The sequence below is a fragment of the Sutcliffiella sp. NC1 genome (assembly GCF_027594365.1).
Lineage (GTDB): Bacteria > Bacillota > Bacilli > Bacillales > Bacillaceae_I > Sutcliffiella > Sutcliffiella cohnii.
In genome coordinates this window covers 3,258,899-3,374,241 of record NZ_CP115153.1, presented here as the reverse complement: position 1 = coordinate 3,374,241, position 115,343 = coordinate 3,258,899, and the positions used below count along the sequence as shown (strand labels likewise).

The window sequence follows — 115,343 nt, the reverse complement described above, 5'->3', positions numbered from 1 at the left end:
CTGCTGCATGATTTAGTGACTCCTTTCGTAACTGATCGGCAAATTGGATTACCGATGATAAGTTTTCCATTTTAATTTTCATTTCTCCTTCAGACTTAGAGTTAAGAAGAATGTCTTCCATCTGATCTTCAAAATCTTTAATATCAAGCTTAGATAAAATTTCATCAAGCTCTCCAATAACCCGTTCGAATAGATGGATTTTTTCATATAATAGCTTTAAAATGTGTTCTTCCACGGTGTTTTTCGTTGCAAAGTTATAAATATGAACATCTTTTTCTTGCCCCAATCTGTGAATCCTACCAATTCGTTGCTCTAATCTCATCGGATTCCAAGGCAAGTCATAGTTAATAATATGGTTGCAAAATTGAAGGTTAATACCCTCACCACCAGCTTCGGTCGCAATTAATACTTGTACTCTGTTTTTAAAGAGCTCTTTCATCCAATCTTTTTTTCCTCGTTTAAATCCCCCGCGGAACGGTACAGACGTAATCCCATTTTGTTGAAGAAACCATTGTAAATAAAGCTGTGTTGCACGGTATTCCGTAAAAATAATAACTTTATCATCAATTTTTTGGATTAATTCTAATACTTTCTGAGCTTTAGAGTTTTCAGCTACTGCATCAATTTTTTCTTTTATATTATGAAGTACTGCTGGAACTTCATAATTTGGATCTTCTTTTGTCTTGCGCTCAACCATGTTTTTTAATGTGAAAAATACGGCTTCTCGACTACTACACGCTTCTCGCTGCAATGTCAAAATGGAAAATTGACTCGTAATAGGAAGTTCTTCATTATGCTTTAAATCACAAATTGTTTGATAAAGCTGTTGTTCTTGTTCGTTGAATTCTATTATGCAAGACTCCACATGTCGTTTTGGCCAATCAATACCTGTATCACCACGACGGTTTCGTATCATAACTTTATTCACTAGCTCTTTTAAATACTCATCATTTTCGAGTTTTCTCTCTTTCGCTTGGAATATTTCCTCAAAGTATTGTTCGCTTCCTAAATGTCCAGGCTTTAATAAAGAAACTAGGTTAAATATTTCTTCGACTTTATTTTGAATAGGTGTAGCTGTTAATAATAAACAAAACTTCTTTTTTAGCGCTTGCACAAACTCATAGTTTTTTGTTTTATTATTTTTTAGTTTATGAGCCTCATCAATAATGACCATATCGTATTGTTGTTCGAATATAATATCACGATGAGGGTTTCTTTTTGCGGTATCAATAGAAGAAACAACTACGTCACATTGTTCCCAAACATAGCTTTTTTTCTGGGCAATTGCAGGTATATAAAATTTTTGATTTAATTCAATCGCCCATTGCGAAACGAGTGATGCAGGTACTAATATTAGTACTTTTTTTACAAGGCCACGAATCATATATTCTTTTAGTACTAGACCAGCTTCAATCGTTTTGCCGAGCCCTACTTCATCAGCTAAAATTGCTTTTCCGTTCATTTCACCCACTACTTTTTTAGCTACTTCTAATTGATGGGGCAATGGAGTTAAGTTTGGTAAATAATTAGGAGCTTGTAACCCTTCAAACTGTTCAATCGCCATATGCTCCTCTGCTTCTAGTGCAAGCTGAAATAAATCAAAGTTCGACCAAGGACCATCATCCTCCATTCTTTTCATTAAATCTTCTTGCCAACTCGAGTCGAAGCTTATTTCTAAATTCATTGAAGAGCATCCTTTCTATATAAAAAATATTTTTTTACTGTAAATTTAATAATATGCTTATATGTAATCGTTTGCTTCGGAGAAAAGACGAACTTTATACTAGTAAAAAAATAAAAACGTTAAGGGATTTATTGTTGCCTTTTTATTAGTGTAAGTGGTAGGATAATAGTGAGTATTCGATAGAATGTTACAAATATTTATTTACTAATTTGATACATTCTATTATGACCCATTTTATCGTTAAATATGTAGCGAATGATGGCAAGGGGAGAGACTGTCAGTTTTAACAGCACCGAAGGAGCAAGCAAATTATTTGTGAATCTCTCAGGTAAAAAGACTCTTGCTGGACGCAACTCTGGAGAGCGTTCCATTATTAGGGAACCACCAAAGGGGAAAGCCTTTATTCGATACGAATAGGGTAAACTTTCAGGTGCAAGGACAGAGAACTCACTTTTACAAGGGGGGTTTCTGTCCTTTTTTGTTTTTATTAAAGAAACAAAAATCTCTATCAAATTGTTTAAAAAATGTAAATCTTTTAAAAATGTGAAGGGGGCCAAATCTGTGTCACAATTAAGTAGAACTCCAATATTTGACCTGTACAAAGAGTACGGAGGTAAGACAATCGATTTTGGCGGATGGGAATTGCCTGTCCAGTTTTCAAGTATTAAAGAAGAACACGAAGCGGTCCGTACGAAAGCTGGATTGTTCGATGTATCCCACATGGGCGAAATTGAAGTAAAAGGTACAGGAAGTCTTCGCTTTTTACAAAAAATGATGACAAATGACGTTTCCACAATGAAAGACGGTGGAGCGCAATATACAGCAATGTGCTATCCAAATGGTGGTACAGTAGATGATTTATTAATATATAAAAAGGCGGACAACGACTATTTACTAGTTGTTAATGCTGCGAATACAGATAAAGATTATGAATGGTTAATAGAACATATAACGGAAGATGTTGAAATAGTAAACATCTCTAGTAACGTTGCACAATTAGCACTTCAAGGTCCACTAGCAGAACAAACATTACAAAAGCTAACAGAGACTGATTTATCACAAATTAAGTTTTTTAAATTTATAGATGGTGTTAAAGTTGCTGGAGAAACTACATTAGTTTCTAGAACTGGCTATACAGGAGAAGACGGTTTTGAAATTTACTGTTCAAACGAGGCAGCTCCGAAACTATGGTCAGCTATTTTAGAAGCTGGTAAAGAATTGGGTGTACTTCCTATTGGTCTTGGTGCAAGAGATACACTTCGTTTTGAAGCAAATCTTGCTCTTTACGGTCAAGAATTATCAAAAGACATCACTCCAATTGAAGCAGGAGTTGGTTTTGCTGTTAAACCGAATAAAGAGGAAGATTTTCTCGGAAAAGCAGTTTTAAAAGAACAAAAAGAAAATGGTGCACCTCGTAAACTAGTTGGTATCGAAATGATCGATAAAGGAATTCCACGTCATGGCTATGAAGTATTTGTGGGTGATGAGAAAATTGGTGAAATCACTACCGGTACTCAATCACCAACATTAGGGAAAAATATTGGTTTAGCATTATTAAAAGCTGAATTCACAGAGCTTGGTCGTGAAGTAGAAGTACAAGTGAGAAAGAAACGTTTAAAAGCAGTGATTATAAAAACTCCATTTTATAAACGTCCGAAAAATTAAGGGGGAAGCTAACATGAAACATCGTTATTTACCGATGACAGAGACTGACCAAAAAGAAATGTTAGAAACAATTGGTGTTACATCAATTGATGAATTGTTTGCTGATATTCCAGAAAAAGTTCGATTTCAAGGAGAACTTAACATAAAAAAAGCAAAACCTGAAACGGAATTAATGAAGGAATTGCAGCAACTTGCAGATCAAAACAAAAACTTAAAGCAATATACATCATTTTTAGGTGCTGGTGTATACGACCATTACATGCCAGTTATTGTGGATCATGTTATTTCTCGTTCCGAGTTCTACACTGCTTATACGCCATACCAGCCTGAGATTTCTCAAGGTGAATTACAAGCCATTTTTGAATTCCAAACGATGATTTGTGAATTAACAGGAATGGAAGTAGCGAACTCTTCTATGTACGATGGAGCAACATCGTTGGCGGAAGCAGCAATGCTATCATGCGGTCAAACTCGAAAGAAAAAAGTATTAATTTCTAGCGCAGTTCATCCAGAATCGAAAGATGTTGTAAAATCGTACGCAAGTGGTCAATACGTAGAAGTAGTAGAGGTCCCTTCTGTTGACGGTGTAACAGACCTTGAATCTTTAAAAGAGTTAATGGATAGTGACGTGGCAGCAGTACTTGTTCAATATCCTAACTTCTTTGGACAAATCGAAAAACTGAAAGATATTGAAGAAATAGTACATGCAGAAAAAGCTATGTTCGTTGTTTCGTCTAACCCACTTTCTTTAGGTGCGTTAACACCTCCAGGTAAACTAGGGGCAGATATCGTTGTTGGAGATGCGCAACCATTCGGTATTCCAACACAATTCGGTGGACCACATTGTGGTTACTTTGCTGTAACATCTAAATTAATGAGAAAAGTACCTGGCCGTTTAGTAGGTCAAACAGTAGATGAAAAAGGTCAACGAGGCTTCGTATTAACATTACAAGCGCGTGAACAACATATTCGTCGAGATAAAGCGACTTCTAATATTTGTTCAAATCAAGCATTAAATGCACTAGCTGCATCTGTTGCGATGACAGCCCTTGGGAAACAAGGTGTAAAAGATATGGCTACCCAAAATATACAAAAAGCTCATTATGCGAAACAACAGCTTGAGCAGCGCGGTGTTCAAATAGCATTTTCGGGACCATTCTTCAACGAGTTTGTAGTGAGCTTAAATAAACCAATTGAAGAAATAAATGAACATTTACTCTCTAAAGGAATTATTGGAGGATATGATTTAGGTCAAACGGATCCAAACTTGAAAAATCACATGTTAATTGCCGTAACTGAACTACGTACAAAAAATGAGATTGATACACTTGTGAAAGAATTGGGGGATGGCAATGAATAAGCAAGGAAACCAACCGTTAATTTTTGAACTATCGAAAGAAGGCCGAATTGGCTACAGCTTGCCGGAAATGGACGTTCCAACTATTAATGTGGAAGACGTTATTCCTGCCGATTATATACGCCAAGAAGAACCAAATTTACCAGAAGTATCTGAGCTAGATATTATGCGCCATTACACAGCACTATCTAACCGAAACCACGGTGTAGATTCTGGCTTCTATCCACTTGGATCTTGTACAATGAAGTATAATCCGAAAATCAATGAAAACGTAGCTCGTTTTGCTGGATTTGCTCATATTCACCCGTTACAACATGAAAGCACAGTTCAAGGTGCGCTAGGGTTAATGTATGACCTTCAACAACATTTAAAAGAAATTACTGGGATGGATGAAGTGACACTTCAACCAGCTGCTGGTGCACACGGTGAGTGGACTGGATTAATGATGATTCGTGCGTATCACGAGAATAATGGTGATACAAATCGTACGAAAGTTATCGTTCCGGATTCTGCACACGGTACGAACCCAGCTTCAGCGACTGTTGCAGGGTTTGAAACTATCACAGTAAAATCCGACGAAAATGGATTAGTAGATTTAGAAGATTTAAGACGTGTTGTTGGTCCAGATACGGCAGCATTAATGTTAACGAACCCGAACACACTAGGACTATTTGAAGAGAATATTTTAGAAATGGCAGAAATTATCCACGGTGTTGGCGGTAAATTATATTACGACGGTGCTAACTTAAACGCTGTTTTAAGTAAAGCTCGTCCTGGAGATATGGGATTTGACGTTGTTCACTTAAACTTGCATAAAACATTCACTGGCCCTCATGGTGGTGGTGGTCCAGGTTCTGGTCCAGTTGGAGTGAAAGCTGACTTAATTCCGTATCTTCCTAAACCATTAGTTGTCCAACGCGAAAATGGTGAGTATGGCTTTGATTATGATCGTCCACAATCCATCGGTCGTGTAAAACCTTATTACGGAAACTTCGGCATTAACGTTCGTGCATACACATACATCCGTACAATGGGTCCAGATGGCTTAAAAGCTGTAACAGAATATGCTGTACTAAATGCGAACTACATGATGCGTCGTTTAGCGGAACATTATGATCTACCATTTGATCGTCATTGTAAGCATGAGTTCGTTCTATCAGGGAAGCGCCAAAAGAAACTAGGAGTACGTACGCTTGATATCGCGAAACGTTTACTAGACTTTGGCTATCATCCACCAACAATCTACTTCCCGCTTAACGTGGAAGAGTGTATTATGATTGAGCCGACTGAAACAGAGTCTAAAGAAACGCTAGATGAATTCATTGAAGCGATGATTCAAATTGCAAAGGAAGCAGAAGAAAACCCAGAAATCGTTCAAGAAGCACCACATACTACTGTAATTGGTCGCTTAGACGAGACGATGGCTGCGCGTAAACCAATATTACGTTATCAACCAGAATAATAAAGAAGACCGAGTGATCGGTCTTCTTCTTTTATATGTGAAGGTAGGCATCTTTTCAGGGACATTAGAGATGGCTTATAAACATTTGTGTTGAGGCTAAAACATTGAGTGTTATTCTTCATAAAACGTACTAAAATCAATTATAATAAAGTAAGCGTAATCATTTATTAAAGGAGATGAGTCAAAATGTACTATGAACAAACCAAACAGATTCGACAAGATTTATTACATAATATTGAGAAATTAAATGAGCAAGACCTTATTAAAAAACTCGACGGGTGGACGATAGGAGAAATATTAGAGCACTTATATCTTACTGAAAGGAAATTTGTTGGCATTATAAAGGAAGCTGTAGCAATACAAATGAATCAGAAAGAAAAAGCTAACCCCGATTTTGACTTGTCTTTTCTTATGGACCGTACGCGTAAGATTAGTGCTCCTAATGACATTTGTCCAACAGGTAATACGTATGGCAAAAATGAATTAATCCAATTATTAAGTGAATCAAGGGAAGAACTAGATGAGTTTGTAAGATCAACTCCATCCAATGATTGGAACCAGTATACTAGTCCCCACCGATGGATGGGGGAATTAACAGTTGGAAAGTGGATTGAACTAATCGGTTTTCATGAAAAACGCCATATACATCAAATAGAAGAAATATTACAATCATCGAAATAACAAAAGACTGCTCAAGGTTTTGAGCAGTCTTATAATATTTGTAATTACAATTTTACTTTGTTACGTCTAGCTCCGGCGGCTAGGTCCGGCTCAAACTTCGCTTTTCCTCCGTACGATAAGTCAACATCAGCTCTCTATCGTTCGCTGTGTTTCCTTTATCTCCTGCGGAAAAGCTCCAGTTTGATTGGACCTGAACGAGCCGCCTCCGCTTTTGTTCGTCTAGCTCCGGCGCATTGACCCTATCAAACTTCCCGTTCCGTCCGTGCGATAAGTCAACATCGACTCAACTAACGTTTCCCAAAGTGTTTCCTTTATCTCCTACCGGAACAGTCCAGTTTGTACGGGTCAGGGCGATGCGCCTCCGCCTTTGTAATTATTTCGTTTTAATCTTTCCTGTCCATTTTTTAAATCCGCCTTGTAATTGGTAAAGCTCTTTATAGCCTTTACGATGCAGCATTTGTGCTGCACGGCCACTACGCATAGAGTTTTGACAATAGAAATAAACTGGTTTGTCAGGACGGATCTCATTCATACGCATTTTTAACTGAGATAACGGAATATTTCTAGCACCTAAAATATGGCCACCATCAAATTCCTTCGGTTCTCTTATATCAATTAACTGTGCTTTACGGTACCCTGCACGGAATTCTTCCTCAGATAGTGTTTTTAATATTTTTCTTTGATAGAAATAAACAATAACAGAATAGATAATAATCGCAACTACTATTCCAAGTAAAACATATAATGATGTCAACGTATTCAACCCCTCTTTTCTATGTGTACTAAATAATTATATAAAAGGTTGTCGAAAAAGTCATCTTCTAACTAAAAATTTTGCGAGTTAGTATATCTTTTGCTAGACTTACATTATATACATAGTAAGAGAGGAAAACATAAATGGCGAAAGAAACTTGGAGATATATTGATTCTGGCAACCAATCCCCATTTTTTAATATGGCTCTTGATGAGGCCTTATTAGATTGGCATAGTGAAGGGAAAATCCCTCCTACCATTCGATTTTACGGATGGAACCCACCTACGCTTTCGATTGGCTACTTTCAAAAGGTAGATAAAGAAATTAACATGGATGCAGTCAAACAAAATACGTTAGGGTTTGTAAGAAGACCAACGGGTGGACGAGGTGTTTTACATGACAAAGAATTAACATATAGCGTTATTGTGTCCGAAGAACATCCAGAAATGCCTAAAACTGTTACAGAAGCTTATCGAGTCATTTCAGAAGGCATATTAGAAGGGTTTAAACAGCTTGATTTGGACGCTTATTTTGCCATTCCGAGAACTGAGGAAGAAAAAGATGGATTGAAAAATCCCCGGTCAGCAGTATGCTTTGATGCGCCTTCATGGTACGAGTTAGTTGTTGAAGGTAGAAAAGTAGCAGGAAGTGCCCAAACGAGGCAAAAAGGTGTTATTTTACAACATGGCTCGATTTTACTAGATATAGATGAAGATTTGTTGTTTAGTCTTTTTGTATATCCCAACGATCGTGTAAAAGAACGAATGAAACGGAATTTTAAAAATAAAGCAGTTGCAATTAATGCTTTAAGAAAAACTCCTGTTTCGATGGAAGAAGCTAAAATAGCTTTTAAAGAAGGATTTGAAAAAGGGTTAAACATTCATCTAGAACGTTATGAACTTTCTGAAAGTGAAATACAATATGTAGAAAAGCTAGCAAATGAAAAATACGCTACAAAAGAATGGAATTTTAAAAGGTAACGAGTTAATTCTCGGTACCTTTTTATTTTTACCGTCGTTAACATGATTACAATTAAAAGTAAACATGTTTTGACGAAAAAAATATTTATTTTTATTTTGGATATCGATTTCGAGAAAGCTTGATACATCAAGTTATTAATAGTAGTGGATATTTTTCAACCTACAAAATATCGCAAAATTCGTCATGAAAAGGATTAAATCTTAATTTCTCTCATTTTATCTCTGTTTTTTTATTATTTAGCGATTTGACAAATAGAGAAATAGTAGGTCTTGAATCAATATGTTGTGTTCTTGTTGATAAAATATATACTATATATAGTTGTTTTATGTTGAAAGTTCATCAATAGATGTGTTATTTTATGATTATACTTTTAAATAGTCATATAGAAGATTAGTAGAATAAGGAGTTGTGATGATGGTTATATCACTTAATGAACAATCAAAGCTGAATAGAGAGAAATTAAATAAAGATATTCAGCAATTCCCTCAAGTACATGAAATTACTGACGACATGAAGCTTACTCATAAAGGTGTTTCTCGTTTAGTAATGTTAGATAGATACGCTTTTAAAGATACAGAAAAGCGTACACTGTCGGAAGGCGACTTTGTTGTGCTAACGATAAAAGAAGATCCAAAATTCCCAGCAAGAGGATTAGGATTTATACAAAGTATAGATTGGACTACCAATAAAGCAAAAGTTTTAGTAGAAGAAGAATATCGTGGTGTACTATCAAAAGAAGTAGAAATAGAAACAGGAATCGTAGAACGGTCTCTTGATGTTATTGAAAAACCTCTTGAGATCTTCTACGAACAAATTGCAAAAAGAAATGCAACAGGTTTAGCATCAGTAGAAAAAACGGAAGAAAAACGTAAAGAATGGACTGAGAAGTTTTACCAGGAGCTAGTATCAATGAACTTTGTACCAGCTGGGCGCGTATTATATGGGGCTGGCTCAGGCACGGAAGTTACATTCTTTAACTGTTACGTAATGCCTTTCGTTCAAGATTCACGTGAAGGTATTTCCGAGCACCGTAAACAAGTTATGGAAATCATGAGCCGTGGTGGCGGTGTAGGTACAAACGGATCGACACTTCGTCCAAGAAATACACTAGCTCGCGGTGTAAACGGTAAATCATCTGGTTCTGTTTCATGGTTAGATGACATTGCTAAACTTACACATCTTGTTGAGCAAGGTGGATCCAGACGCGGAGCTCAAATGATCATGTTAGCCGACTGGCATCCTGATATTATTGAGTTCATTATTTCAAAAATGCAAAATCCTAGAATACTACGTTATTTAATTGAAAACACAAACGATGAAGGTATAAAAAAGGCAGCGGAAGATAAGCTGAAATTTACACCGTTAACTCTACAAGAAGAGTCAATGTATCAAGGTATTGTAAATTACAAACATATTCCTGGATACGGTGGTTTCAGTGAAGGGATTATTAGAGATGCAGAACTTAAGTTAAGAGAAGGCGGAACATACTCTGTTCACAATTCGGAGTTCTTAACAGGAGCAAACATTTCCATCTGCTTAACAAAAGAGTTCATGGAAGCAGTTGATACCGATAGTGAGTACGACCTTCGTTTCCCAAGTGTTGAAAACTATTCCAAAGAAGAAATGGAACACTACAACAACGAATGGCATCAAGTAGGTGACGTTCGTGAGTGGGAAAAGCAAGGTCACGGCGTACGTGTGTATCGCACAATTAAAGCTCGTGAACTGTGGAATTTAGTTAATATTTGTGCAACATACTCCGCAGAACCAGGAATTTTCTTCATGGATAATGCGAATGACATGACAAATGCAAAAGCATACGGTCAACAAGTTGTAGCAACTAATCCATGTGGAGAACAGCCGCTAGCTCCTTACTCTGTATGTAACTTAGCAGCGGTAAACCTTGCTGAAATGGCAAATAAAGAAACAAAAACAGTCGACTTCGAAAAACTAAAGCGTACAGTAGAAGTCGGAGTAAGAATGCAAGATAACGTTATTAATGCAACACCTTACTTCTTAGAAGAAAACAAAAAGCAAGCGTTAGGAGAAAGACGTGTTGGTTTAGGTGTTATGGGGTTACATGATCTTCTCATTTACTGTGAATCTGTTTACGGTTCAGATGAAGGTAACAAATTAGTTGATGAAGTATTTGAAACGATCGCAACAACTGCATACCGCGCTTCGATTGAGCTTGCGAAAGAAAAAGGTAGCTTCCCATTCTTAGTTGGCGAAACAGAGGAAGAGACAGCTAAATTACGTGAGGCGTTTACACAAACTGGTTTCATGAGTAAAATGCCTGAAGATGTTAAAGAAAACATTAAAGCTTATGGAATCCGTAACTCTCACTTGTTAACTGTTGCTCCTACAGGTTCTACTGGAACGATGGTTGGAGTATCGACAGGATTAGAGCCATACTTCTCCTTCTCTTATTTCCGTAGTGGTCGTTTAGGGAAGTTCATGGAAGTAAAAGCTGATATCGTTCAAGAATATTTAGATCGTCATCCTGAAGCTAATCCAGAGGAATTACCGGAGTGGTTTATTTCCGCAATGGAATTATCCCCAGAGGCGCACGCGGATGTTCAATGTATTATCCAAAATTGGATTGATAGCTCTATTAGTAAAACAGTTAATGCTCCTAAAGGATATTCAGTAGATCAAGTAAAGAAAGTATACGAGCGTCTATATAAAGGTGGTGCAAAAGGTGGTACGGTTTACGTGGATGGTAGCCGTGACACACAAGTTCTAACTTTAAAAGCAGAGGAAAACTTTGCTGGAGATGTAACAGAACAATTAGAGATGGTGGAAGAAGAGAAAAAGCCAGTAGTACTAGTTGAAACAATTCATGACCTGCGCTCGACTAATGTTACTTTCGGTTCTGAAGTTGGTAACACTTGCCCAGTTTGTCGTGTAGGGGAAGTAAAAGAAATTGGCGGCTGTAACACGTGTACGGATTGCGGCGCGCAATTAAAATGTGGTTTATAAACGTTTGAGAAATTAAGTAGCTCGTCCTAACGAAAAAAGATGTTAGGACGAGCTACTTTTTTAAAAGTAATATTCCAAATTGTGGTATTATTAAAACTGCAATTAAATTACATATAAGATGAAGTAACGGAGGGAATATGAGTTTAATACTGTTATATGTATACAAAATGATAGAGTATATGGTAATTGCTGTCCCTTTTTATATAATAGGTAGATTTGTTTATATGAAAAGGAAAAAACAACAAGCAAGTGTAGGGCGAGAGTTGCTATTAGGCTTTTTTTCTCTTTACATCATTGCAGTAGCATCCCAAACGATTATTCCAAAATGGGATGCGGGGATTATTAGTTCGACGGGAGAATTTTATTTTAATGTACAATGGTCAAATGAAATAGCTAGCGTCAATATCATCCCGTTTCGGACACTTTTCCTATATCTTCAAGCAAATCCTAACATAGACAATTGGAGTAGTTTATCAATGGTTAATATATTTGGGAATATGTTTGTTTTTACACCGATTGGAATTTTCGTTCCTCTTCTTTATCGAAGAGTGCGTTCGCTTAAAAAGATATCAGTAGTTGCTCTAGCGGTTACATGTTTCATCGAAATAACACAATTATTTATCGGACGAAGTACAGATATTGATGATGTTATTTTGAACACAATTGGAGTTATGATTGGTTATGGGATGTTTGTCTTTATTAAAAGGAAGATTAATAGGAGATTAAAGGGGAATAAGAAAGTTTGGGGATAGGGAAATATACAGTAAATAAAAGACTAGAATACTAGATGTTCATTCTAGTCTTATTGCACCACAATCATCTGAATTCTATCGGTCATTTATGCTCTTTTCGTGCAAAAATTCCTTCACTTGTTCTATCGTTAAGCCAATTTCTTTCGCGATTAAAAGAAGCTCAATCCAGTCTGGGTCTAGCATATCATAACTTTTTTCCTTTACCGTTTCCATTCAAATCATCCCCAATATTAAAGGCTAGTAAAACAACCTAAGCACAGTCTTTCTCTAGTAGAAACGAAATATGTTATTTAACTTGCAACCCGTATAATAAAAGATCAACAATTTCTCTTGCTAATTCCTCAGGCTTTTTTTTATCTTGAAACAAATAAGTGGCAGTAAGACGTTCCATAATACCAACTAAACTCTCTGCAACCGTACGCATTTCCACATTCGTCCGAAAGTATCCATCTCTCTGTTCAGACTCTAAGTTTTCCGTGATTAGCTGGACAATATCATTTTTTATCTCTTCTGCATCATCAGACAGATAAAGTCCAATTTTAGTTAAGCTTCGATTGTCATAAAAAAATTGAAAAATTGCAGTTAAGCCGATGGCAATTCTTCCTGGAAGGGAATCTAATTCTAGCCCTGTTTCTAGTCGGCTTTTTTTCGTAAGGAGAGCAAATTTGTTTCGAAACAAGCCAACTAATTCCTGAAATATTGCTTCTTTACTAGGAAAATAAAGATAAAAGGTAGGTTGCGTAACTCCAGCTTTTTTCACAATTGTGCTTATTTTCGTTGAGAAATATCCATGTTCTGCAAATTCATCAGCTGCTATCGATAGTAATTGAGCCTTACTATGCTCGCCACTGGAACCTTGCTTACGGCCCCTTTTTCCCATTATGTAAACCCTCATTCCATTATATTACTCAAGAGTATTATCTTATAAGAAGTTTAATCTCGTCAAGTTGTTTTTTACAAAATATTTCAAATAGTTCATAATAATGTTAAAGTTCGATTAGAAGTAAGAGGTACAAGAACAAATAACTTTAAATGATAATTAATGAACTTTTTTTAAAGAGAGGTTTTAAAAGTGAAAATTATTAAAGATAAGAAAAGAAGTTTCGATTTGGAACAGTTCCTAGCTAAGCCTTTGTTCGCGCATTTGTCGACAGTCGAAGAGGACTTTCCAAGAGATTCCCCAGTTTGGTTTCTTTGGAATAATAACATACTTTGGATTATAGGGACTTCTTCCGATAGTTTTCCAAAGAGAATAAGGGTAAATAGAAACTGTGCTATCGGTATCGTAGATTTCGACGTGAAAACCGGTCTCGTATTGCATGCGGGTTTTAGAGGTGTTGCCACTGTTGAGCCATTTAATCATACAATTGCAAATCGATTGTTGGCGAAATATTTAGGAGAGAATATGGAACAATGGGATCCACGATTTAAACATTTGGATGACAGTAATGTTTTAATACGTTTCAAACCTGAGACGGTAGTGGTTAGAGATCAATCATATAGTATTAACTAATCGTATAGTTGATTTATAATTAATATTCGATATAAGACTAGAAGAAATTCTATAATTCCTTCCCGCGTTTTGCCATGTATAAGAATTAGTGTTCTCCCACCTCCACGGTATATATAACATCTGTTTAGGTGGGAGATAACGGTTTATTCTAATGGTTTTTATTAACAACCCTCTACTGAAAAGTTAACTAATTGTTCCAGGTGAGACAATTGTTACTTTTACATTCGTTTTAATTTCAGCATCCTTTAGAACCTTGTTCCAGTTTTCTTTTGTCCAGTTGCTACTATTTCGTACTTTTACTTTTTCTCCTAACCCAATTGGATCAATTTCTAACTCTTGAAAGTGCTTAATTACTTTTCTTAGCTGTTCATTCAGCTGCTCGCTCACTTTTTGTTCTAATTCCACTTGGTTTTGTAACGTATCCAACTTTTTATGCCCCTCGTAGTCAATTACACTTCCGTTAACAAATAAATTAGTTGAAATAGTTAAGTTTTGTAAATCTCCATTTGTTTCAATTAATATTCGGGTTTTGACAAATCGTAATGTCGTAACCCCTTCATTTAATGAAATGCTCATATCAGGAATGTTTCTTCTTTTTTTTAATGCTTCTACTAATTTTGCTTCTTCGGGACTTATAGTGGAAATAAATTTATCCCCTTTAAATAATGCTACTCTCGTAATTTTTAGCGAGTTTTCATTGATTACTTCTAAGTAAGGGGTGGTAGGATCTGAGATATTGTCTGTAAGCCGATAAATAAAATCATGTATTGTAGTAAAAGGATTAAACGCGACTGCTATTCTCGGTGTTAATAGTTCATTAAGGTACACATTAATTTCAGGCTTGTCTTCATATGGTAGCGAGAGAGCTTCTTCAGCAGAACCACTAATAACAGCGACGAACACATTAGCCCCGACGTTAGGATCTCTATAAAGATGTTCAATCGTCTCCCAAATTCCAACTTTAGCGGCATACTCCTCACTAAACAATAATACCCTTAATTGAGCTAGTGATAGTATTTTTTCAGATATTGTTGACATTTCTAACACTGCCTGATGTGGAACTTCCACTGTTGATGTCCCTTGCTGTACTTTTTCTTTTTCTTCCTCTCTCGTAGGAGAAAGTGTCATAGTTACTTTTACTTGTCTTTCATCAACATAATCAAAACCCATTATCCCAACCATCCCTAAATCTTCTATAACCGGATACTCTACATTTGGATTTTGACAACTAACTACAATAGGTAATAACAAAAAGGCGATAAGAAGTTTCGGTTTCAAGAAGTGAACCCTCCTTTACGAGAAGATTTATCCATTATATTTTTTAATAAATAAGTGATCATTAATAGATAAGGGATAGCTAACATAAAGTACCCATAAAAAATATTCCATTCATCGAAAAGAAGTAGTTGTATTTGGAAGGGAATAGGGCCGTTAAATAGTATCCATGATAGAAAAGCGACTGCGTAAAGATGCCAAGTACGATTTTTATTTTTGGAGAAAATAGCATCAAATCCCTTTTTAGAGATCCATAAATACGCTGCAGAAGTAGATAAAATTAAAAATGCCCAAAGTGAGGTGCCGAAAACCTCTACTCTTTCTATAAACGGTAGTTTTACAGCTTGAAATAGATTAAGTAGAGGAAATAGCAAATTAGTAAGCTGCCATTCAGAAAAGTAAACTACGCTAGCTAGCGATATAATAACGTATATAATAACTACAATCCAAATACCAATGCTAGCATGTAGAAATGCCCTTTTTTGATCCATGATATAGGGAAAGAAAAATGCTAATATGCCAAAACCGAAAAACGCTTCAAATCCATAATGGATAGACTTGCCCCATTCCAATAAACTTACTTCCCATGTAGGAATAACATTAACCCAGTGCCCAGCTTGAAATGCCCACTTTGTAAAAATCATCATCCAGGCTGTAAAGAAAAAAGAAAACATACAAAACCGAGCAATAGATTTTATTCCCCCTAGGACAATGGTGACTAATGGAATGTAAAGAGCAATAGACATAAATGATACTGTATAATTCGGTAATGCAACCGTTTGGACTAGTCTTAAGTATGAATGAATTACATTACCTACTTGTAAAATTCCATAAAATATAATTAATAAATGAACAATTGTCCCTAAAATTTTCCCCCATAGTTTCTCAATAACAATAAAAAAAGGGTCATTTGGGAATTTTCTTCCTATATAGACAATTGGGAAAATAGAAATATTGGCAATAACACCTAACAAAAAGGGGACAATCCATTGGTTGTTTCCGACATTACTAATGTCCTTTGGAAGGGTTAAAAGCCCAATTCCGATCATAATATTTTGTACGAGGAATATAACATGGTACTTATTGAGTTTTTTAAATCTTCCCTTGTCCATGGACATTACTCCTCATCTAGTGGTTTAACAAGATCTTTTTTTGCTCGTGAAATTCCAGGTCTCTTTGTCATATACTTAACCGGCGCTCGGAGAACACTATTTAATAAATCAGACCATTTTCTTGGAATGACTGGCGAAATAAATGGAGAGCCAAGTGACGTTAGGTTGGAAAGGTGATTTATTAACCAAGCGAGTGTTACCATTTGCCCAAACATTCCAAGCACACCTGCAGCAATTATAAATAAATAGCGAATAAGGCGTATTGCGTTACTCATTAAAAAGTTTGGAGATATAAAGGATAGAAGAGCAGTAGTTGCAACTAGTACAATTAATATATTACTTGCAAGTCCAGCCTCTACAGCAGCCGTTCCGATAACAATACCGCCTACAATACCAATTGTTTGTCCAATCTTTGTAGGCATTCTAGAACCAGCCTCCCGAAGTATCTCAATAACTAGTTCAATGATAAGTACCTCTAATACAGGTGGAAAAGGTACTCTCGCCCTTGAATCAGCTAGTATAGATAAGAGTTGCGGAGGCAACATTGCTGGATGAAACGTCAGCACCGAAACATATGTTGACGTGAGTAAAATGGAAACGAAAAATCCAAAAAGGCGTAAAGTCCTTAAAAGTGTTGCAGTCGTCCATCTATTATAAAAGTCTTCCGGTGACATAAACATTTCCATGAACGTAGTTGGTAAAATAGCAACCTCAGGGCTTCCGTTTAATAGTACTAAAATTTTTCCGTTCAAAAGCTCATTTACAGCCCAGTCTGTTCTAACTGTAATTCCAAATTGAGGGAAAGGAGAGAATGGATTATCTTCTAATAGCTGTTTTAGAACTGGCATCCCTATAAACCCATCGTATTCGACATTTTCGAGCCGAACGATAACTCGATCAACATTTTCTTTGTTTGCTAGGTTACCCAAATATACAATGCTCACAGAATTTTTTGTTTCTGTTCCTAAAAAGAAAGATTTGCTTTTTAACTCTGTTGATCGAATCCTTCTCCTAATCAAAGACATATTTGTTTCAATAGATTCTACAAATGCATCTTGTGGCCCTAAGATTGTTGTTTCATTTTCAGGTGCAGTAATGGATCGTTCTGGGGCATTAAACGCTGGAAGTTTATATATAATATTTTCATCCAGACTATTAAATAAAAAGGCAAACCCACTTGCTAGTTCATGAAGTAAAAGACTTTGATCTTGATTATTTATCTTTTCTAGTTTATTTAATTTTTTGAACACGCTAGTGGTAGTCTCACTATCTGAAATAGGATCAATCATTTTCTCTTGGATACTAGAGGCATCGACAATTGAAGAAATATACATTACAGTAAAACAATGGTCTTCGATGCTAATTTCTTTTACAACTAAATCATCTATATTTTCTACCTTCTTAAGAATGGTCTTAAGCGTAACGTTGATAACTTCTGTATTAAATTCTTCTTTCTTTTTTGGCTCTTTAAATTTTCGTTTATATTTTTTCCAATCCAAAGTTTATACCCCTTAATTAACCTATTTACGTTTATATTGACCACCAAAATTCTTTATATTCATATGCTGCTTATTAATACCGCTAATAAAAAGAGGAAGACAATTTATAATACTTGTCTTCCTCAATATATGTTTGTAAGTAATAAGACTATAGAACTTAAACTTGAGATGTTATTATTTTTTATTTGCTTGTCGTCCACTTTTTTTCTGACTTTGTGATTTAGTATTTCCAATTGTGAATTCATTTCCTAACTCTACGTCGTTACTCTTATCATGCTTCTCAATTTGCTCTCGAGTTTGTTCTTTATTTTGTCTTCCTTGATTTGACATTTCACTTACACCTCCGTTTCTTTTTTAATATGTACAATTTGATAGGAAAAAAGCAATTTTAATAAAAAGGAAAGCCAGCAAAATACGAAAAAAATAATTTTATGATAGTATTAAAGTGAATGATTATTAGGAGTGGATAATATGTACAGAACAGTAAACGACTTTTTAGTAGATTGGTCTAACTCATCACACGGTACTTTACGAGTACTTGAGGCGCTAACAGACGAAAAGTTGGATCAATCAATTGTAGAAGGGCACAGTTCACTTGGTTGGTTAGGTTGGCATATTGTAACGAGTACTGCCTTTTTTGCTAATTTAGCGGGGCTAGATGTAAAATCACCTGGCTCAGAAAAATCTGTCCCTACTTCCGCTAATGAAATTGCAAATGCATTTCGCAAAATAATAGATGAGTTAAAATTAGAAGTAGACAGAAAACTAACAGATGAAAAGCTATTAGAAGAAGTTGAAAGTTTTGGTCGTACAACACCAAGAGGAGCTCTTCTTAAAGTTCTTATGGACCACAGTATTCACCACCGTGGACAAATGACTGTATTATTGCGTCAAGCTGGTTTACAAGTTCCAGGTGTTATGGGGCCTACTAAAGAAGATGGATTAGTTAATTAAATTTTTTTCAGATTTAAAACATGATGACAAGTAAGCTCGGGGTTAAACCTCTGGGCTTTTTTTCTTCTAACAATGGGGACGAGGTCAATAACGTATCTTTATAATAAAAAAGAATGTAAATAAAATGAACTTTTTACTCAACACAAAACTCATATAGGGGAGAGAGGTGAGAGCATGAATATCGTTCGGTTAGTGAACAAAGCGAAAAGGGGTAATAAGGAGGCGCTTCTACAATTGATTATGGAGGATAAGGATACATATTACCGACTTGCTTTTAGCTACATGGGGAATTCACATGATGCAATGGATGCAATGGAAGACATGATTGTAAAGATATATGAAAAAATTGATCAATTGAAAAAAGAAGAAGCGTTTTACAGTTGGAGTAAAACAATTCTAGTAAATAGTTGCAAAACGATGCTTCGAAAGAACAAAAAATTAATTTTAATTGATGACTGGAATGAACAGTCAGATGAAATATCTCATGCTTTGACCAGTAACCCTTATTTAAAAAGTGTTCATCAAATGGACATACAGGAAATGCTGCTACAATTAAATAAGCATCAAAAAGAAGCTATTCAACTTAAATATTTTCACGATATGGATTATCAATCAATTGCAACGTTAACAAATGTCTCATTAGGTACAGTGAAATCTAGAATTTTTCAAGGGTTGAAAAAGTTAAGGGAACTACACGGAGGTGAGTGGAATGAGTAACATTGAAGATAAATTAGCGGAAGAAAAAAAACGAATAGACTCTTACACTGCACCTGATGAATTAGAAACTAGATTGAGAGAAGCTTTAAACAAGGCACCAAACAAACAAAAGCAAAATGCTCCTTTATGGAAATTAGTAGCAGTGGCAATGTTTTTTATTGTTATTATAGGTTATCAATATAATGGCTTAGCTTATTATGGAAAAAAACTATTTGGTTTCGATGAAATGATGACAGGCACATTAATGGAATTAAATGAAGAAGGACTTGGACAAATCGTGGACGAAACGGTAACTTTGGTTGATGGAACGAAGCTTACAATAGAAGGTGTTATGGCCGACTCTAATCAACTTATTCTTTATTATTCATTAAATAATCCAAAAGGAATAAAAGATCATATAAGAGATTATTTTCGTTTTTTACCTATTTCAGGCTTTCTGACCAATTCGTTTCCGACATCGGGTACGTTTATTGTTGATGATAATCAAACAGAAATAAAGGGAACACAATCATTTGAACCGGTCAGCCCTTTTGCGAAAAAATTGACGGTCAACTTTCAACAAGGTATGAACAACAACCAAACAGTAGAAGAATTCGTGACTATTCCATATAATCCGAACAAAGCGTTACAAACGGAAATTAAACAATCTATTAATAAAGCGATAAAAGTCGATAAGGGGACGATTACGTTTCAAACGATTAGGGCAACACCTACTATGACAGTTGTGGAAGGGAAATTAAATGTTGAAAATTTTGACCGTGTTCCTGATGCTTTATGGGGTATTCAATTATACGCGAACGGAAAAGAGGTTACGTCATTAGGTGGGGGATATCAATCATCTTTACTAGGAAGAAAATTCTCTCTAAATTACGATGCACTACCAAAAGGTCTCCACTCATTGGAGCTAAAAATTAATGAGTTTGCCGGTTACGAAAATGTTGATAAAAAATTAGCGCTAGCGACTAATAACAACCCTACAATGTTAAACGAAAAAGAATTATGGATACAAGATATCAATACAACATCAGAAATGGTAGAAATAACAATTAGAACAGATAATGATGTAATGTTAGATGGTGTTTCGATTGAAACAGAGGAAGAAGTAACCCCTTTAAAAACTATTGTGAGACAATCATATGTAAAATTAGAAGACGGTCAGCAAATGAAAGAAAGGACGTTATTATTTGAAGCGAATACTGAACCGGAATTTATATATATTAACGGGATGCATTTCATGAAGGAGTATGGCGATATGATAGAAATACCCGTTGATTAAGGAATAGAAAAAGAGAAGCAATCTACACGTTTGCTTCTCTTCTTGTTATAAAACTCTCTTTACACCTATTAATACACTTCTCCAATAGGTGTTAATAGTAGAAATTTGTACTTTTTTCCCTTGGCGGTAAGTGTGTAACATTTTATTGTTTCCTATATAAATTGCTACGTGTCCGATTCGATGAATACCTTTTTTCTTCCGTCTAGTAGTCGTTGAAATAAATAAAAGATCTCTATTAGTTATTTTATAATTATTTGCCGATTGTATTTAACCACTCCTTCAGCTTTGCTTTTTGGTAATATACCTTCCCATTTAATAGAATGTGAGGAATGTGTGGGTACTCACTAATTAATTGTTTCGCATCCTCCTTCGTCACTCCTAAAAAGTAGTGTACGTTATTTTCTTTAATAAGCTCATGATCATCGTCTTCTTCAATAGTTTCTATTAATGATTTCGAATTTGGGGACTGGAAATTTTTTAGTCCTTCTCCAATAAAATAACCTGCAGTTGCAATGCCAATAGCAATAAATAAAAATTCCATATACATACCTCCATTGTCTTAATAATCTATACGATCAAATTTTAAAAAGGTTTCAAAAAACAGCAGTGTTGAAAACTGCCACATATCAGCTTGTCAGCAAAGAAAAGTTCATGTATCATTTTAATTAAAAGCTTGTTTCGGACCACAGATTAGATGGAGGGGATATCATGCCAACACCGAGCATGGAGGATTACATAGAACAGATATATTTACTAATAGAAGCGAAAGGATATGCGAGAGTTTCAGATATAGCAGAAGCCCTAGCGGTTCACCCCTCATCAGTTACGAAAATGGTACAAAAATTAGATAAAGATGATTACTTAGTGTATGAAAAATATAGAGGCCTTATATTAACATCGAAGGGCAAAAAGATTGGTAAACGGTTAGTTGCACGTCATGAACTTTTGGAACAGTTTTTACGAATTATTGGGGTTGAAGAAGAAAACATATATAATGATGTGGAAGGAATTGAGCATCATTTAAGTTGGAATGCTATTGATCGAATAGGGGATCTAGTACAATATTTTGAAGATAATAAAATTCGGGTCGAAGAGTTAGAACAAATTCAAAAACAGAATGAAAATAATTAGTAGTGGAATGTCCCAAGTGTTAGTAGAACTGACTTTTGGGACTTTTTTTGTCAGGTTTCCAAGAAAAATAAGAAGACAAGCTATAAAATTGTCATAAAAAGAAATCTCTTTCACTACATTTAAACATACTGATGAAACTGGGGGTGACCTCCTTGGACATCGATGGTGTTTTTTCAGGTGGTGGAATAAAAGGATTTGCCATGATAGGTGCATTACAAGTGTTAGAAGCGAGAGGTTTTCGTTTTGTACGCGTTGCCGGGACGAGCGCAGGATCCATTATAGCCGCCTTTATAGCTGCGGGATATCGCTCAGATGAAATGTATCAGATGTTAGAAGAAACAGATATGTTAAATTTTTTAGATGAAAGAAAAACACTTATTCCTTCCTCGGTTGGAAAATGGCTACTTCTTTATTGGCGTTTAGGTTTATATAAAGGAGATAGTTTAGAAAAGTGGTTGTATAAAAAATTAGAAGCAAGAGGGGTTCGAACGTTTGGAGACTTGCCGCATCAAAAGTTAAGAGTAATTACTTCTGATGTCACTAGCGGAAGACTTGTCATTTTGCCTGACGATCTCCCAAAGTATAATATTGATCCACGAACATTTCCAGTCGCTAAAGCATTAAGGATGAGTTGTAGTATTCCTTATTTTTTTGAACCTGTTAAAATTAAAAATAAAGGTGTACCGTTTTTATTTGTAGATGGTGGAGTACTTAGTAATTTTCCCTTATGGCTATTTGATAAAGATAATGTACAAAAGGTAAGACCTGCATTAGGTATACGATTAAGTTCAAATCTGGAGGGTGTTCCAGTAAAGACGATAAACAATGCAATTACGATGTTTGGAGCTTTGTTTGAAACGATGAAAGATGCTCACGATGCTCGATATATTTCTAGACGTCACGAAAAAAATATAATCTTTATACCAACACAGCATGTAATGACAACTGAATTTGAAATGACGGAGGATAGAAAAAAATCGTTAGTAGAACTAGGTCGTATACGAACGGAAATGTTTTTAAGAAAGTGGTGTTATTAAGGTAGATGAGAGAGGGCGACAGGATTGTCACTACTTTTTGCAAAAAAATAGCAAACAAAAAAATCGAGCTTAAAAAAATGCTCGATTTTTCTTTTTGCCTTTTTTTCCTTCAATGACAGTAAGGTGAGTGGCTGTTTTTCTTTTTGGTTTCGTTGCTTTTTGCGGTTTCGACTTTACTGCTGCACGATCTTTCATATTAAATGTAGAAGGTGCAGGCTTCGCTTGGTATTTCTTTTTTGATTGCTTCACCGCTTTTTTATATTTAGAACCATTTGCTCCGCCGCCTATCCTACCAGCGATAAAATGACGGAACACTAAATAAAAGACAGTTGCAGCTCCAACTATTATTAATAATTGTGTTAGCAGTCCTCTTGTATTCGTGAATAGTTCTGAAATAAGATAAATGATTGCTAATGATAATATAGTCCATAAGATTATTGTTTTTGTTCTACTCTTCATTTTGTCTACCTCCCAGCTACACGTAAAAACTAGCACATTTATGCATAATTCCTAGTAACATTACTAGGATGAGGCTCGCTCGAAAAATTTATACTATTAACTTAAAAAACTTTTTGTAAAGTTTTGATTAGTAGGAGAATGTTGTTAGTTTTATAAGAAAAACTATCTCACTAAAAGTGTAACCTTTCATACATCTTAACTATATCATCTATAATGTTCAATTCCTAATAATTATAAACATTATCCCTATTATGTATATTCGATTTGAAACATAAAATCTCCTTTTTCTGACCAGTCATTATTATGATATTCATGGTAGCGTTTCGGATAAAATTAGTTATTGTTATTTTTGTAAAGTACTTGAATGAAAGCGGTTCTGAATTGGAAAGATATATAGAAAGCATGAAAAAGAGGTGATACTAAATTGGCTGGTGAAGAAAAATTAGAACAAAATCAAAGAGAGGAACCGATGAGTTTAATGACAAGAGTCGTCATTACTGGTTTGGTCGGTGGCCTTCTTTGGAGTGCGTTAGGTTACCTTGCCTATGTATTTAACTTTATTGAGATTAGCCCTAATGTTGTTTTACAACCGTGGGCTGTCGGTGAGTGGAAAAATGGCGTTTTTGGCAATTTTGTTAGTATATTTATATTAGGAGTGATAGGGATTGGCGCGGCAATAGGTTATTTTGCCTTTTTAAAAAAATTCCAGCAGTTTTGGATGGGTCTTATTTATGGTGCTGTTCTTTGGGGCCTTGTGTTTTTTATTTTAAATCCGATGTTTCCAGGAATTAAAACAGTTCCAAATTTAACATTAGACACGATTGTCACTAGCTTTTGTTTATTTATTCTGTTTGGGTTATTCGTGGGTTATACAGTTTCTTATGAATATAACGAATTACAACCGAAACATGACCAAAATCATGGTCAACAAACATCGAACGAGTAGTCGGTAAGTGGTATTATATGATAGAATGTTCTGTAATCGAACATTCTTTTCTTTTTTGAAGAGATAGAAAAGGAGTATAATGATTATGCGGCTACTTGTAATAAACGGTCCTAATTTAAACCGTCTCGGCAAACGAGACCCTGCTGTTTATGGACGTGACACTTTAAATGACTTAGAACAACGATTAGCTGAATATGCAAAAGAGCATCATTTATTGATTGATACTTTTCAATCTAATCATGAAGGAGCAATTATAGATAAATTACATGAAGCAGATGCTCAATATGAAGGTATTGTTATAAACCCAGGGGCATTTACTCATTATAGTTACGCAATTCGTGATGCGATTGATAGTATTGTTATTCCTGTTGTCGAAGTACATATTTCTAACATTCACGCTCGAGAGTCGTTTCGCCACCTCTCCGTTACAGCACCTGTAACCAAGGGGCAAATTGTGGGATTCGGTTTAGACGGATATGAATTAGCTGTAAAAGGATTGTTAAATGTAATAAGGGGGAAAAAATAATGGAAAAATTAAACAAATTACGTAATGCATTTACTGAAGCAAACGTGGATGCATTATTAGTGACTAGTGGGAAAAATAGAAGCTATTTAACTGGATTTACTGGTACTGCAGGTGTAGCAATTATTACAGCTGAAAAAGCAGTATTTATTACAGACTTTAGATATACAGAGCAAGCAAGTAAACAATGTGTAGGATTTGAAATAGTTCAACATAAAGGTGGCCTTGTGGAAGAAATAGCAAATCAGGTAAAAGTACTTGGTATTTCGAAACTTGGTTTTGAGACAGATCACGTAACATTTTCCACATATTTAGCTTTTAGAAAAGAGATTGGGGCAGAACTTGTACCGATTAGTGGCGTTATCGAAAAGTTACGCTTGATTAAGACAGAACAAGAGATTAATATATTAAAGGAAGCTACTCAAATTGCGGACGCAGCATTCGAGCACATTCTTACATACATAAAACCTGGCATAACGGAGCTTGATGTTTCAAATGAATTAGAATTTTTCATGAGAAAACAAGGTGCCGTTTCTTCCTCATTCGATATTATCGTTGCTTCCGGACATCGTTCTGCGTTGCCACATGGTGTAGCGTCTAGTAAAGTAATTGAATCTGGAGAATTTGTTACCCTTGATTTTGGAGCATTTTATAAAGGATACAATTCAGATATTACAAGAACAGTTGCTGTAGGTACACCTAGCGATGAATTAGTAAACATTTATAATGTTGTATTAGAAGCACAATTACGTGGAATGAGAGGAATTAAAGCTGGTATCACTGGCCGTGAAGCAGATGCTTTAACTCGAGATTATATAACGGAAAAAGGTTTTGGAGAGTATTTTGGACATTCCACTGGACATGGTCTTGGAATGGAAGTTCATGAAGGACCATCACTTTCACTAAAATCTGATACTATATTAGAGCCTGGTATGGTAGTAACAGTAGAACCTGGGATATATATTGCTGGTTTAGGTGGAGTAAGAATAGAAGATGATACTGTTGTAACAGCGGATGGAAATGAGAGTCTATCCCACTCTACAAAGGAACTTATTATTTTATAAGTGCTTTTTGGATAGAGTAGATTTTATTTACAGTGGTAACAATACCATTAAGTAACTTTTGTTTAAATGTAGGAGGAAATTAAAATGATTTCAGTAAACGATTTTCGTACAGGTTTAACAATTGAAGTAGATAACGGTATTTGGCGTGTAATGGATTTCCAACACGTTAAACCTGGAAAAGGTGCTGCGTTTGTTCGTTCAAAATTACGTAACTTACGTACAGGTGCTATTCAAGAGAAAACATTCCGTGCTGGAGAAAAAGTAGGAAAAGCACAAATAGATAACCGTAAAATGCAGTATTTATATGCAAATGGTGATCTCCATGTATTCATGGACAACGAGTCATATGAGCAAATCGAATTACCATCAAAGCAAATTGAATACGAGCTTAAGTTCTTAAAAGAAAACATGGAAGTTGCAATTATGATGTATCAAAGCGAAACACTTGGTATTGAGCTTCCAAATACAGTAGAACTAAAAGTAACAGAAACTGAACCAGGAATTAAAGGTGACACTGCTTCTGGTGGTTCGAAGCCTGCAACAGTGGAAACTGGATTAGTAGTAAACGTACCTTTCTTCGTTAACGAAGGTGATGTGTTAATTGTTAACACAACAGATGGATCTTATGTTTCTAGAGCTTAATTAGTAATGGAAAAAGGCATCCAACCAAGGATGCCTTTTTTCATTTTTTAGGGTTGTACCACTCAATAACGTCTACATGCTCTAATATCATCTTTGCATCAGAACCGTCCGGGTTACTCACCCATATACTAGTTTTTTGATCGCTTGTTCTCATCCAACTTATTTTATTGGCACGATGCAATAAAATAGGGGCACTATCTGCCTTTCTATCCTCATTTGGGATTATTTGTACTTGTTCATCTGTTTTCGTATTAACAACAAATAACGTAGATTGAAAAAACTCAGAAGGCTTATTCGTTTCTTTTCCTCTTGCAACGACTATTTTTTCATCATCTAACCATGTAAAATCAATATCAGCATAGCCTTTCGGTGTGTACGTTTTCGTTTGAGTAGGCATTACAGTTTGAACAACTAATTTTTTATTATTAATTCCAACTGTTGTTCTACCACTACCTTGTATAGAAGCAACTATAGGCTTTGTTGGAGCCCACTGAATCCATGACGGATTATCTAAAATTTCACCTAGAGGAATAAATACTTTATTTTCAACAGCAAAAATACCAACAATGTTTTGATCCATGCTCCAAGAAGCGGTTGGGGTAACAGTCATACTTATCCAACGCTCATCAGGAGACCACTTTAAATGTCTAAGTGCAATGGATAGTACAGAAATATCTTCTAATTTCACTGGAGATGGCACGGTAAAAATGGACGAAACAGATACTTCAATTTCTTCTTCTTTTTTTCCTTTTTTCCAAGTGGCATTGTAAATACGTGGATGACTCCAACCATCTGGAAATATTGCTGCAGCAGCAGTTACGACCATACTTTTTCCATTAGAAGCCCAAGTGAAAGATGAAACGCCGTCTGTTAAAGGATAAATGACTGGACCATCACTAGTGCACTGTACAAGTGATAAGCTTGACCCAGAAATAAAGGCTAACTCGTTTTTGGTTGGAGACCAATAAATATCTTTTCCAGGAATGGATAATTTAAATTGTTTATTAGTCGGTAAATGATGAAGCCAAATGTCATTTAATCCTTCTTGTTGTTCAGATTCTATCGTAGAATTAGCTTCAAATGCTAACCATGTTCCGTCATGAGACCAAATTGGCCTAGATACGTAAAGGTCGTCTGTTAATTGAGTTGTTTCTGACTCGTGATATAACCAAAGATGTCCTTCCCGAATAAACGCAGCTTTTAACCCGGTTTCTTTCCCATTCTCTTGAGCAGTGACGTTTATCGGTGAAAACAATATAAGAGTGGCAATACTAAGTAAAATTAATTTCTTCAAGATGCAACACCTACTATTTTAATTTTGCAAGATCCTCAACATAAATTGTTATCTACTAGTTTTACCAATTCACGTTTTATCATCCATAAAAGTATCGATTGAATTCCTTTATACAAAACAAAATTAATGAATATAGTCCTAATATCCTGTTTGAAAATTTTTATTGAATTCTTTGTAAAACATGATATAGTAAGGATGAGCAGTATGCCTAATTTTTTTTATCTATTTGTGCAAACGTTTACGCAATTTCTTTTTATCTTATTTGCATCACAAAATGTGCATGCACTTATAAGTTCTATAAGAAAAACAGAAGATAGACAACTTAAAACTAAAAGCGAAATTCAGTTTTTCTATATTAAGGGAGTGTTTATTTTGAAAAAAACGTGGTGGAAAGAAGCAGTTGCATACCAAATTTATCCGAGAAGTTTTGTTGATTCTAATGGAGATGGAATTGGAGACTTAAAAGGTATCTTAACAAAGTTAGACTATTTAAAAGAATTAGGAATAGATGTTATATGGATTTGTCCGATGTACAAATCACCAAATGCCGATAATGGTTATGACATAAGTGATTATCAAGATATTATGGATGACTTTGGAACAATGGAAGAATTTGACCTACTTTTAGAAGAAACACATAAAAGAGGTATGAAGTTAATTATTGATTTAGTTATAAATCACACAAGTGATGAACATGAATGGTTTATTGAATCTCGTTCTTCTAAAGAAAATCCGAAGCGTGACTGGTATATTTGGCAAGATGGAAAGCCTGATGGCTCAGAGCCAAATAACTGGGAAAGTATTTTCAGTGGATCAGTTTGGGAGTATGATGAGAAAACAGAACAATATTATATGCACCTATTTGATAAAAAACAGCCAGATTTAAACTGGGAAAATAAAGATGTGCGCTTTGCATTGTACGATATGATTAACTGGTGGTTAGATAAAGGGATTGACGGCTTCCGTGTTGACGCTATCTCGCATATTAAAAAAGAGCCAGGTTTCCCGGATTTGCCTAATCCTAAAAAATTGGATTACGTACCTTCCTTTGATTACATGATGAACGTTGATGGTATTCAACCGTTTTTAGAAGAGCTAAAAACGCAAACGTTTGCACGTTATGATATCATGACTGTTGGCGAAGCGAATGGTGTAAAAATAGAGCAAGCGGATGAATGGGTAGGAGAAGAGAACGGTAAGTTTAATATGATTTTTCAATTTGAGCATCTAGGACTTTGGGAAAAAGGAACCGAAGGCGGAGTTGACGTTATTCAACTAAAAGAAACATTAACGAAATGGCAAAAAGGACTTGAAGGAAATGGTTGGAACGCTTTGTTTTTAGAAAACCATGACCAAGCACGCTCTGTTTCAACATGGGGGAATGATAAAGAATATTTAGTGGAAAGTGCTAAATCGTTAGCCTCTCTTTATTTCTTAATGCAGGGAACGCCATTCATCTATCAAGGTCAAGAGTTAGGCATGACAAATGTAAAGTTTGATTCAATTGATCATTATGATGATGTTGCGATGAAAAACTTATATACAATTGAAAGTAAAAAAGGTCGAGAATATGCGCAAAAAGTAATGGAATCGATTTGGATGAAAGGAAGAGACAATTCCAGAACACCTATGCAATGGAATAGTGAGCCAAATGCTGGCTTTACTACTGGAACGCCATGGTTAGGGGTAAATGAAAACTACACGAAGATTAACGTTGAAGCTCAGTGGAATGACCCAACATCTGTATTAAGCTATTATCGCGATATGATAAAGCTTCGTAAGTCAGAAGAAGTATTCGTTTACGGTATATACGACCTCATTTTAGAAGACGATGATAAAGTTTACGCATACACAAGAACATTAAATGATACGACTGCAGTCGTTATAAGTAACTTATCTGGAGAAGAAGCAACTTATAAATTTGATAACATTGTACTTTCTTCAAGTAATTTAAAACTTTCTAATTATGAGGTTCCTTTTCATAAAGGTATTACGAACTTTGAACTTAAGCCTTATGAAACAAGGGTTTATGTAGTGAAAAAATAAATAACAGAAAAACACCGGCCAAAATAATGGTCGGTGTTTTTTATGGTGTAACTAGGAATAGAGAGTTTTCCATGATTTATTGAAAGCTTTTTTCCAGAGGACGATTAGAGTGATTAGCGAAATAACGATAAAAATATATTGTCCAAAATTGATAAGTGTACTAATTAGGTGTATCCCTGCAAAAAGTCCAACAATGAGCATTGTAAGAAAAATGATTGTTCCACTTCCTTCGTTCGATGAATCAAAGGATTCGGAAAATGGGAGTCCTTTATTTAATATATAAAAACAAATAATACTGAAATTACAAGCGTTAACCAAAACTAATAGTAAGTCCGGTAAAATTCGAACACCAAAAATAAACATAAAGATGACACTTAACGTTAAATAAATCGGTAAATAAAGTTTTACGAGAAAGGCTTTTATCGTTCCACTGAAAATTGGTTTTAACTCCTCTAACGGTGCTACTTTAAATACCCACGCACCTTTAAATTTTCCGGAGTAATTTAACATTAATACTACTGTAGGGATAATGATGAGACTAAAGTAAATATTAAGATACGCTTTGCTAGTGAGAGGCTCAAACCCAGAGTCTGTTTTGAAAACATTAAAAAGAAAAATAAAAGGAATTACAAACGAAAAGCCAAGTGACGGATATACTTTAAGCTTAAAATCTCGTTCGTTTTTCATCATCAAACTAGCAAAACGGAAAAATACTTTTTCTTCTTTTGAAGTACAAATGATATTCATAAACCATTCCTTGTATTTTGGTTGCTTTTTGTATTTAACTTTTCCGTGATAGGTGAGCTTTTGTAAATTTCTTTCAAAAGTAGGGAGCAATTTAACATATAACCAAATGGATATAATAGGGATTGCTACACTTAATAACGCTAACAGTATATAAAAGTTATTTACACTATTACCTAAAGTAATTTCCATTAATGCACCGTACCACATTGGGATAATGAATAGCTGCCACCACTCAGGTTCTAACACAATGATGTAGTCCATTAGTTCGAATGAACGAGCTAAAAGTTGGTAACCAATCATTATCGCAAGTGAAAGACCTATTTGAACATAATTAATAATATCTTTCAGCTTCTCGCCATCAAAAAATTTCAATATCCATATATAAATGAGTGCTGTTAGAACGACAACAAATATATCAATAAATATAATAGAAAAAATGGCAAGTAGAAAAAATAATAGGCCGTGTCTAAATAACCCGACAATTAACGGTATACCTACAATAGCTACTGTTAATAAGCATAAGTAAGTTGTAACATGAATGGCTTTAGCTGCACTAATAGTCTTTTTATTTATAGGTTTTGGATATAATATATTTCTGTCACGAACATCTAGTAAAACAGAAGAAAAATCAGATATTAGCGATGTACTAATAATGAATATTAATATTCCGTAAACGAAACTCATTTGAAACATGTAATTGTTATCCATAAGAATAAACGGAATCATGAAAAGACCAAATAATACATATATCCATAGCGACTTAACGTATTGATTACTATCTGTTTCAACTTTTTTCCGGTTGTTTTGCTGAAAAATAGTAGGTACTCTGCGACCATCCATCGTAAACTTAACTTGAAGTAGTTTTCTCATCATTTTGTAATCTATATCACTACGATTAAATACCCATTGAAAACGGTCTAACAACTTTAATGTAAAAAACTCTTTCACTTTTACACCTCTTTTACGACGGACACAAATTTGGAACCAATCTCTTTATGTTCGTTAAATCCAGTTAGTTCATTAAAAATTTCTTCTAAAGTTCCTTCTTTATTTTGAAGTTTTAACTCTTCAAATGTGCCATCTGCTGAAATTTTCCCGTCGTGTAATAGAATAATGCGACTACTTATTTTCTCAACTACATCCATAATATGTGAAGAATAAAAGATTGTTTTTCCATCTTTCGCTAACTGAGTCATTATTTCTTTAAAAATCATGACACTATTAGCATCCAATCCGTTAATCGGTTCGTCAAAAAATAATAAATCGGGATTATGTAATAAACTAGAAATGATTAAAAGTTTTTGCCTCATACCTTTAGAATAAGAGGCAATGCGAGAATGATAGACTTCTCCAACTCCAAATAACTCCATAAGTTCTCTTGCTTTATAATCGGCCACTTCAAAGTCTAATCCATACAATTCACCTATAAATGTAAGGTATTCATGTCCCGTAAGGTTATCGTAAACTTCCGCAATTTCTGGTACATACCCAATTTTCTTTTTAAATTGAACATTTCCATCTGAAATATCTTTACCAAAAATCTCTATTGTTCCTTCATATTCATCTTCAATTCCTAGCATAATTTTAACAGTAGTACTTTTACCAGCACCATTTGGACCAATGTATCCAATGATTTGCCCACGTGAAACTTCGAAAGAAACACCTTTTAGCACATCTTTCATCCCGTAGTTTTTTTTCAAGTTTTTTATCGATAATATTGTTTCTTCTACCATACTCTTCACTCCAAATTTTACTAGTTTTCCTATTGTAAGCTTATCATGTAAAAGGAATTATTTGTGAATTATTTATTCGAATGTTTCTTATTTTTCTAGTAAGAAACTTCTTATTTATTGTGGTTGTGCATACGTTGTACAAGTAGTGCTTTTGCAATCATTTACTAATTCGGAGGTTAAGATGAAAAAGTTATTCGCAAATGTAGATCAAGTTGTTTTATCAATGGCAGGGTTGAGGCTTTTTTCAGGATTATTAGAAATAACTGCCGCAATCGTTATCTTTATGTTAAATGATGTGAAAAAAGCAATCATTGTTAACTCGATGTTAGCTGTAGTCGGACCTGTAATTTTTATTTCTACGATGATGATCGGGTTAATCAGTTTGGCAGATGAAATCTCGTTTTCAAAACTAATATTCATTTTAATAGGTGTAGGTTTTATTTTATACGGAATATATAAATAGCAATCTATTTTTTAAAGATGAATAGCATATAAGGTGGTCAAGCCTGCATACATTTAAGTAATAAAGGTATAAAAGGAGCACTTTAAATGTTACATGATATTGTTTCAGTCCTGCCTACTTCTATCAGTTCTATTATTAAAAACCTTTCTCCAATGACTAAAGAAAGAGTGGAAGAAATACGAATAAGAGTAAGGCGTCCGTTAGAGATCATTACAGACGGAGTCCCGATTTTCCCCCCTTACACTGTCACAGAAGAAGATGGGCAACAACTTCTAAATAAGATTAGTCAGTATTCCATTTATGCATTAGAAGAAGAGTTGAAACGTGGTTACATTACGGTTGCAGGCGGTCACCGAATTGGACTTGCTGGGAAGGTTATTACTGAAAAAGGAAAAGTTAAGGCAATCCGTGATATTTCATCTTTTAATATTAGGATTGCTAAACAAAAAATAGGTATTGCAACGAAACTCATCCCTTATTTATATGGAGAAAAATGGGAAAGCACAATGGTAATCGGTGCACCACAAACAGGAAAAACGACTCTATTAAGAGACATAGCAAGAATAATGAGCATGGGTGACAAAGAACGTTCTATTCCATCCTGTAAGGTTGGTATTGTAGATGAACGATCAGAAATTGCAGGAAGTGTGAAAGGAATTCCTCAACATGAGCTTGGTGTAAGGGTAGATGTTTTAGATAGCTGCCCGAAAGCAGAAGGCATGATGATGCTAATACGATCCATGAGTCCTGATGTAATTGTTGTAGATGAAATTGGAAGAGATGAAGATAGTATAGCAACGATGGAAGCTGTAAACGCAGGAGTTGGGCTATTAATGTCCGTACATGGTAGCTCTCTTGAAGAGTTGCAAACAAGGCCAACAATAAAAAAAATTCTTGATTTAAAGGCGATTAAACGATTTGTACTGTTAACAAGATCAAACGGTCCTGGGTCGATTGAACGAATATTGGATGAGCAGGGAAAAGTAATTTACGGGAAGTAGGTGTATAAAAATGAAAATATTAGGAGCTGTTCTCATTTTAGTCGCCACTTCTTGGGCAGGGCTCGAGGCTGCTCGACATTTTACAGAACGTACTAGACAGCTAAGACAGCTAAAGGTTGCTTTACAGTCACTAGAAGCAGAAATAATGTATGGACATATGCCGTTAGCGGATGCAGCAAAAAATATAGCTGGACAGCTTGATAAACCACTAAATTGGTTTTTTGAAGAATTTGCAACTAAATTACGAAAGGCGGAAGAGAGTGTAAAGGAAGCTTGGAATAGTAGTTTAGATGAAATTTGGAAGAATACCGCTCTAAAAAAGGCAGAACTAGAAATACTAAAGCAATTTGGTGAAACGCTAGGACAGCATGATCGAAGTACACAGCAAAAACATATTATCCTTGCACTTACACATTTAGAACGAGAAGAATTAGATGCCCGAGATCGACAAGCGAAATACGAAAAAATGGTTAAAAGCCTCGGACTACTGACGGGCCTACTGCTCGTTATCTTATTGATGTAAAAAATAGGGGGAAGCATGATGGGCATAGAAATTGATGTCATATTTAAAATAGCAGGAATAGGAATTGTTGTAGCTTTTTTGCATACTGTTTTAAAACAGTTAGGTAAAGAAGAGTACGCCAACTGGGTAACGCTACTAGGATTTATTTATATATTATTTATGGTTGCAAGTATCGTAGAGGATTTATTTAAAAAAATAAAGTCGGTCTTCTTGTTTCAATAAAGGGGTGGTGACCTATCGAAATTATTCAAATAGTTGGTCTCGGTTTAGTTGCTACTTTTTTAGCATTAATTGTAAAGGAACAAAAACCGACGTTTGCATTTATGCTCGTAGTTTTTGTCGGGTGTGTTATTTTTTTATTTTTAGTGGATCAAATTTTAGAAGTTATTAGAATGCTAGAAAGAATCGCAATAAACGCCAACATTAATATGATCTACGTGGAAACAATTTTAAAAATAATTGGAATTGCCTACATCGCAGAATTTGGTGCCCAAATAACGAAAGATGCTGGACAAGGTGCCATTGCTTCCAAAATTGAATTAGGTGGAAAAATTCTTATTTTAGCGATGGCAATTCCTATCTTAACTGTGATTATTGAGACAATTATTAATTTAATTCCATCATAAAACTATAATAAAGTGAGGGGAGAAGATGAACCGATTTGTTGTAATTGTTGCCCTCTTCGTCGTCGCATTGATTTTTCTACCTACTGTAGTACAAGCCTCTCCAACTACTCCTTCTGAAATTGTAACAGAGCAGCTCGATCGAGTAGGAGTAGATGAAATTAAACAATATTGGGATGAAATTATGACGGAGTATGGTGGGTTTCTGCCAGAAAGTCAAAAAGGAGATTTTATTGATTATGTAACAGGGGACAAGTCGTTCTCCTTATCCGAATGGTTTAAAGGATTTTTAAAATACTTATTTCATGAACTGTTAACAAACGGTAAATTACTTGGAAGTTTAATATTACTAACAATCTTTAGTATGTTCTTGCAGACGTTGCAAAATGCTTTTGATCAAAAAGCCGTTAGCAAAATAGCCTACTCCGTCGTATTTATGGTGTTAATCATCATCGCACTGAATAGTTTTCATATTGCAATCACTTACACAACAGATGCCATTCAAAATATGATGGCTTTCATCTTAGCTTTAGTGCCTTTACTGCTAGCTCTCATAGCTTCATCAGGTGGCCTTGTATCGGCATCAATCTTTCATCCAATTATCATCTTTTTAATGAATACTAGTGGATTATTAATTCAATACGTTGTTTTACCTCTACTTTTTTTATCGGCAATTTTAAGCATTGTAAGCACATTGAGTGAACAGTATAAAGTCACGCAATTAGCACAATTGTTACGGAATATTAGTGTTGGTATTCTCGGAATCTATTTAACTGTTTTCTTAGGAGTTATTTCGGTCCAAGGAGCAACGGCTGCGGTAGCAGATGGAATTACGATTCGAACGGCAAAATTTGTCACTGGTAATTTCATTCCGGTAATCGGAAGAATGTTTACAGATGCGACAGATACTGTAATAAGCGCCTCTCTCCTTTTAAAGAATACAGTCGGTATACTTGGTGTAGTAGTTTTATTACTAATTGCCGCGTTTCCTGCTTTAAAAGTTTTATCACTAGCGATTATATATAAACTAGCAGCTGCACTTTTGCAACCAATTGGTGGAGGTCCAGTTATTGCGTGTTTAGATATTATTAGTAAAAGTGTTATTTATATTTTTGCAGCTTTAGCGATTGTTTCTTTTATGTTTTTCTTAAGTATTACGATTATTATTGCTGCTGGAAATATTACCGTAATGGTGCGTTAGGGGTGAGAAAATGAGTTATTTAACAGAATGGATTACGAGTATCATCTTATTTATTTTGTTAGCAACTGTTATTGATATGCTACTCCCTAACTCTAGCATGCAAAAGTATACGAAGCTTGTCATTGGATTACTATTAATCGTCATTATTTTAACACCAATATTTAAATTACTTTCTACAGATATGGACGAGCTATTTGCTAGTTTTTCCGATCATCCATCTATCATTTCAGAAAAAAATTTAAAAAATTCAACAGAATTGAAGAAAAGAGAAATACAAGCCTCATCTCGTGCATATAAATTAGAACAAATGGCTGTCCAACTAAAAGATTTAGTAGAAGAGGAGTTGATGGAGCAGTATGGGTTAATCGTAGAAGACATAGATTTAGATATTAAGGAAGATCCAGTCAACCATACAGAAGACGAAATAGAACATATCGCAATTTATCTAGTAGAAAAAGATTCCGTAACAGCCATTCGAGAAGTTGAGCCTGTTTCAATTGACACCTCCAAACCGATAGAACGACCAAAGCCAGCAAAAGAAACAGAAAACGTTCAAAGCTTTTTGTCCGAGCAGTGGCAAATACAAAGTACTCAAATTACGGTTGTAATGGAAGGGGGGAAAAGGTGAGCGTGGGAGATAAAGAGAAAAGTAAAGACTTTATTCCATGGTTAAAAGGGCTCCTATCGAGCGGAGATAAAAAATCCACCAAATTTCAATATATGCTAGTCGTTCTTACAATTGGAGTCGGGCTCATGCTTTTCAGTAATTTGTTTTTTGGAGAGAGTAATTTAACTGCAAATCCATCAGTTCCAACATTAGGAAGTGTAGAAAATGAAAACGATAACGAGCAACCAGCCTTTAGTCAAAAAAACACCGAAAACACACCTATGACGATTTCCGATTATGAAAGACATTATGAAAACCAGTTAAAAGAAGCAATTGAAGCTATGCAAGGTGTCGAAGAAGCAACAGTTGTTGTAAATGTCGATGCTTCTGAGCTGAAAGTGCTGCAAACAAATAAGTCTACTCATAATCAAAAAACGGAAGAAACAGATCGTGATGGTGGAAAGCGAAATGTGGAGGATGTTTCAAAAGATGAACAAGTCGTCATAACTAGAAGTGGGAATGACGAACAACCAATTATTATTGAAACGAAAAAACCACCCATTCGTGGCGTGTTAATCGTGGCTCAAGGGGCTGAAAGTATAACAATAAAACAGATGATAGTGGAAGCGGTAACGAGAGTACTTGATGTACCTCAACATAAAGTTGCTGTAGTTCCGAAAAAAACTAAGGGGGAATAAAAGATGTTATTGAAAAAACAAACAGTTTGGTTATTAACGATGTTAAGTTTAGTATTTGTCTTATCCGTTTATTATTTCGTAGGTGGTCCGAATGATCAATTAGCATTTGATGAAAATAAGCAAGAACAGCAAGATATGGATGCAACAAGTGGTGACAACGATGCTACTAAAGAAGATGATACAGATGTTGATGCAGATACTACAGGTGACAACGAAGTTATTTCACACATTTCCAGCGCAGAAGATTTAGCTGGCTTACGCTTTAAACTAAACGATATTAGAAGTAAACAAAAAGACGATTTAAGTGCAGTAACAGCAAATACTAGTCTTTCTATCGATGAAATTAATAAAGCGAAAGAAGAATTAAATGCGCTACACGACATAGAAAGTAAAGAATTAATGTTAGAACAACAAATTAAAAGTCGTGGTATTGACGATGCTCTAGTAAGAGTCATTAATGGTGAAGTTACAGTAATGCTTAAAGCTGAAGAAAGTTCACCTAAATTAGCGAATGAAATTTATCACTTAATTCGCGAGCAATTCCCAAATGTACGTAACGAAAACGTCGCAATCCAGTTCCAAGCAACTGCAACTGCAAACAACGACTAAAACCAAAAGCGCTAGGTACCCCTAGCGCTTTTTTGTGTATAAAATACTCAATTAAAAAAGGAATATCCATTTTACGTCGAATCTTATATATATATATCCGTAAATTACCTTGCTTCTAATGTTGTTTGAAATTCTCAAATCTATTTCAACGAATAGTAAAATTTCTCTATCGCATAAAAATCTAAGGTAGAATTCAACTTACTACGTTGTCAAAAATGAAGTGCTATTTTCCTTAAACGCACCTACTTTTAAGGGGAGACACCTATGCTAGTGGCAATTTTGCACTATGGGAATGAAAATGGGTAGATTTCATATAAGTTGCCAAAATTTTTCACCTCACAAAATACAGAACCGAGAGTGGAATGGAGCGAAAGACACTTGACTCCAGCGGGAGGTAGAGGGAAGGTCGAGACCCCACAGGCGAAGCCGAGGAGGCTTGACTCCACGAAAAGCGTAGGCGGCTCGCTCAGGTCCAATCAAACTGGACTTTTTCCGCAGGAGATAAAGGAAACACAGCGAACGATAGTGAGCTGATGTTGACTTATCGTACGGAGGAAAAGGGAAGTTTGAGCCGGACCTAGCCGCCGAAGCTAGCCATCTCCCCGCGGAAAGCAAGTGTCTGTAGCGAAATGAAACGGACTAACTTAAACCAATAACAACATTCATTGTTGTCTAAAAAAGAAATGTATTATCCAAAATACGTTTATTTTCAAGGTAGATAAAAAAGAACTAGTTAGTACTTGGTTATAATATCTATTACTATTTTTAAGTTGAATTTCATAGCTTCCTGTCGTATGATATAAAAGAAATTTTATTTTTTGTTTGTAATAGAAACATTTTAAACTAGGAGTGAAATAAAAATGTTAAAAATTCAAGAAATCCGTGAAATAATTAAACTAATCGACCAATCGAATATAGACGAGTTTTCGTACGAGCAAGAAGGTGCAAAACTTAAACTAAAGAAAAAAGGTGAAGTACATACAGTTGTTGCTTCTGCTCCAACACCGGCGCCAGTTCAACCAGCAGCAGTAGAAGCCCCAATCGCTGCAGCAGCTACGCCACAAGCAACACCAACAGCACAACCAGTAAAAGAAGAAACTAAACCTGTAGAAGATACGAACTTACACAAAATTACGTCTCCGATGGTAGGAACGTTCTATTCATCCCCATCACCAGATGCAAGTGCCTATGTTCAAATTGGAGATAAAGTAAGCGAAAATTCAGTAGTTTGTATTGTAGAGGCAATGAAACTTTTCAATGAAATTGAAGCAGAAGTAAAAGGTGAAATTGTAGAAATTTTAGTAGAAAATGGCCAATTAGTAGAATACGGTCAACCTTTATTCTTAGTAAAGCAAGCGTAAGGAGAGACTTTTATGATAAAAAAACTATTAATTGCAAATAGAGGAGAAATAGCTGTCCGCATCATTCGCGCTTGCCGTGAATTAGGGATTGAAACCGTTTCCATATTTTCGGAAGCCGATCGAGAAGCATTGCACGTACAGTTAGCGGACGAAGCTTATTGTGTAGGCCCAACATCTTCTAAGGACAGTTATTTAAATTTTACCAACATTATTAGCGTTGCTAAACTTACAGAATCTGATGCCATACATCCAGGTTATGGATTTTTAGCAGAGAATGCAGACTTTGCAGAGTTATGCCGTGAATGTAACATTACGTTCGTAGGACCGAGTCCAGAAGCAATTACAAAAATGGGTACAAAGGATATCGCGAGAGAAACAATGCGGGAAGCGAACGTTCCGATTGTTCCGGGTTCACAAGGAGTTATTGAATCTGTTGAGAATGGTGTGAAAATTGCCGAAGAAATTGGATATCCTGTTATTATTAAAGCTACCGCTGGTGGAGGCGGGAAAGGTATCCGTGTTGCGAGAGATAGAGAAGAATTAAAAAAAGGTATATCTATCACACAGCAAGAAGCAGCAACAGCATTTGGTAATCCAGGAGTTTATATTGAAAAATACATTGAAGATTTCCGTCACGTAGAAATCCAAGTGTTGGCAGATAATTTTGGTAATACCATTCATTTAGGAGAGAGGGATTGCTCTATCCAAAGACGTCTTCAAAAGTTAGTAGAGGAAACTCCATCTCCAGTAATCGATCCAGAAATGCGTGCTGAAATGGGCGAAGCAGCAGTAAAAGCAGCAAAAGCAGTAGACTATTCAGGTGCAGGTACGATAGAATTTATATATGACTACCAAAACCGTAAGTTTTACTTTATGGAAATGAATACAAGAATTCAAGTAGAGCATCCTGTAACTGAAATGGTAACTGGAGTCGATCTAATAAAAGAACAAATTCGTGTAGCTTCAGGAGAAAAGCTATCACTAACACAAGAAGATGTAACTTTTAACGGTTGGGCTATTGAATGTCGCATAAATGCAGAAAATCCAGAGAAGAATTTTATGCCGTCACCTGGTAAAATAGATATGTACTTACCTCCAGGCGGTTTCGGTGTTAGGGTTGATTCTGCTGTTTATCCTGGTTATGTAATTCCGCCATATTATGATTCGATGGTAGCGAAGCTCATTACATACGGTGCTACGAGGGAAGAAGCAATAGCAAAAATGAAACGTGCTTTAAGTGAATTTGTTATTGAAGGAGTTCACACAACGGTTCCGTTCCACTTAAAACTTATGGATCACGAAGTATTTAAAGACGGAAACTTTAATACGAAGTTTTTAGAGAAATACAAAGTGATGGAGTCTTAAAAGGAGGTAAAATAATGGCTGAAAAAAACTTGTTAGACATGAGTGGTCATGAATCACTTGGGAAAGTTGAAATTGCCCCAGAAGTAATTGAAGTGATAGCTGGTATTGCAGCATCTGAAGTAGATGGTGTAACGCAAATGCGTGGTAATTTTGCAGCTGGTGTTGTTGAAAAACTAGGCAAAAAAAACCACGGTAAAGGTGTAAAGGTAGACCTTTCAGAAGAAGGTATTAAAGTAGATGTATATTGTGTAATGAAGTTTGGGGTTTCCATTCCAACAGTTGCACAAAAAGTCCAAGACAATATTCGTCAAGCTTTATTTAATATGACAGCTCTAGAAATCTCGGAAGTAAACATTCATGTAGTTGGTGTTCAATTCGAAACAGCAAAACAAGAAGTAGAAGTAGATCAAGAAATGTAACACTTTCAAAGCCTTGTAAACTTGAGCGGTTTACAAGGCTTTTTATTTTTGCTATTGTTAAAAGTTGTTGACTTTGTTGAAGTGCATTATCTATTTATGAAGGAATCATCGTTGTATAAACGCAACAATAGTCGGAAAAGATGAAAAAAAGAATAGAATCGTTGAGTATATCTTTTTAAAGAGAAAATTGTTAGCTACTATAAAAATACCGTCATCTATTGTATCGGTAGTTTATGGGTGATTAGTCTTTATAGATACTCCGCTAAAAACGAATGAAAATAATAAAAAATAATAAAACGTTTGGGTTTTGGGTGAAAAAATGAAGAAAATAGTATACTTTTTTTAAAAAAGTGTGCTATTATCATTTTATACTCTTTAACTTCAATATAAGGAGAAAAGCAAAATGAAAAGAAGTTTAGCCAGAGAAAAAGCGTTACAAGCCATTTTTCAATTTGGAAAGAGTGAAATAACTCCGGATGAAGCCATTCAATATGTACTAGAGGATAATGAACAATCAGATCCTTTTTTACATAGTTTAGTAACAGGTACTTACAACAACTTACAAGAAATCGATGAAATTATAGTGAACCACTTAGAAAATTGGTCTTTTGACCGTTTAGGAAACGTAGACAGGACAATACTTCGCATTGCAGTTTATGAAATGAAGTATTTAGATGACGTTCCGGTAAAAGTGAGTATGGACGAAGCAATAGAGCTAGCAAAAAAATTCGGCGATGAAAAATCGAGTAAATTTGTAAATGCAGTCCTTTCAAAAGTTCAGCAGACAGTATCTTAATATATTTTTATACGATACAAACCTAGTAGCTCGATCATTCTTTAGAGGGTAAGGGGGAAACTGCATGTCAGCAGTCATCATTTCAGGAAAAGAACTAGCGACAGAAAAACGATCCTATATTAAAGAAAGAGTAGAACAACTAATTTCATCTAAATCTGTACAGCCTACACTAGCTGTAATATTAGTAGGAGACGATCCAGCTTCTCACTCGTATGTAAAAGCAAAAAAGAAAGCATGTGAAGAAGCGGGAATTAAATGTATCGTAGAACAATATCCTACCTCGTTAACAGAAAGTGAATTAGTTAATAGAATAGACGACTTTAACAAAGATTGTGCTATTGACGGTATATTAGTTCAGTTGCCTTTACCTAAACATATAAATGAGCTTGCTATAATTGAAAAAATCTCTCCAGAAAAGGATGTAGATGGTTTTCATCCAATCAACATTGGGCGTATGATGATTAATCAAGAAACGTTCCTTCCGTGTACACCTTACGGAATTTTAGAGATGATTAAATCATTAAAGGTAAGTATTACTGGCAAACATGTCGTTGTTATTGGACGAAGTAATATCGTTGGAAAACCAGTGGGTCAATTATTTTTAAAAGAAGACGCGACCATTACTTATTGTCATTCGAAAACAAAAAATATGGAAGAAATCACGAAACGTGCAGATATTTTAATTGTTGCTGTTGGCAAACCGAATATTATCACAGCTAATTTTGTTAAAGACGGGGCGATTGTAATTGATGTCGGTGTAAATCGACTAGAGAACGGTAAGCTTTGTGGAGATGTAAATTTTCAGGAAGTGAAAGAAGTTGCAAGTTATATTACACCAGTTCCGGGTGGTGTAGGTCCAATGACAATCACGATGTTACTTCAAAATACGCTTCAATCTGCTAGTAAAAAAGCAAATAAACTTAGTAAAAGTAGTACATAAAACCTGCTACTTTTCGGTTTCAACATAATATGATATGTTAAGAGGGGAAGAAAACGACAAAATTCTTCGTCTCTTTTTTTGTTTGAAAATTATAAGGAAAACGCTTCAAAAAGGAGCATTATGAATGAGTGAACAAAAGTATTTAACTGTTACGGCACTAACGAAATATATTAAACGAAAGTTCGATGTAGATCCTCATTTACAAGATGTTTTAGTTAAAGGGGAAATATCCAACTATAAGCAACATAGTCGTGGCCATATGTATTTTACACTAAAGGATGAAAATGCGAGACTGCAGGCTGTCATGTTTGCAGGAAATAATCGAAACCTTCCTTTTAAACCTGAGGAAGGGATGAAAGTATTAGTACGTGGAGAAATAACGGTCTACGAAGGCAGTGGGCAATACCAAATTTACATTAAAGAAATGCAGCCTGATGGAATTGGTAGCTTATATTTAGCTTACGAGCAATTAAAGAAAAAGCTATCTGAAGAGGGATTATTTGATGCGAAATATAAAAAAGCTATTCCACCTTTTCCTGAAAAAATTGGTGTGATTACATCGCCAACTGGCGCGGCTGTACGTGATATTATTACAACAATTAAGCGCCGTTATCCTATTTCTCAAATTATTGTTGTCCCTGCACTTGTTCAAGGTGGAAATGCAGCACCGTCCATTGTTCAAGCTATAAAGCAGGCAAACGAGCTTAATATGGATGTGCTAATTGTCGGACGTGGAGGCGGTTCGATTGAAGAGTTATGGGCTTTTAATGAAGAAATAGTAGCTCGAGAAATTTTTGGATCGAAAACACCTATTATTTCTGCAGTTGGGCATGAAACAGATTTTACAATTGCAGATTGGGTAGCTGATTTAAGGGCTCCAACACCGACAGCGGCAGCCGAATTAGCTGTACCTCACATAAAAGACTTAATGGATAAGTTATTAGATAGAAAAACAAGATTACATAGAGCATCTTATCACATTCTTTCTCAGCGGAAAGAACAGCTATCCTCTATCCAAAAATCATATGCATTTAGAAATCCTAAACAGTTATATGTACAAAAAGAGCAACAATTAGACCGGATGATGGAACTTTTAGACTACAACATAAAACGTACGATAGAACGGAAACGAAACGAATGGGAGCGGAGACACGAGTTGATTCGTCGCCATCATCCGAAAAAACAAGTATCGGATGGAGAAAATCTCGTAGCTAGTCAAACGAAATTACTTCAAAAAGCTATGCTACAGGTTTTGCAAAAGAAGAAATGGGAATTTGATAAAAGGCTATCTCAAATTGATGCATTAAGTCCGTTGAAAATTATGAATAGAGGATACAGTATTGCTTATAACGAAAATAACGATGTTATTAAACGAGTAGAGCAAACGAAAATTGGAGATCAAATGTCCATTCATGTTCAAAATGGCTTTATAAACTGTGAAGTAAAAAGTGTTAAGGAGGAACAAAAGGATGAGTGAGAAAAAGAATGAACTTTCATTTGAGGATGCAATAAAGCAGTTAGAACGTATAGTAGAAAAATTAGAACATGGGGATGTTCCGTTAGAAGAGGCTATAACTTATTATAAAGAAGGTATGAATCTTTCTAAGCATTGCCATGACCGATTAAAGCATGTAGAAGCACAAATGGAACAAATCCTCCGCGAAAATGGGGAGCTGGAGCCCTTCTCTGTACAGGAGGAGGAATAAATGGAATTAGTAAATTTAGAGCAATTTTTCAAAGAAAATAAACAATTAGTAGAAGAATATTTAACAGCCAATATATCTGAACTTCATGCACCTACTGTTATTGTGGATGCAATGAAATACTCATTAGATGCGGGCGGGAAAAGAATTAGACCACTATTGTTGTTGGCTACTTTGCAATCATTCGGCAAAGATGAAGCAATTGGTTTACCGGTGGCAGCTGCTGTTGAAATGATTCATACATATTCTCTAATTCATGATGACTTACCTTGTATGGATGACGATGATTACAGACGTGGTAAACTAACGAACCATAAAGTGTTCGGAGAAGCGATGGCGGTCCTAGCGGGTGATGCCCTACTTACGTTCAGCTTTCAAGTGATTACTAGGCTTATAAAGGAATATAAAATAGACCCGTTAACAGGAATGAAATTAGTAGAAGAGTTAGCGATGGCAGCAGGCCCTGAAGGAATGGTCGGTGGTCAAGTAGCTGATATGGAAGGTGAAGGAAAAAGTTTAAGTTTAAATGATTTAATCTATATTCATGAGCATAAAACAGGTAAGCTATTAGAATTTAGTTTAGTAGCTGGTGCGACACTTGCTAACGCTTCAGAAGAAGAAATCAAAAAACTAAGAGAAGTTGCTTATCACATAGGACTTGCTTTCCAAATTAAAGACGATATTCTAGATATAGAAGGAGAACAAGAAAAAATAGGTAAAAGAGTAGGTTCTGATACAGCTAATGATAAAGTGACATATCCATCTCTGTTAACGTTGGAAGGTGCCAAGGATAAATTACAAGAGCATATTAGTGCGGCAAAAGCCCTTCTTTCCTCTCTCGAACTGAAAAATGACCTCCTTCATCAAGTTTGTGACTTAATTGGTAACCGAGACCATTAAAGTCTTTCAAGATTGAGTGTTTTTAAACGATATGTTATAATTTATGGTACTTACAGGAGTGGTGCAGTATTCTAGTCAATCTACCTTTTTGGAAGGCGGGCCTAAAAATCCGCTAAAGGGCACATCGATGAAGTTTCTTGTGTCGGCTTGAGGCGCCCAGCTTTGGGTTGATGCAGGGAGTAAAGGAAGTAGGGCGATCCACAAAGGCATGTGGGCGTGGACCCTGCTTCCGCGGAGGCCCATTTTTTGCTTTTCGTCTTATAAAGGGAGAGGAGCGGAATGGTGATAAACCTGCTTATTCTTTTTACATGGGGAAAAAGAATGCAGCGTAGCCTGCCTTGAGTGGAGTTAGAGGGGATTGTAGGTACAGAGGGAATTAAAAGCAAGGCCAGTTTTTATTTCCTAATTAAGCTATATGAAATCTGCTCTGCAAAAGAGGCTAAGAAAAGGTTAAGGGTTGTGGAGGAAAACTCCTAGACTGTTCCTTTATGACATATATAGAGGATTATAGTGCGGACTAAGTGGTAATCCAGTCTAACAGCTGGCGACACTGTTAAGGTGAGTTTAAAGGGGAACCGCTCGGATGGCGACACCGAGTACTTGCTTGGGAAAACCTACTGGACCTAAGCCGCAGTCTTTACTCTATATATGACCACTCCACTTACATATTATTAGGAACGTGGAAAACTATATAGATATAATTAAGGAAATGAATACATGATAAATAAGTTTAAAGACGCAATAAATTGGAGTCTAGCGATTGCCGTTATCACGCTTGTGTTAGCGGCTATTTTTTCAATCGTTTCTACGCTACTCTTATCTGGCGTAACATGGGCGATTGGAATGTTAATCGTTTTTATTATTGTGTTAATTGGTATATTTTTTGATATGGTCGGTATTGCAGCAACTGCTGCTGACGAAACACCGTTTCATGCAATGGCATCAGAAAAAGTATTTGGTGCAAAACAATCGATTCATATCGTTCGAAATGCCGACCGATTCGCGAGCTTTTGTAATGATGTAATTGGAGATATATCTGGTATTATTAGTGGTACAGCTTCAGCTATAGTGGTAATTCAATTTACACTTTCTATGCAGCATCAAGAGGATTCCGCTTTTCATTACGTTATCTCTGTCGTTTTTACAAGTGTTGTAGCTGCGCTTACTGTTGGTGGTAAAGCATTTGGGAAGTCGTTAGCAATGAAATATTCAACTCCCATTATTTTTCAAGCTGGGAAAGTGTTTCATTTATTAGAAAATAACTTTAAAATTACTATTTTGAAGGATAATAAAAATAAGAAAAAAAGAAAACGAAAAAAGTAAGGAAAGAGAGTGGTCCCTCTTGGATGTTACAAAGATTACAAGCCCACAAATATTAAAAAAGATGTCAACGGAAGAGTTGGAAGCACTAAGTGCAGATATCCGTCAATTTTTAATTGAGAAGTTATCCAAAACAGGGGGACATATTGGTCCTAACTTAGGTGTGGTAGAACTAACTATTGCTCTTCATAAAGTTTTTGATAGCCCAAAAGATAAACTTTTATGGGACGTTGGACATCAATCATATGTTCATAAGATATTAACTGGTCGTGCCTGTGAATTTGATACGTTACGCCAATATAAAGGTCTTTGTGGATTCCCGAAAATGATTGAAAGTGAACATGATGTATGGGAAACCGGACATTCCTCCACTTCTCTTTCTGCTGCAATGGGTATGGTTGCGGCAAGAGATATTAAAGGTACAAAAGAGCACGTTATCCCAATTATTGGTGATGGAGCTCTAACCGGTGGAATGGCTTTAGAGGCACTTAACCATATTGGACATGAGAAGAAAAACATGATTGTTATCTTGAATGATAATGAAATGTCGATTGCTCCGAACGTTGGAGCACTTCATAGCGTTTTAGGAAGACTACGAACAGCTGGAAAGTATAATTGGGTAAAAGATGAATTAGAAATGCTGTTGAAGAAAATTCCGGCAGTTGGTGGAAAGCTAGCTTCCACTGCGGAAAGAATTAAAGACAGTGTGAAATATTTACTTGTAAGCGGAATGTTCTTTGAAGAGCTCGGCTTTACTTATTTAGGTCCAATTGATGGTCATAATTATCAGGAGCTTTTTGAGAATTTACAATATGCGAAGAAAACAGAAGGTCCGGTAATCGTTCATGTAATAACGAAAAAAGGTAAAGGGTTTAAGCCTGCTGAAACAGATAAGGTTGGAACGTGGCATGGTACAGGTCCATATAAAATAGAAACAGGAGATTTAATTAAACCTGTTAGTGCACCACCTGCATGGAGTAGTGTTATAAGTGAAACAGTTAGAAGACTGGCTAGAGAAGACGAGCGTATTGTTGCGATTACACCAGCAATGCCAGTAGGCTCTAAATTAGTTGGTTTTGCTAGTGAGTTCCCGGAAAGAATGTACGATGTAGGTATTGCAGAACAGCATGCTACCACCATGGCTGCTGGACTGGCTACTCAAAAAATGAAGCCGTTTTTAGCAATATACTCTACGTTTTTACAACGTGCGTATGACCAAGTAGTTCATGATATTTGCCGTCCGAATTTAAACGTATTTATCGGTATTGACCGTTCGGGCTTAGTTGGTGAAGATGGAGAAACTCACCAAGGGGTATTTGATATAGCATTTTTACGTCACTTGCCTAATTTAGTACTAATGATGCCGAAAGATGAGAACGAAGGCCAACATATGGTACATACATCTTTAACGTATGATGATGGCCCGATTGCACTACGTTTCCCTAGAGGTAATGGTCTAGGGGTGAAAATGGACGAAGAGCTTAAACAAATTCCGATTGGCTCTTGGGAAGTGTTAAAAGAAGGTAGCGATGCAGCAATTTTAACATTTGGTACAACCATTCCGATGGCATTGGAAGCAGCTGAACTTCTAGAAAAAGAGGATGTTTCTGTTAAAGTAATTAACGCTCGCTTTATTAAACCGATGGACGAAGGGATGCTTCATAGTTTATTGGAAGATTGTATGCCGTTATTAACAATTGAAGAAGCCGTTTTACAAGGGGGCTTCGGAAGTGCGGTGTTAGAATTTGCAAATGATCATGGCTATGCTTCCCCTATTAAACGTATGGGTATACCAGATCGTTTTATTGAACATGGTAGTGTAAAGGCGTTATTAGAAGAAATAGGACTCACAACTCCTGAAGTTGTGCGGACAATAAAGACGATTGCAAGAAGAAAACAAAAAAGGGCATAACAACATGACAAAAAAAGAAAGAATTGATGTTTTACTAGTTGAAAGAGGTTTAGTTGATTCTCGGGAAAAAGCTAAAAGATCCGTAATGGCTGGGTTAGTATATTCGAATGAGGAACGCTTAGACAAGCCCGGAGAAAAAATTGCAATTGATGCTCCTCTTACGATAAAGGGAAACGTACTTCCTTACGTAAGTAGAGGTGGCCTTAAGCTAGAAAAAGCATTAAAAGTATTCAATTTAAATATAAAAGACAAAATGATGATAGATATAGGAGCTTCTACTGGTGGTTTTACGGATTGTGCACTGCAAAATGGTGTGAAAAAAAGCTATGCTTTAGATGTTGGATACAACCAACTTGCGTGGAAGTTACGTCAAGATGAAAGAGTTATCGTAATGGAACGAACAAACTTCCGTTATGTTACCCCAAGTGATTTAACAGAAGGAATGCCTGAGTTTGCATCAATTGATGTATCTTTCATTTCGCTAAGATTAATACTACCTGTTTTAAAAGGACTTTTAGTTCCTGGTAGTGACGTTGTTGCCTTAGTAAAACCACAATTTGAAGCAGGTCGAGAGCAAGTTGGTAAAAAAGGGATTGTGCGTGACGCTAAAGTACATGAACAAGTGTTACATGACATTATTCAATTTGCCTTAAACCAACAGTATGTAATTGAAAACTTATCGTTTTCACCAATAACAGGTGGTGATGGGAACATTGAATTTTTACTCCACCTTTCTTACTATGGTGAAGACCATAAGAATGAAATAAAATTAAATGAGTCGATCGAAGAAGTCGTTAGCCAAGCACATGCACAACTTCGAGCTGCAAAAGGGGAATAACTATAAAAAGTTATTCCCTATTTTTTAGATTAATGAAAACATTATTATGAAACGATAAAAAAGAAACTTTTCGACATAATACTGATTTTTCTTCGTAAATTAGAGTTATTTTGAAGAAAAAAATCTTTTAATTATTCAATGATTGATTTACGATAAAGGTATATATTAGAAGGAATTGCTATTATTTAATATTAGGGGGTCAATGAATGACTAAGGGGCAGAGACATATAAAAATTAGGGAGCTCATTACAAATCGCGAAATTGAAACACAAGATGAATTAGTCGATTTATTAAAAGGGTTAGGCTTTAATGTAACTCAAGCAACGGTTTCTCGAGATATAAAAGAGTTACATTTAGTAAAGGTTCCAATGCAGGATGGTCGTTATAAATATAGCCTTCCAGCAGATCAGCGTTTTAACCCGTTACAAAAGCTAAGAAAATCACTACTTGATGCTTTCGTGAAATTAGATGTTGCTGGCCATATGATCGTAATGAAAACAATGCCTGGTAATGCTAATGCAATTGGAGTTTTAATAGATAATTTAGATTGGGTTGAAATATTAGGCACAATTTGTGGAGATGATACTTGTTTAATTATTTGTCGTACTCCAGAAGAAGCAAATCAGCTGTCAGACAAGTTTTTAGGAATGCTTTAAAACAAGAAAGAAAAATAAGGTGAGGTATTATGATTGCAGAACTTTCGATAAAAAACTTTGCAATAATCGAAGCGGTATCTATTTCGTTTGATAAAGGTTTAACGGTATTAACAGGTGAAACAGGTGCGGGTAAATCGATTATTATTGATGCCATCCACCTTTTAGCAGGTGGGCGAGGTTCGCAAGAATTTGTGAGGCATGGAGAAAAGAGGGCGGAAATTGAAGGTCTTTTTCTAATAGAAAGTGAAAAACATCCATGTATTCACGTTTGTCATGAGCTTGGAATTGAATTAGATGATAATATGGTCGTGCTTCGTAGGGAAATTCATGCATCAGGAAAAAGTGTTTGTAGAGTGAACGGGAAATTAGTAACTATTTCCGTTTTAAGAGAAGTTGGGCGTACGTTAGTAGACATTCACGGGCAGCACGAACATCAAGAATTAATGAATGCTGATTTACATATCGACCTATTAGATCAATTCGGAAATGAAGCGATAAACAAGTGTGTGGAAGCGTACAATAACGTATACGATCATTATAAAAGTTTAGAGGTAAGATTGAATGATTTAACGACAAATGAACAACAAATGGCACATCGGTTAGATCTAATTCAGTTCCAACTAGAAGAAATTAATAATGCTAAACTACAGCCGAAAGAAGAGGAAGAACTACTGGCAGAAAGAAATAAAATTAGTAACTATCAAAAACTTTTCCAAGCGTTAAACAATAGCTATTATAGTCTTCATGGTGAACAAAAAGGGTTAGATTGGGTTGGACATGCTATGAGTGAAACGGAAGCGCTAAAGGCAATCGATCCAAAATTGGGTACCATTTATGAAACGATTTCTAATGCCTATTATCAATTGGAAGAAGTTTCTTATCATATTCGTGATGAGATTGACCAATTAGAATATGACCCAGAACGTTTAGATTTTATAGAAGGTCGATTAAGTGAAATAAAGCAATTAAAAAAGAAGTATGGAAGTACTGTAGAAGAGATTTTAGAATATGCGGCAAAAATTGAAGAAGAACTCGAAACGATTCAAAATAAAGATTCTCACATCCACAAACTACAGCAGGAGCTTGAATCGGTTGAATCAGACCTTTTGTTAGAAGCGAAAGCTTTAACTGAAGCTAGAACGAAAGCTGCGGTAACATTAGAAGAGAAAATTCACGAACAGCTACGAGATCTTTATTTAGAAAAAGCAAACTTCAAAGTAAACGTTACTTCTCATAATAAATTTCAAAAAAATGGTGTAGATGCAGTAGAATTTTATTTAACGACAAATCCAGGCGAACCGTTAAAACCGTTAGCGAGAGTTGCTTCAGGTGGAGAGTTATCGCGTATAATGCTAGCGATGAAAAGTATCTTTTCCCAACATCAAGGTATTACATCGATTATTTTTGATGAAGTAGATACTGGTGTAAGTGGAAAAGTGGCTCAAGCAATTGCAAACAAAATTTATTCTGTTTCGGTGGAATCACAAGTTCTTTGTATTTCTCATTTACCACAAGTCGCTGCAATGAGCGATACGCATTTATTTATTAGTAAAGAAATTGATAAAGAGCGAACAAAAACAAGAGTTAACATTCTTTCAATCGAAGAAAAGGTTAACGAAATTGGACGAATGATATCAGGTATAGAAGTTACGGAACTCACGAAAGAACATGCAAAAGAATTATTACAACTCGCTAATCGCCAAAAAGGAATTAAATAAAAGTTTAACGTGGTTGTATAGGAATATTATATTCCTGTATAACCACTTTTTTATTTTTTAGGTGCTTCTAATTTTTTTCTTTCACACACGTATATCCTTGAAATTATAGTTAAGAAATATGCAAAAAATATCACTAAGTATAAATTATCCAAAAAGGGTATGTTTTTTATCATAAAGTTAGTTATAAATGTAGGGTAGAAGAGGCAATATTAGTAATGTAGCCATGAAAGGTGTGGGTTAGGAGCGAGGAGAGTGAAACAGTTGAAAAAAGATATAACGAGAAAATTGATAGGCGCATTTCTCCTTGTTTCCATCATGGTGTTATGTGTGTTCCAACCATTTAAAGAGTATGTACAAATCCCTACAAAAATAACCGTCTTTGAAGGACAAGGGATAACTTTTCCAGCAACATTACCAGTTCAAGCAAAAGTAGGTGGGACAGACACATCAGTCGATGTCTCACATAACGATGGAGTGGTTGCAGTTAGTGGAAGAAAAACTGGCCAAGGAAAAGTATTGTTAGAAATGGCTGGATTTCCAATTAAACAAATGAATGTTGATGTAATCCCGGAGTATAAAGTTTATCCTGGAGGTCAATCAATCGGTGTAAAACTAAATACAGTTGGCGTGCTAGTGGTTGGTCACCACTTAGTAGACACAGTAGACGGTAAGCATTCTCCTGGGGAAATTGCAGGAATTCAAGTTGGAGACATTATTACGAAAATTAATGGCAAAACCGTTGAACAAATGAGTGATGTTGCTCCTTTTGTACAAGAGGCAGGAAAAAAAGGTAAATCTCTGCAATTAGAAATTGCACGGGAGCAAGAAACAATTGAAACAGAATTAACACCGTTAAAAGATAAAGATGAAGATTCGTACCGAATAGGATTATATATTAGGGATTCAGCTGCTGGAATTGGAACGATGACATTTTACGATCCAAAAACAATGAGATATGGAGCTCTAGGGCATGTTATTTCTGATATGGATACGAAGAAACCAATTGTCGTTCAAGATGGACAAATTGTTCGTTCGACTGTTACGTCGATAGAAAAAGGAAGTAACGGTGTACCAGGTGAAAAACTCGCGAGATTTTCAAATGATCGAGAAGCAATTGGAGATATTACAAGGAATAGTCCATTTGGTATATTTGGCAAATTACACAAAGATATTCAAAATGGAAAAATGGACGAAGCTTTACCTATTGCGTTACCGCATGAAGTAAAGGAAGGTCCGGCAAAAATATTAACAGTTGTTGATGAAGATAAAGTTGAAGAATTTGATGTGGAAGTTGTAAGCAAAATAGAACAAAAGTTTCCAGCAACAAAAGGGATGGTAATAAAAATAACAGATCCTAAACTTTTGGAAAAAACCGGGGGAATTGTTCAAGGGATGAGTGGTAGTCCAATAATTCAAGATGGAAAAATAATTGGAGCTGTCACTCATGTATTTGTTAATGACCCAACAAGCGGATACGGAGTTCATATTGAATGGATGTTAAATGAAGCTGGGATTGATATTTACAATACAGAGGATGAGGAAAAAGCGAGCTGAAAACGGCTCGTTTTTTCTTTTATTATTAATCAAAATAATGTATGATGTACATAATATAAAGATTTTTCGACAAAGTTACTGCTATCCCTATGTCAAATATCGTAATTAGTCGAAAATAGCAGATAACTGAAGAAAAAACGAGATTTACTATAAAAATTACGATTTTTTTTAAAAATAAGAGGAAATGCTGTTGCGTTGTCGAAATGAATATGTAGAATAGAAATAGATGACAAATATGTTTATGGAACTGAGGAGGAAATTTGTTTGATGAAAACTAAAGTTTGTGTAGTAGATGATAATCGAGAATTAGTTGGGTTGCTTGAAGATTATATTTCAGCTCAGGAAGATATGGAAGTTGTTGGTACTGCTAGTAACGGTCAAGAGTGTTTACAGCTTCTTGAGAAAAGTAATCCAGACGTACTTATATTAGATATTATTATGCCACATTTAGATGGTTTAGCTGTCTTAGAAAGAATGAGAGCATTAAATCTTACTAAACAACCGAATGTTATTATGTTAACTGCCTTCGGTCAAGAAGATGTGACAAAAAAAGCTGTAGAGTTAGGCGCATCTTATTTTATATTAAAACCGTTTGATATGGAACATTTAGTAAGTAATATTCGTCAAGTTAGTGGTAAAGCTGCACCGATCATCAAGAGTTCACACCAAACATTCGTACGTCATTCAGAGCCGAAAACGAAAAATTTAGATGCTAGTATTACTAGTATTATTCATGAAATTGGAGTTCCGGCACATATAAAAGGATATTTATATTTACGTGAAGCAATTTCTATGGTATATAACGATATTGAGCTTTTAGGCTCCATCACAAAAGTTTTATACCCTGATATCGCTAAAAAGTTTAACACTACTGCAAGCCGTGTGGAGCGTGCAATTCGTCATGCGATTGAAGTAGCCTGGAGCCGTGGCAACATAGATTCTATTTCCTCCTTATTCGGTTATACGGTTTCCATGTCTAAAGCTAAACCAACAAACTCAGAATTCATCGCAATGGTCGCTGATAAACTTCGCTTGGAGCATAAAGCTTCTTGAGAGGGTAAGGAAAATAAAGAATAATTCAAACACCCTTCTTAAGTTGAAGGGTGTTTTTTTTGCATAGTAAAAAGACACCCATATTTAATGATGAATCTCACATAATGGCTGTCTTGTGTATAACATTATTTACGATTACTTGCTTCTTCGCGTTCTATTTCAATAAGCTTTTGAATTAAAATATGTTGAGGTGTGTGCATCACTTGTTCTAATGGTACGTCTAATGCTTTTGCTAATTTTTGCGCTGTTTCTGCAGAGATTTGTAAAGGTCTCATTTTATCACCTCTTTCAACTAATTATAATATATTTGTACTAAAATATTCGGCAGATGGCAAATGATAAAGGGTGTAGGAGGATAAATATGGATACTAAAATTTTCGGTCATAGAGGAGCGGCTGGTACGCATCCAGAAAATACGATGATTAGTTTTCAACAAGCAAAAAAAGTAGGGGCAGATGGAATTGAACTGGATGTCCAATTGAGTTCAGATGGCGTTCCTGTTGTCATACATGATGAAAAAGTTGACCGAACAACAGACGGTTCTGGTTTTGTAAAAGATAAAACGATGGAAGAATTAAAACAATTAAACGCAGTATTTAAATTTAAACAGTTTGATTTTTGTCCAATCCCAACATTACAGGAAGTTTTGGAGTGGGCAAGTCAGACGACTTTACTTATTAATATTGAATTAAAAAACAGTGTAATTGCTTATGAAGGACTAGAAGAAAAAGTAGTGGAACTAGTAAAGCTCTATAAAGTAGAAAAACAAACAATCTTTTCTAGTTTTAATCATTATAGTATTTCTAAACTACATCGGATAGCGCCTCACATTGAAAAAGCAATTCTATACTCTGAAGGGTTGTTTGAACCGTGGAATTATGCACATGTTGTAGGGGCGCAAAGTTTACACCCTAATAAAGGAGTTGCTACTAAAGCGATCGTTAAAGCTGCCGGAAGTAAAGGAATCCAGGTGCGTCCGTATACAGTGAATGATGAAAGAACGATGAAAAAGATGTTTGCCATGAATGTATCCGGCTTCTTCACGGATTATCCAGAAAAAGCGCTCCAAATTAGAGAAAAAATTGAGTCATGTCCACTTAAATAATTGTAATCGGCGTCTTCCCATTTGTGAGGACGCTTATTTTAATTATTTGTGACTTACCTTACGGAACGACTGGGAGGGTGATATGGTCAATGCAATAGGAAAATTTGTACTTAACTAATAAAATTTTTAAAATCCATATTGAGGTAACGAACAAAGAAAGTCCTAAAAGTCAGTTTCTACTGACTTATAGGACAGCCTCATTTTTTCTGAAACCTATTTTGAACTTTATTTCGTTTTCGATCTCGGTAAAATATAAACCCAGCCACAAACCAAAGGCCAATTCCTAAAAACAAAAGACCGACAACGAACTGTAACAATAATGAAGGAATAGGAGCGTGCAAAACGCCGAAAATCATATCTCTCATTAATTTAATACCTAATACAGCTAACAATGCTGGCAACACTAAAATAGTTAATGCAATAATTCGTTGCATGAGCTCATAAAGCCTCACTTCCTATAAATGCTAGAATATCTGAAATAAGTATATCAGATATTCTGTTGCAAGGAATAGCAATAACATATATTATTAAAGTGTGCAAACATTTTCAATCAAATGAAAAAGGGTATGAAAAATTTTTCATGGTTTATATAAATTATGAGTTGATAAGGGGTCTGTTATGCAATCTGTATTAATTGTAGGCGCAGGTAAAGGCGGTTCTGCAATGCTAAGAATGCTTATGCATTCAGAAATGTTTTTAGTGAAAAGGATAGTTGACATTAGAGAAGATGCACCGGGATTAAAGTTTGCAACTACTTTGGGAATTGACACAGGAGTTAAGTGGCAAGATTATTTGTCTGATGATCTCGACATTATTATTGAAGCAACTGGCTCAGATGAAGTCTTTCAAGCAATTAGAGGTGCAAAGGGCAAGAAAACGGTGCTCGTTCCAGGAAGTGTTGCTTCTATATTTGCAAGATTAGTCGAAAAGCATGAAGCGTTAATTTCGAAACTTCAACAAGAGTCACATAAACGAGATTTAATCTTTAATAATTTACACGATGGGTTAATTGGAATTGATTCAGCGGGAATTATTCATTTTTATAATAAAAGTGCAGAAAAAATTGTTGGAGTTAGAAAAAAAGAAGCACTTCACAAACATATTTTGGAGACAATACCATCAAGTAGATTACCAAATGTATTACATAGTAAAAGGGTAGAAAAGAATAGCGAATTACTTCTGGAAAATGGAAAACGAGTAATTAGTACTAGAAGTCCAATCATCGATGAAGATGGAAATGTATTAGGAGCATTCTCGGTATTTAAAGATATTACGGAAGTAATGAATTTAGCGGAGGAAGTGACTAACTTAAAGGAAATCCAGTCTATGCTGGAATCCATTATTCAATCTTCAGATGATGCGATCTCGGTAGTTGATGAATTCGGTCGAGGATTAATGATCAACCGTGCATACTCTAGGCTCACAGGTTTGAAAGAAGAACAAGTTGTCGGCAAGCCAGCTACTGCCGATATTTCAGAAGGCGAAAGTATGCATATGAAAGTATTGGAAACGAGACGAGCTGTTCGTGGAGTGAAAATGAAAGTTGGTCCTTCTAAAAGAGAAGTAATTGTCAATGTTGCGCCTGTTATCGTGGACGGTAAGCTTAAAGGAAGTGTTGGGGTCATTCATGATGTTTCAGAAATACAAAACTTAACGAATGAATTAAACCGTGCTCGACAAATCATCCGAACCCTTGAAGCGAAATATTCATTTGATGATATTATCGGTTCTTCCGAAGAAATGCGATTGGCAGTAGAGCAAGCTAAATTAGGTGCAAGAACACCTGCTACTGTTTTGTTAAGGGGAGAATCTGGAACGGGTAAAGAACTGTTTGCTCACGCTATCCATAATGGAAGTGAACGAAAATATAATAAATTTATCCGTGTCAATTGTGCAGCAATATCTGAAACGTTGCTAGAAAGTGAATTATTCGGGTATGAAGAAGGTGCTTTTTCAGGTGCTAAACATGGAGGGAAAAAGGGTCTTTTTGAAGAAGCGAATAATGGTAGTATTTTTTTGGATGAAATTGGAGAATTATCTGCTAATACACAAGCAAAACTATTAAGGGTATTACAAGAAGGTGAAATAGTTCGTGTTGGAGGAACGAAACCGATTTCTATAAATGTCCGAGTTATTGCAGCAACGAACGTCAATTTAGAAAAAGGTATAGTGGAAGGTACTTTTCGGGAGGATTTGTATTATCGTTTAAATAGAATGCCCATTCATATCCCGTCTTTGAGAAAAAGAAAAGAGGATATACCTTCCCTTTGTAAACATTTAATTCAAAAAATTAATCAAGATTATGGTAGGACAATTGAAGGGTTAACCGAAGGTGCTATTACTTACTTAATGAAATATGATTGGCCAGGTAATGTAAGGGAATTGGAAAATATTTTAGGTCGTGCAATCATTTTTATGAATAATCATGAACTGTATATTGATTTATCTCATATTCCTGATTTAAACACGAAAAATGAAGAAGATATAAAAGAAGAAACAGAAATGTTCATCCCGGAAAACAGAAACTTAACGGAAATGTTAGAGAGTTATGAAGAGGGTATTATAAAAAAGACGTTAAGTAAAAATAACGGAAATAAAACAAAAACGGCGAAAGAACTTGGTGTTTCTATACGTAATTTATATTATAAAATGCAAAAATACGAAATTGAATAAAGTTGCATGCAATATTTTGCATATATTGCAAAGGAATGCACGGTCAAAAAATAAAAAATGAAGCGTTTTCAATATTTAAAAGTTGGCACGGTTCTTGCATTTATGAAAGTGTAAGCAAGAAAGGAAGGGTTGGAAGTGAAACTAGAACAATTAATCAACAAAGCAACCCAAATGACTCCTAAAGTGGTAGCTGTCGCTGCTGCAGAAGACTCTGAAGTAATGGTGGCAGTATCAGAAGCTGTAAAAAAAGGATTAGCCTCCTTCTTACTTTTTGGTGATGAAGAAAAGATAATGGAGTTATTGTCTGTTAATGGGTTAGCCGTAATGGAAGATAAGATAAAAGTAGTACAAGCAGCTAATGAAAAAGAAGCTGCAGCACTTGCTGTAAAGGCAGTGTCTAGTAAAGAAGCAGATGTCTTAATGAAAGGACATGTATCCACTGCAACTATTTTAAAAGAAGTATTAAATAAAGAATACGGTCTACGCACAGGTAATGTATTGTCACATGTTGCAGCCTTTGAAGTGCCTGGCTATGATCAGTTAATTTTTGTTACGGATGCTGCAATGAATATTGAACCAACTATTGAGCAGAAAGTTCAAATTGTTAACAATTCAGTAAACTTCGCTCGTGCTGTAGGTGTAGAAGTGCCCAAAGTTGCACCCTTAGCCGCAGTTGAAGTAGTGAACCCAAGCATGCGAGCAACGGTTGATGCAGCACTGTTAACTCAAATGAATAAACGTGGACAAATAAAAAACTGTATTATTGATGGCCCTCTTGCTTTAGACAATGCTGTATCTCAGTTGGCTGCCGAACAAAAAGGGATAGCTGGTGAAGTAGCTGGTCATGCAGATATATTATTTGTACCAACAATTGAGGTCGGCAACGTCCTATATAAATCACTTATTTACTTTGCCAATGCTAAGGTTGGAGCAGTTATTACAGGCGCAAAGGCACCGATTGTTTTAACGTCTCGTGCTGATTCAGCAGAGAGTAAATTAAATTCATTAGCTTTAGCTGTTAGCGCAGTTTAAACATATAAATTTGGGGAGGAATACTAACATGGAAATTTTCAAATATATGGAGAAATATGATTACGAACAACTAGTCATTTGCCAAGATAAAACTTCAGGTTTAAAAGCAATTATCGCTATTCACGACACAACATTAGGTCCAGCTTTAGGTGGTACACGTATGTGGACTTATGAGTCTGAAGAAGCTGCGATTGAAGATGCTCTACGCTTAGCAAAAGGTATGACATATAAAAATGCTGCTGCAGGATTAAATCTTGGTGGTGGTAAAACAGTTATCATCGGCGACCCACGTAAAGATAAAAATGAAGAAATGTTCCGTGCTTTTGGACGATACATTCAAGGCTTAAACGGACGTTATATTACAGCAGAAGATGTTGGTACTACAGTTGCAGATATGGATTTAATTTATGAAGAAACGAATTATGTTACTGGTGTATCACCTGCATTTGGCTCATCTGGTAATCCTTCACCTGTAACGGCATACGGTGTATATCGTGGTATGAAAGCAGCTGCGAAAGAAGCGTTCGGTACTGATTCTTTAGAAGGAAAAGTAGTAGCTGTGCAAGGTATAGGAAACGTTGCATTTAACTTATGTCGTCATCTACATGAAGAAGGCGCACAATTAATCGTTACCGATATTAATAAAGAAGCTGTACAACGTGCTGTAGAACAATTTGGAGCAAAAGCTGTTGATCCAGCAGACATTTATAGCGTAGAATGCGATATTTATGCTCCATGTGCTCTTGGTGCAACTATTAATGATGAAACAATTCCACAAATTAAGGCAAAAGTTATTGCTGGAGCAGCGAATAACCAATTATTAGATACTCGTCACGGTGACATTATTCATGAAATGGGCATCGTTTATGCACCTGATTACGTAATTAACGCAGGTGGTGTTATTAACGTTGCAGATGAGCTTTATGGATATAACCGCGACCGTGCGATGAAAAAAGTAGAAACAATCTACAACAACATTGAGCGTGTAATTGAAATTGCTAAACGTGACAATATCCCAACATACCTAGCTGCAGATCGTCTGGCAGAAGAAAGAATTGAACGAGTGAGAAATTCTCGTAGTCAGTTCCTACAAAACGAAAAACATATTTTAAGTCATCGTAAATAATAAACAGAAAAGGATACGGAAAGAGGGTTAATCCTTCTTTCCGGTTTTTACTGGAGGTTTCAACTTTGAATGAAAAAGAATATCGAGTTCTCGTAATCAACCCAGGATCAACCTCAACAAAAATCGGTGTTTTCGATAATGAACGATCAATATTTGAAAAAACAATACGTCATGATAGCGATACTATCAATTCGTATGCAACAATCTTTGATCAATACGAATTTCGGAAATCAACTATTTTAGAGACGTTAGACGAGGAAGGTATTAACATTTCTAAATTAAGTGCTGTATGTGGTCGTGGTGGCTTATTACGCCCTATCGAAGGTGGCACATATGCGGTAAATGATGCTATGCTAGAAGATTTAAAAGTTGGCTACTCAGGCCAACATGCTTCCAATCTTGGTGGTATTTTAGCTTATGAAATTGCAACAGGACTAAATATCCCTTCTTTTATTGTGGATCCGGTCGTTGTTGACGAATTATCGGATATCGCTAGAATTTCGGGCTTTTCTCTAATTGAACGTAAGAGTATTTTTCATGCATTAAATCAAAAAGCTGTTGCTCGCCGTGTTGCCAAAAATTTAGGGAAGAAATATGAAGAATTAAATTTAATTGTGACACATATGGGTGGCGGTATTACAGTAGGTGTTCATGAAAATGGTCGAGTAGTTGATGTGAACAACGGACTACACGGAGATGGACCTTTTAGCCCGGAGCGTGCAGGAACAGTTCCAGTTGGTGACCTTGTTTCTTTATGTTTCTCTGGTGAATATTATCGTGAAGAAATAATGAAAAAGCTCGTCGGACAAGGTGGCCTTGTCGGTTACTTAGGCACTAATGATGCTGTTCAAGTAGAAAAAATGATAGATCAAGGCGATGAAGATGCAGCTCTAGTTTACGATGCCATGGCATATCAAGTTGCCAAAGAAATCGGTTCTGCTAGCGCAGTACTGTCCGGGAAAGTCGATGCAATCATATTAACTGGTGGCTTAGCATACGGAAAAGGTTTCGTAAAACTAATTTCAGATCGAATTAGTTGGATTGCAGATGTCATTGTACATCCTGGTGAAAATGAGTTACAAGCTTTAACAGAAGGTGCTTTACGTGTACTTCGTGGTGAGGAAAAGGCAAAAGTTTACCCGGGCAATAATGTAAACAGCAAAGTAACTAACTAGAAAGGAGAAATATATATGGCTCAAGAATACGATTTAGTCATTCTAGGAGGAGGAACTGGTGGTTACGTAGCTGCTATACGTGCTTCTCAATTAGGGTTAAAAACAGCAGTAGTTGAAAAAGGAAAGCTAGGGGGAACTTGTTTACATGCAGGTTGTATTCCTAGTAAAGCATTGTTAAGAAGTGCTGAAGTGTTTTCTCAAACGAAAAAAAGTGAGGAATTCGGCGTTATTTCTGGAGAAGTAAAATTAGACTTTTTAAAAGTACAAGAACGCAAACAAAAAATTATAAACCAACTTCATGGTGGAGTTCAACACTTAATGAAACAAGGGAAGATTGATGTGTTTCACGGAACTGGGCGCATTTTAGGACCATCGATTTTTTCTCCGATGCCTGGAACAATATCTGTTGAGTTTGAAAATGGTGACGAAAACGAAATGTTAATCCCCAAAAATGTAATCGTCGCAACAGGTTCGAGACCACGCACATTACCTGGATTGGATATTGATGGCGACCTCGTGATGACTTCAGATGAAGCGCTTCAAATGGAGAGTTTACCTAGCTCCATCATTATTGTTGGTGGAGGAGTAATCGGCATTGAATGGGCATCTATGCTTTCTGACTTTGGTGTAGAAGTTACCGTTTTAGAATATGCAGATAGAATTTTACCGACAGAAGATAAAGGGATTTCTAAAGAAGCACAACGACTAATGAAAAAGCGCGGAATTAAGCTAGTAACAGGTGCAAAAGTTTTACCTGAAACGATGGAAAAATCTTCGGGAGTTACTATTAAAGCAGAGCATAAAGGGGAACAAAAAACGTTTTCCGCTGATAAAATGCTTGTATCAGTTGGACGTCAAGCTAACGTAGAAGGTATTGGTCTTGAAAATACTGATATACAAGTAGAAAAAGGCTTTATTAAAACAAATGATTACTATCAAACAAAAGAATCTCATATTTATGCAATTGGTGACGTAATCGGCGGTCTTCAATTAGCGCATGTTGCTTCTCACGAAGGAATTGTTGCAGTTGAACATCTTGCTAATGAAAACCCTTCTCCAATTGACTATTCGTTAATTTCTAAATGTGTATACAGCAGTCCAGAAGTTGCAAGTGTCGGTTACACTGAGGAAGAAGCAAAAGAAAAAGGCTATAACATTAAAACAGGTAAGTTTAGCTTCCGAGCAATTGGTAAGGCTTTAGTATATGGAGAGTCTGACGGATTTGTAAAAATTATTGCTAATAGTGATACAGATGATATTTTAGGTGTTCATATGATAGGACCGCATGTAACAGATATGATATCTGAAGCTGGTTTAGCACGTGTATTAGATGCAACACCTTGGGAAGTTGCCCACACTATTCATCCACATCCTTCATTATCAGAAGCAATTGGGGAAGCTGCACTAGCAGTTGATGGTAAAGCAATTCATTCATAAGAATAATAGAAGGGGTATCAAACCCTTCCCTACATATTAAGGAGGTAATAAATAATGGCTGAAAATCGTCATAAAGCATTAGGTTTAACGGATGAAAACGTAATGGAAATGTATGAAACGATGCTACTTGCTCGCCGAATTGATGAGCGTATGTGGTTATTAAATCGTGCAGGTAAAATACCTTTCGTCATCTCTTGTCAAGGTCAAGAAGCAGCACAAGTAGGAGCAGCTTTTGCTTTAGACCGTGAAAAAGACTACGTTCTTCCATATTATCGCGACATGGGGGTTGTTTTAACATTTGGAATGACAGCAACGGAATTAATGCTTTCAGGATTCGCAAAAGCAGAAGATCCGAACTCTGGTGGACGTCAAATGCCAGGTCATTTCGGTCAAAAGAAAAATCGTATCGTAACAGGTTCATCACCAGTTACAACACAAGTGCCTCATGCAGTTGGTGTTGCACTTGGTGGACGTCTTGAAGGAAAAGATTTAGTAACATTTGTGACATTCGGTGAAGGTTCCTCTAACCAAGGAGATTTCCATGAGGGTGCTAACTATGCAGCAGTTCATAAGTTGCCAGTTATTTTTATGTGTGAAAACAACAAATATGCAATCTCCGTACCGTATGAAAAGCAAGTAGCATGTGAAAAGATCTCTGATCGTGCAATCGGCTATGGAATGCCAGGTGTAACTGTAGACGGTAATGATCCATTAGAAGTTTATAAAGTAGTAAAAGAAGCAGCAGACCGCGGTCGTCGTGGTGAAGGTCCTACATTAGTAGAAACTATTTCTTATCGTTTAACACCTCACTCTAGTGATGATGATGATCGTGCATACCGTGAGCGTGGCGAAGTAGAAGAAGCGAAAACGAAAGATCCAATTATTCTTTTTGCAAATTACTTAAAAGAAGTTGGCGTGTTAACAGAAGAGAAAGAGAAAGCACTTAACGATAAGATTGCGCAAGTCGTTAATGAAGCTACAGAATACGCAGAAAATGCTCCATATGCAGAGCCTGAGTATGCATTAAAGCACGTATATGCTGAGTAAGGAGGAAAAATCATGGCAGTTATTTCTTATATAGATGCGGTCACAATGGCCATTCGTGAAGAAATGGAACGCGATTCAAAAGTATTCGTACTTGGGGAAGATGTAGGTCTAAAAGGTGGAGTTTTCAAAGCAACTCAAGGGTTATATGATCAGTTTGGTGAAGACCGTGTGATTGATACACCACTTGCAGAATCTGCAATCGCAGGTGTAGCTATTGGTGCAGCAATGTATGGTATGCGTCCAATTGCTGAAATGCAATTCGCTGACTTTATTATGCCAGCAGTAAACCAAATAATATCAGAGGCGGCTCGTATCCGTTACCGTTCTAACAATGATTGGAGTTGTCCGCTAGTAGTTCGTGCTCCTTACGGTGGAGGAGTTCACGGTGCGCTTTACCATTCACAATCAGTAGAAGCAGTTTTTGCTAATCAACCAGGATTAAAGATTGTAATGCCATCTACTCCTTATGACGCAAAAGGTTTATTAAAAGCAGCTATCCGTGATGAAGACCCAGTTCTTTTCTTCGAACATAAACGTGCGTATCGTTTAATTAAAGGTGAAGTGCCTACAGATGATTACGTATTACCAATCGGTAAAGCAGACGTTAAACGTGAAGGGGAAGACATTACTGTTATTACGTACGGACTATGTGTTCATTTTGCTCTACAAGCAGCAGAACGCTTAGCGCAAGACGGAATTTCCGCACACATCCTTGATTTACGTACAGTTTACCCGTTAGATAAAGAAGCTATCGTAGAAGCAGCTTCTAAAACTGGTAAAGTGTTATTACTAACAGAAGATAATAAAGAAGGAAGCATTATGAGTGAAGTATCAGCAATTATAGCTGAAAATTGCTTATTCGATCTCGATGCACCGATTATGCGTCTTGCAGGTCCGGATGTCCCGGCAATGCCTTATGCTCCAACTATGGAAAAATACTTTATGGTTAACCCAGACAAAGTAGAAAAAGCTATGCGCGAGCTAGCGGAATTTTAATAATAGAATTATATGATGGAGGTGGTCTTCTATTTGAGGAGACCCCTTCTAAATGAACGAGGAGGTATTCACCTTGGCTATTGAAAAAATAACGATGCCGCAACTTGGAGAAAGTGTTACAGAAGGAACCATTAGCCGCTGGCTTGTTAAAGTCGGTGATACAGTAAATAAATACGACCCTCTTGCAGAGGTTATGACTGATAAAGTAAACGCAGAAATTCCATCATCTTTCTCTGGAAAAATTACAGAGCTTGTAGCAGAAGATGGCGATACTTTAGCAGTTGGTGAAATTATTTGTTATATAGAAACAGAAGGTGGAGCTGCTGGCGGAGGGGGAACTTCTAAACAAGAAGCCCCAGCAAATGCGGCTTCAACAAATGAAGAAGCTACGGCACCTACAACTAATGATGAGGATCAGCCGAACAAACGTCGTTATTCACCAGCTGTTTTACGTCTAGCTCAAGAAAATAACATTGATTTAGAGCAAGTAAGTGGTACTGGAGCAGGCGGCCGTATTACTAGAAAAGACATATTAAAAGTGATTGAGTCTGGCAACATTCCAACTGCAGACAGTAAACCAGCTACATCTGTTACAGAAGAAAAACCTGCAGCAGTAAGTAGCCAACCAGCTGCATCAGTTTCTGCACCAGCCACAGCTCAAGCACCAAAAGCGGCCGCACCAGTTAATGTGCCAGTAGAAGCAGGGGATATCGAAATCCCGGTTACAGGTGTTCGTAAAGCAATCGCTGCAAACATGCTTCGCAGTAAACACGAAGCTCCACATGCATGGACGATGATTGAAGTGGATGCGACTAATTTAGTAGACTACCGCAACTCTGTGAAAAACGAATTTAAGCAAAAAGAAGGCTTCAACCTTACATTCTTTGCTTTCTTCGTAAAAGCAGTTGCCCAAGCATTAAAAGAATACCCGCAAATTAACTCTATGTGGGCTGGTGACAAAATCGTTCAAAAGAAAGATATTAATATTTCTATCGCTGTTGCAACGGACGACGCACTATATGTGCCAGTTATTCGTAACGCTGATGAGAAAACAATTAAAGGAATTGCTCGTGAAATTACAGAACTTGCTGCGAAGGTACGCTCTGGAAAGTTAACATCTGCTGAAATGCAAGGTGGAACATTCACTGTGAACAACACTGGTTCATTCGGTTCTGTTCAATCAATGGGTATCATCAACTACCCACAAGCAGCAATCCTTCAAGTAGAGTCAATTGTAAAACGTCCAGTTGTAATGGACAATGGGATGATCGCAGTTCGTGACATGGTAAACCTATGTATGTCTCTAGACCACCGCGTTTTAGACGGCTTAGTTTGCGGCCGCTTCTTAGCTCGTGTGAAAGAAATTATCGAAAAAATGTCTCGTGAGAATACATCGATTTATTAATTTATATAGAACCCTCGGCTTTTTGCCGGGGGTTGTTTATTTTATGTTCAATTGGTGTACTTTTTAAAGCACAAAAATAACCATACAAAATTAAAGATTGCCAGTTATATTACATAAAAAGACTTAGAGAATTAACATCTCTAAGCCTTAATTTATTATAACTCCTGCTCAAGTGGTTCAACACGGCCCCCAAGTGATGCAACGCCGCTCAAAAGTCAGCAACGAAAACCACGTGGTGCAACGAAACGAAAAACTGGTGCAATCTTGCCAAGTTTTGGTGCAACACCGCCGCAAACTGGTGCAACCATCGGTCAAAAGTCAGCAACCTCCCAAAAAATTCAACAAAATACTATATCTTTAAGAAGGAATTTTCGTAAAGATATAGAAATTATATTTTTGATTAAATTTGAAGGAGGAATATCATGCCGATAATTAAGCCACGTAAAAAACCAATTTTAATTCGTAAATATGAAGCGTTATTAGCTAGAATTCACGGACGCCATCCGAAGCGAAACTTTATTGAAAGTGATTATAGAAAATATAACGCTGGCTATTTAGGGGAGCTCGCAACAGACTATCAACTGGGATTTATTGATGAAAAAAAGTTCTACATTTTACAAGATTTAAAACTTACGATCAATAATCATAAAGTCCAAATGGATACGTTATTACTTACAAAAAAATGTATTATTCTTATTGAAACAAAAAACCTAAATGGTCATTTAATATTTGAAGAAAATAAAATGACAAGAAATTTAAATGATAAAATTGAAGGATTCGTAAACCCACTATGGCAAGTACAAAGACAGGAATATAGAATGAAACAATGGTTTCAACAAAATTATTTAAGGCTCCTACAAATCTACTCATTAATAGTCATTTCAAACCCCAATACGTTTTTTGATACTTCTAAGCTCCCATCCCATCTCTCGGATAAAGTAATAGGAATTGATGCACTCCCTTGGAAAATTGAGAGTATAGAAAAGAATATAAAGAACACTTTATTAAATGAAGCAGATGTCAGGTCGTATTCAAAAAAACTGCTTCTTGCCCATACTCCAGATGACACTAATCTACTTGAAAAATATGACTTACTTCCAGATGAAGTTCAAAAGTATAAATGTCAAGGTTAAAATGTACATTTTTGCTCACTTTAGAATGTACACTTTTGTTACTTTTACACTTTTTCTTTCCCCCAACCTTGTTAGATTGGGGGAAGCTGTTGTTAAAAAGTATTCATCCTTAATCGAGCTTCTAACTCATTATTTTGCTTCCTTAGAACGATTATTTCACTCTTAAGTTCATTTATTTCTTCTAATAATCTTTCAATCTTTGTTTGATCATCTATTCCTTTTTCATATACTGAGCCTTTCCATCTACACCATTCATTAAAATCGTAAAGGTCTTCTTCACAGAAGGCTTCTTTTGAAACCTTTCTACTTGGATCACTATTCAACCATTCCTGAACCCATTTGTCATCATCGTCACATTTTACTCCGTACGACCGAAAGAATTTTATCGCCTCTAATACCATTTCACTCATATTATTTATCTCCTTGTACTTTGTTTTCCCTGTTAAAATGATCTTTTAACCGATATGAGTCGCCGATAATATTAACCACTGTGGCGTGATGAAGAACACGGTCTAAAATGGCATTGGCTATTTTAGGGTCTTGAAATATTTCACCCCATGTTTTGAAGCTGGCATTTGTTGTCAAAATAGTGCTCTTCTGTTCATATCTCATATCGATTAACTGGAAAAATAACTTGGCATCTTCTGCGTCAATTGGAAGGTAGCCAATTTCATCAATAATCAGTAGCTTGTATTTCGCATAATGTTTCAGCCTGGTTTCTAAACGATTTTCAAGTTTCGCCTTTTTTAGATTTAGAATTAAATCATTACATTTAATAAAATAGGTGCTCGTTCTTTTCTTGGCAGCTGCGATTCCAATCGCTGTTGCTAAATGAGTTTTCCCTACTCCACTTGTTCCCAAAAAAACGATATTTTCTTTCTGTTCAATAAACCGTAAGGTAGTAAAGTCTAAGATTTGTTGTTTATTAATCGATGGTTGAAAGTCAAAATCAAAGTCTTTTATTTCCTTAAAATGCGGAAATGCACCGACTTTTACCATTGACCTCACCATGTTTACTTCCTTCATGTCAATTTCATAGTCCGTCAGTTTGATCATAGTGTCTGTAAACGACAATTCATTCTTGGTCATAAAATCAATGGTTTCATCGAGATGCAGGACCATTTGTTTTAACTTTAAATACTCTAAATTTTTTACAAGTTTGTTATAGCTGCTATTCATTTTTATACACCTCATTAATTGCCTCTAAGTTTTTCATTGCCAGTTCTTCTATATTCGTAGAGGACGGTAGTCCTCTTGCTAATGTATCAGCGTAATGCTCCGGCTTGTAATTAATTTTTGACTGGCGAATAGGGTGTTGGACAATTAAATCCGTGTTATAATAAACAAAGATATGGTTGTCATATACTTGTAAACGAACCGTTTTTCCGATGTATCCAGGTGGGACTGAATACTGATTGGATTTGTAAGTAACCATATTAGACGGATTTACTTTTACAGGTGTATGATCAATTCTATAGGAATCTCTTATTCGTTCATGTGGTAATGGGGATAGGAGATTTCTTTCTTTATTTATTGCTAGTATTGGGATTTTTCCTGTTCCTTGATGATAGCTATTGTTAATACGATCACATAACTTTTGGACAAATTGATAAAGCTCTTCATAATCAAACTTTCCTTGATATGCGTGAATTTCATCAAGTAGTTTCATTGGTGATTCTACTTTTCCTTTTGTCCTCGGTCTCCCAGCGATACAGGGCTTTACTTCAAATCCCATATCCTTAGAAAATTGAAAAAATTTCTCGTTTACTTTTCCTTTTTGATATTCTGTTCGAGGTTCGTCCATAATCGTTTTCATGTTGTCTGTCAGAATGGTTTTCGGCACTCCTCCAAATGCCTCAAAACTTTCCGTAAGGAATGACAATAATATACTTTGAGACTTAGAGATTGATAGGTTGTATGTACGAAACCTTGAATAGGAAAGTAATAATACATATACATTCACATATAGGATTTCCCCGTCTTTTGTAATATAGCGAATATTTTCTTTCCAATCTAATTGCGCTTGTTCTGCTGGTGGTGTTTCAAAACGGACCACTTCACTAACTGTACTCTTACGCTTCTCTGATTTAAAATAACTTTGGAATTCCGATTTACTGGATATGTATTTTCTAAAAGTTGATTGTCCACAATCTAAGCCATGATTATCTTTCAAGTATTGCCATAGAACTCTCTTGTAATAAAATTTTTGAATGGATCCTTCTGACAGAAGCAACTTTATGACCTCATAGTATTCATCCACTTTTGATGTTCTTTTACGAGTGCTTTTCGGCTTATATCCCTTTAGATATTTGTCAATCGTCCTCCGATCTACACCCATATCCCGGGCCAATTTACTCTTATTGATTTTCATCTTTAAGCTCTCCATTAATAATTTTAATTTTGGTAAGTCTGCTAAACTCTTAATTTCAATATCTGTATTAACACTGATTTGCATATGCATAATATTCTTTCACCTCTAGAATATTATCCATTAACTTATCAAAGCTGTACATTTTTAAATAATCATTTTTGTACATTCTTAAGTTAGCATTTATACAAAAGGGAGTACGTTGTCCAAAGTGTAATAGGTTACCGTTACCTAAGGTGAAGAATACTTGGGCTTGCCCTAATAATTGTGATAACGAAAAAAAGTCATTCATATATACTTCTTTAAAAGATTACGCATTATTGTTTGAAAATAAGTTAACGAATCAGAAATGTAGAGAGTTTTTACTAATCCCCTCAAGAAACACGATGATCCGCATCCTCCACCATTTACCTAAAACCGGACAAGGTAAAACTACCCAATATTACTTACCGATGAATGATTAAAACGAGAAAAAGTTGTTACTATTCTACAACTATATTAAAATTGAAGTATGAAAGCGTTAACTATCTGTATTTACGAGGGGGATGGCAATGGATCAGCTTCACAATATGAAGGAAATTAAATTTCCAAATGGAACATATAAAGACTGGGAAGAAAAAGTGGCAGCTACGTTAAAAGGTAAAACAGTCGAGTCGCTTTTCAGTAGTACGTATGAAGGAATTAAGAGAAAACCTTTGTATACAGAACAGGATATAAAAGGAGCTTCTAATTATTTTCCAAAAGGTGCCAGCAATGACTGGTTCGTTAGTCAAAAATTACCATCTGGACTTTCGTTATCGCAATTAAACGATATTTTACAAACTGAATTCAAGGTTGGACTTGAAGCAGTGCATTTCGAAACGAAAGAAGTACATATTGGTGCACTTGAAGACTTGCATACTTTATTACACTCCATTAACCTCACTGAAACACCGTTACATGTTTATACAGGAGTAAATGTAGAGGATTTCTTTAATCTATTGAAAGAATATTTACATACACAGCAAGTAAATTTACAAACTATAACCGGATACATTGGGATGGATCCAATCGGTGAGTTTGCACAAACAGGTGAGTTGCAATTATCGGAAGCTACGTATAGTAGTGTAGCAAATACTATAAAGGAAGTCCCTAATGTAAGAACAATTTGGGTTCGTTCAGAACCTTACCATGAAGCAGGTGCAAATGCTGTTCAAGAATTGGCAGCAACGATGGCTACAGCAGTGGAATACTTAACACAATTAATTGAGCGAGGGCTCAGTATAGACGAAGCGGCAAATACGTTTGTTTTTTCATACAACGTTGGAAGTGACTTGTTTATGGAGTTAGCCAAAGTTCGCGCTGCAAAAGTAATGTGGGCTACAATCATTCAACAATTTGGTGGTTCAACACAAGCTCAACAAATGACTATTCACGCGACGACATCATCGATCAATAAATCTATACTAGATGAACATGTGAATATGCTTCGTACGACAACCGAAGCGTTCTCCGCGGTAGTAGCAGGAGTGAATAGTTTAAATATTGGAAGTTACTCTAGTAAAGAAAATACTTTTTCTAGAAGAATTGCACGTAACACACATTATGTGCTGAAAGATGAATCATTTTTAAATAAAGTAATTGATCCTGCGGCTGGTTCCTATTATATAGAAACTTTAACAGAGGAGCTTGCCCAAAATGCATGGGGTTACTTTCAAAAGATAGAAAAGCAGGGTGGCATTATATCTGCTTTAACATCAAATACTTTACAGCAAGATATTCAACAAGTGGCCATAAAAAGAGTAAATGATATTAAAAATAGAAAGAAAAAAATGGTCGGTGTTAACATGTATCCGAACTTAAAAGATACCTTAGTACCGAGTGAAACAAAAGGTAATTTACGAAAACTTCGTATTGCAGAAGCGTTTGAAAATTTGAGGCTTCAAGCAAGCGAGTTTAAACAAAACACTAGTCAAGAGCCAACAATTACGTTATTAAATATTGGAAAATTAAAAGAACATAAGCAACGGACTGATTTTGCCGCTAGCTTTTTCCAAGTTGGAGGACTTCAAGTACAACAAAGTGCTAGCCTGGAAACTGTGGAATCTATAAAAGAGTGGGTTTCTACGGAATGGAATAGAAAAGCAATTTGCATTTGTGGAACAGATATAGCTTATGAAGAAAATTTACAACATATTGTTCAATTTCTAAAAGAAGTGAGTGAAGACAGTTTTGTTGTCGTAGCTGGAAAGACAAAGGTAGACGGGGTAGATGAAACGATTCATTTACATTCTAATTGTTACGACCAACTTATGACGATCCAAACTGTGTTAGGGGTGAATAAAGGTGAGGCCTGATTTTTCAAAAGTAAAATTGAATATACAACCATCATCAATGGACCAAGAAGTTAGCTATGAAGATATCTTTTTCGAAACGAACGAGCAAATAAAAATTAAATCTCAGTACACTGAGGCTGACATTGATAATAAAGAACATTTACATACATTTCCCGGTGTAGCTCCGTATGTTCGTGGACCTTATCCAACGATGTATGTTAACCGTCCATGGACGATACGCCAATATGCAGGCTTTTCGACTGCGGAAGAAAGTAACGCGTTTTATCGTCGAAATTTAGAAGCAGGTCAAAAGGGATTGTCAGTTGCATTCGACCTAGCAACACATAGAGGCTATGATTCAGATCATCCACGTGTTGTTGGAGATGTGGGGAAAGCTGGGGTAGCTATAGATTCTATTTTAGATATGAAAATATTGTTTGATGGCATTCCATTGGATCAAATGTCTGTTTCAATGACGATGAACGGTGCCGTATTACCGATTATGGCGTTTTATATAGTGACTGCTGAAGAACAAGGTGTTTCAAAAGAACAATTAGCTGGTACTATCCAAAACGATATTTTAAAAGAATATATGGTTCGTAATACGTACATTTATCCACCAGATATGTCGATGCGTATTATTGGAGATATATTTGCTTACACGTCTCAACATATGCCAAAGTTTAATAGTATTAGTATTTCCGGTTACCACATGCAAGAAGCGGGTGCACCGGCAGATATCGAGCTTGCCTATACACTTGCTGACGGACTGGAATATGTGCGTACAGGTGTGAAATCAGGTATTCATATTGACGCGTTTGCTCCACGATTATCTTTCTTTTGGGCAATCGGAATGAATTTTTTCATGGAAGTTGCAAAAATGAGGGCGGCACGTTTCCTTTGGGCGAAAATGATGAAAACTTTTAACCCGAAAAATGAAAAGTCACTCGCATTAAGAACGCACTCGCAAACTTCTGGTTGGAGTTTAACAGAGCAAGATCCGTTTAATAACGTAACGAGAACTTGTATGGAAGCTTTAGCGGCTGCGAACGGCCATACACAATCACTTCACACGAATGCGTTAGATGAAGCAATTGCATTACCGACTGATTTTTCCGCACGTATTGCAAGAAATACGCAGCTTTATCTTCAGGATGAAACTGAAATTACAAAGGTTATCGATCCGTGGGCGGGTTCGCACTATGTGGAGACATTAACGAGTGAATTAATTGAAAAAGCTTGGGCGCATATTGAAGAAATTGAACAGCTTGGTGGTATGGCAAAGGCAATTGAAACAGGATTACCGAAAATGAAAATTGAAGAAGCGGCGGCAAGACGTCAGGCAAAGATTGATTCTGGGAAGGAAGCAATAATTGGCGTAAATAAATTTCGATTAGAAAAAGAAGATACGAACATAGAGATTTTAGATATAAATAACGAGGAAGTTTTACAAAAGCAAGTCGAACGACTAAACCAACTACGATCCAATCGTGATGAACAAAAAGTGAAACAATCATTAGAAGCATTAACATTAAGTGCACAATCTGGTGAAGGAAATTTATTGGAACTTGCAATTGAAGCGGCGAGAGCTCGAGCGAGTTTAGGAGAAATTTCTGATGCAATTGAAAAAGTGTCAGGGAGACATCGAGCAGTTATTCGATCTGTTAGTGGTGTGTATGCTTCTGAATTTACGAATGAGGAAGAAATGAATCGTGTTCGTGAGAAAATAGAACAATTTTACGAGTTAGAAGGAAGAAGACCTCGTATTATGATTGCGAAGATGGGGCAAGATGGCCATGACCGTGGAGCAAAAGTTGTTGCTACTGGCTATAGTGATCTTGGTTTTGATGTAGATATTGGTCCACTTTTTCAAACTCCAGAGGAAACAGCATTGCAAGCAGTTGAAAACGACGTGCATGTTGTCGGAATAAGCTCACTAGCTGCTGGGCATAAAACGTTATTACCTAAGTTAGTAGAACAATTAAAAAAGCATGGTCGAGAAGATATTATCGTTATTATTGGTGGGGTTATCCCTTATAAAGATTATCCGTATCTTTATGAGCATGGTGCAAGTGCAATATTTGGACCGGGAACGGTAATACCGACTGCTGCTGAAATTATTATTGATAAAATATATGAGCGTCTCGGTTACGAGGAAGTTGATGTAGAAGATGAACAATAAGAAAAAATTAATTCGAACAAAAGAGGAGAACGTGGAGCAGCTTTATAAGCAGCTGCTTCATGGAAACCGAGCCGCCTTAGCAAAAGCTATTACGTTAGTAGAAAGTAATGCAGAACGGCATTTTACTCAAAGTCAACACATACTCCAAAACGTAATAGACCGGACTGGTAATTCTATTCGAATCGGAATTAGTGGTGTTCCAGGGGCAGGGAAAAGTACATTTATAGAAGCTTTTGGTCTATATTTATGTTCGATTGGAAAGAAAGTAGCAGTCCTCGCGGTTGATCCATCTAGCTCGAAAAGTGGTGGAAGTATATTAGGGGATAAGACGAGGATGGAAGAGCTTGCAAAACATCCGCAAGCTTTTATCCGACCTTCTCCTTCAGGCGGTACGTTAGGTGGAGTGAATAGAAAAACTCGAGAAAGTATTCTTTTATGTGAAGCAGCTGGCTATGACGTTATTCTTGTAGAAACGGTCGGTGTTGGGCAAAGTGAAGGAATTGTTCGAGATATGGTCGACTTTTTTTTATTACTTGTATTAACGGGTGCTGGTGATGAGCTTCAAGGAATGAAAAAAGGAATAATGGAGCTAATTGATTTAATATTAGTCAATAAAGCAGATGGAGAAAACTTACGTAATGCAAATCGGACTGCCCGAGAATATAATCAAATCTTACACTTTTTACAACCTGCAACACCAGGATGGCAAACGAAAGCGAAAACATGTTCAGCTATAAACGGTACAGGAATTATGGAAGCGTGGGAAGTAATTACTCAATTTGCGCAGAATACGAAAGACTCTGATCAATTTGAAAAAAGACGAAGTGAGCAAAAGCAACAATGGTTTTTTGCATCGTTAAAAGATGAGCTCGAACGAAGATTTTTTCAACATTCTACGATCAAAACACAACTTCCAATTGTAAAGAAAAAATTAGATCAAGAAAACATGCCTGTATCAACAGCAGTGAAAGAGTTGTTAGACCAATATGATAGAAGAGAAGAGTAAGCTGGAGTAATGGTGCTTTTTTTCTATTTTTCAAAATTGTGGCTATACCTCGAACACTTCAAAAAAAATAGGAAAGTGTACGAAACACTTTCCTTCATCTAGGGAGTATAGGGGTATGGATATCTAGATGTATTAATAATATACCCGGTTATTTTTAAATTAAACATCTTTTTTATTTTAAAATTCATTGTAAATTGGTATGATAATAGAAGGAAGAAAAAGAGGTGAAAACAACATGAGTATGGATTTTAATTTTTTAATGAGTGATGTTGTACGTCAAGCAAGAGAAGAAATGGATCATGCAGGATACGAGCATCTTCGTACTCCTGAAGAAGTAGAAGAAGCGTTTAGCCGAAAAGGAGTTACGCTAGTAATGGTTAACTCTGTGTGCGGATGTGCAGGTGGTATTGCAAGACCAGCAGCAACACATGCCATTCATGCAGATAAACGTCCAAATCACTTAGTAACAGTGTTTGCTGGCCAAGATAAAGAAGCGACAGAAAAAGCACGTGAATATTTTGAAGGCTATCCACCATCTTCACCATCTTTTGCTCTATTAAAAGATGGAAAAATTTTAACGATGGTTGAACGTCATGAAATTGAAGGACATGCGCCAATGTCTGTCATAAACAAATTACAAGGATACTTTGATCAATATTGTGAAGAAGTATAAGTAAGAAATGCAGTGGAATTTATCCACTGCATTTTTTTTAATAAGGTAATTTTTGAATTTTTTCGCATAACTACTAACGTTTACTTACGAAACGTCTAGCTCCGGTGCTTAGGCCCTATCAATCTTCCTGTTCCGTCCGTACGATAAGCTCACTACATTCGCAGTGTTTCCTTTATCTCCTACCTAACAGTCCAGATTGTACTGGTCGAAGTGCCTGCGTTTTTGTCCTTCCTCAAAATTTCACTTGAATAGAAAATCGTGGAAAACAAACAATAATAAGGTGAATATTTTGGAGGGGATGTTTAGTATGAAGTATGTAAAAAGTATGATACCGATGATTATGTGTCTTGTCCTCTTATTTCAAGTGCCATTTGTCTCCGCAAATGAATGGACAAGGGATCAGGCAGAAGATAAGTATAAGTGGGATTTAGCTTCAATATACAAGGATGAAAAAGAATGGCGAAAAGATTTAAAACTGGCTGAAAAATTGGCAAACAAATTTGCAAAGGAAGAAAAGCCGATAGAATCAGCAAAGCAGTTACAAAAGTTATTGGAACAATATTTTACTATTAACCAAATATTTGAGAAAGCTTACGTGTATTCGAAATTATTATTTGATGTTGATATGGGAAATCCGTATGCAATGGAGTTATCAAACGAAATAGAAAAGATGACGGTTACAATCGTCCAACAAACAAACTGGTTCACGAATGCGATACAAGATATTGATAAAAAGAGCTGGAAAAGCATTGTCACTCATAAAGATTTAGAAGAATATCGATATTTTTTAGAGCAAGTGTACAATGGAAAAGAACATGCTCTTCCAAAGGAATCGGAAGAAGTTTTAATTGAGGCGATGCCATTTTTACATGCATCCAATGAGATTTTCACTATGATATCAAAAGATTTACAGCTTCCTAATATTCGAGTAAACGAACAAGAGTATACACTAACTCCGCAAACGTATAGTGTGTATATGACAAGTAATGACCGGAGTTTAAGAAAGGCTGCTTTTGAAACATACTATGAAACACTTTCTCAATACGAAGATAGCTTTGCATCGATTCTTGCCAACATTATAAAAGCAAACAATTTTTTTGCAAAGACGAAAAAGTATAATAGTGCACTACAAGCAAGTTTAGAATCAAAGGAAATTGAACCAAAAGTTTACGAAAAGCTAATTAAAACAGTTGATCAACATTTACCGTTATTTCATCGTTACTTAAAATTAAAACAACAATTTTTACAGCTAGATAATATGGAGCTATATGATTTGGCCGCACCTTCACCTATAAAGGAAGAAAAAGAAATTTCATATGAAGAAGCACAACAAATTGTATTAAAGGGATTAGCTCCATTAGGAAATGATTATACAAATATAGTGGAAAAAGGATTGAAAGAAAGATGGGTAGATGTATATCCGAACAAAGGGAAAGCGACCGGTGCGTATCAATTAGGGGCTTTTGCAATCCATCCATTTATATTGTTAAATTATCAAGGATTACAACATGACGTTATGACGTTAGCGCATGAATTTGGTCACGCTGCTCATTCGTATTTTTCCAACGAAAACCAACCGTATCAAGATGCGCAATATGTTACGTTCACAGCAGAAGTGGCCTCTACATTAAACGAACATTTATTACACCAGCAATTTATCGAAAATGCAAAAACAAAGGAAGAAAAACTATTAGCTCTTTATAAATATTTAGAAGATTTTAGAGTTACTTTGTTTAGACAAACGCAATTTGCGGAATTTGAAAAAGCAGTTCACGAGGCAGGGCAAAACGGAGAGGCGTTACATGCAGATAAAATTAAAGAAATTTACCTTAATATTGTAAATAAACATTTTGGCAAGGTGATGGATATTGATGATAAAATCGCGATGGAATGGGCAAGAGTACCTCATTTCTTCCATTCCAGCTTTTATACGTATCAATATGCGACTAGTTTCGCCGCTTCAGCAGCATTAGCGGAACAGCTAAAAGAAGAGAATGGAGAGGCACAAAAAAGAATAATCGATAAATTGTTATCAAGTGGTGGTAGTAAGCCACCGATTCAAATTTTAAAAGAAACAGGAGTAGACATGAGTAACCCTAAGCCAATCAAGCAAACAATGAGAAGATTTGAACAGCTATTAGATGAATTTGAGCAGTTGTTAACGGAAACTAATTAATAGTTTCCGTTCCTCCTTCTCTTTTAAGTTACAAAATATAATTTCTTCCTTTATAATAGGAGATGATTTGAAGGAAGGGTTCTAAAGAATGAAAAAATTTAAAATCGGTTATCGGACCGCGAAGACAGCATTAGGAGTTACACTTGCAATTTTCATTGCACAGTTTTTTGAACTGGAGTTTTTCACTTCAGCTGGTATACTAACAATTCTTTGCATTCAAGCAACAAAAATGAAGTCTATTATTAGTGCAAAATCGAGGTTCATTGCTTGTACACTTAGTCTTTTTGTGTCAGGTTTAATATTCGAGATTATTGGATATCATCCTGTGGCAATAGGATTATTTCTACTGTTGTTTATTCCGATTACAGTTATGTTTAAAATAACGGAAGGAATTGTAACGAGTACTGTAATACTTTTACATGTTTATTCGACTGGACATTATTCCGTTTCACTCATATGGAATGAACTTGCGATTATCACAATTGGGATTGGGATTGCTCTAATTATGAATTTGTATATGCCTAGTATGGAAAATGAGTTAAAGGGCTATCAAGAAAAAATAGAAAGTAATTACAATAAAATCTTGCTAGAATTAGCGGCCTATTTACGTCATGGAGATCGTGGGTGGAGCGGAGAAGAAATTCCAGAGAGTGTTAATCTTTTAAATAAAGCGAAAAGTTTAGCTTTCCGTGATGTAGAAAATCATTTTAAACGAAACGAAAATAGCTACTATCATTATTTTAAAATGAGAGAGAGACAGCTAGATGTTTTAGAAAGAATGATACCAATCGTTTCCACAATTAAAATGGATGTCGAACAGGCTGATATGGTGGCTGATTTTATTGAAGAGGTAGCAGAATCTATCCACGCAGGAAATACCGCGATTATACATATTAATAATTTGCGAAAACTTACAGAGGAATTTCAAGCGATGCCGTTACCACAAGGTCGGACAGAATTTGAAACGAGAGCTTCGTTACGACATCTTGTAAAAGAATTGGAACAGTATTTAATTATTAAATGTGACTTTAAAGGCGGATTAAAACAATATGCATGAAAGATAGCCATTGCCACACACTAAGGAAAAAGGAGTGTTGGTAATGGCTTTTATTATTTCGCTCATTTTTTCATTAATTACATCACCTTTATGGCCGTTAGGGCCTAACCCTCTTCCTGGTGATCCATATATTATCGTGAATAAACAAACAAACGAAATAGCGTTTTACGTTGAGGAAGAAATTAAAGTCATTTACAAAGTAGCGACTGGAAAATCAAATGAATTAACTCCTGAAGGAGAATTTACCATTACAATAAAAGCAGTTGAGCCTTATTACAGAAAAAAGGACATACCAGGCGGTGACCCTAAAAATCCTTTAGGAACTAGGTGGATTGGATTTGACGCGGAAGGAACAGAAGGTAGAACATATGGAGTACATGGTACGAATAATCCAAGCTCAATTGGACACTATGTTACACAAGGATGTATCCGGTTAGCAAATGAAAATGTAGAAAAGCTATTTGAACAAGTACCAATCGGAACAAAAATTTGGATTTTAAAATCGGACAAAAGTTTTAAGGAGCTCGGCCAAGAAAAAGGAATAGTCCCTTAATGAGCCAGCCTTTTACAACGAATAAGTAGTAATTGTTCAAAAATTCATTAAAATCCTCCTCTACTAATGATAAAATATAGTGGAAGAGGGGGATGAATTTTGGACAATCATTTATTTCTATTCGGGAGTGGGCCGCCTTTTACTCCTCGCCTAGCCAAGCAGTTTGCTAGTCTAATAGCAACGGAACAACCCATTTCTATTATGTTCTTAGAAAGGGATGGCTGGAAAGATTATATGGCTATAGTTACAGAGCCTTTAGAGCAGGTGGGGAGACACCACTTTACCTACATTCCATTACAATCAACACCGATAGAAAAAGCTATTAGGCTCCTTAAGGAGAGTAGTGGAGTTATTATATGTGGGGGAGATACAAATACATATGCCGATTTCATTGTTGATAGTGAACTAGGACAAGTGATAAAAGAGTTGTACATGGAGGGAAGACCTATCACTGGTTTTTCAGCAGGTGCATTAATTTGTCCAAATAAGTGTATTATTTCTGCGAAGGATAACGACAAACAAGAATATCAGTTAAGGAAAGGTGTAGGACTACTTTCTAATACAGTATTAGCAGTACATTTAACGGAATGGGACGATGAAGAGCATTTTTCCCAGATGGTAAGTCAATTTCCTTTCTATCAAAATTTTGGTCTTGATGAGAAAACAGGAATCCGATTACTCAATGAAGAATTAATCGATATGGAAGGGAAAGGTGTGTACTCTGTTCAAAATAAAAGGTTAGTGAAAATAGGGGGAAAATAATGTTATTTATCGTCAATGTAGAAGCAGCGATATATAAGGGAGATAAATGGCTTTTTATAAAAAGAAGTGAATTAGAAGAACATGCCGCTGGAGAGTTGTCTTTAGTTGGAGGGAAAGTAGATAAAGAAGGAACGAAAGAAAATATTTTAGAAGCAACGATAAGAAGAGAAGTATGGGAAGAGGTAGGGGTTGAGTTACAATCGACTTTACATTATGTACATAGCACTTCTTTTATAGCTGATGATGGTACACATGTAGTGGACATCGTATTTTTAGCAGAATATAAAAGTGGAGAAGCTCATGCTAAAAGTGTAGAGGAAGTAGGAGCAGTTTATTGGCTGCCAGCAGAAGATATTTTAAATGATGAAAAAGCTCCTGATTATTTTAAAGATAGTATAAAGAGAGCGGTAGAACTGAAAGTAAGTTTATCAAATGTAGTAATCGAGAGTTAACAATATGTAAAAATCCAGCCGTTTATTTTAGCTGGATTTGAAGGTTACTATTTTAGAAGAACATTGTTGCTCCTGCTAATAAAGAAGTTATAAGCATGACAGCAATCATTAAATAAACAATTATCTTTTGCATTTTACGGTTATGCATGAAGTTTTCACTCCTTGTCCTTAGTCCTTTTATTATTTTAACGTGTATTGCTATGTTACACAAGTGTAGACATTGTCGAATCTATGAAATTCTAGTTAAACAAAGGGGTATAAAAATGATAAAAAACATTGATCATATAGGGATTGCCGTTCAATCGATAGAGCATTCTCTACCATTTTATACAAATGTTTTAAAACTACCTTTACTTGCGGTGGAAGAAGTAAGTAGTCAACGAGTAAAAGTGGCATTTTTGAAAGCAGGAAATTGTAAATTAGAGTTGTTAGAACCTACTTCTTCTGATAGTCCTATCGCAAAGTTTATTGAAAAAAGAGGAGAAGGGATTCATCACGTAGCTTTAGGGGTAGATAATATTGAAGAGAGAATAAAAGAGTTAATAGAACAAGGGGTTCCTATGATCGACTCCGCTTCAAGAAAAGGGGCTGGCGGTGCCGATATAGCATTTTTACATCCTAAAGCAGCATCAGGAGTGTTATACGAATTATGTGAAAAGGTGGGGGAAGAAAATGACGGTTGATATGTTTGATAAAATTAATGAGTTATATGATCGTCGTCGTGAAGTCGAGCTTGGTGGAGGAGACGATCGTATTGAAAAGCAGCATGAAAAAGGGAAGTTAACCGCTCGTGAGCGTATAGACCTACTAGTAGATGAGGGAACATTTGTAGAACTTAATCCATTTATTGAACATCGCTGTAATGATTTTGGTTTATCGGACAAAAAAGGCCCTGGCGATGGCGTCGTTACGGGATATGGAAAAGTGAACGGAAATCCTATTTATTTGTTTTCACAAGATTTTACTGTGTTTGGCGGAGCGTTAGGGGAAATGCATGCTAAAAAAATTGCGAATGTAATGGATTTAGCAGCTAAAAACGGCACACCGATAGTTGGCTTGAACGATTCAGGTGGAGCGAGAATTCAAGAAGGAGTTCTCTCACTCGATGGTTATGGCCATATATTTTACCGAAATTCGATTTATTCTGGTGTAATCCCGCAAATTTCAGTTATTATGGGACCTTGTGCGGGTGGAGCCGTATACTCACCAGCTATTACCGATTTTGTTTTTATGGTAGAGGAAACGAGCCAAATGTTTATTACTGGACCGAAAGTAATAGAAACGGTAACGGGTGAAAAGATTAGTTCAGAGGATTTAGGGGGAGCAAAAGTACATAACTCGATTAGTGGGAATGCTCATTTTTCTGGTAAATCAGAAGAGGATGTGTTAGCACAAGTTCGAAAGCTATTAAGCTACTTGCCTTCTAATAATGAACAAAAGCCTGATCGAATCTCCTGTGAAGAAGGGGATGATTACCGTGCAGATTTAGCAGATGCAATTCCCTTTGATGCTGTACGACCGTATGATGTGCGAAAAGTGATTGAACATGTAGTAGATGAAGGGTCGTTTATGGAGGTTCAAAAAGATTTTGCCAAAAACATCGTAATCGGCCTTGCCCGTATTAAAGGAGAAGTAGTTGGATTAGTTTGTAACCAACCGAAAGTAATGGCTGGTGGGTTAGATATTGATTCATCCGATAAAGCATCACGTTTTATTCGTTTCTGTGATTCTTTTAATATTCCTATAATCACATTTGAAGATGTAACGGGCTTTTTCCCGGGGGTAAAACAAGAGCACGGTGGTATTATTCGACACGGGGCAAAGATTTTGTATGCCTACTCAGAAGCAACTGTACCAAAATTAACCGTAATTTTGAGAAAAGCATATGGCGGAGCTTATGTTGCCTTAAACAGTAAATCTATAGGTGCTGATTTAGTTTATGCTTGGCCTAATGCCGAAATTGCCGTGATGGGTCCACAAGGAGCAGCAAATATTATTTTCGCTAGAGAAATTAATGAAAGTGAAAATCCTGAAGAAACTCGTGCTAAAAAAATAGAAGAATACCGCGAAAAGTTTGCTAATCCTTACGTAGCCGCAAGCCAAGGTATGGTGGATGATGTAATTGACCCACGAGATACGAGAATTAAGTTAATCCAAGCACTAGAAATGTTAAGAAATAAAAAAGAGTCACGACCGTATAAAAAACACGGTAACATACCGCTATAATATAGGAAAAGAGACTATTACAAAGATAGTCTCTTTTCTTATTCGTCAAACGGTTAATATTTGAGTTATAATAGTAGTATATTGTTATTTATTTAGGAGGCATACATAATGGTAAATCAAGAGCGTTTAGTAGAAGAATTTCTTGAACTTGTGCAAGTGGATTCAGAAACAAAATTTGAAGCTGAAATTTGTAAAGTTTTGAAAGAAAAATTTTCTGCTCTAGGGGTAGAAGTTGTAGAAGACGACACAATGCATTTAACAGGACATGGTGCAGGTAACTTAATTTGTACGTTGCCTGGAACGAAGGAGGGAGTAGATACAATCTATTTCACTTCCCATATGGATACGGTAGTACCAGGGAAAGGTATTAAACCTTCCATTCAAGATGATTACATTGTAACAGATGGTACTACGATTCTTGGTGCGGACGATAAAGCTGGTTTAGCAGCGATGTTAGAAGCAATTAAAGTATTAAAAGAAAATAATATAGCACATGGTACTATACAGTTTATCATCACTGTTGGAGAAGAGTCAGGCCTTGTTGGAGCAAAAGTATTGGATCCATCTTTAGTTACGGCGAAATATGGTTTTGCACTTGATAGTGACGGGAAAGTAGGAAACATTATCGTTGCGGCACCAACACAAGCAAAAGTAAAAGCGACCATACTAGGGAAAACAGCGCATGCTGGGGTAGCTCCAGAAAAAGGAGTTTCTGCTATTACGATGGCTGCAAAAGCAATTGCAAAGATGCCTTTAGGGCGTATTGATGAAGAAACAACTGCAAATATTGGACGGTTTGAAGGAAATGGACCAACAAATATCGTTTGCGATCGTGTGGAAATATTAGCCGAAGCTCGTTCACTACTACCTGAAAAAATGGAAGCACAAGTGGCGAAAATGAAAGATGCATTTGAATCTGTCACTGCAGAAATGGGCGGAAATGCAGAAGTAGAAATTGAAGTAATGTATCCAGGCTTTAAATACGGAGATGGAGATCATGTAGTAGAAGTAGCAAAAAGAGCAGTTACTGCAATTGATAGAACACCAGCGTTACAAAAAAGTGGTGGCGGTAGTGACGCTAACGTAATCGCAGGTTTTGGTATCCCTACTGTGAACTTAGCTGTCGGATATGAAGAAATTCATACAACAAACGAACGTATGCCGATTGAGGAACTAGTTAAGACAACGGAATTAGTTGTTTCGTTAATTAAAGAAGTAGCAAAAAATTAGTAAGACTTTATGCTTGGTTATCATTGTATGACCAAGCATTCTTACATATTCAAATATATTTAAATCCAGGCATTATCTTTGTTACGTTTACTAACGACAACAAAGATAATGAACTGAAACGAATTGGAGTGTAAGCATCTGTTCACCTACTTATACTTCTAAATATAGGGTGGGAGTTTAGTCGTATCCCGTATACAGATGCAAGAAAAGTTAAAAAGGGGAATACATAATGGAAACAATTAAACTTGTTGTTTTTGAAGTAAATGGAGAAGAGTATGGCATAGCTGTTCAAGATGTAATTTCCATTGAAAAAGTAGAAAAGAGAACAATGATTCCAAATATGCCAGAATATTTATATGGTATGGCGAAAGTACGAGAAGAGCTTATCCCTGTCATTGACACAAAATATGTATTTTATCGTGAGTTGTTGGAGGTAAATGAAAAGTCCAAAGTGATTGTTGTCCAATCAAACGATTTACCAGTTGGGTTAATGGTAGATGATGCGAAAGAAATTATTGATGTGAATGAGATTAAACCAATAAATGAAATTGCTGTATATAAAACACCGTTTGTTGCGGGTGTTATTCATTATAATGATAGATTAATTACACAAATTAAAGTAAGTGATCTAGTAAGTGCATTAGAAGAACTAGAGAAAATTAAAGAACTAATAGAAACAGAAGAGGTTGAAAACTATACGGAAACATAAGGTTAGCTTTTTAGGAATGAGTAGCGTCCTTCAAATTTTTTGTTAAGGAATGTAAGGAAAATGAAAACGGGTAGAGTAATTTTACATGTTGATATGAATAGCTTCTATGCTTCTGTGGAGATGGCGCATGATCCGACGTTAAGAGGGAAACCTGTTGCTGTTGCTGGGAATGTTGAAGAAAGAAAAGGCATAATCATTACTTGTAGTTATGAAGCACGTGCGTATGGAGTAAAAACGACGATGCCGCTGTGGGAAGCTAAAAAAAAATGTCCACAACTTGTTGTATTACCACCAAACTTCCCTCGTTATCGTTCGAGTTCCATGGCAATGTTTGATTTATTAAGGTCATATACTCATTTAGTAGAACCTGTTTCCATTGATGAGGGTTATATGGATGTAACAGAACATCTTCATCAACGAAATGTCATGGAGTTAGCGAAAGAAATACAAGAGAGAATAAAGGAAGAACTACTTTTGCCTTGTAGTATTGGAATAGCTCCTAATAAATTTCTAGCTAAAATGGCTTCAGACATGAAGAAACCAATGGGTATTACGGTGCTAAGAAAAAGAGAAATTGATAAAATCTTATGGCCATTACCCGTTGAAGAAATGCATGGTGTTGGTAAAAAAACTGCCGAAAAGCTAAATACAATCAATATATACTCAATCAAGGATTTAGCTAAAGCAGATGAGTACCAAGTGAAGCAGTTATTAGGTGTTAACGGCGAAAGAATAGTTAAACGGGCTAATGGTATCGATAATCGACCAGTAGATCCCGATGCAATTTCAGATTTTAAAAGTATCGGAAATTCTACAACGTTACGAGAAGACAGTGACGACGAACGCGAGCTATATAAAGTATTGGAGAAACTTTCCCAATCTGTTGCTCTCCGCTTAAGCCGAAAAAATATGGTTAGTAATAATATTCAATTAATGATTCGCTACAATAATAGACAAACTATAACGAGAAGCAGAAAGCTTAACAATGTTATTAGTAGTGAAAAAGAAATATTAGCAGCTGCATTTCAGTTATTTAAGAAGCATTGGAGCGGAAATCCAATTCGGCTATTAGGTGTAACAGCACAAGATTTAGTTGATAAAAAAGAATCAGTAAAGCAACTAGATTTGTTTTCATATGAAAAAGATGCGAAACAAGAACCTTTAATAAAGGCTTTAGACGTCCTTCAAAGTAAGTATGGGGAGAGCATAATACAAAAAGGTATTCAAAATTCTTCTGGAAAAAAGAAAAGAGAAACAGATATTAATATTACAACTAGTTTTCAGAAAGACTTTTTAAGCTAAACTATTCATAGTTTGGCTTTTTTTAATTTCTCTCCTGTTATTGTGAAGTATGTAGGTAGTAACTTCTTCTTTACATAGTTGGGTAATTTCTGCAATTACATCTAAATCGTTTGTTAATTTATAGTCTACTAAACGCTTTGCTATTTCTAACGCTTGTTTTCGTTGTTCAGTAGTTTCCATATTCTTGTTCTTCCTTTGTTTGTAGTGATTCGCTTAAACTTGGCATAAAAATAAGACAAATCGATGTAAGTAAACTAAAAATGAAAATCGCTGATAGGTCAGATTTTTCTGTGAAAACAAAGTAGAATAAAATAGCAAATCCTAAAAAGGCTATTAGTTTAATAATTAAATAGAATGATTTTTGTAGTTGTTTCATAATAGTCACCTCAAAAGTATTTTAGAACGTTTGTTCTGTTTTTATTATATAGAACATTCGTTCTTATTTCAACTACTTTCTTTAAAAAAATAAAAGTGCTAGAGGAAATTTCACTCTAACACTTTGACCGTTATGATGTTAAACCGATATCGTTCTTATCTTCATTCAAATTAATCACATTTCCACTAGTAGTTAAACTAGCTGTTTCCACTGCCTCTAGCAATAAATCTACGATATGAATTGCCCTTACAGAATGTGATAATCCTTCCCGTTCAATTCCTAATTTCATTTGAAGTAGACAACCTGGGTTGGCAGTTACAATCGTTTTTGCGTTAGTTGCCTTCGCGTTCACCATTTTATGGTCTAAAATTTGCATCGACATCTCTGATTCAACTATATTATATATGCCTGCAGAGCCACAACAACGGTCCGCCTCTTTCATTTCCACATACGTAACTCCTTCAATGGATTTTAACAATGTTCTAGGTTCGAAATATGTTCCTTGCACATTTCGAAGGTGACACGAGTCCTGGTATGTAATAACTTGTGGCGTTAATTTCAACGGTTTTTTAAAAAAGTTCATTTCCACAAGAATAGAAGAAACGTCCTTAATTTTAGTTGCAAAAGCTTCCGCACGCTCTCGCCACTCCGGATCTTTATTTAATAAATGATCATAGTCTACTAAAAATGCACCACAACCACCAGCATTCGTAATAATATAATCTACTTCTAATTCTTCGAAGGCTTGAATATTTCTTTTTGCTAACTCTTTTGCGCTAGCTTTCTCACCGCTATGACCGTGAAGAGCACCGCAGCATGTTTGTTGTTTAGGTATGACGATATCGCACCCAGCCAATTGCAATAGTTTTGTAGTAGCATTATTTGTCTCTAAAAACATAGTATCCATTAAACAGCCAGAGAAAAATGCAACACGTTTATTTCGTTTTCCATACGCTTCTAAAAACTCAGGGCGATTTTTCATTTCCTTTAACGTTGGTGCTTTAGGAAGAACTTTTTCCATCGTGGCCATCGTTTCCGGGAATAATCTCATTACACCTGATTTTTGTGCGATTTTTTGTATACCACTACGTTGATAAAAACCTAGTAAACTAGTGGCAAATTTCATTCTATTTGGATGAGGGAATAAGCCTTCAAACACCGTTTTGCGGATAACTTTTGCTGGTAAAGAATGTTTTTTATTTTGGTTTATAATATCTCTTGCTTCCTCTAATAAATGTCCATATTTTACACCTGAAGGACAAACAGGCTCACATGCACGGCAGCCTAAACAAAGCTCTAACGTTCTTTCTACATCTTCATCCGGCTCGATTATCCCATCAACAACGGCTTTCATTAACGCAATTCTCCCACGTGGGGAATGAGATTCTTTTAACCCAGATTCTATATAGGTTGGACAGGAGGGAAGGCAAAATCCACAACGCATACAATTTAATAATTCATCGTAATCCATCTTTTCTTTAAACTGATCATGAATTATTTGTTTTTCCTTGCTCGTTGTCATTTTGACACCACCACACGTTTTCTCGTTTCTTTTGCGAATACTTTACCTGGGTTCATTATGTTATTTGGGTCAAAAGCTTCTTTAATAGCTTTCATTGCAGAAATGCCAGCAGAACCTAGTTTCCATTCTAAGTAAGGTGCTTTCATTACACCTACTCCATGCTCTCCTGTAATTGTTCCTCCAAGCTCAATAGCACGTGCGAAGATTTCTTCAAAAGCTTTTTCCACCCGCTCCATTTCTTCTTCGTTTCTAGCATCAGTTGGAACAGTTGGATGTAAATTTCCATCTCCTGCATGTCCAAAGGTACAAATTTTCACGTTATATTTTTCGGCAATTTCATTAATGGCTTTTACCATTTTGGCAATTTCTGAACGCGGAACTGTTGCATCTTCTAAAATAGTTGTAGGTTTTAATCTAGCTAGAGCTGAGAGTGCTGCACGCCTAGCTGCAGTTAGTGCAGCCGCTTCTTCTGTTGTTTTTGCAATTTGCACAGATTTCGCCTGCTCTTTTAAACAAATTGTTCTAATCTTTTCCATATCATGTTCCACTATATCAGCTGTTCCATCTTGCTCAATTAATAGTACAGCTTTAACATCTGTAGGAAGACCAATTTTCGCGAAATCTTCCACAACTTCTAACGTAGGTTGATCTAGGAACTCTAGAGTTGTTGGTATTATTCGATTTGCTATAATACTAGAAACAGTTCTAGCAGCAGCTTCTAAATCTTCATATAAAGCTAGCATCGTTTTTTTCGTTTCAGGCATTGGGATTAACTTTAAAGTCGCTTCAGTAATGACACAAAGTGTACCTTCTGATCCAACAAAAAGTCGTGTTAAATCGTATCCGGCCACATCTTTCGCAAGTTTTCCTCCAGTTTGAATGATATCCCCGTTTGGTAGTACTGCCTCAAGAGCCAACACATAATCACGGGTGACTCCATATTTTAATCCGCGAAGTCCACCAGAATTTTCATTTATATTTCCACCAATTGTTGATATTTTCATAGAGCTAGGGTCTGGAGGGTAAAACAAACCTCTCTGTTCAACAGCATTGATTAAATCTTGCGTAATAACACCCGGTTGAACGGTCACTGTTAAGTTTTCCTCATCAATTTCTAGTATTTGATTCATTCGTGTAAAAATAATTACTAATCCACCTTCAGTTGGACAAGTACCAGCACATAAATTTGTTCCTGAACCACGAGGTACGATAGGGATGTGATATGCGTTGCACAGTTTTACAATACTAGCTACATCATCTTTATTACTAGGTACAATAACAGCGTCTGGCATTGATTGAAAGTTTGGAGTTGCATCATAAGAATATACAAGTCTCTCAGTCTTGGAGTCAAAGTAGTTTTCGGATCCAACTATTTCAATAAACTTTTGTTTTACTTGATTAGTTATCATAACATTTCAACCCTTTCAAACTAATGGTACCGCTTTCGTTTTTTGTGAAGTTACATTACGAAGCATTTTAAATCGTTATCTTTATAGTAAACCATACTTACAAAATAAACTATGAAATGTTGTATTATATAATAATATGAATATATTAAATGCAGGAACGTTCTTTTTAGGGGGGAGTTACATGAAAGTTAGCTTATTTATTACTTGTTTAGTAGATATGTTACAAACGAGTGTTGGTAAAGCGACTGTAGAAGTATTAGAAAGGTTAGGTTGTGAAATTGATTTTCCAACAGGGCAAATTTGTTGTGGACAACCTGCCTTTAATAGCGGGTATGTGAAAGATTCTAAAGAGGCGATGAAACGTATGATAGAAACTTTTGAACATGCAGAGTATGTAGTAGTACCTTCTGGTTCTTGTGGAACGATGTTTAAGGAATATCTAAATGTATTTAAAGATGATCAAGTTTGGAAAGAAAAAGCGGAAAAACTTGCAAATAAAACATATGAATTCACACAGTTTATAGTTAACGTCTTAAAAGTTATAGATGTTGGTGCGAAATTGGAAGGAAAGGCAACTTATCATACTAGCTGCCATATGACTAGATTACTAGGGGCAAAAGATGAACCGATGCGTTTACTAGAGAACGTTAAAGGACTAGAAATTGTACCGTTAAAAAATAATTTTAATTGCTGTGGTTTCGGTGGAACATTTTCTGTAAAAATGGGAAATATTTCAGAACAAATGGTAGATGAAAAGGTTCAGCATATTGAAGAAACAGAGGCAGATTATTTAATTGGTGCTGATTGTGGATGTCTAATGAATATCGGTGGAAGATCAGAACGGTTACAAAAGCCAGTGAGAGTTATGCATATTGCCGAAGTATTAAACAACCGATAATGCAATTGGAGTGGAGGGGGGATAATAAATGTCTATGAAAATAGGGGATAAACCTTTTAAAGAAAGAATAGAAGCAGGAATACAAAATCAATTTATGCGTGGAGCAGTCTCAGGTGCGCAAGAAAGATTACGTACGAGAAAAGAAGCTTCTACTGTAGAGCTTGGTGATTGGGAAGAATGGCGTTCTCATGGGGAGGAGATACGTCAACACGTATTGGAAAACTTAGATTATTATTTATATCAATTAAGTGAAAACGTAGAAAAACGTGGGGGACATGTCTTTTTTGCGCAAACAGCCGAAGAAGCAAACGAATACATTAAAGGTGTTATCCAACAAAAAAACGCTAAAAAAATAGTTAAATCAAAGTCGATGGTGACAGAAGAGATTAGTATGAACCAAGCATTAGATGAACTTGGTTGTGATGTCATTGAAACCGATTTAGGAGAATACATCCTTCAAGTTGATGATCATGATCCACCGTCCCATATTGTTGCTCCAGCACTACATAAAAATAAGGAGCAAATTAGAGATGTTTTCCGTGAAAAACTAAACTATTTGAAAACAGAAAAACCTGAAGAACTGGCACTTCATGCACGTCAAATGTTACGACAAGAGTTTTTAACAGCTGATGTTGGAATTACAGGATGTAACTTTGCGGTTGCAGAGAGCGGGTCTATTAGTTTAGTAACAAATGAAGGGAATGCTCGCTTAGCTACAACTTTGCCTCAAACACAAATTACGGTTATGGGCATGGAGAGGATCGTTCCAACTTATGAAGAATTAGAAGTGTTAGTAAGCTTATTAACGAGAAGTGCGGTTGGACAAAAACTTACTAGTTATGTAACTACTTTAACTGGACCAAAGGAGGAAGGGGACGTTGATGGGCCTGAAGAGTTCCACCTAGTCATCGTAGATAATGGCCGTTCTAAAATATTAGGAACAGAATTCCAATCAGTCTTACAATGTATCCGTTGTGCTGCTTGTATTAACGTTTGTCCAGTGTACCGTCATGTAGGTGGTCATTCGTACGGTTCTATTTATCCAGGTCCAATTGGGGCAGTATTAACTCCGTTATTAGGTGGCTACGACGATTTTAAAGAGTTACCATATGCGTCTACTCTATGTGCCGCTTGTACGGAAGCTTGTCCAGTAAAAATACCACTTCATGAGTTATTGCATAAACATCGACAAAATATTGTAGAAAAAGAAGGTAGAGCACCAATTTCGGAAAAAATGGCAATGAAAGCGTTCGGCCTTGGAGCAGCTTCTCCTTTTGTTTACAAAATGGGATCAAAATTTGCTCCTTCTGCAATGACGCCTTTTAAAAACGGGGATAAAATTTCAAGCGGTCCAGGACCGTTAAAAGAATGGACAAATATTCGCGAATTTCCTGCTCCGAGTAAACAACGTTTCCGTGATTGGTTTGAAACAAGAGAGAAAGGCGGCGAAAAGGAATGATTCAAAACCGAGACAGTTTTCTAGAAAATATAGCAAAACAGCTTAACCGCCCAAAGAAAACGAGTGGTGTAGCTAGGCCAACGTGGAAGTATCAACCACAGTGGAAAGTTTTAAAAGATGCAACACAAGATGAACTAGTAGAAGTATTAAAAAAGCAATGTGAACACATTCATACTAATTTTGTTCAAGCGACGAGATCGAATTTGAATGAAAGGTTACGTGAAGTTGTACACGAGTTAGGAGGAGGACCAATTGTTACTTGGGACGACCCTCGCTTTACTGATTCGGGAATAGAAAAAGAATTAAATAAATGGTGCGAAGATGGAACCGAGGTTCACGCCTGGGATTCCGCTCTCGGTGAAGAAAATATTAACATTGCAGAACGAGCAAATGTTGGTATTACTTTCAGCGATCAAACATTAGCAGAATCAGGTACCGTCGTATTATTTAGTGGAAATGGAAAGGGACGTTCTGTTAGTCTACTGCCAACCACGTATATCGCTATCATTCCAAAAAGTACAATCGTACCTAGAATGACACAAGCAGCCGGGGCAATTCATAATCAAGTAGAAAACGGCAAGAAAATTGCGTCGTGCATTAACTTTATATCAGGACCTAGCAATTCGGCAGATATCGAACTTAATCTTGTCGTAGGAGTTCACGGTCCAATAAAGGCCACCTATATTGTTGTAGAGGACCTTTAGTAAGCACTCAAACTTTGGGCCTTATCGTTTTTATCGATTTTTTTTAAACCAAAGATAGGTAGCCATTAGAAGATAAATTATTATTAATAATACGAAAAATAATGGGGTAGAAATTTGTTCTGAAGCCATATTTTTAATTACCACCAATCATTTTAAGTCGGAGATGGAAGGGTGAAACAACATTAATAGTATTGTAATGATCGGAATAGAAACCATTATTGCTAGTAGTGGATTTTTGAAATGTATTCTAACAACGACAAAAAGAATAATGTTAAATATCATTGACCAAAAAGAATCCCAACCATTTTCGTAAATAAATAAACCTTTTTTATAAAAGATATATTCAATAATAGTAAAATAAGCAATCCATACAGCTAGATATAAAAACTGTTTTTTCCCTTCCGGATAATACCGTAAATAAATCATTAGAACGATAGGGACTATTATGAAAGTAAATGATATGTCAATAATCGTATGGTTTAACCAATCTACAGTAACTGCTCTATATTTCCATAGGGTATAATTATAAAAAATGAAGTTGTACAATAAGTTAAAAACGATAAAATAAAGAATAGTTGGATAATAATCTCTCCAATTTTTCCAATCGACAAAAAAGTAAGCTAATAGGAAATAAACAACTAATACAAAAAGTAGGTACATGTTATTCTTCAACCTTTTAGATTAATTTATAAAACTACGTAAAATAGTTTTTTTCTATTACATAGATGAGACCTTTTTATTATTTAAAACTCTTATAAGTGCAATTATTAGCCTACAGACTAAAAATTTCACAAATAAACTTATGAGGGAATGATACCAACTCCAACCCTTTTTCCAAGTGATTAAATCAGTTTTTTTCTCTGCAAAAGTTTCAATTATTACTTGTGGTATTAGAAAAGGGAAAAGTTTTAAAAATATACGTACCGGTCCATTATTAAGTGTCCATTGGTTATAATATAGTAGTAATAATGGGTAATGAAAAAAATCAAAAGGTAAATGAATTGAGAACATCCTCTGAAATGGCCTTATTTTATATTTAATAAACCCTTTTTTCACAAAATACCTATCTGCTAACGAGTTACCTAGTATGGAAACAAGATAAACAATCACCCAGTCCTTAAATGACTTTTTATAAATTGCAAAGGGTAAAAGTATAATAGAAATTGTAGAAGAAATAATTAAAAATAAGGTCTCGAATTTTTTCGTCATTAGACACACCTCCTTTCATAGTTTGTTTACTTTACAAAAAAGTATGTACATCTGAATTGGGAAAAGCCAGTTGTTTCGGACAGAAAAAAATAGAAGGTGTACCAACATAAGTGGCATACCTTCTATATGAACCGATAACTAGCAACGGCTATGATTATTCTTATAAAAGCTTTTCTCTTAAAACTTTAGATAACTCCGTTAAATTAGTTACAGTAGTGGTATGAGAGTCTCCTGCCCCTGCGCCATGTGCATCAATATAAATTGTTTTACAGCCAAGTTCCACTGCAGGGAAGATTTCATTAATATAATTATCACCTATGCTTAAAATTTCTTCATAAGAAACATCAAACTTCTCCGCGATATAAGAAAATCTTACCTTCGTTTTAATCGGTTTTTGTGCCTCAAAAAACTTTTCTTGAAAGTAGGAAGTAAATCCTAGTTTCTCAATAATAACATCGCTATCTGATTGAGGACTGTTTGTAAGCAGCACTAACGTATATTTTTTATGTAGAGATTGTAATACTTCACGAAATTGCTCATGAGGATTTAGTTGAAATTCTTCTGTCATCATATGTTCTCTCGTTTGCATAAAGCAAGCATATGCTTCTTCACTTGTCACCCCATAATGTCTAGCTATCGTAACTGGTACCCACCATAAATCCCCAATACTAATGATAGAAGTTAAGTCGAACGGAATAGCTTCAGGGTAGAAAGTGGTTACATCCTCTGTCGGAATTTCTTCTCCATTCCAATTGTATGCCTTTTGTACAACACCGTTCAGATGACTTAAAATTAAGTCTCTTTTTGCATCATATGCTCTACCGATTTTTAATGAATGCTGTCCTTTTAACACTGCGTTATAATCTGCTTCAAACTGTTCTTGTTTGTCTTCTGCTACGTAATCTTTTAGTAGATCGGCATAATAACGAAAATGGACAACATCATCATAAAGAGTTCCATCAAGATCAAATACGATAATTTTCACATCATTCATTTGCAAGTCTCCCTTAACATGAATCTTTCTCTATTGTACTATATTTTTCCTGTATGGTAATACAATTTCCTTCTACTATCACCTATACAATGTGTATGAATAGAATACTTCTATAACGAGAGTATTTTTTGTGAAAAGGGTGAAGGAGAATTGAATAAATTAAATCCTGAAAAACTTACTGTGCAATGGCGAAATGAAGTGACGGTTACTGAACCGATAATAGGTAGACGATATACATTAACCCATTCTGATGAAACGGGTGAACTTTTTCTAACAATTGGGAAAAAGTATGCGTATGAAAAAATAACAGAAATGAGAGACGAAGTTTTAGCAGAGTGGAGACATCTAAATGGAAAACTATATCTTTTCGTTTTTGTGTATGTCGGAAACTATGGACCGGAACAAACTGCTATTCGAAATACAATCTTTCGACGCGAGTTACCGTTAGCATTAGAGGCAATAATGTATGGTGATAAAGAGTTTTTTTATGTATACCCTACATTACAGCAATCCCCAATCTATATCCATTTTGATTCACCGCTAGAGGCATACCATACGGTTGAAATTTGGGGAATGGTAAAAAATTATATGTAATCTAGTAAAAAGCGCATTTGCGTAATTGAAAAACTTTCCACTCTTCTTTAGTATGTATATAGGGACAACTGTTTTTTATAGGAGGAACATAGTTTGAAGATTACATTTTTAGGTACAGGTTCAGGTGTGCCGGCGAAGCATCGTAATGTCTCATCATTAGCATTACATTTAATGAATAAAGAAGGTGCAATTTGGTTGTTTGATTGTGGAGAAGCAACTCAACACCAAATTTTACATACATCCATTAAGCCGAGGAAAATTGAAAAAATATTTATTTCTCACCTGCACGGTGATCATATTTTTGGTTTGCCTGGGTTGTTAGGAAGTCGATCATTTCAAGGTGGGGAAAGCCCATTACATATATATGGACCTACTGGGACGAAAGAGTATGTAGAAACTTCTCTTCGTATTAGTGGTACACATTTAAAATATGATTTAACTATTCAAGAATTTAGCTCTGACTGCTTACTATTAGAAGGTAGTGAGTTTACAGTACAGATTGTAGAGCTAATCCATGGAATTCCTTCTTACGGATTTCGAATTATGCAAAAAGACTTTCCAGCTCCTCTTTTAATGGACCGAATTAAAGAAGCAAATATAAAAGCGGGTCCCATTTTAGGGGAAATAAAGGCAGGAAAAGTTGTCACATTACCAGATGGAAGAATTGTAAACGGGAAGGACTTTTTAGGGGAACCGAAAAAAGGGAAAATCGTTACAATACTTGGAGATACCCGTTTTACAGATAAAGCAATCAGTTTAGCACAATATGCAAATACACTTGTTCATGAAGCAACTTTTGCGAAGGAAGACGAGCTGTTAGCACATGAATATTTTCATTCGACAACTGAACAAGCAGCGACGGTTGCAAAAGAAGCAAACGTTGAACAACTCTTGCTTAACCATATTAGTTCTCGATACCAAAAAGAAGCGGTTCAGCAACTAGAATTAGAAGCAAGGGAGATTTTTCCGTCTACATACATCGTAGAAGACTTATCCTCCTTTGATATTCCTTAAAACGAAACTGGGTGATAAGTATGAAATGGTGGATAAAAACATGTATTCTATTAGTAATTTTAGTATTAATTATCATGTTTGAACGGGAACAATCTCTAGCGGGTGTCATCTTCTTCTTTGGAGTGTTTTTCACTTTTTATTTCAGCGTGCCTATTATGAAGGTGCAACGTCTAACGTATTTTTTATTAGCCTCCATCACGTTTTGCGCACATATCCTTTTCTTTTCCGAGACAAATATTTTTCTATTTTTAATTTATTACTTTTTATTAATCGATGTGGCGATTAGTTCTGCAAAAGAGGAAGAGTGGAAAATTCAACTATTGATTGTAGCTCCTTCCCTTTTATATCCATTTTTTTATCGGTTGGATACTTTCTTTCTTTTTCACCTATGCATAACTGGACTTATTTTTATGTCAGCTTATCTTCTACACCAACTTTCAAAACAAAAACTGGAACGAGATAAAGAATGGAAAACGCTCTTAGTAGAATATAGAAAAGTGAAAAGGCAAGTAGTAGAGCATGAAAAAGAAGCTAGATTGCAAGAAAGAACAAGAATTGCAAGGGATATTCATGACTCTGTAGGACATCAACTAACAGCACTAATGATGCAACTTGCTGTAGCGGAGCATCAAGTGACAACAAAAGAAGTGAAGGTTTTAATAGGTCAATCAAAAGATCTCGCTTCAAGTAGTTTGGAAGAAATGAGAAAAGCTGTGAAAACACTGAAAGAAGATACGAATAAAGGAATGGCATCTGTTATTCATTTAATTAGAAAGTTAGAAGCAGAAAGTCATATACGAGTTGCACTAACTACTAAAACTGGTGTTCTATCTACCAATCTATCTAATGAGCAAAATGTTGTACTGTATCGGTTTGTTCAAGAAGGATTAACAAATGCAATGAGACATGCTCACTCTCGAGAGATAAATGTAACAATGGAACTAGCTGGAAATCATACGTTTATGATGACGATGGAAAACGCCATTCATGACCATAAAGAGAGACTGGAAGAAGGCTTCGGTTTATCTAATATGCGAGAAAGGTTCATGAATATTGGCGGGAACATCCAATATTATATTTTAAATGGTAAGTTTATTCTTAAAGGCACGTTTCCTCTGGAGGAGAGATTAAAATGATACATATCTTACTAGTAGAAGACCAATTGCTCGTTAGACAAGGTCTCAAGTTAATGATAGAGCAAGATGAGCAAATGACTGTGGTAGCGGAAGCTGGAAATGGGAAAGAAGCCGTTGAGCTTTATGAGAAGCATATAGTGGATGTCGTTTTAATGGATATTAGAATGCCAGAAATGAACGGATTGGAAGCAACCAAACTATTAAAAAAACAATATCCTAATGCAATCATTTTAATTTTAACTACATTTGAAGATGATGAATATGTTATGGAAGCACTAAAGCTAGGTGCTGCTGGTTTTTTACTGAAGACAGCAGATGCAAGAAAATTACGCGAATCTATCCAAACTGCTTACGAAGGTGGAATCATGATTGATGCTACTGTTGCTGCTAAAGTGGTCCCGAAACTATTCTCGAAAAACAAAATGCAAGTACAATTGGACCCTTCCCTTACATCAAGAGAAATCTCCATATTGAAACTAGTCGGAGAAGGGAAAAACAATCAAGAAATAGCCGATGCATTATTTCTTTCGATAGGAACAGTGAAAAATAATATAACTCATATGCTACAAAAATTGTATTTACGTGATCGTACCCAATTAGCTATTTATGCAATTAAATCAGGGTTGTGTGAATGAGCAAACATGGGGGAGGGGATGTATATGAACTGGTTGATGATAGGGGTTATTATTTTATCAATATTTATTGTGAATTTTGCAATACATGGAGTTTTAAGAAAAATATATAAGATAGAAAAAAAGAAAATATTCTCTTATAATCACGTAAACTCGCTTCACCGCAAACTCGATTGGATCGTGAGAATTGCGAATACAGTTGTTATTTTTATTGTTCTTTACTTTAGTGTATTTCATAACTACTCAATTAACCTTATGTTACTTGCTATGTCGGGATTTATCGTTATACAAGGTAGTATACAAGCATATTTCGAATGGAAAAAGTCAGCTACCCCTAAACATTCTATTCTTACCGTTAGTGATGTTCTGTTAGGAGTTATTATTATTACTCTACTGATCCAGTTTGATGTAATAACAAAACTAGTTTCATAAGAAGAAAAGTGCCGGTGCTAGACGTTACTTCAAGAAGGTAGTACTTAGATTTTCCAATGTAATCATTTATAAAACTAACAAAGCATCCTGACATTATTGTTGGGATGTTTTTTTATAAGATTTTTCTTCCAGTCATTCCTCCAAACCATTACTTTAGTCACTATTTCTATTAAAAGTAATGACTCTCAGTAGTACTCTGCCGTTTTCCTAACAGTTAAAATGTAATTAGAAATAATAAAGGAGCGATATTATCATGTTAGAGGCCATTCATTTAACAAAGTCTTTTAAAAAGCATGAGGCAGTTAGAGGAATAAATTTGTATTTGGAAAAGGGCGAATCGGTAGGACTGTTAGGGCCAAATGGGGCTGGGAAATCTACGACCATTTCGATGTTATCCTCTCTAGTCCAACCAACAAGCGGAGAAGTATTACTTAAAGGAGAAAGCATTGAAACACAACCACAGCATTTACGTTCCATTTTAGGGGTAGTGCCTCAAGAAATAGCTCTTTTCCAAGATTTAACAGCTTATGAAAATATGGAATTCTTCGGTCGTATTTACAACCTTTCAAAAGGAGAACTGAAAACAAAGATTGCCGAGACATTACAGCTTGTTGGATTAGAGAATAGGAAAAAAGATAAAGTGAAAACTTTTTCGGGTGGGATGAAAAGAAGATTGAACATAGCTGTTGCGCTTCTACATGAACCAGAGTTATTAATTATGGATGAGCCGACAGTTGGCATCGACCCTCAATCTCGCAATTATATTTTAGAAACCGTCAAGAGGCTAAACAAGGAAAAAGGAATGACAGTTTTATATACGAGTCATTACATGGAAGAAGTAGAGTTTCTATGTGACCGGATTTATATTATGGATCGTGGAGAGATTATTGCCTCTGGTACGAAAGAAGAAGTGCTAAATATTTTAGCATCAGAGCATGCTGTTGAAATACAGTTAGAAAATGAAAATATCGATTTTATCAATAAACTGTCCCAACATATTACAACTTCGTCTGTTACATCAAAAGAAAATCAAGTCATTATTCTTGCTCCTCGGGAAGTAAATGTTCTAGAGGATATTTTTCAAATTGCTAAAGATACAGAAGCTGTTATAAAAGGTATTCAAATAAAAACACCAACATTAGAAGATGTGTTTTTACATCTTACCGGTAGAGTTTTAAGAGATTAGGAGGTGATTTTTATATGATTAAAACACTATTGAAAAAAGATATGATACAAGTAATCCGAGATAAAAAGGAAGTTACCCTCCTATTATTTATGCCATTTCTTTTAATTACCATTTTAGGATTTGCTCTAGGAGCGGTAATGAATGAAAGTGAAGAAGTGTTAAATGTGAAAGTTGCTGTTGTTGATAATGGTGATATGGAAGCGGAAAAAGAAGAGTTGTTAACTATTTTAAAAGAAGAGGGTTTCCCAACTTCAGCTGTTGATACGATGATAACAACTGCTGAAAGTCTATCCATTCAAGATATGTTAGTAAATGAAGTGTTTGAGAGCACGACCATTTTTAAAGTGATCATGATGGAGGATGAGAAAGAAGCACTAGATTCCTCACAGTTTTCAGCTGTACTTTCTTTCCCAAAAGGATATCGTTTAGCGACATGGAAGAACATTTTTTTAAATGAAGAGGATACATTGCCATTACTTTCTTTATCATTAAATAATGCAAAAGGGTTAGAAGCTACGGTCGTTTCTAACGTTGTTGAAAGCTATATGGAACAGTTTCAATTAAATACGATAATAGGAAAGGAATTTGCGGAAACGGGTGCATTTCAAACTATTTCGATACCAAACATTGAAGGGGAGGTTGTTACATTAAAGGGGTCTCAACCAATCTCATCCTTTGAATATTATGCTGTTGGAATGAGTGTCATGTTCGTTTTGTATGTAGCTTCTTTTGTGGCAGCATATGCTCTATATGAAAAACAACAATTTGTGTTTCACCGGATTTTACTATCAAATGTATCACCGTCATTTTATATTTTTAGTAAATGGTTAACGGGGACAGTGCTATCATTTATTCAATTATGTATATTATTTGGCCTGAGTTCTCTTATCTATGGTGTACATTGGGATAATATTATTTTATTTTTGATTGTTACTTTATGTATTAGCTTTGTCGTTGGTAGTTTTTCTGTCCTGTTTACAACGTTAAATTTCCGTTTTAATACCGAAAGAGCTTCATCGCTTTTTTCTAATTTAATTGTCACCATATTAGCCCTCGTTGGGGGGAGTTTTATAAGTTGGAAAGCAATATCAGAAACGTTATGGAAAATAGGTGGCTTTACGCCAAATGGAGCTGCATTAAAGGCATATTTAGCTGTCATGCAAGAGAATAGTCAGTGGGCGGATATACAACTATACGTAGTAGTTTTATTGATAACGGCTATTGGTTTAAGTCTTTTAGCCCTTATCTTTTTTCCGAAAAGGAGTGTTGCGTAATGTATGCTATCATAAAAAATCATATTCAACATATCATTCACCAGCCATTTACTGTAATTGGAATGATTTTATTAACTATTCTTTTCGGGAGTATACTAGGATCCTCTCAGCTTCAATCAGGCTCACAAAAGATCATCCCAACCTATTCAACGGAGCTTTCCACTGAAGAATTGTTGGAGATTGTACCATTATTAAATAATACTGGAGATTATTTGCTTGAAGTAACAAGTAGAGAGAAAGTGGAAGAGCTTTTAAATGAGAATAGTATTGATCTAGCCGTCAACTTAAAAAGGGATAGTTTTACGATAACAACAGGGGCACAAACATCAGAAGTTATGTTATTAGAAGCTCACTTATATTCAAATTTAATTAAGGTATCAACTGTATTGAACGCGGCTAATCAATTAAACAAAGCACCTAATGAAATAATGAACCAATTAGAGCAGTCTAAAGCTTTATATCCGATTCAAGAAACAAGTTTTAACAAAGATGATTTTATTTACGATCAATCATTACAATCTTTATTCGGCTTCTCTTTATTTTTTGTTTTTTATACTGTTACATTTACTGTAAGTGCCATCGTTCAACAGAAAAGTGAGGGGATATGGAATCGGGTATTGCTATCGCCACTCTCTAAAATGCAAATGTATTTAGGGCATATCGTTTTCTCGTTAATGCTAGGTTATTTACAGTTATTTATTATTTTTAATGTTTTTCAGCACGGATTAGGAGTAGATTTTTACGGAGGATTTACAAAAAGTTTACTAGTTATCATTCCGTTTCTATTTGCTATAACTTCACTTGGTGTGCTAATAAGCGCTTTCGTGAAAAATCCTAGACAATTGAATGCATTAATTCCATTATTAGCTGTTAGTATGGCGATGATTGGTGGGGCTTATTGGCCGATTGAAATTGTTCAGTCAGAAATTATGATGGCACTATCAAAAGTAGTACCGTTATTTTACGGAATGGAAATGCTAAAAGGAGCAACCTATTTAAATTGGAGTTTTGACCAATTTTTATTACCTACGTCTATCCTCTTTACGTTTGGTGTTATTTGTATGGGAATTGGGTTAAATATAATGGAGAGAAAAGCAGTTTAGAGTTTTTAACGAAAATAAAACCCACGGTATTTCACCGTGGGTCTAGTCATTTATGTTCGTTTATTACACTAAACGCTCTACTTCAGCAGTTTCCATTAAGTCTACTACCATAACATTTAACTGTTGATTAATGTTGTTTTCTTCTAAATAAGCTCTAATGTCTTCTTCTAGCTCTTCAAAAGGTGGAATGTCCGCTTTTTCTTCGCTTTCTTCATTCTCACTTTCAATTTGAGCAACAGCATCATCGTAGTATGCTCTCACATCTTCATCAGATACTTCAGCAGATAATTCACCTTGAACATAGGCATCAATAGCTAATGATTTTGCTAATTGATCTTTATACGTGTCTAACGTATATGGAGTTCCTTCTAATTGCTCTAAAAATGCTTCTTCACTCTCGAAGTTTACAATTACTTCACTGTTTAAATATTCTTCCACTTCTTCGTCAGAAACTGTATAACCTTTTTCTTCAACCTCTTGCATTAACACCTCTTGTTCAATTAATGCATTCATCGTTTGTTCCATCATCATGCCTGGCTCTAATTCTTGTCCACCAAACATCATCACCGTTGTGTTATACATCATATGGAAATCACGACCGAAAATTTCCTTACCATTAACAGTTGCAACTACTTGGTCATCTTCTATATTTTCAATATCTTCTTTCGTTACAGTTGATTCTTGATTTTCATCGGTTCCTGCTTCTTCATTATTAGTATCATTGTTACATGCAGCTAAAAATAGTGCTGTAATAAAAGCAACTAATAAAACGATTAATTTCTTTTTCATGTTTATACCTCATTTCTTAATTTCAGCGTCTCTTTATTGAAACATGCTTCTAAACAGATTGCAAATGATATCTTCGTGTAAAATGAGCTGAAATATGATTCCGTCAACATTTTCGAAGTTATATTAGATTTTCATGAGAGAATTGTTACAGGTGATAAAAATTATGTTTTAGAGGCAAGGTGGTATTCATCCCGTAAATAGGAAAGATGGTTCATTTATAAATTACTAAATAACAAATTAGAGGAATTTCACAGTAGATGAAGAATGTATATTTAGAGAGAGGATGACATTTTTGATGAAACGAATTTTACTTGAAAGTTTAGAATGGGGAAAGGCATTATTAGTAGCTTTTACGATCTCTGTTTTATTGACTGTTTTTATTATGCAACCATTCACTGTGAGTGGTAGCTCGATGGAGCCAACGTTAGAGGGAAAGGATCCTTTTGATAATGAAAAAGTTGGTGATAAAGTAATGGTGTTCAAAAGCCCTTATTTACTTGGTGCAGAGCCTAATTATGGTGATGTCGTTATTATAAATAGTGATGTATTAGATACAACAACAATAAAAGATCAGTTTCTTGAAAGCCCGATAATACGTTCTATTAGTGGTGGAAATAGTGAAGGTGAGGAAACGTACTGGGTAAAGCGAGTCATCGGTAAAGCAGGAGATACGTTACAATGTAGAGATGGTATCGTGTATCGCAACGGTGAAGCACTAGAGGAAGAGTATTTAGATAGCTCTATACAAAATAATTTTGGCCCTATTACGATTGAAGAAGGGCATCTATTCGTAATGGGAGATAACCGAAATGGGAGTAAGGATAGTAGAAATATCGGTCCTGTTCCTACAGAAAATGTGCTTGGAAAAGTAGTTATGCGCTTTTATCCATTTGATAAGATTAGTTTTTTCTAAAGACTAGAGCCTTCTCGAACTTAAAAAGCAGTTGATTCCTATACGAATCAACTGCTTTTATCCTGTTTTTTATGCACGACTCAGAAAGAAAATCCTATGATACTTTCCTAGTTTAATTCTAAAGGTCGCAAACTAGCTTCTATTTCCGCTCTTTTCGATTCAAGAAATGGAGGTAGTGCTAATTTTTCGCCTAATGTTTCAATTGGTTCATCAGCATCGAATCCTGGTGTGTCAGTAGAAAGCTCAAAAAGTATACCGTTCGGCTCTCTGAAATAAAAAGCTTTGAAATAGTATCGATCTACCCGACCAGAGTTTGGTAGGCGGGTAGCTTTCAATTTTCCTACCCATCTATTATACTCCTCTTCGTTCGGAATGCGGAATGCGACATGATGAACAGAACCTCTTCCTGGTCGTTCGCGCGGTAAATCAGGTCTTGCTTCAATATGAACCTCTGCACCTGATCCCCCTTCACCTGTTGCATAAACTTCAATTGGAGCATAGTCGCCTTTTAAAGATGGATAAGAGCCAATGTGGCGGAACCCCATCACATTCGTTAAAATGGCAGCTGTAGGTAATATTTCTTTCACTGTTAAAGTGACTGGGCCAAGTCCGATGATAGCATATTTAGATGGTATATCTTCTCGTTCCCAAGGTACACCAGGTGCAACACCTTTTTCACCATTATCAGCAACTAATATTAATTTAGTGCCTTCTGAATCTTGAAAAAGTAGAGAGTCGCGACCTGCTCTTTTCACTATTTCTTCATGTTTTACCCCTATTTCTGTAAAACGCTTTTTCCAAAACATTAATGCTTCTGTATCTTTTACTCTTAACCCTGTAGAAGAAATACTAGAAACCCCTTCATACGTTCTACCAAGGCCAGCAATATCGAAAAATGTAATTTCGGTTCCAGGGTTTCCTTTCGCATCGCCATAAAAAAGGTGATAGGATTGAGTATTATCTTGATTAACGGTTTTCTTTACTAAGCGCATACCAAGTACTTTTGTAAAAAATCTATAATTTTCTTCTGCGTTAGAAGTTAATAAGGAAACATGATGAATGCCTAAAAATTGCATAATAGCTCCTCCTTTTATAGGAAAAAATAGTTAAGTAATTTATACTTTTAATATACCATAAAATTATCTCGAATTCAAGATATCTTTAAATAAGCAGGTATTTCTACAAGTACGATAGAACTATAGATAGGATTATGTTTTTAATTAAGAGGTGTATAGAGTGAAATTAGACAGTGTTTCTCAATATGTTAAATACGTTAGCTTAAAGGCTGAAAATATATACAATTACGAAAGATTTCCGCTTAATTTACCTGTTATTCGTAATTTTGAGAAGTTACGCTTTCATCCGAATGTAACTTTTATTGTAGGTGAAAACGGCATGGGGAAGTCTACTCTACTTGAAGGGGTTGCAGTAGCTCTAGGTTTTAATCCTGAAGGAGGGTCTTTGAACTTTAACTTCTCTAATTATGATTCTCATTCTAACCTACATGAATACTTAAGGATTGCAAGGGGTCCTTTTAGATCAGAGGACAGCTTTTTCTTTCGTGCCGAATCTTATTATAATGTGGCAACCCATATTGAGGAGCTAGATAGTGAACCTCAAGGAGGATCAAAAATTGTCGACTCATTTGGTGGGAAATCACTTCATCAACTTTCACACGGTGAGTCATTCTTTGCAGCATTTATGAATCGGTTTTATGGGAATGGTTTATATATTTTAGATGAGCCGGAAGCCGCACTTTCTCCGTTAAGACAGATGTCCATGCTTGCCCGTATACATGAATTAGTCAATGAAGGATCTCAGTTTATTATCTCTACTCATTCCCCTATCATAATGGGCTATCCTAATGCTAAAATAATCGAATTAACGGCAGAAGGAATGAAGGAAACAACATTGGAAGAAACAAACCACTATCAAATAATGAAACAATTTTTTGAAGACAAAGGAAGACTTTTTCATCATTTATTTAATGAAGGTTAGGTTATAAAAATAGAAAAAGCAGAGGATGCTAGAACCTCTGCTTTTTAAAAAATTTTACCTCTTACCAGCCACGATCATACTGTTTTGGTGGGTCTATCTCTACACCTAATTCTATAGCGGCTGTGCGCGGCCAATATGGGTCACGTAAAAGCTCTCTAGCTACGAAAATTAAGTCAGAACGATTGTTGCGAAGAATTTCTTCAGCTTGAAGGCCTGATGTAATTAGTCCAACTGCACCTGTGTCAATATTTGCCCCGTGTCTAATCGTTTCGGCATAACCTACTTGGTATCCTGGGTAAACGTCAATGGAAGCTGGTACTACTGCACCGGAACTTACATCGATTAAGTCTACACCTTGGTCTTTCATCCATTGAGCATACGTAACATAATCTTCCGTCGTTAAACCATCTTCGTGATAATCATGGGCAGAAACACGTACGAATAGTGGACCATCCCATACTTGCTTCACTCCATCAATAATTTCCTTTAAGAAACGATATTGATTTTCTTTCGTTCCACCATATTCATCATTTCTTTTATTGGTTAGAGGAGATAAAAATTCATTAATTAAATATCCATGTGCACCGTGTAATTCAATAATGTCAAACCCAGCTTCTTTCACACGACGCGCTCCATCTATAAACGCTTGAACCGTATCATGAATATCTTCTTTTGACATTTCTTTCGGGGTTTTCATTTTCTCGTTAAAACTAATAGCAGAAGGTGCATATATTTCACCGTCCACAGTAGCCTTTCTCCCAGCATGTGCAAGCTGTATCGATGTCTTAGAACCATAACTCTTAAGTTCCCAAACTAATTCTTTTAGTCCTTCGATATGTGCGTCATCCCATATTCCTAGGTCTTGAGCCGTTATTCTTCCTTGTGGTTGAACAGCTGTTGCCTCCAACATAATTAAGCCTACTTGCCCTACCGCTCTAGATATGTAATGTGTTTTATGAAAGTTTTGTACTTTCCCATCCTCATTATGGCTTGAATACATACACATAGGTGACATAACAATTCTATTTTTTAACGTAACATTTTTAACAGTATAAGGTGAAAAAAGTGCAGTTTTTTGCATCTGAATTTTATCCCTCCAAAATTATTATTTCGTGTAGCTAAATTATAACAAATGAAACGCGATACTTAAAACAATGTGAACTTTTCACGGAGTTGTATGCTTGTAACTTCTTTTGCTAGTATGATTTAGAAGGATGTTAATATAGGAGGAAATAAGATGCAATGGCAAACGAAAGAACAGCTAACAGAATTACTCGTCTCTTTAGTGCAGCATGGTAGTGTAACACTATCCGATCAGGAGAAAAAGTTAGCAGCTTACATATATGAAAAACTATGTACTTTACGGTACTTTCAGCAAAATGAAGATAAGATCCAATTAAATAAAATGAACGATAACCGTGCTTTTGTAACGGCGTTATACAAGCATGAAAAAGCAACGGATACGATTGTGTTGCTAAGCCATTTCGATGTAGTTGGAATTGAAGACTATGGTCTCTTTAAAAACCTTGCTTTTCAACCAATAGAATTGACGAAAAAATTATATGAAAACGTAGATCTTTTACCTGATGAGGCAAAAGATCACTTACTGACAGGCGATTGGCTTTATGGTAGAGGAACAATGGACATGAAGGCAGGGTTAACTGTCCAGATGGGTCTGTTGGAAAGGGCAATCCATGAACAATGGCAAGTAAATCTCTTACTTCTTACCGTTCCAGATGAAGAAGTGAATTCTGAAGGTATGATTTCTGCGTTACCAGTACTGAACGAACTTGCCAACAAACATAATTTCACCTATAAAGCTTGTATTAACTCTGAACCGATGTTTCAGCTCTATCCTGGTGATGATCATTTATATTTATATACAGGCTCCATTGGTAAAATTATGCCAGGATTTTTTTGTTACGGGAAAGAAACACATGTGGGAGAGTCGTTGTTAGGATTAAATGCCAATTTGATGGTATCCGAAATTAATCGGTTAATGGAGTGGAATATTGACTTATGCGAACAAGTAGGCTCAACGGTTACACCACCACCAACGAATTTATTGCAAAAAGACTTGAAAGACGGATACTCCGTACAAATCCCACATACAGCGGTCACTTTATTTAATGTACAGTTCCTAAAAAAATCTTTACAAGAATGGGAAGAAGCATTTAAAGAAATTGCTTTTCAAGCTGCAAATAATATTATGGAACATACAAAAGAGAGGATAGAGAAGTTAGGGAAGAAAATTTCATTTGTAAAACCGAATTATCATGTCTCGGTATACACCTACTCGGAGCTATTACGTTTCGCAGTGGAAAAATTTGGTGAAGAAGAAATAGCTAAAAAAATACAATCCATAATTGTAAACTGTTCGGATGATGTAAGAGAGCAATCTATAAAGGTAGTGGAAGAGCTAGCGTCTCTTTGCAAGGAAAAAGGACCGATGATTATTTTATTTTATGCACCACCTTTTTATCCAGCTGTTGCAACAGAGGGAAATGATGAAACGATGCAGGCGGTACATACATTTTTACAAGAGTGGAAGCAAAAAGGAACTGAGTGGACAAAAACTAATTACTTTTCTGGTCTTTGTGATTTAAGTTTTATCGGTAATGCGAATTTACAAGCACATGATTTGTTAGAGACTAACATACCGGTCTATGGAAAGGGCTATTCACTACCGTTTGAAGAGATGAAAGCTATACAAATGCCAGTATATAACCTAGGTCCTGTAGGGAAGGACGCCCATAAATGGACAGAGCGATTAAACATCGCATTTACTTTTGGTGAACTACCGGACATGCTTGATAGTTTTGTTAAAAGAATAGCCAAGATTGAATAATTGGAAAAAGGTAGCGGGTGATTTCAACGAATATTCATTGATAAGGAAAGAAACGATACTAATATGAGACATTTATGGTTACTTTTCACGATGATTTTATTATTGCCAACAAACGCTTTTGCCGATGAAATGGTCACGGTCCAATTAGTAAACTATGTAGAAGATACAAACGAATTAACAGTAAAAGTGGAGGGAGAGTATACTACTTTCGATTCATCTTTTTCACTAGAAGAAGGAAAGAACTACACCTTTAAAGTGAAAGAAAGGATGCTCGTAATCGAAAGTGAGGGAACTAGGTATCAAATCGAAGGTTCCGTTGCATTTATACCTAAACAATACGATACTGAGCACATTATGGTTATCGATGACCGTCCATACTTGGGAGCAATGGAATTTATCATTGAAAAAGGGCATTTCATTCGACCAGTTAATCAGCTGCTGCTAGAAGATTATTTAAAAGGTGTTGTTCCTTTTGAAGTGTATCCTACGTGGGAATTGGAAACGTTGAAAGCTCAGACTCTTGCGGCACGAACGTATGCCATTACAAACTTGCATCGAAATATGGATGATACTATTTCCTATCAAGTTTACGGAGGGTATATGTGGGAAGAAAAAACGTCAAGAGCAGTGGAAGGAACAGCGGGAGAAGTAATAACATACAACAATCGGCCGATAGATGCCTTTTATTCTGCTAGCAATGGTGGATTAACGGAAAGAAATGACCACGTATGGGGTGGCGAAAAACTATCCTATTTTCCAATCAAAGAAGACCCTTATGATCCAATTAATCCATGGGAATTTCGTTTACATCAAACACAAATCCAGCTAGAAAACATTAATTGGGATCATCCAAATGTTTGGGATGAATTAAAAGAATTAGACGAACCTATTACGGATTCTATAAAAAGATCCCTACATAAAAAAGGGTATGTAGGAGATATAAAAGTAGTAGCAATTCCTAAATTTAACGTTGAACTTCATTCCCCTGTAACTGATCGAGCAGAAGAAGGGACTATATCAATTGAATTTTTACACCGCCTTGTGGATGGTACTATTCTTTATGAAGTAGTCGATCTGGAAAAAGGTAATATAAATCGAATTCGACCGATGATTGGTGGTAATACGTTTAAAAGTTATTTAATTGACTCGTTTGAGCTTAAAAAAGGCGTTTATTATTTGAAAGGTAGGGGCTTTGGACACGGTGTTGGAATGAGTCAATGGGGCGCAGAAATAATGGGAGAAAGCGGAAAGTCATATAAGGATATCATTGACTTTTATTATCCAGGTACAGAGATAAAAAAGTTTTCTGAACTAAGATGAGGCGAATGTCTCATCTCTTTTTGTTTTAAGTGACTTCCATGTCCTCCCTAGTGAATTTTTGTTAAAATAAAACATGGAAGGTGAATCGATATGAACAAAGTTGCCCTATTAGCAATAACACATGATCCAAGTGGTAAAAATATCCGTCTGTTTAAGGAATCATACGAACATCTAAAACATATATACAGTGAGTTATTTATAACTGTTAGCGACCAAACGTCAAATGAATTAATCCAACAACTGAATAATAGTTGTTTCCAAGTGAAAATAATTCCTAAGTTAGGCGCGGCTCATGCTAGAAGAGAGGTTGTTAGCTTTGGATTAACAGGAGAAAGTACATATTTCCATTACTGTGATTTTGATAGATTATTAACTTGGAGCTTATACAATCTGCCCGAGTTAAAAGACACTGTAAATGGGATCCAAAAGAACGGGTATTTCATTTATGGCCGTACAGAGTATGCCTTGAACACTCATCCAACAGAGTGGATTGAAACAGAAAAAATAACAAATAAAATATTTTCTTTAGAAATTGGAATGGAAGCTGACGTTACAGCTGGATCTTGCAGTTTTTCTAGGGCTTGCGCCACCTATATTCAGAAGTATTCTAAAGCTAAAATGACAGACGCCGAATGGCCTTTAATTATTTCTAGAATAGCTAAGTTACCAGTAAACTACAAAGCTGTAGACGGTTTACAATATGTAGAAGAAATCAACGCTATAACGAAGAAAACTTCAGAATCAGAACGGTGGTTAGGTAGATTAAAGTTGAGTCTTTTCATTAGTGAAACGGCGATAACAACGGGAAAGGATGAAGAAATGTGATGATAAGAGAAGCGACTGTTAAGGATGCAGAACAATTAAGTACGTTAATGGCCGATGTTGAGGAATCAAATATGATGTTATTTGCACCTGGGGAAAGGGAAATCTCGGTTGACCATCAACGAAAAAGAATGGAACGACTAGAAACAGAAGAAACTTCCTCTATATTTGTTGCAGAGGATAATAATAAATTAGTAGGTTACCTGTTTGCCATTGGGAACAGCCCATCTCGAATTAAGCATAGAGTTTATATTGTCGTTGGTGTACGTGCTGATTATAGGGGGAAAGGTGTCGGAGTTCAATTGTTTAGTAGATTAGAAGAATGGGCGAAGAAACGATCGATTCGTCGCTTAGAGTTGACCGTAATAGAGCATAATGTGCCCGCGGTTTCCTTGTATAAAAAAATAGGATTTGAAGTCGAAGGTGTCAAAAGGGACTCGTTAAAGATAGATGGCAAATTTGTGAATGAATTATATATGTCAAAGCTTTTATCGTATTAGTAAAATAAAACAAAAAAGGGAGAAGGATTAAAATAGGGAAAAATAAGAAATTAGTACTTATCATCATTATCTGCTTGTTTTTATCGATCATTGCAACGTATACACTATTAAAAGGCTTTAGAATGCAACAACAATTAACGTATAAAGAGAATCCACAAGAAGTGCTATCTTTGCTACAAAGTGTAGAGCCCGAAATTTATCAAGTAAAGTCAGTTAGTTTCACTTCCTTTTTTGAGTCAGATGGCTTGTATTGGATGGAAGACAAGAAGGACGTTAACAATTGTCTTCATGATGTCGTTCTAATGCTAGAACATTCAGAAGGTGATACTTTTTATGCAAGTGGCACTGTTCAATTAGCTAATGGGGATGAAAAGGATTCGTATTTGCAAGCTTACCCAATAAATAATGCGGATGAACGGATAGAAAGTGGGTTATATCAAGGGGTATTATCGGTACACCCGAAAGTTTATTCCAGTAAGGGATGCTCATAGAAGTATCATAAAAACAATATGTCTAGATAAACGAAAAAAATGTAATTCACCTTTAAATGTTAGAATATTATGAAACTATTCCCGTGCAATTTCGTATATAAATGAAATGGGGGTGGAAATTATGAAAAAATACATTTTACTCGTTTTGTTAGTTTTAGTCATTGAACTTGGGATACTTTTTGGAGTTTCACTCATTTTTAACACCGACTTAGTTAATACGATGTTTTTTGGTTCTTGTCTCTTTGTTTTCTTTGCATTAATTATGAGCTCAACAGGCGATGCTTTATCAAAAAATTCACAAGTAGCTGTATTTGACATGCTTTTAGGAAGTTACAAACCTGAACACGAACAGGCAAGCATTACCATTAACCCCTTATTAGTAGGCTCCATATTATGCCTCGTCGTTTATTTTCCTTTATATTATTTAGGAATTATAAGTTAAAATAAAAAATAGCTAGCTATAAAGCTTCGTTACAATAATGCGGAGCTTTTTTCTATTGAAGTAAAAAGGGAGGGGAAACTTTGCAATATACGTTCTTTAATGGAATTCCAAATGAAGAATTAATGAAAGGTATTCAAGAGCTACATCAAAAAGTATTTGGGACGTCTGAAGACTTACTAACGAAAATGAAAACAAAGCCTACATTACTTTTCCATATCGCAATCGCCGATGAAAAAATAGTAGGGTATAAGATTGGTTATATATTAAGTAGTGATAAATTTTACAGCTGGTTAGGAGGAGTAGATCCGAGCTATCGAAATAAAGGAATTGCAGCTACCTTAATGAAGAATCAGCATCAATATTTAAAAGAAGCAGGTTATAAAACTGTCCAAACGAAAACAATGAACAAATGGAGAAATATGTTGATTTTAAATATAAAAAGTGGTTTTGATGTCATCGAGACGTATGTAGATGATAAAGGGCTTCATAAAATTGTTTTGGAAAAGTCACTAGAATAGTATAGACAGCATGCTACTACTGATAGCTTGTCATAAAATGAAATGTATGTCATTCTTAATTAAGAACTAAATTTTGGAGGAATAAAAGAATGACAAATTTACCAATCTGTCCTAAATGTAATTCAGAATATACATATGAGGATGGCACACTATTCATTTGTCCAGAATGTGGGCATGAATGGATGGCTGCTGATGAGGAGCAAAATCTTGACGAAAACATCGTAAAAGATGCAAATGGGAATACGTTAACAGATGGTGACACAGTTACCGTTATAAAAGATTTAAAAGTAAAAGGAAGTTCATCTGTATTGAAAATAGGTACGAAAGTAAAAAACATCCGTTTAGTAGAGGGTGACCATAACATCGATTGCAAAATTGATGGATTCGGAGCGATGAAGCTGAAATCTGAATTTGTGAAAAAAATATAATGTAAAAAAGGAGTAGGCTTTCCCTGCTCCTTTAGTTATTTAATAAAATATCTTTTAATATTTTTGTATCTTCAGTAGGAAGTGTTCCATAGGAGTGGTGTTCTCTGTCAATAATAGTAGTTGATACATCATTTTCATTAAACCAAATAAAGTATTCTACTAGCCTCTCAGGCGAATTTTGCTCTGTTTTAAAAAACAAAGTAGCTTTTACATCTTCCTTTCGAGCCATTTGTGCTTTTACGTTTTCTTGCCATACAATATTTGCAAATACTTCCTTCAACGCTTTTAGCTTTTCTGCTTCCATGATTGTTGTAGTATCACCGATATTTTCTTCTGTAATTAGTACATCGACTCTTTTAAGGTCGTTCGGGTCAAACTGATTTGTCTCACTATTTGTACAACCTATTAAAGCAACTATTAATATAGGAAAAACAAATATTTTCATGAAGCTTTTCATGTGAACCCCCCGTTTTATTTACTTTACCATACACTATTCAACAGGTTTCCAATAAAATCCTTTAACTTTTATTTATAAAAGCTCTAAACTCACTTAAGAAAAATAGAAGGAATTCCCACCCAAAACCTCGAAAATTATAGTAGGGGGGAAGTAGCGAATGAAAAAAGATTGTATACTCTGTAATTTGAATATGATGCCCACTCAACGTGTTATATTGAGCAATGAATACTGTCTATTTTTGCAATTAGAAGAAGTAGATAAAAAAGGGATTCAATTAGAAGGTTCGGGGCTAATTGTCCCAAGAACTCATCGAGCAACGGCGTTTGATTTAACCCGGGAAGAATGGGATGCAACGTATTCCCTTTTGCATGAGGTAAAAAAATACATAGACAAAAAGTTTGAACCTGAAGGATATAACCTCGGGTGGAATTGTGGCGAAGTAGGCGGCCAACATATTTTTCATGCACATTTTCACGTTATTCCTAGATATAAAGATGAACCGCTAGCAGGAAAAGGAATCCGTCACATGTTTAAAAGTAAAGAAAACGAGAGGAAAGTCCTGCATGATTAAATCAGTTTTATTCGATTTAGATGGTACGCTTTTAAATAGAGAGGAATCTTTAAAAAGTTTTATCCTTGACCAATATAGTAGATTGTATGATGGACTAGGGCATATTAACAAAAAACAATTTACTGAAAGGTTTATTGCTTTAGATAATCACGGTTACGTTTGGAAGGATAAAGTGTACGCGCAGTTAATAGAAGAGTTTTATATTCAAGATCATACGGTAAACTTTTTATTAGAAGACTATATGAAGCATTTCAAAAATCATTGTATTCCGTTCCCTAATCTAATAGAAATGTTAAGGAAGTTGCAAAATTTAGGCTGCTCTCTAGGTATAATTTCGAATGGAATGACGGAATTTCAATTACATAATATTCGCGCTCTAGGAATAGAATCCTATTTTCAAACAATACTCATCTCAGAAAAAGAAGGACTCCGGAAGCCGGATCCACTTATATTTCAAAAAGCGCTAGAACAAATAAAGGTAAGTGCTAATGAATGTCTTTTTGTCGGTGATCATCCTAAAAATGATGTTCGAGCATCTAAAAAGGTTGGGATGACAAGTGTGTGGAAAAAGGATACTCACTGGGATAACATTATCGCAGACTATACAATTGAAGACTT

At 35.7% G+C, this 115,343-nt stretch carries 122 protein-coding genes and 2 riboswitches (3 of these 124 only partly in view); of the genes, 89 read left to right on the top strand and 33 right to left on the bottom strand.

Annotated elements, in window-relative coordinates; translation table 11 throughout:
- Nucleotides 1–9, bottom strand: partial view of a YqhG family protein gene (locus O1A01_RS17640; RefSeq protein ID WP_270064602.1) — the start only. It extends 792 nt beyond the left edge of the window; the window shows 9 of its 801 coding nt (coding positions 1–9); the start codon lies at nucleotides 7–9; the stop codon falls past the left edge of the window.
- Nucleotides 1–1,684, bottom strand: partial view of a DEAD/DEAH box helicase gene (locus tag O1A01_RS17635; protein WP_270064601.1) — the 5' portion only. The gene continues 14 nt to the left of window position 1, outside the view; the window shows 1,684 of its 1,698 coding nt (coding positions 1–1,684); it begins with the start codon at nucleotides 1,682–1,684; its stop codon lies off the left edge, out of view. The genes O1A01_RS17640 and O1A01_RS17635 overlap by 23 nt, the downstream gene beginning before the upstream one ends.
- Before the next feature lie 255 nt (nucleotides 1,685–1,939).
- Nucleotides 1,940–2,034: riboswitch (glycine riboswitch) on the top strand.
- Between the two features lie 3 nt (nucleotides 2,035–2,037).
- Nucleotides 2,038–2,128: riboswitch (glycine riboswitch) on the top strand.
- 117 nt (nucleotides 2,129–2,245) lie between these two features.
- Here O1A01_RS17635 and gcvT point away from each other — a divergent pair.
- The 4 genes from gcvT to O1A01_RS17615 all read left to right on the top strand — a co-directional run bounded on the left by gcvT (nucleotide 2,246) and on the right by O1A01_RS17615 (nucleotide 6,849).
- Nucleotides 2,246–3,349 carry a glycine cleavage system aminomethyltransferase GcvT gene (gcvT, locus tag O1A01_RS17630; protein WP_066416494.1) on the top strand — a complete coding sequence of 368 codons (1,104 nt, stop codon included), beginning with the start codon at nucleotides 2,246–2,248 and terminating at the stop codon, nucleotides 3,347–3,349.
- 13 nt (nucleotides 3,350–3,362) lie between these two features.
- Nucleotides 3,363–4,709: an aminomethyl-transferring glycine dehydrogenase subunit GcvPA gene (gene gcvPA, locus O1A01_RS17625; protein ID WP_270064600.1), complete on the top strand. Its 1,347-nt coding sequence runs from the start codon at nucleotides 3,363–3,365 to the stop codon at nucleotides 4,707–4,709.
- Complete coding sequence (gene gcvPB, locus O1A01_RS17620; protein ID WP_270064599.1) at nucleotides 4,702–6,168, top strand: aminomethyl-transferring glycine dehydrogenase subunit GcvPB; 1,467 nt, start codon at nucleotides 4,702–4,704, stop codon at nucleotides 6,166–6,168. The genes gcvPA and gcvPB overlap by 8 nt, the downstream gene beginning before the upstream one ends.
- 186 nt (nucleotides 6,169–6,354) lie before the next feature.
- Nucleotides 6,355–6,849 carry a DinB family protein gene (locus tag O1A01_RS17615; protein ID WP_270064598.1) on the top strand — a complete coding sequence of 165 codons (495 nt, stop codon included), beginning with the start codon at nucleotides 6,355–6,357 and terminating at the stop codon, nucleotides 6,847–6,849.
- A gap of 373 nt (nucleotides 6,850–7,222) precedes the next feature.
- Here O1A01_RS17615 and O1A01_RS17610 read toward each other — a convergent pair whose 3' ends face one another.
- A complete protein-coding gene (locus O1A01_RS17610; RefSeq protein WP_270064597.1) occupies nucleotides 7,223–7,603 on the bottom strand; it encodes a rhodanese-like domain-containing protein in 381 nt (126 codons plus the stop codon).
- Between the two features lie 143 nt (nucleotides 7,604–7,746).
- On the opposite strand from O1A01_RS17610, the gene O1A01_RS17605 reads away from it, so the two are divergent.
- The 3 genes from O1A01_RS17605 (at nucleotide 7,747) to O1A01_RS17595 (ending at nucleotide 12,318) form a co-directional block, all read left to right on the top strand.
- Nucleotides 7,747–8,583 carry a lipoate--protein ligase family protein gene (locus O1A01_RS17605; RefSeq protein WP_270064596.1) on the top strand — a complete coding sequence of 279 codons (837 nt, stop codon included), beginning with the start codon at nucleotides 7,747–7,749 and terminating at the stop codon, nucleotides 8,581–8,583.
- Nucleotides 8,584–8,998: 415 nt separating this feature from the next.
- Nucleotides 8,999–11,566: a vitamin B12-dependent ribonucleotide reductase gene (locus O1A01_RS17600; protein WP_066418527.1), complete on the top strand. Its 2,568-nt coding sequence runs from the start codon at nucleotides 8,999–9,001 to the stop codon at nucleotides 11,564–11,566.
- A 137-nt stretch (nucleotides 11,567–11,703) separates the two neighbouring features.
- Nucleotides 11,704–12,318 (top strand): VanZ family protein, encoded by a 615-nt coding sequence (locus tag O1A01_RS17595; RefSeq protein ID WP_066418520.1) that lies wholly within the window; start codon nucleotides 11,704–11,706, stop codon nucleotides 12,316–12,318.
- Nucleotides 12,319–12,393: 75 nt separating this feature from the next.
- On the opposite strand, the gene O1A01_RS17590 is transcribed toward O1A01_RS17595, so the two are convergent.
- On the bottom strand, nucleotides 12,394–12,531 hold the full coding sequence (locus tag O1A01_RS17590) for an anti-repressor SinI family protein (protein ID WP_270064595.1): 138 nt from the start codon (nucleotides 12,529–12,531) through the stop codon (nucleotides 12,394–12,396).
- Between the two features lie 73 nt (nucleotides 12,532–12,604).
- Complete coding sequence (locus O1A01_RS17585) at nucleotides 12,605–13,198, bottom strand: TetR/AcrR family transcriptional regulator (RefSeq protein ID WP_066418518.1); 594 nt, start codon at nucleotides 13,196–13,198, stop codon at nucleotides 12,605–12,607.
- Nucleotides 13,199–13,390: 192 nt separating this feature from the next.
- Here O1A01_RS17585 and O1A01_RS17580 point away from each other — a divergent pair, with 192 nt between their 5' ends.
- Nucleotides 13,391–13,831 carry a pyridoxamine 5'-phosphate oxidase family protein gene (locus O1A01_RS17580; RefSeq protein WP_066418515.1) on the top strand — a complete coding sequence of 147 codons (441 nt, stop codon included), beginning with the start codon at nucleotides 13,391–13,393 and terminating at the stop codon, nucleotides 13,829–13,831.
- A gap of 183 nt (nucleotides 13,832–14,014) precedes the next feature.
- Here the strand turns inward: O1A01_RS17580 and O1A01_RS17575 are convergent, their stop codons facing one another.
- The 4 genes from O1A01_RS17575 to O1A01_RS17560 all read right to left on the bottom strand — a co-directional run bounded on the left by O1A01_RS17575 (nucleotide 14,015) and on the right by O1A01_RS17560 (nucleotide 18,047).
- Entirely contained in the window at nucleotides 14,015–15,109 is a 1,095-nt protein-coding gene (locus O1A01_RS17575; protein ID WP_066418509.1) for a Ger(x)C family spore germination protein, read from the bottom strand.
- Nucleotides 15,106–16,218 (bottom strand): GerAB/ArcD/ProY family transporter, encoded by a 1,113-nt coding sequence (locus tag O1A01_RS17570; RefSeq protein ID WP_270064594.1) that lies wholly within the window; start codon nucleotides 16,216–16,218, stop codon nucleotides 15,106–15,108. The genes O1A01_RS17575 and O1A01_RS17570 overlap by 4 nt, the downstream gene beginning before the upstream one ends.
- 5 nt (nucleotides 16,219–16,223) lie before the next feature.
- A complete protein-coding gene (locus tag O1A01_RS17565; protein ID WP_066418502.1) occupies nucleotides 16,224–17,717 on the bottom strand; it encodes a spore germination protein in 1,494 nt (497 codons plus the stop codon).
- A gap of 174 nt (nucleotides 17,718–17,891) precedes the next feature.
- Entirely contained in the window at nucleotides 17,892–18,047 is a 156-nt protein-coding gene (locus O1A01_RS17560; RefSeq protein ID WP_270064593.1) for a hypothetical protein, read from the bottom strand.
- Between the two features lie 141 nt (nucleotides 18,048–18,188).
- Between O1A01_RS17560 and O1A01_RS17555 the strand changes: the two genes are divergently transcribed.
- The 3 genes from O1A01_RS17555 to O1A01_RS17545 all read left to right on the top strand — a co-directional run bounded on the left by O1A01_RS17555 (nucleotide 18,189) and on the right by O1A01_RS17545 (nucleotide 20,664).
- On the top strand, nucleotides 18,189–18,671 hold the full coding sequence (locus tag O1A01_RS17555; protein WP_270064592.1) for a DinB family protein: 483 nt from the start codon (nucleotides 18,189–18,191) through the stop codon (nucleotides 18,669–18,671).
- 174 nt (nucleotides 18,672–18,845) lie between these two features.
- Nucleotides 18,846–19,388, top strand: a complete 543-nt coding sequence (locus O1A01_RS17550) for a sigma-70 family RNA polymerase sigma factor (protein WP_066418496.1) — start codon at nucleotides 18,846–18,848, stop codon at nucleotides 19,386–19,388.
- On the top strand, nucleotides 19,381–20,664 hold the full coding sequence (locus O1A01_RS17545) for a DUF4179 domain-containing protein (RefSeq protein WP_066418494.1): 1,284 nt from the start codon (nucleotides 19,381–19,383) through the stop codon (nucleotides 20,662–20,664). The genes O1A01_RS17550 and O1A01_RS17545 overlap by 8 nt, the downstream gene beginning before the upstream one ends.
- 45 nt (nucleotides 20,665–20,709) lie before the next feature.
- On the opposite strand, the gene O1A01_RS17540 is transcribed toward O1A01_RS17545, so the two are convergent.
- Together O1A01_RS17540 and O1A01_RS17535 are read right to left on the bottom strand one after the other, a co-directional pair.
- Nucleotides 20,710–20,850, bottom strand: coding sequence for an NlpC/P60 family protein (locus tag O1A01_RS17540; protein WP_235858206.1), 141 nt, complete (start codon nucleotides 20,848–20,850; stop codon nucleotides 20,710–20,712).
- 64 nt (nucleotides 20,851–20,914) lie between these two features.
- Complete coding sequence (locus tag O1A01_RS17535) at nucleotides 20,915–21,205, bottom strand: hypothetical protein (RefSeq protein WP_066418491.1); 291 nt, start codon at nucleotides 21,203–21,205, stop codon at nucleotides 20,915–20,917.
- Between the two features lie 167 nt (nucleotides 21,206–21,372).
- Between O1A01_RS17535 and mntR the strand changes: the two genes are divergently transcribed.
- Both mntR and O1A01_RS17525 read left to right on the top strand, forming a co-directional pair.
- Complete coding sequence (gene mntR / locus O1A01_RS17530) at nucleotides 21,373–21,795, top strand: transcriptional regulator MntR (protein ID WP_066418489.1); 423 nt, start codon at nucleotides 21,373–21,375, stop codon at nucleotides 21,793–21,795.
- A gap of 152 nt (nucleotides 21,796–21,947) precedes the next feature.
- The gene (locus tag O1A01_RS17525; RefSeq protein ID WP_066418487.1) at nucleotides 21,948–22,832 is read left to right on the top strand and encodes a patatin-like phospholipase family protein; all 885 of its coding nucleotides are present in this window, start codon (nucleotides 21,948–21,950) and stop codon (nucleotides 22,830–22,832) included.
- 69 nt (nucleotides 22,833–22,901) lie between these two features.
- Here O1A01_RS17525 and O1A01_RS17520 read toward each other — a convergent pair whose 3' ends face one another.
- Nucleotides 22,902–23,291, bottom strand: coding sequence for an SA1362 family protein (locus O1A01_RS17520; protein ID WP_066418485.1), 390 nt, complete (start codon nucleotides 23,289–23,291; stop codon nucleotides 22,902–22,904).
- A 424-nt stretch (nucleotides 23,292–23,715) separates the two neighbouring features.
- Between O1A01_RS17520 and O1A01_RS17515 the strand changes: the two genes are divergently transcribed.
- From O1A01_RS17515 to efp, 4 genes are all read left to right on the top strand, one after another.
- Nucleotides 23,716–24,237, top strand: coding sequence for a YqhR family membrane protein (locus O1A01_RS17515; RefSeq protein ID WP_066418483.1), 522 nt, complete (start codon nucleotides 23,716–23,718; stop codon nucleotides 24,235–24,237).
- 85 nt (nucleotides 24,238–24,322) lie between these two features.
- Nucleotides 24,323–24,763, top strand: coding sequence for a type II 3-dehydroquinate dehydratase (aroQ, locus tag O1A01_RS17510; RefSeq protein WP_084380552.1), 441 nt, complete (start codon nucleotides 24,323–24,325; stop codon nucleotides 24,761–24,763).
- Complete coding sequence (locus O1A01_RS17505) at nucleotides 24,763–25,824, top strand: M24 family metallopeptidase (RefSeq protein ID WP_270064591.1); 1,062 nt, start codon at nucleotides 24,763–24,765, stop codon at nucleotides 25,822–25,824. The genes aroQ and O1A01_RS17505 overlap by 1 nt, the downstream gene beginning before the upstream one ends.
- An 84-nt stretch (nucleotides 25,825–25,908) precedes the next feature.
- On the top strand, nucleotides 25,909–26,466 hold the full coding sequence (gene efp, locus O1A01_RS17500) for an elongation factor P (RefSeq protein WP_066418477.1): 558 nt from the start codon (nucleotides 25,909–25,911) through the stop codon (nucleotides 26,464–26,466).
- Between the two features lie 40 nt (nucleotides 26,467–26,506).
- Here the strand turns inward: efp and O1A01_RS17495 are convergent, their stop codons facing one another.
- Nucleotides 26,507–27,760 carry a TolB family protein gene (locus O1A01_RS17495; RefSeq protein WP_270064590.1) on the bottom strand — a complete coding sequence of 418 codons (1,254 nt, stop codon included), beginning with the start codon at nucleotides 27,758–27,760 and terminating at the stop codon, nucleotides 26,507–26,509.
- Between the two features lie 372 nt (nucleotides 27,761–28,132).
- Here O1A01_RS17495 and O1A01_RS17490 point away from each other — a divergent pair, with 372 nt between their 5' ends.
- Entirely contained in the window at nucleotides 28,133–29,806 is a 1,674-nt protein-coding gene (locus tag O1A01_RS17490; RefSeq protein WP_270064589.1) for a glycoside hydrolase family 13 protein, read from the top strand.
- Nucleotides 29,807–29,857: 51 nt separating this feature from the next.
- On the opposite strand, the gene O1A01_RS17485 is transcribed toward O1A01_RS17490, so the two are convergent.
- A complete protein-coding gene (locus tag O1A01_RS17485) occupies nucleotides 29,858–31,501 on the bottom strand; it encodes a hypothetical protein (RefSeq protein ID WP_270064588.1) in 1,644 nt (547 codons plus the stop codon).
- 2 nt (nucleotides 31,502–31,503) lie between these two features.
- Nucleotides 31,504–32,286: an ABC transporter ATP-binding protein gene (locus O1A01_RS17480; protein ID WP_270064587.1), complete on the bottom strand. Its 783-nt coding sequence runs from the start codon at nucleotides 32,284–32,286 to the stop codon at nucleotides 31,504–31,506.
- A gap of 181 nt (nucleotides 32,287–32,467) precedes the next feature.
- On the opposite strand from O1A01_RS17480, the gene O1A01_RS17475 reads away from it, so the two are divergent.
- The 24 genes from O1A01_RS17475 to spo0A all read left to right on the top strand — a co-directional run bounded on the left by O1A01_RS17475 (nucleotide 32,468) and on the right by spo0A (nucleotide 54,546).
- Nucleotides 32,468–32,749 carry a YqhV family protein gene (locus O1A01_RS17475; RefSeq protein WP_066418466.1) on the top strand — a complete coding sequence of 94 codons (282 nt, stop codon included), beginning with the start codon at nucleotides 32,468–32,470 and terminating at the stop codon, nucleotides 32,747–32,749.
- A gap of 86 nt (nucleotides 32,750–32,835) precedes the next feature.
- Nucleotides 32,836–33,750 carry a stage III sporulation protein AA gene (gene spoIIIAA, locus O1A01_RS17470; protein ID WP_066418464.1) on the top strand — a complete coding sequence of 305 codons (915 nt, stop codon included), beginning with the start codon at nucleotides 32,836–32,838 and terminating at the stop codon, nucleotides 33,748–33,750.
- 10 nt (nucleotides 33,751–33,760) lie between these two features.
- The gene (gene spoIIIAB, locus O1A01_RS17465) at nucleotides 33,761–34,273 is read left to right on the top strand and encodes a stage III sporulation protein SpoIIIAB (protein ID WP_066418462.1); all 513 of its coding nucleotides are present in this window, start codon (nucleotides 33,761–33,763) and stop codon (nucleotides 34,271–34,273) included.
- 18 nt (nucleotides 34,274–34,291) lie between these two features.
- Entirely contained in the window at nucleotides 34,292–34,495 is a 204-nt protein-coding gene (gene spoIIIAC, locus O1A01_RS17460; RefSeq protein ID WP_066418459.1) for a stage III sporulation protein AC, read from the top strand.
- Nucleotides 34,496–34,509: 14 nt separating this feature from the next.
- A complete protein-coding gene (gene spoIIIAD / locus O1A01_RS17455) occupies nucleotides 34,510–34,899 on the top strand; it encodes a stage III sporulation protein AD (RefSeq protein WP_174522382.1) in 390 nt (129 codons plus the stop codon).
- Between the two features lie 25 nt (nucleotides 34,900–34,924).
- Nucleotides 34,925–36,097 carry a stage III sporulation protein AE gene (spoIIIAE, locus tag O1A01_RS17450; protein WP_066418455.1) on the top strand — a complete coding sequence of 391 codons (1,173 nt, stop codon included), beginning with the start codon at nucleotides 34,925–34,927 and terminating at the stop codon, nucleotides 36,095–36,097.
- A 10-nt stretch (nucleotides 36,098–36,107) separates the two neighbouring features.
- Nucleotides 36,108–36,725 carry a stage III sporulation protein AF gene (gene spoIIIAF / locus O1A01_RS17445; RefSeq protein ID WP_270064586.1) on the top strand — a complete coding sequence of 206 codons (618 nt, stop codon included), beginning with the start codon at nucleotides 36,108–36,110 and terminating at the stop codon, nucleotides 36,723–36,725.
- Entirely contained in the window at nucleotides 36,722–37,402 is a 681-nt protein-coding gene (gene spoIIIAG, locus O1A01_RS17440; protein ID WP_235858200.1) for a stage III sporulation protein AG, read from the top strand. Before spoIIIAF ends, spoIIIAG begins: the two co-directional genes overlap by 4 nt.
- A 3-nt stretch (nucleotides 37,403–37,405) precedes the next feature.
- On the top strand, nucleotides 37,406–38,011 hold the full coding sequence (locus tag O1A01_RS17435) for a SpoIIIAH-like family protein (protein WP_270064585.1): 606 nt from the start codon (nucleotides 37,406–37,408) through the stop codon (nucleotides 38,009–38,011).
- Between the two features lie 860 nt (nucleotides 38,012–38,871).
- Nucleotides 38,872–39,372: an acetyl-CoA carboxylase biotin carboxyl carrier protein gene (gene accB, locus O1A01_RS17430; protein ID WP_066412943.1), complete on the top strand. Its 501-nt coding sequence runs from the start codon at nucleotides 38,872–38,874 to the stop codon at nucleotides 39,370–39,372.
- A gap of 12 nt (nucleotides 39,373–39,384) precedes the next feature.
- Nucleotides 39,385–40,737, top strand: coding sequence for an acetyl-CoA carboxylase biotin carboxylase subunit (gene accC, locus O1A01_RS17425; RefSeq protein WP_066412945.1), 1,353 nt, complete (start codon nucleotides 39,385–39,387; stop codon nucleotides 40,735–40,737).
- A 14-nt stretch (nucleotides 40,738–40,751) separates the two neighbouring features.
- Nucleotides 40,752–41,156 carry an Asp23/Gls24 family envelope stress response protein gene (locus tag O1A01_RS17420; RefSeq protein ID WP_066412946.1) on the top strand — a complete coding sequence of 135 codons (405 nt, stop codon included), beginning with the start codon at nucleotides 40,752–40,754 and terminating at the stop codon, nucleotides 41,154–41,156.
- Between the two features lie 403 nt (nucleotides 41,157–41,559).
- Nucleotides 41,560–41,952 carry a transcription antitermination factor NusB gene (gene nusB / locus O1A01_RS17415; protein WP_066412947.1) on the top strand — a complete coding sequence of 131 codons (393 nt, stop codon included), beginning with the start codon at nucleotides 41,560–41,562 and terminating at the stop codon, nucleotides 41,950–41,952.
- Between the two features lie 64 nt (nucleotides 41,953–42,016).
- Nucleotides 42,017–42,892 (top strand): bifunctional methylenetetrahydrofolate dehydrogenase/methenyltetrahydrofolate cyclohydrolase FolD, encoded by an 876-nt coding sequence (folD, locus tag O1A01_RS17410; protein WP_066412948.1) that lies wholly within the window; start codon nucleotides 42,017–42,019, stop codon nucleotides 42,890–42,892.
- Between the two features lie 124 nt (nucleotides 42,893–43,016).
- The gene (gene xseA / locus O1A01_RS17405) at nucleotides 43,017–44,369 is read left to right on the top strand and encodes an exodeoxyribonuclease VII large subunit (protein ID WP_270064584.1); all 1,353 of its coding nucleotides are present in this window, start codon (nucleotides 43,017–43,019) and stop codon (nucleotides 44,367–44,369) included.
- Nucleotides 44,362–44,598, top strand: coding sequence for an exodeoxyribonuclease VII small subunit (locus tag O1A01_RS17400; protein ID WP_066412956.1), 237 nt, complete (start codon nucleotides 44,362–44,364; stop codon nucleotides 44,596–44,598). Before xseA ends, O1A01_RS17400 begins: the two co-directional genes overlap by 8 nt.
- Nucleotides 44,599–45,495, top strand: coding sequence for a polyprenyl synthetase family protein (locus O1A01_RS17395; protein ID WP_066412959.1), 897 nt, complete (start codon nucleotides 44,599–44,601; stop codon nucleotides 45,493–45,495).
- Between the two features lie 717 nt (nucleotides 45,496–46,212).
- Nucleotides 46,213–46,818, top strand: coding sequence for a hypothetical protein (locus tag O1A01_RS17390; protein ID WP_066412962.1), 606 nt, complete (start codon nucleotides 46,213–46,215; stop codon nucleotides 46,816–46,818).
- 19 nt (nucleotides 46,819–46,837) lie between these two features.
- On the top strand, nucleotides 46,838–48,727 hold the full coding sequence (gene dxs, locus O1A01_RS17385; protein WP_066412965.1) for a 1-deoxy-D-xylulose-5-phosphate synthase: 1,890 nt from the start codon (nucleotides 46,838–46,840) through the stop codon (nucleotides 48,725–48,727).
- 4 nt (nucleotides 48,728–48,731) lie between these two features.
- Nucleotides 48,732–49,565, top strand: a complete 834-nt coding sequence (locus O1A01_RS17380; protein ID WP_066412967.1) for a TlyA family RNA methyltransferase — start codon at nucleotides 48,732–48,734, stop codon at nucleotides 49,563–49,565.
- Nucleotides 49,566–49,771: 206 nt separating this feature from the next.
- Nucleotides 49,772–50,221: a transcriptional regulator AhrC/ArgR gene (gene ahrC, locus O1A01_RS17375; RefSeq protein ID WP_066412969.1), complete on the top strand. Its 450-nt coding sequence runs from the start codon at nucleotides 49,772–49,774 to the stop codon at nucleotides 50,219–50,221.
- A 29-nt stretch (nucleotides 50,222–50,250) separates the two neighbouring features.
- Nucleotides 50,251–51,939 carry a DNA repair protein RecN gene (gene recN, locus O1A01_RS17370; protein ID WP_270064583.1) on the top strand — a complete coding sequence of 563 codons (1,689 nt, stop codon included), beginning with the start codon at nucleotides 50,251–50,253 and terminating at the stop codon, nucleotides 51,937–51,939.
- Between the two features lie 261 nt (nucleotides 51,940–52,200).
- Nucleotides 52,201–53,493 carry a SpoIVB peptidase gene (gene spoIVB / locus O1A01_RS17365; RefSeq protein WP_270066431.1) on the top strand — a complete coding sequence of 431 codons (1,293 nt, stop codon included), beginning with the start codon at nucleotides 52,201–52,203 and terminating at the stop codon, nucleotides 53,491–53,493.
- Between the two features lie 264 nt (nucleotides 53,494–53,757).
- Nucleotides 53,758–54,546, top strand: a complete 789-nt coding sequence (spo0A, locus tag O1A01_RS17360) for a sporulation transcription factor Spo0A (protein WP_066412973.1) — start codon at nucleotides 53,758–53,760, stop codon at nucleotides 54,544–54,546.
- Nucleotides 54,547–54,671: 125 nt separating this feature from the next.
- Here the strand turns inward: spo0A and O1A01_RS17355 are convergent, their stop codons facing one another.
- The gene (locus tag O1A01_RS17355; protein WP_084380230.1) at nucleotides 54,672–54,821 is read right to left on the bottom strand and encodes a YycC family protein; all 150 of its coding nucleotides are present in this window, start codon (nucleotides 54,819–54,821) and stop codon (nucleotides 54,672–54,674) included.
- An 86-nt stretch (nucleotides 54,822–54,907) separates the two neighbouring features.
- Here O1A01_RS17355 and O1A01_RS17350 point away from each other — a divergent pair, with 86 nt between their 5' ends.
- Nucleotides 54,908–55,651: a glycerophosphodiester phosphodiesterase gene (locus O1A01_RS17350; protein WP_270064582.1), complete on the top strand. Its 744-nt coding sequence runs from the start codon at nucleotides 54,908–54,910 to the stop codon at nucleotides 55,649–55,651.
- Between the two features lie 197 nt (nucleotides 55,652–55,848).
- Here O1A01_RS17350 and O1A01_RS17345 read toward each other — a convergent pair whose 3' ends face one another.
- Entirely contained in the window at nucleotides 55,849–56,085 is a 237-nt protein-coding gene (locus tag O1A01_RS17345; RefSeq protein ID WP_066412980.1) for a DUF2627 domain-containing protein, read from the bottom strand.
- Nucleotides 56,086–56,269: 184 nt separating this feature from the next.
- Here O1A01_RS17345 and O1A01_RS17340 point away from each other — a divergent pair, with 184 nt between their 5' ends.
- The 9 genes from O1A01_RS17340 to O1A01_RS17300 all read left to right on the top strand — a co-directional run bounded on the left by O1A01_RS17340 (nucleotide 56,270) and on the right by O1A01_RS17300 (nucleotide 67,675).
- Nucleotides 56,270–58,324 carry a sigma 54-interacting transcriptional regulator gene (locus O1A01_RS17340; RefSeq protein ID WP_270064581.1) on the top strand — a complete coding sequence of 685 codons (2,055 nt, stop codon included), beginning with the start codon at nucleotides 56,270–56,272 and terminating at the stop codon, nucleotides 58,322–58,324.
- A gap of 135 nt (nucleotides 58,325–58,459) precedes the next feature.
- On the top strand, nucleotides 58,460–59,356 hold the full coding sequence (gene yqiS, locus O1A01_RS17335; RefSeq protein ID WP_270064580.1) for a phosphate butyryltransferase: 897 nt from the start codon (nucleotides 58,460–58,462) through the stop codon (nucleotides 59,354–59,356).
- 28 nt (nucleotides 59,357–59,384) lie between these two features.
- Nucleotides 59,385–60,482 (top strand): branched-chain amino acid dehydrogenase, encoded by a 1,098-nt coding sequence (bcd, locus tag O1A01_RS17330; protein WP_066412985.1) that lies wholly within the window; start codon nucleotides 59,385–59,387, stop codon nucleotides 60,480–60,482.
- A gap of 65 nt (nucleotides 60,483–60,547) precedes the next feature.
- Complete coding sequence (gene buk, locus O1A01_RS17325; RefSeq protein WP_270064579.1) at nucleotides 60,548–61,657, top strand: butyrate kinase; 1,110 nt, start codon at nucleotides 60,548–60,550, stop codon at nucleotides 61,655–61,657.
- A 15-nt stretch (nucleotides 61,658–61,672) separates the two neighbouring features.
- Nucleotides 61,673–63,094 (top strand): dihydrolipoyl dehydrogenase, encoded by a 1,422-nt coding sequence (gene lpdA, locus O1A01_RS17320; RefSeq protein WP_270064578.1) that lies wholly within the window; start codon nucleotides 61,673–61,675, stop codon nucleotides 63,092–63,094.
- A 54-nt stretch (nucleotides 63,095–63,148) separates the two neighbouring features.
- Nucleotides 63,149–64,141 carry a thiamine pyrophosphate-dependent dehydrogenase E1 component subunit alpha gene (locus O1A01_RS17315; protein ID WP_066412990.1) on the top strand — a complete coding sequence of 331 codons (993 nt, stop codon included), beginning with the start codon at nucleotides 63,149–63,151 and terminating at the stop codon, nucleotides 64,139–64,141.
- A gap of 12 nt (nucleotides 64,142–64,153) precedes the next feature.
- Nucleotides 64,154–65,137 carry an alpha-ketoacid dehydrogenase subunit beta gene (locus O1A01_RS17310; protein WP_066412992.1) on the top strand — a complete coding sequence of 328 codons (984 nt, stop codon included), beginning with the start codon at nucleotides 64,154–64,156 and terminating at the stop codon, nucleotides 65,135–65,137.
- A gap of 73 nt (nucleotides 65,138–65,210) precedes the next feature.
- A complete protein-coding gene (locus O1A01_RS17305) occupies nucleotides 65,211–66,542 on the top strand; it encodes a dihydrolipoamide acetyltransferase family protein (RefSeq protein WP_270064577.1) in 1,332 nt (443 codons plus the stop codon).
- Between the two features lie 422 nt (nucleotides 66,543–66,964).
- Nucleotides 66,965–67,675, top strand: coding sequence for a nuclease-related domain-containing protein (locus tag O1A01_RS17300; RefSeq protein WP_270064576.1), 711 nt, complete (start codon nucleotides 66,965–66,967; stop codon nucleotides 67,673–67,675).
- Nucleotides 67,676–67,767: 92 nt separating this feature from the next.
- Here O1A01_RS17300 and O1A01_RS17295 read toward each other — a convergent pair whose 3' ends face one another.
- From O1A01_RS17295 to O1A01_RS17280, 4 genes are read right to left on the bottom strand one after another with little or no spacing between them, the layout of a single operon-like run.
- A complete protein-coding gene (locus O1A01_RS17295) occupies nucleotides 67,768–68,085 on the bottom strand; it encodes a hypothetical protein (RefSeq protein WP_066417896.1) in 318 nt (105 codons plus the stop codon).
- Between the two features lies 1 nt (nucleotide 68,086).
- On the bottom strand, nucleotides 68,087–68,854 hold the full coding sequence (istB, locus tag O1A01_RS17290) for an IS21-like element helper ATPase IstB (protein WP_066417888.1): 768 nt from the start codon (nucleotides 68,852–68,854) through the stop codon (nucleotides 68,087–68,089).
- The gene (istA, locus tag O1A01_RS17285) at nucleotides 68,847–70,136 is read right to left on the bottom strand and encodes an IS21 family transposase (RefSeq protein ID WP_270064575.1); all 1,290 of its coding nucleotides are present in this window, start codon (nucleotides 70,134–70,136) and stop codon (nucleotides 68,847–68,849) included. Before istA ends, istB begins: the two co-directional genes overlap by 8 nt.
- Nucleotides 70,114–70,335 (bottom strand): hypothetical protein, encoded by a 222-nt coding sequence (locus O1A01_RS17280; protein WP_270064574.1) that lies wholly within the window; start codon nucleotides 70,333–70,335, stop codon nucleotides 70,114–70,116. Before O1A01_RS17280 ends, istA begins: the two co-directional genes overlap by 23 nt.
- Before the next feature lie 259 nt (nucleotides 70,336–70,594).
- On the opposite strand from O1A01_RS17280, the gene O1A01_RS17275 reads away from it, so the two are divergent.
- From O1A01_RS17275 to O1A01_RS17235, 9 genes are all read left to right on the top strand, one after another.
- A complete protein-coding gene (locus O1A01_RS17275) occupies nucleotides 70,595–72,379 on the top strand; it encodes a methylmalonyl-CoA mutase family protein (RefSeq protein ID WP_270064573.1) in 1,785 nt (594 codons plus the stop codon).
- Nucleotides 72,380–72,416: 37 nt separating this feature from the next.
- A complete protein-coding gene (gene scpA, locus O1A01_RS17270; protein WP_235858069.1) occupies nucleotides 72,417–74,540 on the top strand; it encodes a methylmalonyl-CoA mutase in 2,124 nt (707 codons plus the stop codon).
- Nucleotides 74,530–75,546 carry a methylmalonyl Co-A mutase-associated GTPase MeaB gene (meaB, locus tag O1A01_RS17265; RefSeq protein ID WP_066413005.1) on the top strand — a complete coding sequence of 339 codons (1,017 nt, stop codon included), beginning with the start codon at nucleotides 74,530–74,532 and terminating at the stop codon, nucleotides 75,544–75,546. The genes scpA and meaB overlap by 11 nt, the downstream gene beginning before the upstream one ends.
- Nucleotides 75,547–75,781: 235 nt before the next feature.
- The gene (locus O1A01_RS17260) at nucleotides 75,782–76,219 is read left to right on the top strand and encodes a BrxA/BrxB family bacilliredoxin (protein ID WP_270064572.1); all 438 of its coding nucleotides are present in this window, start codon (nucleotides 75,782–75,784) and stop codon (nucleotides 76,217–76,219) included.
- A 307-nt stretch (nucleotides 76,220–76,526) separates the two neighbouring features.
- Complete coding sequence (gene pepF, locus O1A01_RS17255) at nucleotides 76,527–78,395, top strand: oligoendopeptidase F (protein ID WP_066413008.1); 1,869 nt, start codon at nucleotides 76,527–76,529, stop codon at nucleotides 78,393–78,395.
- Nucleotides 78,396–78,483: 88 nt separating this feature from the next.
- The gene (locus O1A01_RS17250) at nucleotides 78,484–79,452 is read left to right on the top strand and encodes an aromatic acid exporter family protein (protein WP_270064571.1); all 969 of its coding nucleotides are present in this window, start codon (nucleotides 78,484–78,486) and stop codon (nucleotides 79,450–79,452) included.
- Between the two features lie 43 nt (nucleotides 79,453–79,495).
- Entirely contained in the window at nucleotides 79,496–80,005 is a 510-nt protein-coding gene (locus tag O1A01_RS17245; protein WP_094366137.1) for a L,D-transpeptidase, read from the top strand.
- Between the two features lie 99 nt (nucleotides 80,006–80,104).
- The gene (locus O1A01_RS17240) at nucleotides 80,105–80,767 is read left to right on the top strand and encodes a Type 1 glutamine amidotransferase-like domain-containing protein (protein WP_270064570.1); all 663 of its coding nucleotides are present in this window, start codon (nucleotides 80,105–80,107) and stop codon (nucleotides 80,765–80,767) included.
- Nucleotides 80,767–81,219 carry an NUDIX hydrolase gene (locus O1A01_RS17235; protein WP_066413018.1) on the top strand — a complete coding sequence of 151 codons (453 nt, stop codon included), beginning with the start codon at nucleotides 80,767–80,769 and terminating at the stop codon, nucleotides 81,217–81,219. The genes O1A01_RS17240 and O1A01_RS17235 overlap by 1 nt, the downstream gene beginning before the upstream one ends.
- Before the next feature lie 52 nt (nucleotides 81,220–81,271).
- Here O1A01_RS17235 and prli42 read toward each other — a convergent pair whose 3' ends face one another.
- Nucleotides 81,272–81,367 (bottom strand): stressosome-associated protein Prli42, encoded by a 96-nt coding sequence (gene prli42 / locus O1A01_RS17230; protein ID WP_157076606.1) that lies wholly within the window; start codon nucleotides 81,365–81,367, stop codon nucleotides 81,272–81,274.
- Between the two features lie 115 nt (nucleotides 81,368–81,482).
- Here prli42 and mce point away from each other — a divergent pair, with 115 nt between their 5' ends.
- From mce to O1A01_RS17205, 5 genes are all read left to right on the top strand, one after another.
- Nucleotides 81,483–81,902, top strand: coding sequence for a methylmalonyl-CoA epimerase (gene mce, locus O1A01_RS17225; protein WP_066413020.1), 420 nt, complete (start codon nucleotides 81,483–81,485; stop codon nucleotides 81,900–81,902).
- The gene (locus O1A01_RS17220) at nucleotides 81,892–83,445 is read left to right on the top strand and encodes an acyl-CoA carboxylase subunit beta (RefSeq protein WP_066413021.1); all 1,554 of its coding nucleotides are present in this window, start codon (nucleotides 81,892–81,894) and stop codon (nucleotides 83,443–83,445) included. The genes mce and O1A01_RS17220 overlap by 11 nt, the downstream gene beginning before the upstream one ends.
- A gap of 108 nt (nucleotides 83,446–83,553) precedes the next feature.
- Complete coding sequence (locus tag O1A01_RS17215) at nucleotides 83,554–84,675, top strand: tripeptidase T (RefSeq protein WP_270064569.1); 1,122 nt, start codon at nucleotides 83,554–83,556, stop codon at nucleotides 84,673–84,675.
- A 229-nt stretch (nucleotides 84,676–84,904) separates the two neighbouring features.
- Nucleotides 84,905–85,384 carry a chemotaxis protein CheW gene (locus O1A01_RS17210; RefSeq protein ID WP_066413025.1) on the top strand — a complete coding sequence of 160 codons (480 nt, stop codon included), beginning with the start codon at nucleotides 84,905–84,907 and terminating at the stop codon, nucleotides 85,382–85,384.
- Nucleotides 85,385–85,444: 60 nt separating this feature from the next.
- Entirely contained in the window at nucleotides 85,445–86,686 is a 1,242-nt protein-coding gene (locus O1A01_RS17205) for a DNA polymerase IV (RefSeq protein ID WP_270064568.1), read from the top strand.
- Here the strand turns inward: O1A01_RS17205 and O1A01_RS17200 are convergent.
- From O1A01_RS17200 to glcD, 4 genes are all read right to left on the bottom strand, one after another.
- A complete protein-coding gene (locus O1A01_RS17200; protein ID WP_066413031.1) occupies nucleotides 86,678–86,866 on the bottom strand; it encodes a hypothetical protein in 189 nt (62 codons plus the stop codon). The two genes, O1A01_RS17205 and O1A01_RS17200, sit on opposite strands and share 9 nt — an antisense overlap.
- The gene (locus tag O1A01_RS17195; RefSeq protein ID WP_066413033.1) at nucleotides 86,853–87,062 is read right to left on the bottom strand and encodes a hypothetical protein; all 210 of its coding nucleotides are present in this window, start codon (nucleotides 87,060–87,062) and stop codon (nucleotides 86,853–86,855) included. The genes O1A01_RS17200 and O1A01_RS17195 overlap by 14 nt, the downstream gene beginning before the upstream one ends.
- 130 nt (nucleotides 87,063–87,192) lie before the next feature.
- Nucleotides 87,193–88,584: a (Fe-S)-binding protein gene (locus O1A01_RS17190; RefSeq protein ID WP_084380236.1), complete on the bottom strand. Its 1,392-nt coding sequence runs from the start codon at nucleotides 88,582–88,584 to the stop codon at nucleotides 87,193–87,195.
- The gene (glcD, locus tag O1A01_RS17185; RefSeq protein WP_066413035.1) at nucleotides 88,581–89,993 is read right to left on the bottom strand and encodes a glycolate oxidase subunit GlcD; all 1,413 of its coding nucleotides are present in this window, start codon (nucleotides 89,991–89,993) and stop codon (nucleotides 88,581–88,583) included. The genes O1A01_RS17190 and glcD overlap by 4 nt, the downstream gene beginning before the upstream one ends.
- 181 nt (nucleotides 89,994–90,174) lie before the next feature.
- Between glcD and O1A01_RS17180 the strand changes: the two genes are divergently transcribed.
- From O1A01_RS17180 to O1A01_RS17170, 3 genes are read left to right on the top strand one after another with little or no spacing between them, the layout of a single operon-like run.
- Nucleotides 90,175–90,891, top strand: a complete 717-nt coding sequence (locus O1A01_RS17180) for a (Fe-S)-binding protein (RefSeq protein WP_270064567.1) — start codon at nucleotides 90,175–90,177, stop codon at nucleotides 90,889–90,891.
- 28 nt (nucleotides 90,892–90,919) lie between these two features.
- A complete protein-coding gene (locus O1A01_RS17175; RefSeq protein WP_270064566.1) occupies nucleotides 90,920–92,350 on the top strand; it encodes a LutB/LldF family L-lactate oxidation iron-sulfur protein in 1,431 nt (476 codons plus the stop codon).
- Entirely contained in the window at nucleotides 92,347–93,054 is a 708-nt protein-coding gene (locus O1A01_RS17170) for a LutC/YkgG family protein (RefSeq protein WP_270064565.1), read from the top strand. Before O1A01_RS17175 ends, O1A01_RS17170 begins: the two co-directional genes overlap by 4 nt.
- Before the next feature lie 147 nt (nucleotides 93,055–93,201).
- On the opposite strand, the gene O1A01_RS17165 is transcribed toward O1A01_RS17170, so the two are convergent.
- From O1A01_RS17165 to O1A01_RS17155, 3 genes are all read right to left on the bottom strand, one after another.
- Nucleotides 93,202–93,714, bottom strand: a complete 513-nt coding sequence (locus O1A01_RS17165) for a CBO0543 family protein (protein ID WP_066413045.1) — start codon at nucleotides 93,712–93,714, stop codon at nucleotides 93,202–93,204.
- 57 nt (nucleotides 93,715–93,771) lie between these two features.
- Nucleotides 93,772–94,263, bottom strand: coding sequence for a CBO0543 family protein (locus O1A01_RS17160; protein ID WP_270064564.1), 492 nt, complete (start codon nucleotides 94,261–94,263; stop codon nucleotides 93,772–93,774).
- Nucleotides 94,264–94,423: 160 nt separating this feature from the next.
- Nucleotides 94,424–95,257: an HAD family hydrolase gene (locus O1A01_RS17155; RefSeq protein WP_270064563.1), complete on the bottom strand. Its 834-nt coding sequence runs from the start codon at nucleotides 95,255–95,257 to the stop codon at nucleotides 94,424–94,426.
- A 150-nt stretch (nucleotides 95,258–95,407) separates the two neighbouring features.
- Here O1A01_RS17155 and O1A01_RS17150 point away from each other — a divergent pair, with 150 nt between their 5' ends.
- The 8 genes from O1A01_RS17150 (at nucleotide 95,408) to O1A01_RS17115 (ending at nucleotide 102,628) form a co-directional block, all read left to right on the top strand.
- Nucleotides 95,408–95,851: a staygreen family protein gene (locus tag O1A01_RS17150; protein WP_270064562.1), complete on the top strand. Its 444-nt coding sequence runs from the start codon at nucleotides 95,408–95,410 to the stop codon at nucleotides 95,849–95,851.
- A 93-nt stretch (nucleotides 95,852–95,944) separates the two neighbouring features.
- Nucleotides 95,945–96,865: a ribonuclease Z gene (gene rnz / locus O1A01_RS17145; RefSeq protein WP_270064561.1), complete on the top strand. Its 921-nt coding sequence runs from the start codon at nucleotides 95,945–95,947 to the stop codon at nucleotides 96,863–96,865.
- Between the two features lie 20 nt (nucleotides 96,866–96,885).
- The gene (locus O1A01_RS17140) at nucleotides 96,886–98,001 is read left to right on the top strand and encodes a sensor histidine kinase (protein ID WP_270064560.1); all 1,116 of its coding nucleotides are present in this window, start codon (nucleotides 96,886–96,888) and stop codon (nucleotides 97,999–98,001) included.
- Entirely contained in the window at nucleotides 97,998–98,636 is a 639-nt protein-coding gene (locus tag O1A01_RS17135; protein WP_066413064.1) for a response regulator transcription factor, read from the top strand. The genes O1A01_RS17140 and O1A01_RS17135 overlap by 4 nt, the downstream gene beginning before the upstream one ends.
- 24 nt (nucleotides 98,637–98,660) lie before the next feature.
- The gene (locus O1A01_RS17130; protein WP_270064559.1) at nucleotides 98,661–99,065 is read left to right on the top strand and encodes a DUF4181 domain-containing protein; all 405 of its coding nucleotides are present in this window, start codon (nucleotides 98,661–98,663) and stop codon (nucleotides 99,063–99,065) included.
- A gap of 253 nt (nucleotides 99,066–99,318) precedes the next feature.
- The gene (locus O1A01_RS17125) at nucleotides 99,319–100,251 is read left to right on the top strand and encodes an ABC transporter ATP-binding protein (protein ID WP_270064558.1); all 933 of its coding nucleotides are present in this window, start codon (nucleotides 99,319–99,321) and stop codon (nucleotides 100,249–100,251) included.
- Nucleotides 100,252–100,265: 14 nt separating this feature from the next.
- On the top strand, nucleotides 100,266–101,525 hold the full coding sequence (locus tag O1A01_RS17120) for an ABC transporter permease (RefSeq protein ID WP_270064557.1): 1,260 nt from the start codon (nucleotides 100,266–100,268) through the stop codon (nucleotides 101,523–101,525).
- Nucleotides 101,525–102,628 carry an ABC transporter permease gene (locus tag O1A01_RS17115; RefSeq protein WP_270064556.1) on the top strand — a complete coding sequence of 368 codons (1,104 nt, stop codon included), beginning with the start codon at nucleotides 101,525–101,527 and terminating at the stop codon, nucleotides 102,626–102,628. The genes O1A01_RS17120 and O1A01_RS17115 overlap by 1 nt, the downstream gene beginning before the upstream one ends.
- A gap of 63 nt (nucleotides 102,629–102,691) precedes the next feature.
- Here the strand turns inward: O1A01_RS17115 and O1A01_RS17110 are convergent, their stop codons facing one another.
- On the bottom strand, nucleotides 102,692–103,417 hold the full coding sequence (locus O1A01_RS17110; protein WP_066413079.1) for a SurA N-terminal domain-containing protein: 726 nt from the start codon (nucleotides 103,415–103,417) through the stop codon (nucleotides 102,692–102,694).
- 295 nt (nucleotides 103,418–103,712) lie between these two features.
- Between O1A01_RS17110 and lepB the strand changes: the two genes are divergently transcribed.
- Entirely contained in the window at nucleotides 103,713–104,330 is a 618-nt protein-coding gene (gene lepB, locus O1A01_RS17105; protein ID WP_066413081.1) for a signal peptidase I, read from the top strand.
- A 107-nt stretch (nucleotides 104,331–104,437) separates the two neighbouring features.
- Here the strand turns inward: lepB and O1A01_RS17100 are convergent, their stop codons facing one another.
- Nucleotides 104,438–105,406, bottom strand: a complete 969-nt coding sequence (locus O1A01_RS17100; RefSeq protein WP_270064555.1) for a ring-cleaving dioxygenase — start codon at nucleotides 105,404–105,406, stop codon at nucleotides 104,438–104,440.
- A 160-nt stretch (nucleotides 105,407–105,566) separates the two neighbouring features.
- Between O1A01_RS17100 and O1A01_RS17095 the strand changes: the two genes are divergently transcribed.
- A complete protein-coding gene (locus tag O1A01_RS17095) occupies nucleotides 105,567–106,328 on the top strand; it encodes an AAA family ATPase (RefSeq protein ID WP_270064554.1) in 762 nt (253 codons plus the stop codon).
- Between the two features lie 61 nt (nucleotides 106,329–106,389).
- Here O1A01_RS17095 and namA read toward each other — a convergent pair whose 3' ends face one another.
- Complete coding sequence (gene namA / locus O1A01_RS17090; RefSeq protein WP_270064553.1) at nucleotides 106,390–107,409, bottom strand: NADPH dehydrogenase NamA; 1,020 nt, start codon at nucleotides 107,407–107,409, stop codon at nucleotides 106,390–106,392.
- Between the two features lie 156 nt (nucleotides 107,410–107,565).
- Here namA and O1A01_RS17085 point away from each other — a divergent pair, with 156 nt between their 5' ends.
- From O1A01_RS17085 to O1A01_RS17050, 8 genes are all read left to right on the top strand, one after another.
- Nucleotides 107,566–109,176 (top strand): M20/M25/M40 family metallo-hydrolase, encoded by a 1,611-nt coding sequence (locus tag O1A01_RS17085; protein WP_270064552.1) that lies wholly within the window; start codon nucleotides 107,566–107,568, stop codon nucleotides 109,174–109,176.
- A gap of 63 nt (nucleotides 109,177–109,239) precedes the next feature.
- A complete protein-coding gene (locus tag O1A01_RS17080; RefSeq protein ID WP_270064551.1) occupies nucleotides 109,240–110,496 on the top strand; it encodes a SpoIID/LytB domain-containing protein in 1,257 nt (418 codons plus the stop codon).
- 90 nt (nucleotides 110,497–110,586) lie between these two features.
- Nucleotides 110,587–111,321: a hypothetical protein gene (locus tag O1A01_RS17075; RefSeq protein WP_066413102.1), complete on the top strand. Its 735-nt coding sequence runs from the start codon at nucleotides 110,587–110,589 to the stop codon at nucleotides 111,319–111,321.
- The gene (locus O1A01_RS17070; RefSeq protein ID WP_333482942.1) at nucleotides 111,321–111,818 is read left to right on the top strand and encodes a GNAT family N-acetyltransferase; all 498 of its coding nucleotides are present in this window, start codon (nucleotides 111,321–111,323) and stop codon (nucleotides 111,816–111,818) included. The genes O1A01_RS17075 and O1A01_RS17070 overlap by 1 nt, the downstream gene beginning before the upstream one ends.
- A 122-nt stretch (nucleotides 111,819–111,940) precedes the next feature.
- A complete protein-coding gene (locus O1A01_RS17065; protein ID WP_270064549.1) occupies nucleotides 111,941–112,309 on the top strand; it encodes a hypothetical protein in 369 nt (122 codons plus the stop codon).
- Nucleotides 112,310–112,430: 121 nt separating this feature from the next.
- Nucleotides 112,431–112,751 carry a hypothetical protein gene (locus O1A01_RS17060; RefSeq protein ID WP_270064548.1) on the top strand — a complete coding sequence of 107 codons (321 nt, stop codon included), beginning with the start codon at nucleotides 112,431–112,433 and terminating at the stop codon, nucleotides 112,749–112,751.
- An 80-nt stretch (nucleotides 112,752–112,831) separates the two neighbouring features.
- Complete coding sequence (locus tag O1A01_RS17055; RefSeq protein WP_270064547.1) at nucleotides 112,832–113,269, top strand: GNAT family N-acetyltransferase; 438 nt, start codon at nucleotides 112,832–112,834, stop codon at nucleotides 113,267–113,269.
- An 89-nt stretch (nucleotides 113,270–113,358) separates the two neighbouring features.
- Nucleotides 113,359–113,697: a zinc ribbon domain-containing protein YjdM gene (locus tag O1A01_RS17050; protein WP_270064546.1), complete on the top strand. Its 339-nt coding sequence runs from the start codon at nucleotides 113,359–113,361 to the stop codon at nucleotides 113,695–113,697.
- Between the two features lie 31 nt (nucleotides 113,698–113,728).
- Here the strand turns inward: O1A01_RS17050 and O1A01_RS17045 are convergent, their stop codons facing one another.
- Nucleotides 113,729–114,154 (bottom strand): hypothetical protein, encoded by a 426-nt coding sequence (locus O1A01_RS17045; protein ID WP_270064545.1) that lies wholly within the window; start codon nucleotides 114,152–114,154, stop codon nucleotides 113,729–113,731.
- Between the two features lie 157 nt (nucleotides 114,155–114,311).
- Between O1A01_RS17045 and O1A01_RS17040 the strand changes: the two genes are divergently transcribed.
- Nucleotides 114,312–114,725 carry an HIT family protein gene (locus O1A01_RS17040; RefSeq protein WP_270064544.1) on the top strand — a complete coding sequence of 138 codons (414 nt, stop codon included), beginning with the start codon at nucleotides 114,312–114,314 and terminating at the stop codon, nucleotides 114,723–114,725.
- A protein-coding gene (locus tag O1A01_RS17035) for an HAD family hydrolase (RefSeq protein ID WP_270064543.1) crosses the window boundary here: on the top strand, nucleotides 114,718–115,343 show its 5' portion. Its footprint extends 64 nt past the window's final position; only the first 626 of its 690 coding nucleotides appear in the window; it begins with the start codon at nucleotides 114,718–114,720; the stop codon falls past the right edge of the window. The genes O1A01_RS17040 and O1A01_RS17035 overlap by 8 nt, the downstream gene beginning before the upstream one ends.

What these genes read in the sequence shown, in the direction of transcription:
- gcvPA (WP_270064600.1), top strand. Translation starts at nt 3,363, where the DNA reads ATGAAACATCGTTATTTACCGATGACAGAGACTGACCAAAAAGAAATG.
- gcvPB (WP_270064599.1), top strand. Translation starts at nt 4,702, where the DNA reads ATGAATAAGCAAGGAAACCAACCGTTAATTTTTGAACTATCGAAAGAA.
- O1A01_RS17615 (WP_270064598.1), top strand. Translation starts at nt 6,355, where the DNA reads ATGTACTATGAACAAACCAAACAGATTCGACAAGATTTATTACATAAT.
- O1A01_RS17605 (WP_270064596.1), top strand. Translation starts at nt 7,747, where the DNA reads ATGGCGAAAGAAACTTGGAGATATATTGATTCTGGCAACCAATCCCCA.
- O1A01_RS17600 (WP_066418527.1), top strand. Translation starts at nt 8,999, where the DNA reads ATGGTTATATCACTTAATGAACAATCAAAGCTGAATAGAGAGAAATTA.
- O1A01_RS17595 (WP_066418520.1), top strand. Translation starts at nt 11,704, where the DNA reads ATGAGTTTAATACTGTTATATGTATACAAAATGATAGAGTATATGGTA.
- O1A01_RS17590 (WP_270064595.1), bottom strand. Translation starts at nt 12,531, where the DNA reads ATGGAAACGGTAAAGGAAAAAAGTTATGATATGCTAGACCCAGACTGG.
- O1A01_RS17585 (WP_066418518.1), bottom strand. Translation starts at nt 13,198, where the DNA reads ATGGGAAAAAGGGGCCGTAAGCAAGGTTCCAGTGGCGAGCATAGTAAG.
- O1A01_RS17570 (WP_270064594.1), bottom strand. Translation starts at nt 16,218, where the DNA reads ATGGACAAGGGAAGATTTAAAAAACTCAATAAGTACCATGTTATATTC.
- O1A01_RS17560 (WP_270064593.1), bottom strand. Translation starts at nt 18,047, where the DNA reads ATGTCAAATCAAGGAAGACAAAATAAAGAACAAACTCGAGAGCAAATT.
- O1A01_RS17555 (WP_270064592.1), top strand. Translation starts at nt 18,189, where the DNA reads ATGTACAGAACAGTAAACGACTTTTTAGTAGATTGGTCTAACTCATCA.
- O1A01_RS17550 (WP_066418496.1), top strand. Translation starts at nt 18,846, where the DNA reads ATGAATATCGTTCGGTTAGTGAACAAAGCGAAAAGGGGTAATAAGGAG.
- O1A01_RS17545 (WP_066418494.1), top strand. Translation starts at nt 19,381, where the DNA reads ATGAGTAACATTGAAGATAAATTAGCGGAAGAAAAAAAACGAATAGAC.
- O1A01_RS17535 (WP_066418491.1), bottom strand. Translation starts at nt 21,205, where the DNA reads ATGGAATTTTTATTTATTGCTATTGGCATTGCAACTGCAGGTTATTTT.
- mntR (WP_066418489.1), top strand. Translation starts at nt 21,373, where the DNA reads ATGCCAACACCGAGCATGGAGGATTACATAGAACAGATATATTTACTA.
- O1A01_RS17520 (WP_066418485.1), bottom strand. Translation starts at nt 23,291, where the DNA reads ATGAAGAGTAGAACAAAAACAATAATCTTATGGACTATATTATCATTA.
- aroQ (WP_084380552.1), top strand. Translation starts at nt 24,323, where the DNA reads ATGCGGCTACTTGTAATAAACGGTCCTAATTTAAACCGTCTCGGCAAA.
- O1A01_RS17505 (WP_270064591.1), top strand. Translation starts at nt 24,763, where the DNA reads ATGGAAAAATTAAACAAATTACGTAATGCATTTACTGAAGCAAACGTG.
- efp (WP_066418477.1), top strand. Translation starts at nt 25,909, where the DNA reads ATGATTTCAGTAAACGATTTTCGTACAGGTTTAACAATTGAAGTAGAT.
- O1A01_RS17480 (WP_270064587.1), bottom strand. Translation starts at nt 32,286, where the DNA reads ATGGTAGAAGAAACAATATTATCGATAAAAAACTTGAAAAAAAACTAC.
- O1A01_RS17475 (WP_066418466.1), top strand. Translation starts at nt 32,468, where the DNA reads ATGAAAAAGTTATTCGCAAATGTAGATCAAGTTGTTTTATCAATGGCA.
- spoIIIAA (WP_066418464.1), top strand. Translation starts at nt 32,836, where the DNA reads ATGTTACATGATATTGTTTCAGTCCTGCCTACTTCTATCAGTTCTATT.
- spoIIIAB (WP_066418462.1), top strand. Translation starts at nt 33,761, where the DNA reads ATGAAAATATTAGGAGCTGTTCTCATTTTAGTCGCCACTTCTTGGGCA.
- spoIIIAC (WP_066418459.1), top strand. Translation starts at nt 34,292, where the DNA reads ATGGGCATAGAAATTGATGTCATATTTAAAATAGCAGGAATAGGAATT.
- spoIIIAE (WP_066418455.1), top strand. Translation starts at nt 34,925, where the DNA reads ATGAACCGATTTGTTGTAATTGTTGCCCTCTTCGTCGTCGCATTGATT.
- spoIIIAF (WP_270064586.1), top strand. Translation starts at nt 36,108, where the DNA reads ATGAGTTATTTAACAGAATGGATTACGAGTATCATCTTATTTATTTTG.
- O1A01_RS17435 (WP_270064585.1), top strand. Translation starts at nt 37,406, where the DNA reads ATGTTATTGAAAAAACAAACAGTTTGGTTATTAACGATGTTAAGTTTA.
- accB (WP_066412943.1), top strand. Translation starts at nt 38,872, where the DNA reads ATGTTAAAAATTCAAGAAATCCGTGAAATAATTAAACTAATCGACCAA.
- accC (WP_066412945.1), top strand. Translation starts at nt 39,385, where the DNA reads ATGATAAAAAAACTATTAATTGCAAATAGAGGAGAAATAGCTGTCCGC.
- O1A01_RS17420 (WP_066412946.1), top strand. Translation starts at nt 40,752, where the DNA reads ATGGCTGAAAAAAACTTGTTAGACATGAGTGGTCATGAATCACTTGGG.
- nusB (WP_066412947.1), top strand. Translation starts at nt 41,560, where the DNA reads ATGAAAAGAAGTTTAGCCAGAGAAAAAGCGTTACAAGCCATTTTTCAA.
- folD (WP_066412948.1), top strand. Translation starts at nt 42,017, where the DNA reads ATGTCAGCAGTCATCATTTCAGGAAAAGAACTAGCGACAGAAAAACGA.
- xseA (WP_270064584.1), top strand. Translation starts at nt 43,017, where the DNA reads ATGAGTGAACAAAAGTATTTAACTGTTACGGCACTAACGAAATATATT.
- O1A01_RS17400 (WP_066412956.1), top strand. Translation starts at nt 44,362, where the DNA reads ATGAGTGAGAAAAAGAATGAACTTTCATTTGAGGATGCAATAAAGCAG.
- O1A01_RS17395 (WP_066412959.1), top strand. Translation starts at nt 44,599, where the DNA reads ATGGAATTAGTAAATTTAGAGCAATTTTTCAAAGAAAATAAACAATTA.
- O1A01_RS17390 (WP_066412962.1), top strand. Translation starts at nt 46,213, where the DNA reads ATGATAAATAAGTTTAAAGACGCAATAAATTGGAGTCTAGCGATTGCC.
- O1A01_RS17380 (WP_066412967.1), top strand. Translation starts at nt 48,732, where the DNA reads ATGACAAAAAAAGAAAGAATTGATGTTTTACTAGTTGAAAGAGGTTTA.
- ahrC (WP_066412969.1), top strand. Translation starts at nt 49,772, where the DNA reads ATGACTAAGGGGCAGAGACATATAAAAATTAGGGAGCTCATTACAAAT.
- recN (WP_270064583.1), top strand. Translation starts at nt 50,251, where the DNA reads ATGATTGCAGAACTTTCGATAAAAAACTTTGCAATAATCGAAGCGGTA.
- O1A01_RS17355 (WP_084380230.1), bottom strand. Translation starts at nt 54,821, where the DNA reads ATGAGACCTTTACAAATCTCTGCAGAAACAGCGCAAAAATTAGCAAAA.
- O1A01_RS17350 (WP_270064582.1), top strand. Translation starts at nt 54,908, where the DNA reads ATGGATACTAAAATTTTCGGTCATAGAGGAGCGGCTGGTACGCATCCA.
- O1A01_RS17345 (WP_066412980.1), bottom strand. Translation starts at nt 56,085, where the DNA reads ATGCAACGAATTATTGCATTAACTATTTTAGTGTTGCCAGCATTGTTA.
- O1A01_RS17340 (WP_270064581.1), top strand. Translation starts at nt 56,270, where the DNA reads ATGCAATCTGTATTAATTGTAGGCGCAGGTAAAGGCGGTTCTGCAATG.
- bcd (WP_066412985.1), top strand. Translation starts at nt 59,385, where the DNA reads ATGGAAATTTTCAAATATATGGAGAAATATGATTACGAACAACTAGTC.
- lpdA (WP_270064578.1), top strand. Translation starts at nt 61,673, where the DNA reads ATGGCTCAAGAATACGATTTAGTCATTCTAGGAGGAGGAACTGGTGGT.
- O1A01_RS17315 (WP_066412990.1), top strand. Translation starts at nt 63,149, where the DNA reads ATGGCTGAAAATCGTCATAAAGCATTAGGTTTAACGGATGAAAACGTA.
- O1A01_RS17310 (WP_066412992.1), top strand. Translation starts at nt 64,154, where the DNA reads ATGGCAGTTATTTCTTATATAGATGCGGTCACAATGGCCATTCGTGAA.
- O1A01_RS17300 (WP_270064576.1), top strand. Translation starts at nt 66,965, where the DNA reads ATGCCGATAATTAAGCCACGTAAAAAACCAATTTTAATTCGTAAATAT.
- O1A01_RS17295 (WP_066417896.1), bottom strand. Translation starts at nt 68,085, where the DNA reads ATGAGTGAAATGGTATTAGAGGCGATAAAATTCTTTCGGTCGTACGGA.
- istB (WP_066417888.1), bottom strand. Translation starts at nt 68,854, where the DNA reads ATGAATAGCAGCTATAACAAACTTGTAAAAAATTTAGAGTATTTAAAG.
- istA (WP_270064575.1), bottom strand. Translation starts at nt 70,136, where the DNA reads ATGCATATGCAAATCAGTGTTAATACAGATATTGAAATTAAGAGTTTA.
- O1A01_RS17280 (WP_270064574.1), bottom strand. Translation starts at nt 70,335, where the DNA reads ATGAATGACTTTTTTTCGTTATCACAATTATTAGGGCAAGCCCAAGTA.
- O1A01_RS17275 (WP_270064573.1), top strand. Translation starts at nt 70,595, where the DNA reads ATGGATCAGCTTCACAATATGAAGGAAATTAAATTTCCAAATGGAACA.
- scpA (WP_235858069.1), top strand. Translation starts at nt 72,417, where the DNA reads ATGGACCAAGAAGTTAGCTATGAAGATATCTTTTTCGAAACGAACGAG.
- meaB (WP_066413005.1), top strand. Translation starts at nt 74,530, where the DNA reads ATGAACAATAAGAAAAAATTAATTCGAACAAAAGAGGAGAACGTGGAG.
- O1A01_RS17260 (WP_270064572.1), top strand. Translation starts at nt 75,782, where the DNA reads ATGAGTATGGATTTTAATTTTTTAATGAGTGATGTTGTACGTCAAGCA.
- pepF (WP_066413008.1), top strand. Translation starts at nt 76,527, where the DNA reads ATGAAGTATGTAAAAAGTATGATACCGATGATTATGTGTCTTGTCCTC.
- O1A01_RS17250 (WP_270064571.1), top strand. Translation starts at nt 78,484, where the DNA reads ATGAAAAAATTTAAAATCGGTTATCGGACCGCGAAGACAGCATTAGGA.
- O1A01_RS17245 (WP_094366137.1), top strand. Translation starts at nt 79,496, where the DNA reads ATGGCTTTTATTATTTCGCTCATTTTTTCATTAATTACATCACCTTTA.
- O1A01_RS17235 (WP_066413018.1), top strand. Translation starts at nt 80,767, where the DNA reads ATGTTATTTATCGTCAATGTAGAAGCAGCGATATATAAGGGAGATAAA.
- prli42 (WP_157076606.1), bottom strand. Translation starts at nt 81,367, where the DNA reads ATGCATAACCGTAAAATGCAAAAGATAATTGTTTATTTAATGATTGCT.
- mce (WP_066413020.1), top strand. Translation starts at nt 81,483, where the DNA reads ATGATAAAAAACATTGATCATATAGGGATTGCCGTTCAATCGATAGAG.
- O1A01_RS17220 (WP_066413021.1), top strand. Translation starts at nt 81,892, where the DNA reads ATGACGGTTGATATGTTTGATAAAATTAATGAGTTATATGATCGTCGT.
- O1A01_RS17215 (WP_270064569.1), top strand. Translation starts at nt 83,554, where the DNA reads ATGGTAAATCAAGAGCGTTTAGTAGAAGAATTTCTTGAACTTGTGCAA.
- O1A01_RS17210 (WP_066413025.1), top strand. Translation starts at nt 84,905, where the DNA reads ATGGAAACAATTAAACTTGTTGTTTTTGAAGTAAATGGAGAAGAGTAT.
- O1A01_RS17205 (WP_270064568.1), top strand. Translation starts at nt 85,445, where the DNA reads ATGAAAACGGGTAGAGTAATTTTACATGTTGATATGAATAGCTTCTAT.
- O1A01_RS17200 (WP_066413031.1), bottom strand. Translation starts at nt 86,866, where the DNA reads ATGGAAACTACTGAACAACGAAAACAAGCGTTAGAAATAGCAAAGCGT.
- O1A01_RS17195 (WP_066413033.1), bottom strand. Translation starts at nt 87,062, where the DNA reads ATGAAACAACTACAAAAATCATTCTATTTAATTATTAAACTAATAGCC.
- O1A01_RS17190 (WP_084380236.1), bottom strand. Translation starts at nt 88,584, where the DNA reads ATGACAACGAGCAAGGAAAAACAAATAATTCATGATCAGTTTAAAGAA.
- glcD (WP_066413035.1), bottom strand. Translation starts at nt 89,993, where the DNA reads ATGATAACTAATCAAGTAAAACAAAAGTTTATTGAAATAGTTGGATCC.
- O1A01_RS17180 (WP_270064567.1), top strand. Translation starts at nt 90,175, where the DNA reads ATGAAAGTTAGCTTATTTATTACTTGTTTAGTAGATATGTTACAAACG.
- O1A01_RS17175 (WP_270064566.1), top strand. Translation starts at nt 90,920, where the DNA reads ATGTCTATGAAAATAGGGGATAAACCTTTTAAAGAAAGAATAGAAGCA.
- O1A01_RS17170 (WP_270064565.1), top strand. Translation starts at nt 92,347, where the DNA reads ATGATTCAAAACCGAGACAGTTTTCTAGAAAATATAGCAAAACAGCTT.
- O1A01_RS17165 (WP_066413045.1), bottom strand. Translation starts at nt 93,714, where the DNA reads ATGTACCTACTTTTTGTATTAGTTGTTTATTTCCTATTAGCTTACTTT.
- O1A01_RS17160 (WP_270064564.1), bottom strand. Translation starts at nt 94,263, where the DNA reads ATGACGAAAAAATTCGAGACCTTATTTTTAATTATTTCTTCTACAATT.
- O1A01_RS17155 (WP_270064563.1), bottom strand. Translation starts at nt 95,257, where the DNA reads ATGAATGATGTGAAAATTATCGTATTTGATCTTGATGGAACTCTTTAT.
- O1A01_RS17140 (WP_270064560.1), top strand. Translation starts at nt 96,886, where the DNA reads ATGAAATGGTGGATAAAAACATGTATTCTATTAGTAATTTTAGTATTA.
- O1A01_RS17135 (WP_066413064.1), top strand. Translation starts at nt 97,998, where the DNA reads ATGATACATATCTTACTAGTAGAAGACCAATTGCTCGTTAGACAAGGT.
- O1A01_RS17130 (WP_270064559.1), top strand. Translation starts at nt 98,661, where the DNA reads ATGAACTGGTTGATGATAGGGGTTATTATTTTATCAATATTTATTGTG.
- O1A01_RS17125 (WP_270064558.1), top strand. Translation starts at nt 99,319, where the DNA reads ATGTTAGAGGCCATTCATTTAACAAAGTCTTTTAAAAAGCATGAGGCA.
- O1A01_RS17120 (WP_270064557.1), top strand. Translation starts at nt 100,266, where the DNA reads ATGATTAAAACACTATTGAAAAAAGATATGATACAAGTAATCCGAGAT.
- O1A01_RS17115 (WP_270064556.1), top strand. Translation starts at nt 101,525, where the DNA reads ATGTATGCTATCATAAAAAATCATATTCAACATATCATTCACCAGCCA.
- O1A01_RS17110 (WP_066413079.1), bottom strand. Translation starts at nt 103,417, where the DNA reads ATGAAAAAGAAATTAATCGTTTTATTAGTTGCTTTTATTACAGCACTA.
- lepB (WP_066413081.1), top strand. Translation starts at nt 103,713, where the DNA reads ATGAAACGAATTTTACTTGAAAGTTTAGAATGGGGAAAGGCATTATTA.
- O1A01_RS17100 (WP_270064555.1), bottom strand. Translation starts at nt 105,406, where the DNA reads ATGCAATTTTTAGGCATTCATCATGTTTCCTTATTAACTTCTAACGCA.
- namA (WP_270064553.1), bottom strand. Translation starts at nt 107,409, where the DNA reads ATGCAAAAAACTGCACTTTTTTCACCTTATACTGTTAAAAATGTTACG.
- O1A01_RS17085 (WP_270064552.1), top strand. Translation starts at nt 107,566, where the DNA reads ATGCAATGGCAAACGAAAGAACAGCTAACAGAATTACTCGTCTCTTTA.
- O1A01_RS17080 (WP_270064551.1), top strand. Translation starts at nt 109,240, where the DNA reads ATGAGACATTTATGGTTACTTTTCACGATGATTTTATTATTGCCAACA.
- O1A01_RS17075 (WP_066413102.1), top strand. Translation starts at nt 110,587, where the DNA reads ATGAACAAAGTTGCCCTATTAGCAATAACACATGATCCAAGTGGTAAA.
- O1A01_RS17070 (WP_333482942.1), top strand. Translation starts at nt 111,321, where the DNA reads ATGATAAGAGAAGCGACTGTTAAGGATGCAGAACAATTAAGTACGTTA.
- O1A01_RS17065 (WP_270064549.1), top strand. Translation starts at nt 111,941, where the DNA reads ATGCAACAACAATTAACGTATAAAGAGAATCCACAAGAAGTGCTATCT.
- O1A01_RS17060 (WP_270064548.1), top strand. Translation starts at nt 112,431, where the DNA reads ATGAAAAAATACATTTTACTCGTTTTGTTAGTTTTAGTCATTGAACTT.
- O1A01_RS17050 (WP_270064546.1), top strand. Translation starts at nt 113,359, where the DNA reads ATGACAAATTTACCAATCTGTCCTAAATGTAATTCAGAATATACATAT.
- O1A01_RS17045 (WP_270064545.1), bottom strand. Translation starts at nt 114,154, where the DNA reads ATGAAAAGCTTCATGAAAATATTTGTTTTTCCTATATTAATAGTTGCT.
- O1A01_RS17040 (WP_270064544.1), top strand. Translation starts at nt 114,312, where the DNA reads ATGAAAAAAGATTGTATACTCTGTAATTTGAATATGATGCCCACTCAA.